This is a genomic window from Bacillus sp. N13C7 (genome assembly GCF_026790065.1).
Lineage (GTDB): Bacteria > Bacillota > Bacilli > Bacillales > Bacillaceae > Bacillus.
Window position 1 is genome coordinate 1 of sequence record NZ_JALAMO010000004.1, and the last position, 115,343, is coordinate 115,343.

Sequence of the window (115,343 nt, forward strand, 5' to 3'; positions counted from 1 at the left end):
ACCCGGAATGTAAGCACATCCTCGCCGATGGTAGTCGGGGGTTTCCCCCTGTGAGAGTAGGACGCCGCCAAGCAAGGGTAAACCCAGCTCAATGAGCTGGGTTTTTTTGTTTTATATCTGCACTGATTTGTCTTCTTTCCTATCCATTTTATCGAGCTTTCTGCTTTTCAAGTTCTCTAATATTTTTAATACGAACACAATCCCCAGCATGATCAACATGAGAGTCGTAAATAACCAAAATGCAGTTTGGACGGGGAACTCATCTAGACTCCATCCGACTGCGATTGGCAGGATAGAACCGCCTAATCCATTAGCAGCAAGCAGCATGCTTGTCGTTTGTTCTGTTTTTCCAGGGTAGAATTGATTGGTGATAATTAAGGCAATGGCAAACATGCCAGCCATAAATAATCCTAAGAAGAAACAAAGAACAAAGCCTGCAAAAGCCGTTTTACTGATTGCTAAAATACAAAGTGAAATGAGGCCGCCGATATTAATCAGCCTGAGATACCGATGATAGGTTAGTTTTTCGGAAACGGGTCCAGTCAGCAAACGGCCAATGATCATGCCGATCCAATATATTGTGACCGTTATGGTTGCTAAGGAGTTAGAGATATCCCACTTTTCAGCAAAGATGGAGGGGATAAAATGAACAATCGATACTTCACTGCCCCCATAAAAAAAGAAGTAAGCAGCTGCTAATGAAATAAACAGTAAGCCATGTTTTCGAAAACTGATAGGTGCTTGTTGTTTTCCATTGCCCGAGGTATCTGTTTGACGAATGAGCAAATCGTCTAGACTGCCAAAACTCATTCGGCTCCAAACGAGCATCAAAAGAAATGAACTTAACCCTAATACGAGAAAGGCCAGTGCCCAGACATTATTGCTGATTAAAAAACCAGAAAGCAACGGCATGAAAAGGGCTCCTAAACCATACGCTACTTCCATCTTACTCATGGCAATTGCTTGTTTTTCTTTAATTGCTGTTAGGATAATTGTTCCTACACATGATTCTACGAGTCCGGCGCCAAGTCCAGCCATACAGACTAGAAGAAAGAGCAGCGGCCATGGTGGGAGAAAATAAAAAAACAACTCGCAGCTGATCATGGCTAATCCAATCACAACTACCTTTCTTCGCCCCATTCTCTTCACAGCATATGGCATACCCAGTACACCAATTAAAAACCCTATAAATTGCGAAAATACTAATACTCCGCCGTTACTATAGCTTTGTGAGTAATGGGAAAGCAATTCCGGCAAAACAGCTCCAAGTATAACAAGAGTAAAGGCGATCGATCCGTAAGATAAACATCCAATCCACAGTAAACGAGTTTTCATTCGTTAATCTCCTTTGATAAAAATAGTACTCCCCTAAAATTCACATGATCGGACTGGTAGAAAAAATAAGCTGTTTATTTTGTTTTTATATTTAATTTTTACAGTAAACCCATTTATTTCTATCATAACATATGGAGTTTGAATAGAAACCCTCAATGCAAACGTTAACAAATAGTTAACAATTTTTACTATTTATCTAGTTGACATTAATTTCTAGAATTTATACGATGATTAACGAGTTTTACATATTTTATTAAATAGGGGTGTTGATAGTGGGGACTAAAGAAATTACAAATCCAGACAGTTTGTATTACAAAGTGGATGACGTTGTCATGGAAAGAGGTGAAGGCATCTATTTGTACGATTCAGAGGGCAATGAGTATATTGATTGTGCCTCTGCAACTTTCAACTTGAATTTGGGTTATACCAATAAAGAAGTTATTGATACAGTCAAAGAACAGGCTGACCAGCTGATACACGTCACTTCTTCCTACCAAACCAACGCCGTTAATAAACTAGCTGAAAAACTTGTAGAAATCTCCCCCGACAATCTCACTAAAGTTCACCCTAAGGTTAGCAGCGGCTCTGCTGCGAATGAAGGAGCCATTAAAATGGCTCAGAACTATTCTGGAAAAACAGATGTCATTTCTTTATTCCGAAGCCATCTTGGCCAAACGTATATGATGTCTGCGTTATCCGGCAATTCTTTTCGAAGAGAGCCGTTCCCCCCTCAGTTTTCTTTTGGCCTGCAGGTGCCTGACCCCTATTGCAACCGTTGTTTTTACAATCAGAAGCCAGATTCATGCGGAATGCTTTGTGTAGAAAGAATAAATGATTTTATCGAATATGCGAGTAACGGGAAAATTGCCGCAATGATTATAGAACCGATCTCCGGTAATGGAGGAAACATCGTTCCGCCTAAGGAATACTTTAAGCAATTAAGAAAGCTCTGTGATGATCATGATATCGCACTTATTTTTGATGAAATTCAAACCGGATTCGGCCGGACAGGCAAGATGTTTGCCGCTGATTACTTTGATGTAAAACCGAATATGATGACTGTCGCAAAAGGGTTGGGAGGCACTGGATTCCAGGTTGCCGCCACCCTTACAGAGGAAAAGTATATGGGATTAGCCGGACACAATCACTCATTTACTTATGGCTCAAATGTGATGGCTTCGGCAGCTGCATGTAAAACAATCGAAATCATGCAGCGTCCCGGCTTTTTAGAGAATGTAACCATTGTCGGGAATTATATTATGGATTCCTTAGAGCATATGAAGAAAGAGTTTACATTTATGGCTGACGTCAGAGGCGTAGGTTTGATGATCGGTGTTGAAATTGTAAAAGAGAATAATGAGCCTGATGTAGAGTTGACCAACTATATCGCGAAACGAGCTATGGATTATGGGTTAATTTTACGGACTTCCCGTTACGGATTCGGAAATGTATTTAAAATCCGTCCGCCTCTCACGATTACGCTTAGTGAGGCTGAGGTGCTTTGTTTCAAACTTCGTAAGCTATTGGAGGATATCAAGTGAAAGAATATATTATAGAACTTGGAAAATTTGTTTATGAAGAAGTAAAGGGACAGAAAGGAACACTGAAAAATCGGTTAGTTAATGGGTATTCCCCTGGTGGTGATGCACAGTTTAACATTGATGCCGCTGCTGAAAACGCAGTGCTGGAATATGTGAAAAGCAAAGAGGAGTCAGTCGCGTTTTATACGGAAGATGGCGGTCTGAAGGTATTTGGAGACAATCCTCAATATATTTTGATCGTTGATCCGATTGACGGCACCCGTCCGGCAGCTGCAGGGCTTGAAATGTCTTGTATCTCTATCGCGTTGGCTGCTTACATGCCTGATGCAAAAATTAAGGATATTGAATTTGCTTTTCTGCTTGAGCTGAAAACGGGTGCCTATATGTACGCGGATGTTTATTCTGAGGGGATCTATTATGAAGGCTATCGCGGCACCCTGCCAAATCTGAGCAAAGTGGAAGACATTAAACATATGTTTTGGAGCCTTGAGTTTAATGGACATCCTGCGCACCTCATGATTGATGCGTACGGTCATTTGATTGATCAGTCAGCGAATAATGGCGGTGTATTTGTTTTCAATAGCGCTTCTTATTCAATCTCCAGAATTATTACAGGGCAGATGGATGCCTATGTTGATATCGGCAATCGTTTATTAAAAGACGATCCTGCGTTGCTGAAGGATTTTCAGGCTGTGGGGAATGGGCAGGTTCTGCATCTGTTCCCATATGATATTGCCGCAAGTGTGTTTTTGGCGAAAAAAGCAGGTGTTGTCATTACTGATGCATATGGAAAGTCCTTGGATGATACACTTCTGACGGATCTTAGCTACAATAACCAGCAGTCATGCATCGCTGCATCAACGAAGGAGCTGCATCAAAAGCTGCTGGATCAAATTCGCTGGGACAGAAAGGAAGAGACATATGAAAGCGTTAGTCTGGACTCCTAATGATCGGCTTGAAATGCAAGACGTAGAAGAACCTCAGATTAAAAAAATGAACGATGTGAAAGTAAGGATATACGGGACAGGCATCTGCGGAACGGATTTAAATGTTCTAAAAGGAAAGATGCATGCGACTCACAATATGATTCTAGGCCACGAATCGGTGGGAGTGGTGACAGAAACGGGGCCTGAAGTTAAAAACGTTAAGCCTGGTGATCGCGTGGTGATCGATCCGACTCAGTTTTGCGGAAAGTGTTATTATTGCAGGAAAGGCTTAACTTGTTATTGTGAAACCTTCGAAGACTGGCAGCTGGGATTGGGGGCACATGGCACATTTGCTGATTATTACGTGGGCGAGGACCGTTTTATGTATAAAATCCCGGACGAAATGGAATGGGAACGGGCTACTTTAATTGAGCCGCTTTCCTGTGTATTAAATGTGATTGAGCGGACTGCAATAAAGCCTGACGATTCTGTACTGGTATTAGGGTCAGGGCCGATTGGGCTGCTTGTGCAAATGATGGTGAAAAAACTCTCAAGGCTTACCGTCGCGACAGAGATTGGAGAGTACCGTTCAGAAGCGGCGCGCCGGATATCTGACTATGTTTATCACCCGCGGGATTTAACGGCAGATGAGGTCAGGCGAATTAACCAAGGAAGAACATTTGATGTGGTCTTTGACGCGATCGGCAATCAGCTTGATTGGGCATACCCGTTAATTGACAAGGGCGGAAGGCTTGTGCCCATGGGGTTTGACGATACGTATGAGATGAAAATCAAGCCTTTCCAGCTGCTTTCTAATGGCGTGACGATTGTTGGAACCGGAGAGGCACGCCAGATTATGGAGGATGCGGTATCATGTGCCGCGGACATGCCTCAGCTTTCTGAGTTGATTACGGAGAAAACCCCGCTTGAGAACTATGAGGCTGCCATTCAGGAATTGATGGGCATAGACCCGTTGTCAAATGAGAGAAAAGATATTGCCGCAGTTAAAACGATTCTTGTTTCTCATCCGGGTATGATATAATCCGGCGAAATGGCTCAAACCTAGTTTGAGCCATTTTTTTCTTCAGCATTCATCTTGCGTATTTGAGAAAAATTTAATATGATACTCTTTGTATAATAACTCCTTGCCTCAATACAATACATTCAGCGTTTCCCCTTTTTCTTCGATAGTTTTCCTTTTCTTTTTCTCCCGTAGAATAAAAAAAGCTTCCAGTCCAACAGATATGGTGCGGATTTATTTTTTTAAAAGGAGTCGTTATCTTTGAATAATCGTTTTACATTGAAACAGCAATGGTTCGGGAACATCCGAAAAGACATTCTTGCTGGCATTTTAGTTGCATTAGCCTTAATACCTGAAGCGATTGGCTTTTCTATTATAGCCGGTGTTGATCCGATGGTCGGTCTTTACGCATCATTTTGTATAGCCATTATTATTTCAATTTTTGGCGGCAGACCGGGCATGATTTCAGCCGCGACTGGTTCAATGGCGGTCGTGATGGTGTCGTTGGTCGCTGATTATGGGCTTCAGTATTTATTTGCGGCTACGATTTTGACAGGTGTTATTCAGGTGATTTTAGGTATCAGTAAAATTGCGAGATTAATGAAATTTATTCCTCGTTCTGTGATGATCGGGTTTGTGAATGCGCTGGCGATCCTTATCTTCTCTGCGCAGCTGCCACAGTTTGAAGGTGCTTCTTGGAGCATGTATGCGATGCTTGCCGGGTCGTTGGTTATTATTTATGTGCTGCCGAGGTTTACGACTGCGGTTCCGTCTCCGCTTGTCGCCATTATCGTGATGACAATTATTGCGGTCACTTTCCATGTGGATGTGCGGACAGTTGGGGATATGGGCAATATCTCTAGTTCATTGCCTCATTTCTTAATCCCAGATGTTCCGTTTACCTTTGAAACACTGCAAATCATTTTTCCTTATTCGATTGCTTTAGCGTTTGTCGGATTGCTTGAATCCTTGCTGACAGCACAGATTATTGATGAAATGACGGATACGGACAGTGACAAAAATAAAGAGAGCCGCGGACAAGGAATTGCAAATATCGTGACTGGGTTCTTTGGAGGTATGGCGGGCTGTGCGATGATCGGACAATCTGTCATTAATACAAAAGCAGGCGGACGCGGCCGTTTGTCAGCATTTGTTGCCGGTGCTTTTCTGATGTTTTTAATCGCGGTGTTAAGCCATGTTGTAGTGAAAATTCCGATGGCTGCGTTAGTGGCTGTAATGGTTATGGTGTCTGTCGGCACATTCGACTGGTCTTCTTTAAAAGGCCTCAAAAAAGCGCCGCTCACAGACTCGATTGTCATGGTTGTGACTGTGATAACGGTTGTTGTGACGGATGACTTATCTAAAGGCGTATTCGTCGGCGTTCTCTTAAGTGCCGTGTTTTTTGTAGCGAAAATCTCGAAGCTGAAAGTGGTTTCTCATGCAGAGGATCAAAAGCTGAGAACGTATCAAGTGAAGGGGCAAATCTTTTTTGCGTCAGTGACAGAGCTTATGAATGCGTTTCTTTATCAAGAGGACATTGAGCGGGTCGTGATTGATTTAACTGAAGCTCACGTTTGGGATGATTCAGGAGCGGCTGCGCTTGATAAGATTGTTGCGAAGTTTAAAGAACAGGGCATTGAAGCTGAATTAAAAGGTTTGAACAATGCAAGTAAAGCCCTTATGAAACAGATGGCATAAAATAGGGAAGCCCAGTTCAAGAGAACTGGGCTTTTTTATATAACATACGCTTGAACAGCATTGATATAATAGAGAAAAGAGAAAAGAGAAAAGAGAAATTGAAAATAGGGGACTTGCATATGATGCTTCAGAAGCTGAACCGTGTATTGGGGAGAGTTATGCCGCTTTTAACGCCGACGAGTGTGGTGCTGGGCGTGCTGCTGTCTCAGTTTTTAAATGGGTATGAAAGCGCCGTGCCTTGGATCTTTGCTTTTATTACGTTTGCAGGCAGTTTGAGCGCTAACTTTCAATCTTTGAGACACGCATTGTCTCATCCTCTTCCTATGATTCTTGCACTATTCGTTCTTCATATTTTTATGCCGCTTTTTGCTTGGGGCAGCGGCCATCTTATTTTTAAAGGCGATCCTTTGACAATCACCGGCTTAACATTGGCTGTTGTGATTCCTACGGGGATTACAAGCTTGATTTGGGCAGCGATGTACAAAGGGAATGTCGGTTTGACGCTTTCGATTATCCTGGTTGATACGGTGTTGTCTCCGCTAATCGTCCCGCTGAGCCTTTCATTGCTGGCCGGTGCTCAGGTTCATATGGATGTGTGGGGCATGATGAAGGGGCTGATTGTGATGGTCGTGATTCCGTCTTTCCTGGGCATGCTGTTTAATCAGCTGTCAACTCCAGAAAGAACGGCATCTGTGAGCAGTGCGCTGTCTCCTTTTTCAAAGCTTTGCTTAATGGCAGTGATTGCGATTAACAGTTCAGCGATTGCCCCTTATTTCAAAGCGGTTGATTTGAGATTTGTAGGTATAGCTGTGACGGTTTTCTTTATTGCGTTAACAGGCTATGCCGCTGCTTGGCTGATCGGAAAAATGATGAAAAGGCGCCAAGAGGAAATTGTCTCTCTCATTTTTACGGGCGGCATGAGAAATATCAGTGCCGGCGCAGTTCTTGCCGTTAAGTTCTTTCCGTCTCAGGTTGCCGTTCCCGTTGTCATTGGTATGCTGTTTCAACAGATACTGGCTGCTTTGTTTGGCTATATGCTGAATCGCTTTGAATTAAAACCTGTATTGCAGAAAGCATGAAAAAAACCGCTCATAGGGTTGAGCGGTTTTTTCCGTATAGCCATTCGAGCGCGCTGATGAACTGTTGGCAGAAGTGCTTGCGATGGTGTACCGCCCCTTTTTCAATTGAAAAACACAGCTGGTCTTCGGTGAAGCCTTTTTCTTTTAGACTTAGATGCACTTGCTTTGTATTCTGCAGCATATGCCGCTGAAAGGATTGTTTTCCACGGCCTTCTTCACTCCCGACAGACATAAAAACACGTGCAGTGCCGGGCTTAAAGGAAGATAAATGAATGGCTTCCACTGCGTTTTCGTACCAGTATGAACCTGAAATAGAGCCTATTCTTCCAAACACTGACGGATACTTTAATAAGGCGAACATGGAGATAAGGCCGCCTAATGAGGCGCCGATCATTCCTCTTGATTGCGGTTCTCTGGTGACGTTCCAGTTTTCTTCGATAAACGGAATGAAACGGTTTGTTATGTCAGACAGATAGTCATATCCCATGCCACCGAAGTCCGGGAACCGATCATTGAGTGATGCAGCTGGCCAAGGAGTATATTCATCCAGCCGGTTTTCGGATTCGATACCGATCAGCACGAGTTCAGGCAGCCTTCGCTTTTGAAATGTGCTTTCTAATAATTCAATTTGGTCTTGAAACAAAGAACTGCCATCCTGCACGTAAACTGCAGGAAATCTCCTGCTGTTTGGGCTGTAGGAAGGAGGGAGGTACAGCGTGAACCTCCTGTTGCCGGCTTGATGCTCTGAAAGAAATCCGTTCAAGCATTCTCCCCCTTTTTTTGCCTGAAAAGCAGATATAAGAAATAAGGCACGCCGAGGATCGCCAAAATGATGCCTGCGGGCACTTCTGCGGGCTGGAAAAACAGTTTTCCGGCAAAGTCTGCGCTTATTACAAGCAGCATGCCGATTAAACCGCTCAGTGGCAGGATGTAGCGGTGTTCGACACCAGCCATTCTCCGTGAAATATGGGGAGCAATTAAGCCGACAAACGCCATGCTTCCCGCTACGGAGACACAGGCGCTGATTATTGCTACACAGGCGACAAGCAGGATGGTTTTTTCTTTATTTGATGAAATACCAAGGCTTCTGACTGTGTCTTCATCAAAACGAATGGTATCGAGCAAGCGGGACTTGGCGAAAAGAATAGGTATAAACAGCAGCATCCATGGGAGAACGGCTGTGATATACGTCCAGTTGGCAGACCAGATGCTTCCGTTTTTCCACACCATGGCCATTTGATAGTCTTGCGGATCCATTTTTAAAGATAAAAACAACGACAGGGCGCTGAATCCTGAATTAATCGCGATTCCTACCAGAATAATTCTTCCTGAATCTAAATTGCCTCTGTGCCAAGCAAATATGTAAATCAGAAGCGCTGCAATCAGTCCGCCTATTAATCCGAAGAACGGCATTCCCATCGCTGTAGCTATAGATGTCACTTCCTTTTGGCCTTGGAATAAGAGCATAAACGCCACAATTCCGGCTCCCGCCCCTGCATTGATTCCGAGAATTCCCGGGTCTGCAAGCCCGTTTCTTGTGATGGCTTGGATGACGGCGCCTGCAATGCCAAGACCAAGTCCGATAATAGCTGCCATGACAACCCGCGGCAGTCTTAAATCGAACAGCAAAATTTCATACTGCGGATTCGGATCGATCTGAAAAAGAGTGGAGAGCAGCTCAGCCGGATGAACAGAAAAGGATCCGCTCGTCAAGCTGAAATAGCTGACAACGAGAATCAAAGCAATAAATACGGCATATTTTTTAGCCATTTTGCTCCCCTCCTTTTCGTTTAATCAAATAAAGGAAGAAAGGCACCCCGATAATGGATGTCACGACTTCAATCGGTGTTTCAAACGGATAATTGATAAATCTGCTTGCGAGATCACACAGGGTTAAAAAAATGCCGCCTAAGATGCAGGAACACGGAATCAGCCTGCTGTAATCAGAGCCAACGAGAAATCTCGTGATATGCGGAACAACCAGTCCGACAAACGCAATTTTTCCGGCTAGCGCTACTGCACTGCCGGTCAAAATAATGACTGAAAGCATCGCCATGATTTTAATGGTTTTTTTCTTTTGCCCCAGACTTTTAGAAATGTCGTCGCCTAATGATACAGCGGTCACCTTTTTACTAAGAGAAATGGCCATTATAATGCCAATCAGGAAAAAAGGAGCGGCAAGCTTCAGGAAGTCCGGGCTCATTTGATGAAGTCTGGCGCTGTACCAGAAACTGAGATCCTGTGAAATTTGAAAATATATCGACATGGCCGCTGATAAACTGCTGAGCAGCATGCTTGTGACTGTACCGATGATGGCAAGCTGAACGGGGGTAAACCCGTTAGGCATCATGGCGGCAAGGCTGAATACTAACGCAGCCCCCAAGGCTGAGCCGATAAAAGAGTAAACGATCATTTCAAAAGAAGACGATTGCGGGAGCAGAACCATACAAAGCGTAATGATAAACGCGGAACCATCTGAAACACCCATAATGGAGGGCGAAGCTAAATAATTGCGCGTAATGCCTTGCATAAGCGCTCCAGAAACAGCAAGGGCTGCCCCTATGAGCAGAGCGCCGGCAGCCCTTGGAATCCGGGAATGCCATATAATTTGATGGTCTGTGTTTCCCGGATCGAAATGAATAAGAGATGTAAAAACAATATCTGTGCTTAGATGCTTTGCGCCATATAGGATTGAAAGCAGCAGCGACAGTGCAATAGCAAATGGAGAAGTAATCAATATGATACGTGTCCACTGTTTTGAATACATACAAAAACCTACTCTGAATTAGTTTTGTGTCAATTTTTCAGTTGCCGCTTTCAGGAAGCGGACTTTGCTCCAAGCTGTGCCGCCTTGTGCAAGAGGATCCACTGAGTTGACGTACACATGATCTTCTTTGACTGCTTTCAGGCTTTTCCAGATTGGGTTTTTCTCTAAATCTTTTAAGGCATCAGGTTTGTCTGCATTTTCATCATCAGAAAATTGGACGAAGATATGGTCCGGATTCATTTCACTTAGCTTTTCTAACGAAATCAGCTCTTGTGCTTTTGCAGCTTTTACTTCGTCCGGCGCTTTAAGGCCTAAATCACCATAAAGTGTGGAGTTGAAGTACACCTGTTCAGGATAAATGTAAATGTTGCCTTGTCTGATTCTGATGACAAGCGCTTTTGAATCTTTTGCTTTTTCATTGATTTTTGTTTTTGTTTCTTTTAGATCCTGTTCATAGTCTGCAATAATTTTCTTTGCTTTTTTCTCTTTTCCAGTCAGCTGGGCAAGCAGCATCATGTTTTCCTTCCAGTTTGAAGAAATATGAGAAACAGGGATCGTTGTGCCGGCCGTGCTTATTTTTTGCAGTGTTTTTTCTGGGAACTTTGTGGAAGCAAGGATGACGTCTGGCTTCATTTCAAGAATCTTTTCAATGTTTGGCTCCATTTTTTCTCCGGTTGGTTCTGCTTTATCAGTGATGTCTTTGAACATATCAGGGAATTTGCCGGAGAATGAAATCGCGCCTTGGGGATGAACGTCTAGCAATTTCGCGTCTTCCATTGATTCAACGCTTCCCGTAATGGCAATTTTGTCTGTCGGTACAGTTACTTCATATGTTTTATCAAGGTATTCAATTTTCTTCTTCTCAGATGCCGTGCCGCTTGCCTTGCTGGCAGTTGATTCGTTTTTGCTGCCGCAAGCTGCCGCCGTCAGCGCGAGAAGCAAGATTAATAAGGTAAGAGATATCTTTTTCATCTATAGAGCCTCCTGTTCAATTGATAACTATTATCAATTGGAATTATAGAGAATGAACAGGTATAACACCATGGACAAATTCCATATTTATCATGGACTTTCGCCGGATAGTAAAGAAATGGTTTGCTGGACAATCCGTTCGTGCCCGCAAGCCGAGTATTCATTCCACGGGTCAAAGGATAGAAGATATACACGGTTATTCCGCACCGCGCTTAGGTTTTGCCATACTTCCGTCTGCTGCAATTGCTGGTAATAAGCAATGGTTTCAGGCTCTTTAAATAGAAAAAGCATCATGCAGTCAGCTTGGCAATTTGCGATATTTTCTAACGAAATCGCTTGCTCTGAAGGCGTGGCTGCCATTTTTGCCGAGCGAAATCCTAAATCTCCAAAAAAGACTTCGCGGACGCTTCGATTATGTGCCAAATAGAAGTTATGCTTATGCAGCCTTAAAAAGAGAAAACGCAGCCCTTCGGCGCGCTGAAGTGTTTTTTTGGCGGCCGCCGTCTGCTGGTCATAAGCCGCGAGCCACTTTTCTGCTTCGGTCTCTTCCTCTAAGAATGAAGCTGTTTGCATAAAGTGGGTTCTCCAGCTTTTTTCTGAAGGAAGATAAATAACTTCTGCGATGCGATTCAGGTGACTTTGTTCTTCCTGAGAAATCGTATCCATGCTGAAAATGACATCTGGTTCAGCCTGCGATAACGTATTCAGGTTTTCTTCCCATTTTTCATTAAACCGGTATGCGCTGAGCTGGACGGGGATATCTGTCGAATAATGCCGATAGTAGTAAGATGTCCATTTTGGGTGCAGCGCGGCCGCAAACGGTATGTGATGAAGAGGGATAAGGTGGCCCATTGTGCCCTTTCCATATGCGGCAATTTTTTTTCGGCGTTTTTTCATATAGCTTGTAGGTGAACAGCCTGTATGTTTTTTAAAGATTCTGCTGAAATAAAATTCATCTTGATAGCCGGTTTGATGAGCGATTTCTTTTAATTTGCAGTTTGATCTTGCCATGAGCCGCTTTGCTTTGGTAATTCGCGTATTTGTGATAAATTCCGTTACACTCTGACCTGTCCATTTTTTAAAGGTCTCGCTGTAGTGTTTGGCGCTGATCCCTGCCATTTGCGAAAGCTGGGCAAGTGTAATCTTTTTATCGGAATGAGTTTCGATATATTGTTTTGTTTTTTCGATTGCTGAATGTGTATCCGTCTGGTCAGATAAACTGGCAGTGAAGAGGTCATAAATCAGGCTTTGTACTTCGATTACACATTTTAGCTGAGAAAACTGTGACGACTCATTCCATAGGGCCACAAGCTCTTGAAGCCGTGTCGCGAGGTTTTCGATATGTGACACATTCACAAGCTTCAGTTTGGCTAACTCCGTTTCTGTACATGGTGTTAAGACATCTTGTCCGGTTTCCTTGATATAGCTTTGAAGCCTGATGAGACAGGCATCTATATGTCCTTCGGATGAAGACGTAAAGCCGAAGGTCTCGTTCGGCGGACAAACATAAAGTGTCTTTTTTTGCAGAGGGCTGATGGTTGTTCCGATCGAAATATGGCCATTTCCTTTTAAATGAAAGATCAGCACATATGAATCGGTTAATTGCTGTTCTGAGAAGAGATCACTTGTTTTTTTCAGATATTCAATTTGTATGGGATGATAAATCACTGTATTTTGCAAGAGTAGACCACCTTTTCAGAAACATTCAATTGATAATCATTTTCAATAAGATTGTACCAAATAAATGAAGGTTTTCCTATATAAAGAGGGTGGGTTTTTGTCATGAAAAGAACCCTTACTCAGATGTGAAAGTAAGGGTCTTTTGTTCGGTAAGAGTATGTTACACGTGTAACATACGATGCTTACGTCTTAATAGATCAGATATTTTTTTCTAGTTTTGCTGAATTGTTGGAGTGGTTTTTCATAGCTGCCTATGATGTCTTCAATAGAAGCGCCGTTTTCTATTTTTGTCCTGATCCAGCCGTTGCCTGCCAGTTTATCAAATGAACCTGTTGATAGGAACTCAAAATGTTTAGGATAGAGGTCGTGTATTGTTTTAATGAGTGACAGTCCTGTTTTTACCGCTTCAAACTTTTCTCTGTCTGTCACATAGAGCTGCACACCGTGGCAAAGCGTTCCTTGATGTTTAGAAAATGTCGGCGTAAAGGAAGCCGCCCTGAATGTCACGCCCGGCAGTTTAAGGCTGTTTAATGTTTCTTCAAGTTCTGTACTTTTGATAAAGGGAGCCCCAATCAACTCGAATGGTTTTGTCGTTCCTCGTCCTTCGGATATATTCGTTCCTTCAATCAGCCCGGTTGCAGGATAAACAAATGTGCTCTCCACCGTCGGCATGTTCGGTGACGGGAGGACGAAAGGCAGTCTGGTGTCGCCAAAATCCATTTTTCGTTTCCAGTGCTTCATTTTCACCACTGTCAGATCGGCTTTGATGCCAAATTCCTTGTTGAACAGTAAAGCCAATTCGCCTATAGTCATTCCATGCTTTAACGGAATCGGATACAGTCCGACAAATGAGGCGTACTCAGGCTCTAAGACTGGTCCTTCAACATGTGTCCCGCCTTGAGGGTTCGGGCGGTCCAGCACCATAAATGGAATGCCGTTTTCTTTAGCGGCTTCCATTGCATATGCCATTGTATAAATGTATGTGTAGTAACGAGTCCCGACATCCTGAATATCAAATATCAGAACATCGACATTTTTCAGCATCTCCGGAGTCGGTTTCTTTGTTTTTCCGTAGAGGCTGTATACGGGAATCCCGGTTTTTTCATCAATGTAAGAGCCGACTTCGTCTCCCGCCTGAGCGTCGCCGCGAACGCCATGCTCAGGGCCGAATAAAGCTGTCAATTTGATATCAGGGTTCTCGTAAAGAATATCGACACTGCTTTTTAGAGATGCGTTTACTCCGGTTGGATTGGTGATCAATCCGATTCGTTTTCCCTTTAGCTGTTTTTTATAATCCTGTAAAAGCGTGTCTATGCCGGCCTGGACTTTAGGTTTTTTGGCTGTTTTGTTCTTGTCATCGGGTGATGCTGAGGCAGCTGTTATCGTTCCGAATATCATGAGCCCTGTGAGAAAAGCAAATATTGTTTTTCTCATGTGTCCCCTCCTTATTTTAAAGCCGTTTTCCCGTTTTGATATTTAATCCGTAGCCAAATGGATAAAGGATGTCTCCCGGTTTCGTGACTGACGGAATGTCAACTGGAAGTGTGCCTTTAGGTTTTGCCTGGCCGAATATCGCCATAACTCCGGCAGGAATATTGGGTTGAAGATAACGGCCATTCGCGTATCCTTTAAAGCCGTAGACAGCAATGAGTGCCTTCGCTTCTTCAAAATTGGCGGCATCATATGGGTTGCGCAGGCTCATTAAGACAAATGGTTTGTTGTGCTGCTGCGCGGCTTTCATCACAGCTCTCGGAAATACGGTGGCCCATTTGCTTGAATCTAATATGGTGTCGTCGATGACACCGTCGTTGACGACAGGATCGTTTTTCACGACGTAGGAGCCGGTAATGATATAATCAGCCTCTTTTACTTGTCTTTCATGCTCGGCATTAAATACTTGGTTGGCAAAATTCATTTTGCTGAGAGATACGTGTTTGATTTTCTTTCGCTTGATGAGATCGCGAATGGTTTGTTCAATCGAAGCAGTTTGTTCTTCGTAAGGCGCGGCAATTAAGATTCGGCTGCCTTTTTTAGGCTTGAACGGCAGAGTGTGCTGTTCATTTTTTAATACAGTCACTGCTTTTTCAGCTATTTTTTTCTCCGTTTTTAAGTGATGCTTGCTTCCTACGATTTTCTGGGCTTTGGCTATTTTTTCTTTTAAGCTGTCGTCGTTTTGAGCCGGATATATACCGCGTTTTATTTTCAGGGAAATGATTCGTTCAACTGATTTGTTGATTTGATGTTCAGGAATGTCTCCATTTTTCACGGCTTCTTTCAATGCTTGAAGAACACGTGCGAATTTCTGTTCTTCTTTCAATGAAGTAACTGAGGCCGGCATTAATGCAATATCGACGCCGGCTTTTATGGCCATGACCACAGCCTCTTCCTGGCCGAAATGATCAGCGATTGCCTTCATATTGAGAGCATCGGTAACGATGACGCCGTTAAAGCCCATTTCTTGGCGAAGAAGTCCTGTCATCACTTTTTTCGAAAGTGTAGCCGGAACCAGAATGTCCGATCCATCGAGTTTGCTTTTGTATGTGGTATCGTCAAAGGCAGGAAATTGGACGTGTGCTGTCATCACCATATCAGCACCGGCATCGATTGCTCTTTGAAAAGGATAGAGCTCGACCTCACGAAGCCGTTCTTGATTATGGGAGACGAGCGGCAATCCGTAATGGCTGTCAACGTCCGTGTCTCCATGTCCCGGGAAATGTTTGAGAGCAGAGGCAATATCCTGCCGCTGCAATCCCTTCATCGTATATAAACCGAGTCGTGCTGTCAGTTCCCGATTGGAGCTGAAGGAACGCACGCCAATTACTGGATTATCAGGATTATTATTAATGTCCATGACGGGGCTGAAATCTGTATTAATGCCTAAGGCAGAAAGCTCCTTCCCAATGAGGGTGCCGGTCTGATAGGCGTTGATTCTGCTTCTGGCTGCACCCAGCGCCATATTCCCTGGGAAATTAGTGCCCTCCCCTAATCTCGTTACGATGCCGCCTTCCTGGTCAATGCTCAGAATCAACGGAATTTTAGGGCTTGCCTTTTGGTAAGCGTCTGTCAGCTGTACAGTTTGTTTTATTGTTTTTACATTTTCTGCAAAAAGGATGACCCCACCGAATTGATATTTCTTGATGAGGCCGGCGACTTCCTCATTCATTTCTGTAAAGGCTTGCGGAGAGGACTGGCCTTCCTTTTGCCAGTTTCTGAAATCCGGCATCAGCATCTGGCCGAGTTTCTCATCTAACGTCATGCGATTGACAATCTGCTTGGCGTCAGCTGAGCCGCTGGATGAAGCGGCTTTTGTCTGACTGGCGCCGAAAAAACATGAAAGAAAGAGGACGGCTGAAAGGATAAGCGGAAAGACTGGTTTCATGGAAATTCCCTCCTATCGTCGAATCATTCATTCCATCGCTTCATAAATCGCGGTAATGATGCTCCCGTAACTGCCTGTCGGAAATTGATCACCCTCAAACACGTTTGGATTTTCCTCTGGATTAGCAACCGGTGAATGTTTTTTATTTGTTAACAAGGCGATGCCTAAGTTGTATGCTGGATCAATGACGGTAACCGTCCCTGTCCAGCCGGTATGTCCGTAAGCATTTTTACTGGCATAAGGGCCAAACATCCATTCCATGCTTTTACTTCCGTTTCGCCGCCAGCCAAGAGCGAATGTCGGATCTGTTTCTGATGGTGAAGCAAATAAGTCAGCTGTTTTCTGATCAAATAAAGAAACGTTTCGGTAGGATCCTTTGTTTAACATAACCTGCAGCAGAATAGCCATATCATCAGCATTTGAAAACAATCCAGCATGACCAGACACGCCCCCCATTGAGTAAAACGCTTTTTCGTCATGTACTTCTCCTTGCAGTGTGTTGGTTCGGATATTAGGGAAATCAATAACGCCATCCCGGGTATTGCCCATACGTTCAGTAGCTGCGAACTGCTTCGGTTTAAAGCCTTTTTGCAGCGGATTGTACAAGGTATGCTTCAGGCCCAGCGGCTTGTAGAGCTCCTGCTCCGTGTAGACATCAAGCGGTTTGCCGGTGAGATGTTCGACAATACAGCCGAGGAGCATATAGCCGATGTCACTGTATACGTGCTTTGTCCCTGTTTCATAATCGAGCGGAATGTTCGACAAATATTCAATCGTTTTGTCCCGCTCCTGGGAATAGAACTTGCCGGCTTTTTCCGGCGTGTAAAAGTAAAAGCTTGAGGGGAGCCCTGATTGGTGCTGGAGGACATCGATGACACGAATTTTGTCTTTTCCTTTCAAGAGGTCTCCCGGCTGATCCTTGAAATCCGGCAAATAAGCAGAAACCTTTTCATAGACGTTAAGCTTTCCTTGGCTGACTAAGCGCTGCAAGGCAAAATTCGTTGCATACATTTTTGTATTTGAGGCCAAGTCAAACATTGTGCTTGATTTCATTTTTGCCGGACGGCGCAGCAGCTCTGATCCTTCATATTTTTTACTGTAGCCGTATGCTTCTTTTTTGATAATGCGGCCATCCTTCACGACGACAAGAACGGCGCCTGGAAATCCTGCTGCAATATCCCGTTCAATCATCTGATCAACCTTCCTTAGTTTCTTCGACGAGAATTGTGCAGATTCTGCATTTATGGTTTTCAGCTCAACCTGGTTGTCTGCTGTTTGCGCGAAGGTTTCATTTGGCGTCAGTAAAAATAGCGTTAAAATGGCACTGAATAAGGACAGTGTCTTTGTTTTCACACGCTTGCTCCTTTCCGTGGTTCTATCCCGTTACTATCCCTAAAACTGAAACCATTTAATCGAATTGAGAAGCCATTTCATCTTTATATCCGAATGCATAGGTTAATAAAAAGCCGGCTGCGTACGAAATAAAGAGTCCGATGATATATAGAATGATTTGCGAAGGCAGGACGAGGAAGGAAAGCGGCAGCCCTGAGACACCAATCGCAATGGTGGCTACCTGAAAATAAGCTTGAAATGCGCCGCCGATTCCAGCACCTAGGCATGCCGTCAAAAACGGACGGCCAAGTGGGAGCGTGACCCCGAAAATAAGCGGTTCACCAATGCCGAGCAGCCCCGACGGAAGACCTCCTGCGATTGCTTTTCTCAATGTAGTTTTTTTCGTTTTCATAAAGATGGCAAAGGCCGCGCCTACCTGTCCTGCGCCTCCCATAGCCAAAATAGGGAGCAGAGGATCATTGCCGATTGAATTGATCAGTTCCATGTGCACTGGCGTCAAGCCTTGATGCAGTCCAGTCACGACGAGAGGAAGGAAGGTTGCGCCCAGAATAAAGCCTGCAGCGATACCGCCGATGTCCAAGATGGACAGAAGACCGGATGTAATGGCATCAGAAATGAAGCCGCCTAAAGGCATAAATACGACATAAGTGACGATTCCGGTGATTAACAGTGAGACGGTTGGGGTGACAATGATATCGAGTGATTGAGGAATAAAACGGCGGATAAATCGTTCAGTGTAAGCAATGAATATAGCTGCGAATAGAACTCCGATCAGACCTCCCCTGCCCGGAAGAAGCTCTTCTCCGAATAAACTGATCTTTGCAATCTCCGGATTTATAATCAAGATCCCGGCCAGAGCCCCAAGAGCAGGTGTCCCGCCAAATTCTTTCGATGCGTTGATACCGACAAGGATGCCGAGATATGTGAATAACCCTGATCCGATGACTGTCAGGATAACAGCAATTTGTGATTCTGCAGAGAGCCATCCGGCTTGAATAATTGCTTTGGTAATCCCAGTAATTAAACCGGAAGCGACGAGTGCAGGAATAAGAGGGATAAAGATGCTGGCAATTTTACGTAAAAAAAGTTTAAAAGGAGTGGCGTTTTTTCGGTTGATATCGGCCTTCTTTTTAGCGGCTGCTTCTTTAACATTGACACCCTCTTCTGCTGACACGAGCTTTGAGAAAGCGGCTGTGACATGATTGACGACTCCTGTGCCGAGGATAATTTGTAAGGTTTCAGCCTCAACAACCCCTAGTACGCCGTCGAGCTCTCTTAAAGCCTGAACATCTGTTTTACTCCCATCGTAAGGCGTAATACGCAGGCGTGTCATGCAATGCGTATATGAAGAAATATTGGATTTTCCTCCGCATAGCTCAAGGATTTTCTTTGCGAGATGCTGGTAGTTATTTTCTTTGCTCATCAAAACCCCTCCCCTTCAAGATGCCTTATTTTTTCCGCATAGATTGTATGGCTGCTCTTGTTTTATCAATGTAGCCGGTTGTTTCTTCATATTGCTCGGCTGCCATACCTAGAAACAAAACATCAATCATAAAAAGCTGGGCGAGACGGGAGGAAGTGGCTGCACTTCGAAGCAGGGCTTCATTGGAATGTGCTGTGTACAATGGGACATCAGCGAGCGCGGAGACGGATGTTTGACTGAATTGTGTGAGGCTGATCGTTGTGATTCCTTTTTCCTTAGCCATGGCGAGCAGTTCAATAATTTCCTGCGTCTCTCCTGAAAATGAAATGGCGAATACGATGTCTTCCTTATCCGCGTTTGCGATTAAAGATGCCACAAGATGAGTATCTGTGAATGCAGTTGCTGGTTTATGAATACGAAGCCACTTTTGCTGGGCGTCCTTGGCAACAATACCGGAAGCGCCGACACCGATAAAATGCACGGTATGAGCTTTGAGAAGCAGAGAAACCGCTCGTTCAAGCTCTTTGTAGTCCATCAGGTCTGACGTATCCTGAATGGCTTGAATGGCATTTCCGGCCGCTTTTTCAGAAATGGAGGGCAGCGGTTCGTGGGGCGCAATGTCCCGGTAGCCTTGTAAGGAGGGCTTTGCCAGATCCCCTGCTATTCTCATTTTTAGATCTTGAAAGCCTTTTAGCCCAAGTGATTTGCAGAGTCTGATGACGGCAGCGTCACTTGAATTGGCTAAGGCGCTGATTTCACTGACAGTGCTTTCGATTGCTTTGTGGGGCTGGGTTAGGATGTAATCTGCAAGTTTACGCTCAGATGGAGGGAGCTTGTGCTTCATTGATTGGATGATTGCTAATCCGCCTGTTGCCATTCTCGGTCTCTCCTTATCTTAAATGGTAATATTCGATTGCCGTGTCTATAAAACCGTTTGCTTCATCAAGCAATGCCTTAGCCTTTTCCTGATCTGTGCTTGTTTTGAGCATGACGATTGCCGTTTTAACGTGTTGATTGGCTTGTTCTAATGTGTTTCTTGCTGTGTCGTATGAAGCGTTTGTGAGACTTTGGATGATGCTGATGGCGCGTTCTTTTAATTTTTTGTTGCTGACGTTAACGTCTACCATCAAGTTTTCGTAAACCTTGCCGATTTTGACCATGACTGCCGTGGATATCATGTTTAGAATCATTTTATGAGCGGTTGCGGCTTTCATACGTGTTGATCCTGTAATGGCCTCAGGCCCGACGACAACCTCAATGCTGTGATCCGCATCCTTACTGATGGCGGAGTTTTCATTACAGGTAAGGGCGATGGTATGTGCTCCGACTTTGCGGGCGTATGTTAGGGCGCCTGCGGCATAAGGTGTGCGTCCGCTTGCTGCAATGGCAATGACAGTGTCGTTTGGAGTGAGCTGTATGTTTTTTAGATCCTCAGCTCCGGCTTCTTCACTGTCCTCAATCCCCTCTGCTGCCTGCAAAAATGCGTTGGGGCCTCCAGCCATGATACCGATGACCTGATCTGGGTTTACGCTGTAGGTGGGAGGACATTCAACGGCATCCATCACACCGAGTCTGCCGCTAGTGCCGGCGCCTGTATATATGAGCCGGCCTCCATTTTGAAACGAGTCGCAGGCGCAATCTACGGCTATTTTGATATCGGGGAGAACCTGCTGAACGGCGGCTGCGACTTTCATATCTTCGTTGTTGATCATCTTGAGGATGCCGAGCGTGTTTGCTTTGTGGATTTCTGTTGTTTGGCTATTGCGTGATTCCGTTGTAAGACGGTGAAGATGTAATGGTTCTGACATGAGGATGCCCCCTGTTTTAACATAATATATTTCAATATTCAGTATATTCATTTCTGTTATGATATTTCAACTATGTTTTTTCGTTTTTGAAATTTTATTTCATTTGGGCCTATAAGAAATAATGAAGAATCAGCTGTTCTCCGAGAGGCCCGATTCTTCGCCGGCCTTTATCAAGGAACCCGCTTTTCATATAAAGGTGCTTTGCTCGTGAGTTTAGGTGATTGACGGCCAAGATGATTTCATCGCACCATGGAAAATAACCGCTCACAAAAGAGGGAAGCTGAAGCATTGCTTTTTTGGCATAGCCTTTTCCGTGATGCATAGCATTTAATGACAGGGAACTGAGCAGTAAAGCAAATGGGTTGTTAGAATAGGGAACAAGCGTTTCTTTTGAAGTGTGTAAAATAAAAAAACCGACTGGCAGATCGTCTTTTAAGATGACAACCGGATACCGGTCCTGTATGCCAAGGGTCTGAGTCAGCACCTCTTTTGGGAGGGAGGTAAAGCGTTTGTCATCGTTGGTTAGCGTAAATGATTGAAGCTCCTGCAAGTGTTCAGGCCTATAGAAGGATAAAGAAATGTCTTGAGTCATGTTGTGCCCTCCTTACAATATGTCATCTAGCTGGTTTTCTGAAATAACGCGGTAGCCCGCTCGTTTTAACAGTGCGGCGGTCACTCCGCTGCCGGTGATTTTTTGGCCGGAGAATGTGCCGTTATAGATAAACCTGCTTCCGCATGATGGACTGTTTTCTTTTAATATGACGGCAGAGGCATTGATTTCTTTTGCGTAAGCTAATGTTTTCGCGGCGCCTTTTATATATAATTCTGTTACATCCTCTCCTGAAGCTGTCACGATTTTCGCGGTTCCATTGAGAACATCCTCGCCGGTGCCTCCGATGATTTCCGCAGGTTCACGGGGAGTTGAGAAGCCGCCGAGAAGCTCAGGGCAAGCCATGATGGCTTTATTTTCATCGAGAAGTTTTCTGATTTTCTCTGATGCGGCATGAGAGCCGTTGTATCTGCATTCAATGCCGCCAAGGCAAGAGCTGACTAGTATCATCTTGGTTTCTCCTCTCTTGATTCGCTTGTCTCTATCATAAAAGAAATGATAAATGTTGGGGGGCTTTTTCAGTTAAAAAAGGAGTTAAAAAGTTTGAAAATAAAAAATTTAATTTTTCTCTTTACAAAGGGGTGGTAACCTGTATATAATAACTTTTGTCAGCTCGACGAGAACACAAACGGCCCGTTGGTCAAGCGGTTAAGACACCGCCCTTTCACGGCGGTAACACGGGTTCGAATCCCGTACGGGTCACCATTTGGAGGATTAGCTCAGCTGGGAGAGCATCTGCCTTACAAGCAGAGGGTCGGCGGTTCGAGCCCGTCATCCTCCACCATCTTGCCGGTGTAGCTCAATTGGTAGAGCAACTGACTTGTAATCAGTAGGTTGGGGGTTCAAGTCCTCTTGCCGGCACTCTTTTCTTACATGAATATGGAGGGGTAGCGAAGTGGCTAAACGCGGCGGACTGTAAATCCGCTCCCTCAGGGTTCGGCAGTTCGAATCTGCCCCCCTCCACCATTATTGGGCTATAGCCAAGCGGTAAGGCAACGGACTTTGACTCCGTCATGCGTTGGTTCGAATCCAGCTAGCCCAGTCACAGACACCTTTGATCAAAAGGTGTCTTTTTTTCTTTTTAAAATTATTCCAACTTCTAACTGTTCAGTCTGTATAGTAATTTTAAAAATATGTTAAGGTAGTTTATTCACGAATTACCATCTACACCCTGCCAAAAATTTGATAAACTTATTTTATAAAAAAGTTGAAACCTTTTGAAACGAAGCTCGTATACATACAGACCGGTGAAGGCAGAGGTTAGATAAATATGGAAATGATGATTAAAAAGAGAATTAAGCAAGTCAAAAAAGGCGACCAAAATGCATTTGCGGACATCGTAGATATTTACAAGGATAAAATTTATCAGCTTTGCTACCGTATGCTTGGCAATGTGCATGAGGCGGAGGATATTGCACAGGAGGCTTTCATCAGAGCGTACGTTAATATCGACAGTTTTGATATTAACCGGAAATTTTCAACTTGGCTTTATCGAATCGCAACCAATTTGACCATTGATCGCATTCGCAAAAAGAAGCCTGATTATTACCTCGATGCAGAGGTGGCTGGTACGGAAGGCTTGACGATGTATTCACAAATCGCCGCAGATGGGGTTTTGCCTGAAGATGCTGTTGTATCGCTGGAGCTCTCTAACACGATACAGCAGAAAATTTTAAAGCTTCCTGACAAATACAGAACAGTCATCGTATTAAAGTATATTGACGAACTCTCACTAGTTGAAATTGGCGAGATTCTGAACATCCCTGTGGGAACTGTAAAAACGCGGATTCACAGAGGCAGAGAGGCTCTTAGAAAACAATTAAGGGATCTTTAAGTGGGGTGATGAAATGGGCTGTCCAGAACAAATTGTGCAGCTTATGCATATGCATCTTGATGGAGATATCCCTCCAAAAGATGAACAGGTATTAAAGGAACATCTTGAGACATGCGAGAAATGCAAAAAGCATTTTTATGAGATGGAAAAATCCATAGCGCTCGTCCGGAGCACATCGCATGTTGAAGCCCCCGCGAATTTTACCGCTAACGTCATGGCGAAATTGCCTAAGGAGAAGAAAAGAGCTTCTGTGAAAAGATGGTTCAGATCCCATCCCGTTATCGCAGCTGCTGCGGTATTCATCATTTTGATGGGCGGAGGTTTTTTAAACAGCTGGCATAATGACCACAATTTCAGCGTGTCCAAGCAGCCGAATCTTGTGGTGCATAACAATACTGTGATCGTGCCTGAAGGTGAGACGGTCAAAGGTGATGTCACTGTCAAAAACGGCAAGCTGATTATTAAAGGAAAAATAGACGGGGATGTAACCGTCGTAAACGGCGAAAAGTATATGGCCTCTGCTGGACAAGTCACCGGTCAGATTGAAGAAATCAATGAGTTATTCGACTGGACATGGTACAAAATGAAGTCTGCGGGGAAAAGTGTACTTAGTGCATTAGATCCGAACGGAAAAGAGTAAAGCGTATCAGCGCTTTGCTCTTTTTTTTGCGTGCTGAAAGGGCTGGCACATTTCACTTGCTAAATTGAAATGTGGTATAATGGGCTCGCTATGTAAAGTACATATGCGTAACACGTAAAACAAACATTACGAAATGACTGAATTCTTGGAGGACGAGGAAATGGCTTTTGAGGATATCCCTTTTTTGCAGTACCTCGGCAATGCCGTTGATATTCTCCTTGTTTGGTATGTGATATATAAACTGATTATGGTGATACGCGGCACGAAAGCGGTTCAGCTGTTAAAAGGAATTGTCGTGATCGTGCTTGTCCGTATGGCCAGCCAATATTTGGGCCTCAGCACACTTCAATGGCTGATGGACCAAGCGATAACATGGGGATTTTTAGCAATTATTATTATCTTTCAGCCTGAGCTGAGAAGAGCGCTTGAACAGCTTGGCCGCGGCCGCTTTTTTTCAAGGAGCGGCACGCCTGTAGAGGAAGCGCAGCAGAAAACGATTGAGGCCATTGCAAAAGCGATTAATTATATGGCAAAACGCCGTATAGGCGCCCTGCTGACCATTGAGCGGGATACCGGAATGGGAGATTATATTGAGACCGGCATCCCATTGAATGCCAAAGTCAGCTCTGAGCTGCTGATCAATATTTTTATTCCGAACACCCCGCTTCATGACGGTGCGGTGATTATGAAGAATAATGAAATTGCCGCTGCAGCCTGTTATCTGCCGCTTTCGGAGAGCCCGTTTATTTCAAAAGAACTGGGTACACGGCACAGAGCGGCTGTCGGCATCAGTGAAGTAACGGACAGTTTGACGATTATTGTGTCTGAAGAGACCGGCGGCGTCAGTGTGGCGAAGAACGGCGACCTTCACAGAGAGCTGACGGAAGAAGCACTGAAAGAAATGCTTGAAGCCGAGTTTAAGAAAAACACCAGAGACACTTCTTCTAATCGCTGGTATTGGAGGGGCAAGAAAAATGGATAAATTCTTAAACAACCGCTGGGCTGTGAAAATCATTGCGCTGCTTTTCGCGCTCTTGCTTTATGTGGCGGTTAACAGCAATCAAGCACCGACTCCGAAAAAACCGGGTGAATCTTTCTTTCCGACATCAACAACTGATGAAGCAACACTGACCGATATTCCGGTCAAAGCGTATTATGATGACGAAAATTACGTCGTGACAGGTGTACCGCAAACGGTAAATGTCACGATAAAAGGTTCGACAAGCGCCGTGAAAAAGGCTAGGCAGACCAAGAACTTCGAAATATATGCCGATATGGAACATTTGAAAACCGGCACACATAAGGTCGAGCTTAAGGCCAAAAATGTGTCGGATGGGCTGACAATCTCAATCAACCCGTCTGTTACGACAGTAACCATTCAAGAACGGACGACCAAAAGCTTTCCCGTAGAGGTGGAATACTACAATAAAAGCAAAATGAAAAAAGGCTATTCTCCGGAGCAGCCGATTGTCAGTCCGAAAAATGTGCAGATTACAGGATCTAAAAATGTGATCGATAATATTTCACTTGTCAAAGCTTCAGTGAACCTGGAAAACGCAGATGAAACGATTGAAAAGGAAGCGAAAGTGACTGTCTATGATAAAGATGGAAACGCGCTTCCTGTCGATGTGGAGCCCTCGGTCATCAAGATTACCGTCCCGGTGACAAGCCCGAGTAAAAAAGTGCCCTTTAAAATTGAACGGACAGGAAGCCTTCCTGACGGTGTCAGCATAGCAAATATAGAATCCAGCCCCAGCGAGGTAACAGTTTACGGCTCGCAGGATGTGTTGGATTCTCTTGAATTTATTGACGGCGTCAGCTTAGATTTAAGCAAGATCACCAAGGATTCCGATATCGAGGCAGATATCCCGCTTCCTGACGGCGTCAAAAAGATCTCTCCGTCAAAAGTGACTTTGCATATTGAAGTGGATAGTGAAGCGGATCAGAAGTTTGAGAATGTCCCTATTAAGACTGTAGGGCTGGGCAGCTCGCAAAACATTGATTTTCTTGATCCGGAAACACAAGCGATAGACGTGACAGCTAAAGGCTCTCCCGCCAACATAAAAAAACTGAAAAAATCAGATATTGAATTGTATGTGAATGTTTCAGATTTAGATGACGGTGAGCATAGCGTGAAGCTTGAAGTAAACGGACCACAGAATGTAACCTGGTCTTTGGGGCAGAAAAACGCCAAAATTAAGCTGACGTCCAAAAAAAGCAATACATCGACTAATGATAACAGCAGCAATACATCTGGAAACCAGGATGACACAGATAAGCAGCAAACAAATGATCAAGATAACAAGCAGCAAGAAGATACAACGAACACTGATAAAGACAGCAATGATCAAAAACAAGACGAAAATAAAGATCAAAACCAAGATCAGGATGAGGACGAATCCACTGCGGATTCACAATCTTCATCGGAATAAAAAGGAGCGATTATAATATGGGCAAGTATTTTGGAACAGACGGTGTAAGAGGTGTCGCCAATAGTGAGCTTACACCTGAGCTGGCCTTTAAAGTCGGACGTTTCGGCGGTTATGTGCTCACAAAAGACAAACAACGTCCAAAAGTGCTGATAGGCCGCGATACACGGATCTCCGGCCATATGCTGGAGGGAGCCCTTGTCGCCGGACTTTTATCCATTGGCGCTGAAGTCATGCGTCTGGGTGTCATTTCAACACCTGGTGTCTCCTATTTAACAAAAGCGATGGATGCAGAGGCAGGCGTCATGATTTCTGCTTCTCATAACCCAGTGCAGGATAACGGAATCAAGTTCTTCGGCGGAGACGGATTTAAGCTTTCTGATGAACAGGAGGCTGAAATTGAGCGCCTGATGGATGAACCGGAGGATAAGCTGCCAAGACCGGTCGGAGCCGATCTAGGGCTTGTAAACGACTATTTTGAAGGCGGCCAAAAATACCTGCAATTCTTAAAACAGACAGCTGATGAAGATTTCACAGGCATTCATGTGGCGCTTGACTGCGCTCATGGCGCAACTTCGTCCTTGGCAACACACCTGTTTGCTGATTTAGATGCAGATGTTTCAACAATGGGAACTTCTCCGAACGGATTAAACATTAATGACGGCGTTGGATCAACTCATCCGGAAGCGCTCAGCGCGTTTGTCAAAGAGAAAAACGCTGATCTCGGCCTTGCGTTCGACGGTGACGGCGACCGCCTGATTGCGGTCGATGAAAAAGGAAATATTGTTGACGGCGACCAAATCATGTACATATGCTCAAAACACCTAAAATCGGAGGGCCGATTAAAGGATGATACAGTGGTTTCAACCGTGATGAGCAACCTTGGCTTCTATAAGGCACTCGAAAAAGAAGGCATCAAAAGCGTACAGACAGCTGTCGGCGACCGCTACGTAGTAGAAGCGATGAAAAAAGACGGCTACAATGTCGGCGGAGAGCAGTCAGGGCATCTAATATTCCTTGATTACAACACGACAGGGGACGGGTTATTGTCTGCAATTATGCTGATGAACACATTGAAAGCGACAGGCAAGCCACTGTCAGAGCTTGCAGCAGAAATGCAGAAGTTCCCGCAGCTGTTAGTGAATGTAAGAGTAACTGATAAATATAAAGTTGAAGAAAACGAAAAAGTAAAAGCTGTTATTTCTGAAGTTGAAAAAGAAATGAACGGCGACGGCCGGATTTTGGTTCGCCCTTCAGGCACTGAACCGCTTGTCCGTGTCATGGCTGAAGCGAAGACGAAAGAGCTGTGCGATGAATATGTCAATCGCATTGCTGAAGTCGTCCGGTCAGAAATGGGATTGGAATAACGAAGTCTATTAACAGAGAGCGAACAAGACAAGCGAGGCTTACATATGATAATTGTGAAACATGCGGCAAAGTTGTTTAAAAAACAATTGACCGTTCATGGAACATGCTGTAAAATCAAGCTTGTCTTGTTCTTATTTTCTCTGAGGAAGAAAAGACGGGATTATTGTTTCATCTATAATTATAGCGCCCGAACTAAGCGCCCGGAAAAAGGCTTAGTTGACGAGGATGGAGGTTATCGAATTTTCGGCGGATGCCTCCCGGCTGAGTATACAGATCACAGCCGTAAGGATTTCTTCAAACCAAGGGGGTGACTCCTTGAACAAAGAGAAATCGCATGATCTTCCAAAAAACATGTAGGAGGGGACGATTGAAAGTCCCCTTGAAATTTGACTTTCTTCGTCTCCTTTTACAATCTTAGGAGGAAGAAAAATATGTGTGGAATCGTAGGTTATATCGGTCAGCTTGATGCGAAGGAAATTTTACTGAAAGGGTTAGAAAAGCTTGAGTACCGCGGATATGACTCTGCTGGTATTGCTGTTGCCAACGAACAGGGAATCCATGTGTTCAAAGAAAAAGGACGCATCGCGGATCTTCGTGAAGTTGTGGACGCCAATGTAGAAGCGAAAGCTGGAATTGGCCATACTCGCTGGGCAACACACGGCGAACCAAGCTATCTGAACGCTCACCCGCATCAAAGTGCACTGGGCCGCTTTACACTTGTTCATAACGGCGTGATCGAGAACTATGTTCAGCTGAAGCAAGAGTATTTGCAAGATGTAGAGCTCAAAAGTGACACCGATACAGAAGTAGTCGTTCAAGTAATCGAGCAATTCGTCAATGGAGGACTTGAGACAGAAGAAGCGTTCCGCAAAACACTTACACTGTTAAAAGGCTCTTATGCAATTGCTTTATTCGACAACGAAAACAGAGAAACGATTTTTGTAGCGAAAAACAAAAGCCCTCTATTAGTCGGTCTTGGAGATACATTCAACGTCGTAGCATCTGATGCGATGGCGATGCTTCAAGTAACCAACGAATACGTAGAGCTGATGGATAAAGAAATGGTCATCGTCACTGATGATCAAGTCGTCATCAAAAACCTTGATGGTGACGTGATTACACGTGCGTCTTATATTGCTGAGCTGGATGCCAGTGATATCGAAAAAGGCACGTACCCTCACTACATGTTGAAAGAAACGGATGAGCAGCCTGTTGTCATGCGCAAAATCATCCAAACGTATCAAGATGAAAACGGCAAACTGTCTGTGCCTGGCGATATCGCTGCCGCTGTAGCGGAGGCGGACCGCATCTATATCATTGGCTGCGGAACAAGCTACCACGCAGGACTTGTCGGTAAACAATATATTGAAATGTGGGCAAACGTGCCGGTTGAAGTGCATGTAGCGAGTGAATTCTCCTACAACATGCCGCTTCTGTCTAAGAAACCGCTCTTCATTTTCCTTTCTCAAAGCGGAGAAACAGCAGACAGCCGCGCGGTTCTTGTTCAAGTCAAAGCGCTCGGACATAAAGCACTCACAATCACAAACGTGCCGGGATCAACGCTTTCCCGTGAAGCTGACTACACATTGCTGCTTCATGCAGGTCCTGAAATTGCTGTTGCGTCAACAAAAGCATACACTGCACAAATCGCAGTTCTGGCGGTTCTTGCATCTGTAGCTGCTGACAAAAACGGCATTGATATCGGATTTGACCTTGTCAAAGAACTCGGTATCGCTGCGAACGCCATGGAAGCCCTTTGCGACCAGAAAGACGAATTGGAAATGATTGCCCGTGAATACCTGACTGTAGCCAGAAACGCTTTCTTCATCGGACGCGGCCTTGACTACTTCGTATGTGTCGAAGGCGCACTGAAGCTGAAAGAGATTTCTTACATCCAGGCAGAAGGCTTTGCCGGCGGAGAGCTGAAGCACGGTACGATTGCTTTGATCGAACAAGGAACACCAGTATTCGCACTGGCAACACAAGAGCACGTAAACCTAAGCATCCGCGGAAACGTCAAAGAAGTTGCCGCTCGCGGAGCAAACACATGCATTATCTCACTGAAAGGCCTAGACGATGCGGATGACAGATTCGTACTGCCGGAAGTAAACCCAGCGCTTGCTCCGTTGGTATCTGTTGTTCCACTGCAGCTGATCGCATACTATGCTGCGCTGCATCGCGGTTGTGATGTTGATAAACCGCGTAACCTTGCGAAGAGTGTTACTGTGGAGTAAAAATGTTAACCCCTTTGGTTATTTAGCCAAAGGGGTTTTTATGATTTTGTATGAAAGAAATCCAAGAGAAATTTTATAATTAAAGTGTGTAAAAATTTAAATTGCCAACTATAAGTAAATACTGGTTCAAAGAAATTAGAATGATAGATTTCACCTGCCTTAGTAAAGATTATATCTTCAAAGGGAAAAAGGATTGATACTTCATTCTTCGTTTTCCAACATGTAGGTTTGAATTCACTGTATAAAATATGATGTTTTTATTGACAACATTTAAAATTTAGCTTATCTTATTACATAACTCCATAATCGGTGTTACTGTTATTTTTCCTTTTAAAAGAAATAGGCCTTTAGCATTCTTTTAATATTTAATTATAAATCTTGACTGAATGAAAAAGTACCCTAATTTAAAAAGGAAGAGTAACATAAATCCTTTTATTTCATAGTTTTAAACGATGATTCCCTTAGGGAAGTTAAAACATAGCATAAAGCCCAATAATAAGGCAGCACTTCAAAAAACTTCGCAGGGAGTTAGTTGAAATGAAGCCGACAATTTTCAAGATTCAATGATCTACCATAATCATTGAAATTTTGAGGTTGTCGGCTTTTTTGTTGGAAAAAAATAGAGATAAATAAAAATTGAAATAAATCATAGAAAATATGATCTGATTGAAAGGTCTTTTGAGCAATAACGAGATTTAAAAAAGGAGAAGTTAGAATGTTAGTTTCGCTGAGTTTGTCATCATTATTAACATTATTTTTTATGACGCTTATTGCTTCTGGGATAAGCGGACTATTGTTTTTACATCCACGCGTACCCTTGAGTTATGTCCGCATTCATATTGGTATCTTGGCTTTACCGCCTTTGGTTTCCTTAGTGAATCTTGCCAATAGGGGTGTGGAAGGAAATGTTGGCCCTTGGTACTTCGATTCCTTAGCTTGGTTAATGACTTTCTTTGTCCTTGCAATTGGTTTCATCATTCAGCGTTTTTCTGTACGTTACTTAATGGGAGACAAGTCTTATCGAAAATATTTTACGCTTTTTACTTTTACTACAGGCGCTGCTTCAATTGCATGGTTAAGCGGTGATCTCCGCTTGATGGTTATTTCTTGGGGGGCAACTCTTGTCGGCTTAATTTTACTAATAAGGTTAAACAGTGCTTGGCAGGTAGCCAGTGAGGCAGCCAAGGTTTCTGGTCGATTATTTTTGTTAAGTTGGATTTCTTTGTTTTTCGCGATGATATGGCTTTTTCAAGCTACAGGCCAATGGCAGTTATCATTGGTTTTAACAAATGAAAGCTTAGCCCAACTGGAGGTATGGGAGAAAACTGGGATTGGTTTATTGATTGTATTAGCAGTGATCATTCCTGCGGCTCAATGGCCATTCCATAGATGGTTGATTGAGTCTATTGTTGCTCCAACTCCTGTTTCTGCGGTTATGCACGCAGGTTTAGTCAATGCCGGCGGAATTATACTAACTCGGTTTTCACCACTATTTAATGGCGGCATCGCTTCGATTATCTTACTTCTGCTTGCCAGCATTTCTGTATTGATTGGAACCGGCATTAGTTTAGTCCAGGTTGATTATAAACGCCAGTTAGTAGGCTCCACGATTGGACAAATGGGGTTCATGCTCATTCAGTGCGCATTAGGAGCCTATATCGCAGCCATTATTCATCTTATTTTACATGGGTTATTCAAAGCTACGTTGTTTTTACAGGCTGGTTCAGCCGTACGGCGTCATGAAGGATCGGCTCGGGCTAATGAAGGAACATCCTATTTGTGGATCATGGCTGGCCGGATTTTATCCTTAGTTATAGGCGTTGCTTTTTGGCTCGCTGCACCTGGAGAGGGGTATCAATTAATCAGTGCGCTGATCTTAGGGTGGTCATTGTCCGTTTCTTGGACTCAGCTTGTTGCTTTTGGAGAGGGAAGAATTGGCCGAATTGTCGGCTTCATCTTTTTAGGAGGGGCAGCCCTCGTCTATTTTATGATTCATAACCTCTTCTATGAGTGGCTGCATACAACCGTTTTTCAAAGTGTTCAACCGCCAATGGCGGCTGTCATCATTGTTGGATGTCTCTTGCTATTTGGCAGTGCTTTAGGTACATGGGTTGCTCGTCATCGTTCTTCAGTTCTCTCCACGGTAATCTATCTTTGGTTAATTCGATTAGGTGAAGCAAAACCAAAGTCAGTAGAGAGTCACCCAGACTACCTTAAACAATATATTTCATAAGGAGCTAATCTGAGATGGGCATTACATCCGTATTAACAAAAGAAAATGCAAAAAAAATAGATACAGATATTGATGTTCAAGAAAGAGATCTTACCGATTTAATCACATCTGCCAGCAGAGTGATTGCGCCACTTTGGCCTATTTCTACATTTGCTGCGCGTAATCCGTGGATGGGACTTGAAAACCAGCCTTTTGATCAGGTTGCTAGTTGGTTGAAACATACTCGTGATGTTGATATATACCCAAGTGCGTCTATGATCCGTTCAGCAAAGAATAAAGGCGAGATTGATGAAGACTTTGTGGAAATGGGGCTGCAGCGTTGGCTTGATTCACATTCCTTTCATATCCCGCGGGACGTGGCAGAGCGATTTTGCCATGCTGCATTAAAGTTAGATCCCCTGCCTTCCGACCTTTTATCATCACATGAGCTGGAGAAATTAGTAAGTGAATGCAGTGGATTGGATCATATCAAGAATGTTTTTATGCAGCCACTAAGTTCGTATATAGAGAATCAAAATGGTGAACGGCTAGTCAATATACTTGATCATCATGTCATTAAGTGGAGCAAATTATATCTTGATGACTCTCAAGCAGGCTGGACAATGCCCAATCGTGAGGAAGGTTTTTATCGTGCCTGGCAGCATCTCATTCAATATGATCCTGCACTTAGTAAAAAGCAGCGTGAAAGGTTAAAAGGTTGGCCGCAAGAGGCACATTTGGCTTTACAAGAAGCGTTATTCGCACTAGGAATCCCAGAATCAGAATTCCAGACTTATCTTGAAGGTCATTTACTTTCCTTACCTGGATGGGCAGGGATGATGCTTTGGCGCTCCCAACAATCGAGCCATGAACATTCACTCCTGACAGATTATTTAGCGGTCCGAATATCCATGGAGTGGGCTCTTATAAAGCCATATTTACCTATTAATAATGAACGATTTGAGAATAAAATTTCAATTGCTCCCCTTATTACAGCTTGGATTCATTGGGGTGGGCTGACACTAGAGGAATGGACTCAGATGCCGGCCAGTGAACAAAACGAATATTTATCATTTGCCTACAGCTTTGATGAGAAACTTTGCAGGAAACTTTGGTTAGAAGCTTGGGAACAAACATACACTGATCGATTAAGCCAGAAGATCATCTCGAAACAACGTGAAACCGGTAAAAAATCCGCATTAGCTCAATTGGCATTCTGCATCGATGTACGATCAGAGCCTTTTCGTCGTCATCTAGAAAAAGAAGGTCCGTTTGAAACGATTGGCATCGCTGGTTTCTTCGGGGTGCCGATTGCAACTTGTGAACTTGGCAGTAAACACAGTCATGCCTCCTTGCCAATCATACAAAAACCGCAAAACAAAATAAAAGAGCTCGCAGATGAGGATGCATTCAAACAATACAATCAACGGAAGCATGCAGTTCAGTCGTTAAGCTATACATTTAAAACGATGAAACAGAATGTGCTTTCAAGCTTACTTCTGCCTGAGCTAAGCGGGCCTTGGCTTACTCTGCAAATGGCAGCACGCAGCTTTGTGCCAAGAAAAGCGGGCCGTTTCATCCGTAATCTCCGTGAGGCTTGGTTGCGCAAACCTGATACAAAACTCTCGCTTCATCATGATGATACAGATGCGGAAATACCTGTGGGTTTTACTGAAGAAGAAAAAGTGAACTATGCTCGCCAAGCTTTAAAAATGATGGGGTTAACTGAGAATTTCGCACCATTGGTCGTGATATGCGGGCATGGCAGTCAAAGTACCAATAATCCTTATACGGCAGCCCTTGATTGTGGCGCCTGCGGTGGGGCAGCCGGTGGATTCAATGCAAGAGTTTTAGCTGCTTTATGTAACCTTTCAGAGGTAAGAGAAGCTCTGTTGACTGAAGGAATTAAAATCCCTAAGGATACGGTGTTCGCTGCCGCTGAACATAATACAACGGTGGATGAATTACATTGGATTTATGTTCCAGAGCTTTCTGAAGCTGCACAAGAAGCATTTGATCGCATTGAAGCTGTTATGCCGAAAGTGAAACATCATGCAAATGCAGAACGTCTAGCCCAATTACCGAATGTCCAGTCTAAACTTAAAAATCCGAAGGCAGAGGCACACCGATTTGCGGAGGATTGGAGTGAGATACGTCCGGAATGGGGACTGGCCCGTAATGCCGCTTTTATTATCGGCCAACGTGAACTAACGGAGGATTGTGATTTGGAGGGAAGAGCCTTCCTTCATAATTATGATTGGAAGCAGGACGAAAGCGGCGAACTCCTAGCAAATATTATTGCAGGACCTGGAACTGTGGCCCAATGGATTAATTTACAATATTACGCATCAACGGTAGCACCTCATTATTATGGCAGCGGAAATAAAGCCACTCAAACTGTTACAGCAGGTCTTGGCGTTATGCAGGGGAATGCAAGTGACTTGTTAGCCGGACTGCCGTGGCAATCCGTCATGAAATCAGATCAAGAGGTTTATCATTCTCCTCTTCGTTTGTTAATTGTCATCCAAGCACCTAGAGAATATGTCGAACGGTTATTAAATCATGACTCAGTATTTCTCCAAAAAGTTCAAAATGGATGGGTCCGACTGGCTAGTATTGATCCAGAAGGATGTTGGGAAAGATGGTAATGATGAAACTAAACAATTATCAAATGGATTTGTTACTCAATATAAAAATGAAAAACATAAAGAAGAGGTGGGCTATATGAATGGAAATCAAAATAAAAAAGTATTATTTTTGACGGACATTGAAAACGGCTTGGAGCCTATTTTACAAGAAGTGACGAACACTCCAGCAGAACATATGTTGACTATACAAAGCTATGGTGCCGGTATCTCACACCCTTATGGAGAAATCATGAGGTCTGTTATTTTTGCGATTTACCAGGAAGATGTTGAGGAGATTTTTGTAGTAGGAACAAAAGATAAGAGGACCTCTACAGGTAATGGACTAACTCAACTGGAAACAATGAAAGATAAAATACAAACATTGGATTATCTATTTCAAAACTGCAGGCCTGAATTTTTAGGTGGTACGGTTGATGAATGGCTAAATGAAAATAATACTAGTATTGAAAAAAGTGTTGATATCATTCGTCAGCATCCACTAGTGCCGTCATATGTGAAAGTCAGAGGTTTACTCGTTCATCATAAGGATGGAAAAGCCTCAATTGTGGAGATTCCTGATGTTAAAACAGGTCAAGCCCTACCAGATCATTGCTTGTCATGATGTAATAAAGATTCAGCTTCTAAATGCGCCCATTTATGGAGATAGAAGCAGTTCTAAGGAGATTGTATGAACGCTAATTTAACTGATTTTGTAACGAAAACAATAGAGGAAATGAGCTCGTTTGATCGTGACAACATGGAATGTATAAAAAAAGTAATTAGAAAAGCAATCGATAGTTATCATTTAAAATCCTATGAAGAGGTTGAGGAAACCCACTTAGGAAGCGTTCGATTTTTGCATATCCACTCTATGATGGAAGAAAATATGTTATCCAAAATGATAGTGGTCTCAAGAAACGGTAATACTGATTTGGATATCGAAGGTGTATATGCAGGACATGTTGTAAGAGAATATTAATGAGACAAAATATCTAATAGAATATGCCAATTTTTTTGCCAGGAGATGTGTTATATATGAAAAAAACGAAGGGTTCTATTGAATCAGAGATCAGTAAGTCCATTACTCAATGGGAGAAGGATTATCTCGGGCGCGGGTCTGTCTCTGTTAAAACTGATATACTCCGGGATATGATCATCGTTAATTTAAAAGGAATTTTAACACCAGCTGAATACGCAGTTTGTGGATCAAAAGAGGGGATGTTATCTATCAAACAAACTCGTTCGGAGCTAGTTGAATCAGGAATCGAAGGTCTTAAGGATATTATCCTGACAATAACCGGAGAAGAAGTCAAAAGTTTTCATACTGATTTAAGCTCCCGGACAGGTGAAAGAGTGATGGTATTTAAATTAAATAATGATCTTGAGAAAAATCTAGAAAAGCTCTTATAATGTAAACAATGTGGTATTTATTGTGAATGAAAAAATACTGCCGCTTCTTGTGTTTTACGATTATGGCATCATTGATGATATTTTTATGCACAAACTAAGCAGACGTAAAGCGATATCTATTAATAACATACTGACTTGTTTTTCCTGAAGATTCAAGGTTTCAATTCGAAAGATAAAACATCCGCTTTTGTGTCGAGCGGATGTTTTTTTAAAATGGTTGCTGATCGATGGATCATATGAACAATTTCACATTCATTTTTACTGTAAGTCATGGAAAACATACCCGAATAGAGGGGGTTTGGGTTAAAGATTATTGAGGATATATGCCGGCTGTTTGTCATTTCGTATGAGCTGGAGACAAATGAGAGTGGCACAGGGTTCTCGTTTTCAAAAGGATGATCCCGCTGAAGTTTTTCTTTCTCCCCTAAAATATATATAATAGGAAGAAAGAAATGAGGTGATCAGCATATGTTTAAAAAAATCATCAAAACGATCAAGTACCTCTCAAGCAGCTCTAGTGACCGATATCGCAGACACCGGCATTACAGCAGCAGCCGGCGCAGACATTATCGCAGCTACAGCAGCAGCTCAGGCAAAAGAAGACACTACGATCGTTATGGCGGCAGTCATCGTTACAAACGCCGGAGCTACAGCAGCAGTTAATCCAAAAAAGTTCTTGTTCCGCTTTTGGGACAAGGGTTTTTTTATGTGACCGATTGAATGGCCCGGTTTAGATCCTCGCGAATAGAAGCGGTGTGCTGATACTCTTCATCAATGCCCAATAATTTTTTCAGCAGCAAGGTTACTTCTTTAGTCAGCGTTAATTCCTCCAGCCAGGTGCCGTTTTTCTTCTTTTTTCCTTTATATTGAGAGTACAGCAGGAATAACAGCGTTTCTCCGAGATCGAAGAAGTCATCCTGTTTTCTCACCTTTACTTCCTCTGTTTCTTCAGGAGTCAATTGTTTGGCAAGGCCGAAATCGATGAGGCAGAGCCTGCCGTCATTAATCATAATATTAGGTGTTCTGATGTCGCTGTGAAATATCAGGCGATCATGCAGGTATTCTACAATATCAAGAAGCTGTGAAATCAGCTGTAACGCCATAACCTCTGTAAATGGCTGTTTTTGAAAAAATAATAATTCCTCTATATTTTCTCCATCAAAGAACTGCATGACATAATAAGCCTGTCCGTCTATGATGAAATCATCCTTGAAGGCTGGGATTTGCGGGTGGTCAATGCTTTTGAGCAGTTTCATTTCCTGCTGGAACCGGACTCTTTCTTTTTCCTTTTTGGCTTTTGTGGGCCGCAGCTGTTTTAAGACATAAGGTGTCTGAGTATGGATATCGGTGCACAAATAAACCAAGCCATAGCCGCCCATGCCGAGGCATTCTTTAATTTTGTATTGATGATTTAGGATAACGCCGTCCTTTAGAGGGCGGTCAAAAAGTAGCTTTTTTAGCCGTTTTAATGCCATGTCTGCACTTCCCTTGGTTGTACTGATTATAGTTTATCAAAACAATTGCATTCTGGGCTAAAAATAAAAAAGAGCCGGATAACCGGCTCGGTATAAGTTAAAACTGCTTTGTGACATCGTATTCATAATCTATTTTAGCTTTTACATTACTCATCGTCGATCCAGCAGTCGCTAATGTATTATATTTAAAACTCCATACCTTTGCCACACTGAGTTGATCTGACAAAGAGATGTCATAAGACCCTGACGTTGAGCTGTTTACAAGCGCACGGCGCCATTCGTTGTTTTCGCTCGTCATGATCAGATGGCGTGTATTTCCCTGGCTTGGTGTTTGAGTGGCGGTTGTTTGTACTCTGGTTACAATGGCATCGTGCGGTATTCCGGATTGATTTGTTAAATCAGCCTTGATCACGCTGGAGTCAGAGCCTGAGGGACTAAGGCTTGTGTTTCCTTTATTTTCAGCAACGCCGCTGAATTGAAATGTTCCGCTGCCTGATTTGATTCGATCTTCAATTGAAAGAGTGAAATACATGTTCCCGGTATAGGAGCCGCGTGACACTTTCACATAGAAGGTATCCGTCGTGTTTTGGGCGTCAGCATTTGCATATATAAAAGAAGAAAACGTGTTAGGGTTGATGACTTCTGTACCTTGAGAAACAGGTGCTCTGTTCTTATTGTAAATTTCAATTTTCATCCCTGTGTATGCGCTCTGATATGTACTTCTCACGTATACTTTTTCTCCCTTATAAGCTGCAAAAGTGAAATAGGCTTCATCTTGTCCGGCTTCCAGTATCGTTGTATCGATATTCTTATATTTCCAATATCCGATCGGTGCTGCGGTATCAAAAGAATTGTTTCCTGTAATAGCTGTGACTCCGGCAGCTGATGCCGAATGCGTAAAGGCGAATAAGACAGACAGCATCATAGCAAATGGAATGAGCCATTTTTTCGCCATGCAAACAACCTCCTTTTATTTCCATCATACATATTAAAGTTCCGGGTGTAAATAAATGTTTTTTGAGGTTAATATATACATTGGCATTACCGATAAAAAAGAGTAAGAGAGAATTGTTCAGGGGGGAATCCTATGCGTCTGAATCGGCAATTTATCCGCACGCAGATGTTGGCACAGAACATATTGAAAAAGGATTGGGCTGTTAACCGTGAGAATACGTCTGAAAACACAGCGGCGGTGCTGGGGAAGGCTTACAGCAGGCTCGAGTCACGATCTTTAAATGAGGGAATCAGTCAGGTCAATTATTCTAAAAGCAGCGTAACTGGAAACACCGGAACTTTCAGTAAGGTGTATCAAGCAGCGAATGATCGAACAGTGACAGATACAGGGGAGGAAACAGTGATCCAATCCAAGAATCCCTATGTGTCTGAGAGTGATATCAGAATCAAAATACTAGATGAAAAATACAGCAGGATCAATGCGATAAACAAATCAAAGCCTGATCCATTAGGCTATATTAAGGATAAATACCAAAATGCGAAGTCACCTTATTTCAGAAGTGATCTGTCAGCTGCAGAAAGACAGGCTGCTTACGATAATGAAACAGAGTGGCTATTCAAAGGGAAGGCACAAAACTATAACCTGCAGGATGCGGCTTTTCGCAATGTCACGTTTCATGGTGAAGTGGAGGCTGAGAATGCAAAGGTGTATCAGCGCAGCCAGGTTAATCAGCAGCTGCAAGTGCTGTTGAACCGAAACGATATTCACATTCCGCTGGGGACAGAGCTTACGTTTACGATTACGCCGATTGACTATAAGGTACAGGTGAGCGGGACAGACGATGAGGCGCTGATTGAGCAAATTGAGCAGGTGCTGCAATCTGGAGACAACAGCAAAGAGCTATTTTTACATATCATGAAAAGCCAAAGCGGCGATTCAACGCAATTTTCCGAAGAGGCATATCAAAAGTATCAGGCTGCCCGTGAGATGTATGAAGTTACAGGCTATCATTTGAGAGATTTAGAAGTGATTGATGGGCGGTACGTAACGCCTGATGGACGTGACTTATTAGACGTATATAAAGAAGAACTTGAAAAAGATCCTGTGCAAAAACAAACGGCTTCTTATGCTATATCTCACTATCGTTCGGAGCTCAGTAAAATAGCGGAAGCCGGGTATGATGCCATTCCTGATTTCATCCTATCGATTGATTACAGCAATGGTTCTTTACGAGATGCAGGACAAAGAAAGAGCTATGGCACCGGGGATACCGGGTGGCTTGAAACATTAAAACGCCAAACTGGCGTGAATTATTAGATAAGCTGTTCATTGTGAACAGCTTATTTTTTTATGAGAATACAAGGAAAAAAGGATTTAAACAATTTCATTATATCTATATAAAAGATTTTTATTTAAGTTCTAATGAAAAACTCTGAATAAAGGTGTTTACCTGAAAAAAACAATTGTATTTTCCAGAGAAATTTATTATGATGAAATAAGTAATTTTGGAGATTATATAACAATTTTAAGTTTGAATTTTCTGATTGTTATAACTGATTGGTGAGAAGGCAAGCAGGTTTGCCGTTTTCTCATTTTCGAGTATTTGGTTAAGAGGAGGAAGAGAAGTGGCAAATAAAGAATTAAAGAGGGGCCTGGGCGCGCGTCATATTCAGATGATCGCCTTGGGCGGTACGATCGGTGTCGGCTTGTTTATGGGCTCAGCCAGCACGATTTCATGGACTGGTCCGTCTGTCCTTCTGGCTTATGCAATATGCGGAATTTTTATCTTTTTTATTATGCGTGCGATGGGTGAAATGCTGTATGTCGAGCCGAGCACAGGTTCTTTTGCGACATTCGGCCATCAATATATTCATCCGCTGGCAGGTTATATGACAGCATGGAGCAACTGGTTTCAGTGGATTATCGTCGGCATGTCAGAAATTATCGCTGTCGGATCATATATGAAGTACTGGTTCCCGGATTTGCCTGCTTGGATACCTGGTATCGTGGCAATGGTGATTCTTGGGGCGGCGAACTTAATTTCTGTTAAGTCGTTCGGTGAGTTTGAGTTTTGGTTTGCGATGATTAAAATTGTGACGATTATCTTGATGATTATTGCAGGAATCGGGATTATTTTCTTTGGGTTTGGCAACGGCGGAAATCCGATCGGCTTGTCGAATTTGTGGTCTCATGGAGGATTCTTTGCAGGCGGTTTCTCAGGCTTCTTCTTTGCGCTGTCTCTCGTCATTGCGGCCTATCAAGGGGTTGAGCTGATCGGGATTACAGCAGGTGAAGCGAAGGATCCGCAAAACACGCTAAGAAGTGCGATTCAAAGTATTATCTGGCGTATTTTGATTTTCTATATTGGCGCTATTTTTGTGATCGTGACCGTGTATCCTTGGGATGAGCTCAATTCACTTGGAAGTCCATTCGTGTCTACGTTCGCGAAAATCGGGATTACGGCAGCCGCAGGCATTATTAACTTTGTCGTGATTACAGCGGCAATGTCCGGCTGTAACAGCGGTATTTTCAGCGCGGGCCGCATGCTTTATACATTAGGCGTCAATGGGCAAGCGCCGAAGTTCTTTACGAAGATTTCACGCAATGGTGTGCCGCTGTACGGCACAATTGCAGTGCTGATCGGTTTGGCTGTCGGTGTTGTGCTGAACTATATCGCGCCGCCGAAGATCTTTGTCTATGTATACAGCGCAAGCGTGCTGCCGGGCATGATTCCTTGGTTTATCATTTTGATCAGCCACATCGGATTCAGAAAAGCGAAGGGCGCTGCATTGGATCATCATCCATTCAAAATGCCATTTGCCCCTTTTACAAACTATGTGACGATTGCTTTCTTGCTGATGGTTCTGGTCGGCATGTGGTTCAATGATGACACTCGTATCTCTCTGATTGTAGGCGTGATTTTCTTAGCGCTTGTGGTCATTAGCTATTATGTGTTTGGGATTGGCAAACGTGCGCAGGCCAATTTGACAAAAAGCGGCCAAGCGGCTGAATAACCATAAAAAAAAGAGACATTCACGGATGTCTCTTTTTTTATTTTTAGCGTATGGATTTTTCCTATTTCAGCAAGCTATAGGATAAAGATAGCAGAAGGAAAGGTGTTCATAAAATGGATGTTACACTTGGTTATTTGCGTGAATCACTTTCAAATCATCTTGAAAATGAAGTCTGCCAGCGGATTTGCAAGAAGATGCTGGCGAAGCGGTATGCGAATGAAGAGGAATTTGTTAAAGACTTAGATGATAATGAAATGTCTTTTTTGAACCATGTATTAGAAAAAGAAATTAAGTATGCGCAGAATGAACAGGATCAAAAGCGGGCCAAGGAATTAAACGAGGTGTATGAATTACTGCTTTGAAAGGCGGGTTAGATATGGGAGCAATTGAACGAAGCGGATATACATTTCAGCCGGAGTTTAGCGTCGTCCGTCAAAACGGAGCCATTCATGTGTACCATCACGGAGAATTTGTGGAAGAAATCGAGTTTGAATTTAACGGGGAATATCCCGATCATGATTTGATTGAAGAGCTTGTGAATCACTATTGTTTTGAGCATGACATTTAGAGCCCTGCCTATTTGCAGGGCTTCTTTATTTAGGATGTGATCAAGCCATACTTTTTCAGGATATCCACTGTGATATTTTTGGCCTTTGTGCCTGAATCATCGACATTGGTGACAAAAATATACGAGCCATGCTCTGTTTTGATGAATCCGACAAACCAGCCTAATCCCATATCTGTCAGGCGGGTTCCGGTTTTTCCGTAGAGCGTGTAGTGATCTCCTTCCTCTTGTATCATCATGCGCTTGACGGTTTTCATCACTGATTTGTCAAATGGAAGCTCCTCTTTTACAAGCTTCTCTAAAAAGGCTTCTTGTTCCAGCGGAGATATTGTCAGCGAGCTTTGCAGCCAAAACTGGTCGATCCCCCCGCTGATATCTTCATTGCCGTATGACAGCGTATGAAGCCATGTTCTCATCCTTTGCTCACCGATATCTCTCGCTAATGCTTGATAATACCAAATGGCGGATTCCCGCATGGCCGAGCCTAGTGTATGGTCGCGGTTCCATGTTTCGAATTCGCGCTTGACCCCGTCCCACCGTTTAACATCGTATTCATCCCGAACAGCTTGTACCTGTAACCCGATTAAGGCGTTTACGACCTTAAAGGTGGACTGCGGGGTTTGTCTTTTGTTTGCCCGTTTTCTGTTGTAGACAAAGGTTTTATCCTTTTGCACATCGTGAAGAATGAAGGTTCCGTCCGTATCCTTGAATTCATCATCGACATTCATTTGGCTGACATTCAGGTGCTTTTCTTGGCCGGAAGTTGCTGCGTGAACGGAAAAACCGCCGATTCCTGCAATACTCAGTACAAGCACAACATATATCCATTTTTTCATTTAGTTCTCCCCTTTGTTTTGATCAATTACCTTTTCTCTATTTCTTCTGTTCTTCCTTTAAAAACTGCTCCTAAAAACGCTTAAATTTGGTCCTGCAAACAAATACTGTTATTGGGTTTATGCTTGTAGGATTAAGTGAAAATAGAGGGTAAAAAGGAAGGCAGGATAAGCGAATGAATGAGCAGATTCCACATGACAAAAGTCTCGATAACAGCCTGACGCTGATGCAGGAAGGATATTTGTTTATTAAAAACAGAGCAGAGCGCTATCAATCAGATCTGTTTCAGGCTCGTTTATTGGGAAAAACCTTTATTTGCATGACCGGCGCTGAGGCGGCGAAGGTGTTTTATGATACGGAGCGGTTTCAGCGGCAGAATGCTTTGCCGAAGCGGGTACAGAAAACGCTGTTTGGCGTTAATGCGATTCAGACGATGGATGGCAGTGCGCATATACATCGGAAGATGCTTTTTCTGTCATTAATGACACCGCAGCATCAAAAGCGGCTGGCTGAGCTAATGACAGAGGAGTGGGAAGCGGCCGTTACGAGATGGGAGAAGGCGGATCAGGTTGTGTTATTTGAAGAAGCAAAAGAAATCCTATGCCGGGTAGCGTGCTATTGGGCTGGCGTTCCGCTGAAGGAAACGGAAGTCAAGGAGAGAGCGGATGACTTTATTGATATGGTGGACGCGTTCGGAGCTGTAGGTCCGCGGCATTGGAAGGGAAGAAGAGCAAGGCCGCGTGCGGAGCAGTGGATTGAAAGAATGATTGAAGATGCTCGTGCCGGCTTGCTGAAAACATCTGCTGGCACAGCACTGCATGAAATGGCATTTCACACACAAGAAGATGGAAGCCAGCTGGATTCCAGAATGGCAGCCATTGAGCTGATTAATGTACTGAGGCCTATTGTCGCCATTTCTTACTTTCTTGTGTTTTCAGCTTTGGCGCTTCATGAGCATCCGAAGTATAAGGAATGGCTGCGGTCTGGAAGCAGCCGGGAAAGAGAAATGTTTGTGCAGGAGGTCCGCAGATATTATCCATTCGGCCCATTTTTAGGGGCGCTTGTCAAAAAGGATTTTGTATGGAATAACTGTGAGTTTAAGAAGGGCACTTCGGTATTGCTTGATGTATATGGAACGAACCACGATCCTCGCCTATGGGATCATCCCGATGAATTCCGGCCGGAACGATTTGCAGAGCGGGAAGAAAATCCGTTTGATTTGATTCCTCAAGGCGGGGGTCACGCCGAGAAAGGCCATCGCTGTCCAGGGGAAGGCATTACAATTGATGTCATGAAAGCGAGCCTGGATTTTCTCGTCAATCGGATTGAATACGACGTTCCGGAACAATCGCTGCAATACAGTCTTGCCAGAATGCCATCATTGTCTGAAAGCGGCTTTGTGATGAGCGGAATCAGACGGAAAAGGTAAATCAAAAAGCTCTCTTCCTTATCGAAGAGAGCTTTTTTGATTACTTCTTTTTTTCATCGTAGTATTGGACGGGATACATGGAGCCTTCTGATACCATTTTGTTGTCCTCAATATCTTGCGGGTCAGGGTGGCCGGCTTTATCGACTGGGAACGTTTCCATATCCGGCTGTTTTGTTAGTTTCATTTTCATGTTGTGAATGAATTCTCTTGCTTTTTGGCGATTTGACGGGTCTTTTAATAGATAAGAAGTGATGCCGACAGTTGAAACAGCGAGACCTGAAAGTAACAGCTTTTGTTTCATGGTAATACTCCTTTCTATTGTAAGAGTAGTGTTTCCTGTATCATTCCCGTTTTGATTATGGTTAAACCTATAGTGTTTTCATGATTTCATTTTACATAAAATTACATTTATGAAAAACTAGTGACTACATTCCTGTATTGGAAGCTAATATACATGGACTTATTATTATTTTTAGCCACAATTCGATAAATATTGACAAAGTAAAGTAATCAGAATAATAATATAATTAGCAAGAGAATGTCATCATACATGAAAGGTGTTTACGATATGAATCAATTGCATCGAAGAATGGGAACGTTTTCCCTCATGATGGTCGGGCTCGGGTCGATGATTGGCTCAGGCTGGCTGTTCGGGGCATGGCGTGCGGCCCAAATAGCAGGACCAGCTGCTATTATTTCGTGGATTATTGGAATGGTCGTTATTTTATTTATTGCTCTTTCTTACAGTGAATTAGGTTCTATGTTCCCTGAAGCCGGGGGAATGGTAAAATATACGCAATATTCACACGGTTCGTTTATCGGATTTATCGCAGGCTGGGCCAACTGGATTGCAATTGTGTCTGTCATTCCGGTTGAAGCGGTGGCCTCTGTTCAATATATGAGCTCGTGGCCTTGGGAATGGGCGAAATGGACAAGCGGTTTGGTGAAGAATGGAACGCTGACTGGGGAAGGGTTAGTGTTTGCCTCTGTATTGCTTCTCATTTATTTCCTGCTGAACTACTGGACAGTCAATCTATTTTCCAAAGCGAACTCATTAATTACGATTTTTAAAATTATTATTCCAGGTCTGACAATTGGAGCGTTGCTGTTTGTCGGGTTTCACGGAGAGAACTTTACGGCCGGCCAAAGCATTGCGCCGAATGGCTGGGCGAGTGTGCTGACGGCTGTTGCCACTTCCGGTATCGTCTTTGCGTTTAACGGTTTTCAGAGCCCGATTAATATGGCGGGTGAAGCGAAGAATCCGGGAAGATCGATTCCGATTGCGGTTGTCGGCTCCCTTTTCGTTGCGACAGTCATTTATGTACTCCTGCAGGTAGCCTTCATTGGAGCGGTGAATCCTTCTGATATCGCAAACGGCTGGAGCCATCTGAATTTTAATTCTCCTTTTGCTGATTTGGCGATTGCGCTGAATATTAACTGGCTTGTCATCGTATTATATGCGGATGCATTTGTATCACCGTCTGGAACAGGGATTACGTATACGGCGACGACGTCCCGCATGATCTACGGAATGGAGAAAAACAAATATATGCCGAGTATATTTGGGAAGCTTCATCCGATTTACGGCGTTCCGCGCCAAGCGATGTTTTTTAACTTGGTTGTTTCGTTCATCTTTTTGTTCCTGTTCAGAGGGTGGGGCGTGTTAGCGGAAATCATTTCTGTCGCCACGTTAATTTCGTATATCACCGGCCCGATTACAGTAATGACTTTGAGACGGACGGGGAAAGACCTGTACAGGCCTCTTCGTTTAAAAGGCTTAAGCGTGATTGCACCGCTTGGGTTTATCTTTGCGTCGCTGGTGCTGTATTGGGCACGCTGGCCGTTAACAGGACAGGTTCTGTTTATTATCCTGATCGGTCTTCCGATTTATTTCTACTATCAGGCGAAGGCGAAATGGAAAGGGTTTGGCCAAAACTTTAAGGCCGGCGTCTGGATGGTGTTTTATCTGCTTGTCATGATGGTTATATCTTATTTGGGCAGTGATAAATTCGGCGGCCTGAATGTCATTCATTACGGCTGGGATATGGTTCTGATTGCGGTGGTATCACTTGTATTCTATGTGTGGGCGCTGAAGAGCGGCTACCAGACAGAATACTTAAAGGACGCGAAAGAGATAAATTCTCAGCTGCTTAATGGACAGTCGGAAGCTGCTGCCGGAAAAGAATAATGGAAAACCTTGCGCTGCGGGCGCAAGGTTTTTTTGTGCTGATTTGGTCATTGTCGATGCGAAATGTTACACCAATGTAAATATGATTTGGGCTTAATAGGCCCATTGTTAAGTTAGTGTAAATTTGTCCGGAGATTCATTTACAATCATATGAACTTGAAACATAATCGTAGGGAGTTTTGCTGAAAAATGTCGAGACAGAGGTGAAAGCGTTGGCGATTGATGTACAGACATTACTGTTCGAGTTTCTCGGGGGTCTTGGTATTTTCCTGATTGGGATTAAGTTCATGGGAGACGGACTTCAGAAATCGGCTGGAGATAGATTAAGAAATATTTTAGACCGTTTTACAAGCAATCCGCTGATGGGCGTATTGGCGGGAATTATTGTAACGGTTTTGATTCAGAGCAGTTCCGGAACAACGGTTATCACCGTAGGGCTTGTCAGTGCGGGTTTTATGACGCTCCGACAGGCCATTGGCGTCATTATGGGAGCCAATATTGGAACAACGGTTACCGCGTTTATTATCGGTATTGACATAGGGGCCTATGCATTGCCGATTATTGCTGTCGGCGGATTTTTACTGTTTTTCTTTAAACATAAACATGTGCAAAATGCGGGACAGATTGTGTTCGGGTTCGGGGCACTGTTTTATGGGCTGGAGCTAATGAGCGGCGGCATGAAACCGCTCCGTTCACTTGAGGCCTTTCATGATTTAACGGTTAGTATGAGCTCCAATCCGGTTCTAGGTGTCGTTATTGGGACTTTGTTTACGGTTCTCGTGCAAAGCTCCAGTGCCACGATTGGTATTCTGCAAGGTTTATTTTCAGACGGGCTGATTGATATTAACGGCGCGCTGCCGGTGTTATTCGGTGACAATATCGGAACGACGATCACCGCAGTTCTTGCATCTTTAGGTGCATCTGTTGCAGCGAGACGTGCTGCGGCTACTCATGTGCTGTTTAACCTTATTGGGACAGCGATTTTCCTGATTTTGCTTAAACCATTCACAGCATTGATCTTAACGCTTCAAACATCGATGGGGCTTGATCCGAAGATGACGATTGCATTCGCACACGGAATCTTTAATACGACCAATACGATTATACAGCTTCCTTTTGTCGGGCTATTGGCTTTAATCGTAACAAAACTGATTCCGGGCAAGGATTCAATGGTCGAATACAAGTCGCATCTTGATCCGATTTTTATCGAGCAATCTCCATCTATTGCTCTCGGACAAGCAAAAGAAGAAGTGCTGCAAATGGGGAACTTTGCGGTGCAAGGGCTGGAAGTCACAAAACAGTTCTTAGTGACAAAACAGACAAAATACGCGGCGAATGCTTATCAGATAGAGGATGCGGTTAACAATCTAGACCGGAAGATTACCGATTATTTGATCGAGCTTTCTTCAAGTTCTCTCTCAGAGCACGAGTCTGAGGAGCATCATATGCTGATGGATACAGTCAGAGACATTGAAAGAATCGGGGACCACTTCGAAAATGTGATTGAACTGATTGAATACCAACAGGCGCATCGTGTGGTTATCACTGAATCTGCCATGGCGGATTTAACGGAAATGATGGATTTGACAATTGCTACCGTGAAGGCATCCATGGAAGCATTGGACCACAATGATGTAAAGATAGCTGATCGAGTTATTGAAAAAGAAGATGAAATTGACAAAATGGAACGGAAGCTTCGCAAAAAGCATATTATTCGTTTGAATGAAGGGCTCTGCACTGGACAAGCAGGCATCGTCTTTGTCGATATGATCAGTAACCTGGAGCGTATCGGCGATCATGCGGTGAATATTGCTGAAGCTGTTATTGGTGAAAATCGATGAGAAAAAGCTTAGAATCCTAGGATTCTAAGCTTTTTTGTAGTCTTTTTTAACGTGCTGGAAAATATCAGGGTAATTTGTGAACACTCCTGTCACGCCCCAGTCAAGCAGACGGCGCATATCTGCTTCAGCATTGACCGTGTAAGGGTGAAGCAGGAGGCCGTGGCTGCGGATCATGCTGACGTTTTCAGCATTCAGCGCTTTGTAATCCGGTCCTGCACCGACAGCGTATGTTTTGATTTCGTCCAGGCCAGCATCTGTCATTGACGCCATTTGTTCGGCTTCCAGCAACTGAACGGTTGGCAGGTTTGGCTGTAATTGATGGATTTTTAACAGGCTTTCTTTGCTGAATGATTGAATGATGATCTGGCCAGGCTTAGTATGTTTGCCTAGTAATCTATGTTTTTGCAAAGAAGCGATCAATTTTTCTTCCATACCTGGGTAGGTGTCAGGCGATTTTGTTTCAATGTAGTAGTTCGCATGTTTTCCGAAACGGTCTAATACCTCATCTAATGTAGGTACTTTAAGACCGACATACTGCCGCTTTGCTTTTTCCGGATAGGCTTTGTTAAACCAAGAACCGGCGTCAAGTTTCTTAATGTCTGCAAGTGTATAGTCTTTTACCCAGCCTGTTCCGTTTGTGGTGCGGTCCAGTTTTTCATCATGCATGACAATCAATTTGCCGTCTTTTGTCATTTGCAGATCCAATTCAATATAATCGGCTTTCATTTTCTGAGCAGTTTCGTAAGACAGAATTGTGTGCTCAGGCACATATCCGGAAGCGCCTCTATGCGCGACCGTCAGGATACGGTCAGGTGACAGCAGGTTACCTTTTGATGCTGCCGACACCGGCGTTACCATAAATGAGAGCAAGCCCAGCGACAGAAGAACTAGGGCCAGTATTCTATTTTTTCGCATGATTTCTCCTCCTTATAGTTAAGCAATACCTGTCTTCCATATTAAAAAACGGATGTAAACGGCGTGTAGGAAAATGATTAATCTTTTATGTTTCTTTCTTAAACGTGTTCAGCCCGTTTTCCTGTATTCCACGTCAAAGCTAAGAAGACGATAGCCAGAATGCAGGAAGAGATCAGCATGATAAAGCCGCCATTCCAATCAAACTGGTCAACGACAAAGCCCATAATGGCGTTTGCAAAGGCCGATCCGCCGATGTATCCGAAAAATCCGGTCAAACCTGCTGCGGTTCCGGCCGCTTTTTTCGGCGCGAGATCAATCGCTTGAAGGCCGATCAGCATAACAGGTCCGTAGATTAAGAAGCCAATGCTGATCAGGGCGATGTTGTCTATGAGCGGATTGCCCGCGGGATTCAGCCAATACACCAATACGGCAATGAAAACGCCTGCCATAAACAAAACGCCTGCCGGTGCCCGTCGGCTTTTGAAGAATCGGTCACTGATCCATCCGCACAGGATCGTTCCCGGAATCCCGGCGTATTCGTAGAGAAAATACGACCAGCGCGAGTCTTCAGGAGAAAAGCCTTTGGCTTCTGTTAAGTAAGTAGGCGCCCAGTCAACCACGCCGTACCGCACGAAATAAACAAATACATTGGCAAACGCGATGTACCAAAGAAATTTGTTGTTCAGTACATATTGGAAAAGAATTTCTTTTGTTGTTAATTCTTTTTCCTGATTTTTAAAAGCGTGTTTCGGATAGTCATTCCGATACGCCTCAATTGGCGGGAGTCCGCAAGATTGAGGTGTATCGCGCACCAATAAAACAATCAAAAATGAAATGATAATGGCGATGATGGCAGGGAAGAAAAACACGCTTTTCCAGGTCACGAACATCGCGATGCCAAGAGTGACAAGCGGTGCAAGAATCCCGCCTCCTATGTTATGGGCGACGTTCCAGATCGACATTTTGGTGCCGCGTTCACTAATGGAAAACCAATGGGCCATCGTCCTTCCGCAAGGCGGCCAGCCCATTCCTTGAAACCAACCGTTGATAAACATAAAGATAAACATGATGGTGACACTTGAAGTCACCCAAGGCATTGAAACGAAAAGAATATTAACAATTGCTGATAAAAATAGGCCTGTCGCGAGAAAATATCTCGGATTGCAGCGGTCAGACACCATACCCATGATGAATTTGCTGAATCCGTACGCAATCGAAACAGCGGCCAGCACCAAGCCCAGTTCCGTTTTGGAAAATCCCTGTTCCTGCAGATAAGGAATTGCAAAGGCAAAGTTTTTTCGCAGCAGGTAGTAGCCTGCGTAGCCAATGAAAATACCAATGAATACTTGCAGCCTGAGCCGTTTGTAAGCCGCATCCATCTTTGAATCATCCAGTCTCTCAATGTGAGGAGCCGGTTTAAATATGTTAAGCATCAAAATCATCCCCCTTTGCTGTTTGTGCTGGATGTGTGGCGTGCCTCCTTTCCGAAAAACAAAAAGAGCCAGAAAACACCCCTTGTCAAAAGGGGCTGGATTCCTGGCTCTCCTCATCTCCATCCAAGCTATTAACTTATCATGATAGCGCTTACTTAAATTATCATAGTCTGGAGCGAATGTAAACGGGTAATTTTCAAATGGATTAAAAAGTAAATATTATCCTTTTACTTATTGCAGTTATGTTTTTTTACTAGTAGCATAAAAATTTGGAGGGAGGCTGTTGCAGTGGATGAATTAGATATCGCATACGGTATTTTACCGTTATCGATTATATTGTTTTCAATTGCCGGGACTTGTGTTTGTAAAAACGTGTATCTGATGCCGATGCTTAGTTTCATCATTTCGCTAGTGCTCACCTTTACCATTTTTAACGCATCATTTCTGGGATGGGCTGTTGTCTATAGCTTGTTTTCATTGGCTTTATCCTACATCACATTGAGTGTGGCCAGGAAGAAGAAAGCATCGGGAAAATGAAAAATGCCCCACTTTTTTGACGCATCGTTGACTATGGCAACTATATTTGATTATAATGGCTTTAATCAACAGTATCAGAAAGTGGGGATGAGGTTGAAAACCAGTGAATCAACTGTCGGATTAAAATTCAGAAAGTTCAATCGATTTTATACGAATGTCCTGGGCTTCCTTAATGAGCATATTTACGACAGCCCGTTTTCCTTAACAGAAACACGGATTTTATTTGAAATTTACAATACGCCTCATTGTACGGCAAAAGCCCTTCAGGATAAGCTTGGGCTTGACCGGGGATATGTCAGCAGGATTTTGAAACAATTTGAAAAAGAAGATTTAATTTATAAACAGAGGAGCAAAGCTGACGCCCGCCACCATTATATTTATGTTACGGAAACGGGAAAAACAATTTATAAAAAATTGGAGGAGAAAGCCAACGAACAAGTGGAATTGATGCTGGAGGAAATTGACCAAAAGGACCAGCACAGGCTTGCGGAGGCGATGGCAGAGATTGAAGCAATCCTTTCACGGTCGCTATCTTCCAGAACGTCAGACATATCGATTAGAGATTATTTCCTTTCAGATGATCTTCAGCTTCTCATTGAAAAACAAAGACAATTCTATGCGGAGGCTCATGGCTGGGACGATACGTTTTTAGCCTATCTTCAGGAAACATTTGATGCGGATATCGAAAGCATATGGATTGCGGAGAGCGGCGGGAAATTTGCCGGCTGTGTCGGGTTGGTCAAGCATGATGAAAAGACAGTCCAGCTTAGATGGTTCTTGGTTGATGCGGCTTTTCGAGGCAGAGGGCTCGGCACGCAATTACTCGAGCATCTGGTTGCGTACTGTCGGGACATGAAGTTTGACCGCATTTTCCTTTGGACGGTGAGCACCATGGCTGAGGCTCGTCCGCTCTACGAAAAATTCGGGTTCAGGATAAGTGAAGTGAGAAAAGAAGCGCCATTATGGGGACAGCGTCTGACAGAAGAACGGTGGGATTTGGAGCTGTCATGAAAAGACTGCACTACGCTTGGATCATTGTGTCCGTCACTTTTTTGATCTTATTGGCCGTTCAGGGGGTGCGCCTATCGTTTGGTGCGTTTGTGGAGCCGTGGGAACGGCAGTTTTCAATTGATAGAGGCACCATCTCGCTGATTTCTACGATGAGTTTTATTGTTTATGGCATATCACAGCCTGTGATCGGGCGGCTTGTGGACAAATGGGGTGCTCGGGCAGTTTTGTCATGGAGTGCGTTACTGACAGGAGTCAGCATTTGTTTAACATGTTTTGTCACTTCACCTTGGCAGCTGTTTCTGCTTTACGGGCTGGGTGTTTCGCTTGGGGTTGGGGGAGCATCGAATGTGGCCGCAAGTGTGCTAGTCGTCAATTGGTTCAGCAAAAAGCGGGGACTAGCCTTTGGAATCATGGAAGCAGGTTTTGGAGCGGGGCAAATGCTTCTCGTTCCAGGCTCACTTATGCTGATTCATTGGTTTAGCTGGAAGCTGACGGTTGTGGTGTTGGGATTGCTGTTAATGGTGATTGTCTTTCCGGCTGCACTGCTGATGCTGCGGAACAACCCTTCAGAAAAAAACGCAGAGCCGATAGGCGGGCTGGCTGCTCCGGAAAAAGAGACAGCATCAAAAACAGCACCTCTTTCTGTGACGGGGATGTTTCGCATGAGGCCATTCTGGTTTTTGGTTTTGCCGTTTTTGATCTGCGGATTTACGACCGTAGGTTTGATGGATACCCATTTGATACCCTTTTCGCACGATCACGGTTTTTCGACGACAGTCACAAGCGCAGCTGTCAGCCTCTTGGCAGGTTTTAATATTGCCGGCATCCTGCTGTCTGGAATTGTAGCAGACCGGTGGAGCAGCCGGAAAATCCTGTGCTTGTTATATGCGGTGCGCGCGCTGTCGATCGGGATTCTCATTTACAGCCACGAGTCCTACTTGCTGTTAGCCTTTGCGATTCTGTTTGGATTAGTGGACTTCGCAACGGTGGCGCCGACTCAAATGCTCGCCACCCAGTACTTTCAAAACTACTCGATCGGACTCATGATCGGCTGGCTGTCACTCGCCCATCAAATCGGCTCAGCACTCGGTGCGTATGTGCCTGGTGTCATCTATACGATAACAGGTGAGTATACACTGGCTTTTTATTTATCGATTGGGATGCTTGTGCTGGCAAGTGTGATGAATGTGATGCTGAGGGAGCCCGCGGCGGTTACACGTGATAGTGCAGCTGTGGTGGAGAAGGGATAAAGAGAAGGAGCATCTCTGGTTTTATATTATTCAGAGATGCCTTTTTGTATTTTTTCTTATACTAAGGTGGATTAGACCGTGCTAAGCTGGCGGATCTTTGTTGAAGGTCATTTATTTCTTGTGATGACTGATATAAGCATCTTTTTTAAATCCGTTCTCCACCAGCTTCACTTTCGGTTTCATCTCTGAAATGTAGAGGCCTAAAAGGGTAAGAGCACCCCCAAGAAGAGCGATCCAGGTCATGTTTTCGTGCAGGATCAGGATGGAGGCTGTGATTGTGATGATCGGCACCATGTAAATATATGCGCTGGATTTGACGGCTCCGAGCACACCGACTGAGTAATTCCACGTGGCGAAGCACAGGGCGGAAGCACCGATACCGAGGAAAAGCATATTGAGTCCATTTGAAACAGATGAAAATCGGTTCAGGCCAAAATGGAAGTCGAACACAAATAAAGCGGGAACCATAAACAACAAACCGTACAAAAACACTCTCTGTGTCAGCTCGATAATGTGGTAATCGTAAGCGCTTAATTTTTTCATAAAAATCGAGTAGCCTCCAAACACGAGCGCGGCTCCGACTGCCATAATGTCTCCGAATGGGTTCAGACGAAGTACGACATTGCCGTTGAATGTAATCAATAAAAGCCCGATCAAAGCTGCCCCAAATCCAATGAAAAAAGGCAGCCGCAGTTTTTCGCCTTCAAGCAGAAAGTGAGCAAGGACTGCAGTAATCATCGGAATAATGGACACGATCATGCCGACATTTGAAGCGTATGTATACGTAAGGGCTATATTTTCTAATAAAAAGTAAAGGGTTACGCCAAATAAGCCTGCCCCGGCAAATAACAGCTCCTGCCGCCAGTTTTTGAACGGAATCATTTTGGGCCGTACGAGAAAAAGAGCAATAAAGCCCAGCAAAAACCGGTAAAATAATATTTCCATTGGCGTAAAGTCTGCCAGCAGAACCTTTGTTGAAATAAAAGTTGTCCCCCAAATCAGAATGGTCACAATGGCTGCGATATGCCCGCCCGTTTCTCTTTGTGTGCTCATCTTTGAAGCTCCTTTTCAAAAATCTTCATGTATTGCTTCGGCGTCAGCCCCACCTGCCGTTTGAAAAATTTCGTCATATGGCTCTGATCGCTGAATCCTGTTTGAAATGCCGCATCAATCGGTCTTATCCCTTGTTCAAGGAGTTTTTTCGCTTGATTAATCCGGATTGTCTCTAGGTAGCTATTAGGCGTAATGCCTTTTTGTTTTGTAAATGAACGCAATAAATGATACTTGCTCCAGCCGGTTAGTTCACTCAAATCATTGAGCGTGACGTTTTCGGCATAATGCTCCTCTAGAAATCTGCAAACCATTTTGACTTCGTCGGACGGTTCAGGAATGCTGTTGCGGAACGTGACGTCAGAATATTGGCGGATCAGCTCTTCAAGCAGATGTAGAAACAGCTCCTCCTTACGCAAAGCCTGCTTTTCATTGGAAATCAAAATGTGCAATTCCTGAAGGCTGGCTGTCAGCTCATGGCGGAATAACACATGCTGGGAGAAGTAAGGAAGATGACCGGCGCCTGTAATCTCTTCCACCGCCTTCTCCATGACATCCGGCATTACATTAATACACCGATAATCAAGCGTCCGGCCGTCAATCTGCTCACAGCTATGCGTGTCACGGGGGTTAAAGAGGAGAAGATCACCTGGATTAATGATATATTCTTGATCCTGGCAGGCCAGATACCGCTGTCCTTTTTCAATAAAGCCAATCACATAATAATCGTGGAAGTGGTTCGGGAATTTCTGCATAATCCCTTTGAAGCGGTAGGCTTCGATATTAAGATGCGGGTCGAGGTGCAGTGTTCGGGTTTCGTTTTGCATGGGATGCCTCCTGTCGGTGTGGTGGACTTGGATTAAGTGTAGCATGATTTTTGGGGATTTCTTGTATGATGTTGCTGTGATAAAAAGGGAAAGCAGGTGATTTACATCACTTGCAACAATTTCTTTATTGAAAATTTTATTTTTGGTCTTTAACCATATTTCAATTATTTGTGTTAGTTCCTTTGTTTCTATTTCACATATTCTGCTTTTTATATAAGCTTCGGGATCATCTTCATCTGCATATTCTGGGAAATTGTTTTGTGGGAAACCGTCTGATAATAAAGCCCCGTAATGATTTCTTACTTTGTCTTTTTTAATAAAAATTTATTTTTCAAATATTTCAGTTATAATGGTTGGGAAGCAGATAGGAGGGGCAAAGATGTATCAATCAAAGAAGGTTTTATTGTTAGGTTCAGGTGAGTTAGGAAAAGAAGTAGTGATTGAAGCCCAGCGTCTTGGGGTGCAGACGGTGGCGGTTGACAGTTACGCGCATGCTCCGGCGATGCAGGTCGCGCATAACAGCTATGTCGTTGATATGCTGGACAGTGAGCAGATCAGAAGCGTCATTGAGAAAGAAAAACCGGATTTGATTGTGCCTGAGGTTGAGGCAATTGCTACGGATGAATTGCTGAAGCTTGAAGAGGAAGGGTTTCACGTCATCCCGAATGCGCGTGCGGCGAAGCTGACGATGGATCGGGAAGGCATCAGGCGGCTGGCGGCAGAAACGCTCGGACTTGCGACGGCTGGCTATGAATTTGCGAATACATATGATGAATTTGTACAAGCGGCAGCTCAGATTGGCTTTCCTTGTGTCGTTAAACCTTTAATGAGTTCATCTGGAAAAGGCCAAAGCGTGTGCCGCTCTGAAGACGATTTAGAGAGCTGCTGGGAGACAGCGATGGAAGGCGGACGGGTGAAAAATGGCCGTGTGATCGTAGAGGAGTTCATTCCATTTGAATCAGAAATTACGCTTTTAACTGTACGTGCAGTCAACGGCACGACTTTCTGTGAACCAATCGGTCATGTGCAAAAGGACGGAGATTATATCGAATCTTGGCAGCCGCATCATATGACGGAGCAGCAAATGAAAGAAGCCAAGCATATTGCAAAAACGATTACCGATGAGCTTGGCGGGTACGGCCTGTTTGGCGTGGAACTGTTCCTTGCGAAGGATAAGGTGTATTTTAGTGAGGTGTCTCCTCGTCCGCATGATACGGGTCTTGTCACGTTGGTGACGCAAAATTTGTCGGAATTCGGGCTGCATGTCCGGGCGATTCTCGGTTTTCCGATTACAGAAATCACACAGCTTTCTCCTGGCGCCAGCCGGCCCCTCAAAGCACCGGAAGAATCAGCGGATTACACTGTTGAAGGACTGGAACACGCACTGGCAGTGCCGAAGACACAAGTTCGCGTCTTTGGTAAGCCGATCACGAAAGCCGGTCGCCGTATGGCGGTTGCACTTTCTGCGGCTGATACAGTCGAGACAGCGAGAGAGAACGCAAAGAAAGCATTGGATCAGCTATCTATAAAATAGAGTTTCGCGGGCCTTGTGATGGTACAAGGCCTTTTTTTTTTATCTTCCATAAAAGTTTTATCATAAGAATCAAAAACCTGATTATAATGTAAAAGTCTTCCATCTATATGGGTGGTTGACACAAAAGGAGGGAGATGACAAAATGAAATTAGTTCCAACATTCAGAAAACAATGCACTGCTTGCTTTATGGTTTTATGCTTGGCGATGGCAGCGGCGGTATCCTTTGGTGTATCGGCAAAGGCGGCAGAGAATCCGCAAACTTCTGTATCAAATACAGGTAAAGAAGCTGATGCCACGAAAAACCAAACGTCAAAAGCAGAGCAGATTTCCGCCCCTTATGAGGGAACCGGAAAAACAAGTAAATCGTTATACGGCGGGCAAACGGAACTGGAAAAAAACATTCAAACCTTACAGCCTTCAAGTATCATCGGAACCGATGAACGCACGAGAATCTCCAGCACCACGTCTTTTCCTTATAGAGCAACTGTTCAACTTTCAATCAAGTATCCCAACACCTCTAGCACTTATGGATGTACCGGATTTTTAGTCAATCCGAATACAGTCGTAACGGCTGGACATTGTGTGTACAGCCAGGAGCACGGATGGGCTTCGACGATAACCGCTGCTCCGGGCCGCAATGGTTCTTCATATCCATACGGTACTTATTCAGGCACGATGTTTTACTCCGTCAAAGGATGGACGGAAAGCAAAAACACCAATTATGATTACGGAGCGATTAAATTAAACGGTTCTCCTGGAAACACGGTTGGCTGGTATGGCTACCGGACAACAAACAGCAGCAGTCCAGTGGGCCTTTCCTCGTCAGTGACAGGATTCCCGTGTGACAAAACCTTTGGCACGATGTGGTCTGATACAAAGCCGATTCGATCCGCTGAAACGTATAAGCTGACCTATACAACTGATACGTACGGCTGCCAAAGCGGCTCGCCTGTTTATCGAAACTACAGTGATACAGGGCAGACAGCTATTGCCATTCACACGAACGGGGGATCGTCATATAACTTGGGAACAAGGGTGACGAACGATGTATTCAACAATATTCAATATTGGGCAAATCAATAAATACAGCAAACTAGCCATTTTCATGTCTATTTTGTTTTTATGCGGATGCAGTTCACAGACGCAATCTGCTCAGAAAGAAATGGTTATTCCTGTCACTCTTCATGTGGAGGATGCCAAGGGGCTGCCGGTCGAAGGGGTTCAAGTGACGATTGTCAAAGCACCGGCCTCAGACCAGGAGCCGAGTCCAGAGATTGGCGAGATACTCGGTAAAACGGACAAAAACGGAGACATCAAATGGGATACCGGCAAAAAAGGCGACTACTCAGTCGCATTGACGAAGGATGAAACCTCAGTAACCCATCATATCTCATTAACAGAGAATAAAAAAGATAAGGTCATTCCATTGGTTTTTAAAGAATAGGCAGTTTTCCTGATTACGAGGAAAACTGTCTTTTTTATGTATCACAGGAAGCCAAACTATATACTGGAAATTTATAATATGAGATAATAAGAAATAGGTATTTTTTCTTACGAGACAAAAGGAGCATGATCCTTTATTTTATATCAATCAAACCCGGAGGAAAAAGAAGAAGATGACACAAGATTCGATGCAGCTTGCCACGGCTGAGAGCGGTCTCCGCTTTTACCAGGCATATGATAAAAGCCTTTCTTTGTGGCCGATTGAGCCGGAAGCATTCTATGTTTCTACTCGTTTTGGAAAAACACATATTATTGCAAGTGGGCCAAAGGACGCACCCTCGCTCGTTTTGCTTCACGGGGGCCTCTTCAGCTCCGCTATGTGGTATCCCAATATCGCGGCGTGGAGCAGTCAATATCGTACATATGCGGTCGATATAATAGGAGACAAAAATAAAAGTATACCCTCGGCGCCTCTGGATACGAGAGCTGACTGTGCAGACTGGCTGAAAGATGTTCTTGATTCGCTCGGACTTCAGACGGTATACCTGGCAGGCCTTTCGCTTGGCGGATCCCATATTGTAAATTTCTTGATCCGAGCGCCTGAAAGAGTAGAGCGGGCAGTTATCATGAGCCCTGCTGAAGCGTTTATTTCATTTCATCCGGATTTCTATAAATACGCTGCGGGGCTTACAGGGTCACGGGGAGCTGAGGCATATATCAAGTGGGTTACGGCTAGCCGTTATGATCTGCACCCTATGCTGCACAGCCAAATTATAGCGGGGGTGGAATGGCAGGACGAACAAAGAAGTCTGAAGCCGGCAGAAAACGGCTTTCCGTACGTATTCACAGACCGGGAATTGAAATCAATTGCGGTCCCGATCCTGCTGATGTTCGGTGAGCACGAGGTGATGTACCACAAGCAAATGGCCCTAGAACGGGCTTCGGTATTGGTTCCGGAGATTCAGGCTGAGATCGTGAAGAACGCCGGACATCTGCTATCTTTGGAGCAGCCAGAGTACGTCAATCAGCGCGTTTTGTCCTTTTTGAACGAGGAGTAAAATTGCATATAACATGAAATGATTGGCATTCATTTTTCAAAAGGTAACAAATGTTGTATAATAATAGAATTTGAGTGTGCTTTTTTGAGGCGCATTCTATGTTATGATGCTTAATAGAGAAAATTTTTCCTGTAACGCTATTTGATCCATATCGTCAAATGATATAGATGGTTTTACAATTGGAGGTTTGGTTACACTGTGAATTATATCCCCTGTATGATTACGATAGGAAACTTTACTTGCGGCCTGCTGGCGATTCATTCCTTGCTATATCACAACATTCATTCAGCAGTGCTTTTCATTTTTACCGGCATGTTTCTCGATTTCTTTGACGGGATGGCAGCACGGAAACTTAATGCCGTTTCTGATATGGGAAAAGAACTGGATTCATTTGCCGATCTGGTGACGTTTGGTGTGGCTCCTTCTATGCTAGCCTACAGTGTCGCATTATACGCTCTTCCGTTTATCGGGATTTTATGCGCATTGACGTACAGCATTTGCGGAATGCTTCGCCTCTCTAAATTTAACATTGAGCAAAGCAAGCTTCCGACCTTTATCGGAATGCCGATTCCATTTGCGGGCATGTGTCTCGTTATTCTAAGCTTCGTCTATAATCCGATCCTGCTGGCAATCGGCACTTGCGGGCTTTCATATTTAATGGTGAGTAAAATAAAATTCCCTCATTTTAAAAAACACGCGGCAGAAAATCTGGAGTCCGAGAGATGGAATTAGTTCAGCAGCTCATAGCGGATTACGGTTATCTCGCTATTTTTTTGATGCTGGTTCTAGGGATTGTTGGACTGCCGATTCCAGATGAAGTGATGATGACGGTTGTTGGTTACTTCACGCACACTGCAGTGCTGAATTATGAGCTTTCGATATTGATCAGCTTTGTCGGCGCTTTGTCAGGCATGCTGATCAGCTACATGATTGGCAGAAAAGCCGGGCGCCCGTTTATCGACAAGTACGGCAAATGGGTCGGTTTAAAAGAAAAGAGAATGTTGAAAGTGGAAAAATGGATGAAGAAATACGGTCCATATTCGCTTATTTTAGGATATTTCATTCCCGGCGTCCGGCATGTGACGTGCTACTTTTCGGGAATCGGCAAAATGGAGCTGAAAACGTATATTGCGTTTGCGGCAATCGGCGCCTTTTTATGGTGCTTTATTTTTATTACAATCGGAAGGGTTATAGGGATTATCCATGTTTAATACGGCTGTAAAGATTCTGTATCGATCATTGATAGAGCTGACGAATCATCGTCTGTCATCCTATCTGATTAAGGGATTTTGCGAGTCTAAAATCAGCAAGCCGGTCATTCCGCTTTTCTCAAAACATTTTCGGCTGAATTGGGAGGATGTGGACGGTACGGCCGCTGATTACGGTTCGCTGTCCGAATTGTTCATTCGACAAATAAATCTGGAGCGGCGCCCTGTGTCAAAAGAGGCTCATGCGGTAGTCAGCCCTGTTGACGGCGTGGTTCAGACAGTGGGAAAAATCAACCCGAATCAAACCTTTACGGTAAAGGGAAAAGATTACTCATTCGCTGAGCTGACCGGCTGTAAAAGCGCAGACCATCAATACAATGGCGGGTATTTTGTCGTTCTGTATTTAAGCCCGCGGCATTATCACCGCTTCCATTCCCCGATCAGCTGCAGGTATCAAAAGCTGGCCGAGCTCGGAAATCGCTCATATCCCGTCAATCAATTAGGGTTAAAATACGGAAAAGATGTACTGTCGAAAAATTACCGGTTTGTGTACGAGCTGAATGGCGGCACCCGAAATATCCTGATGATTCCTGTCGGCGCGATGAATATTAATTCTATCGTGCAGACGAGTACACGGGACGAGCTCGAGATCGGCGAAGAGCTGGGATACTTTTCATTCGGCTCAACTGTCATTTTGATTTTTGAAAAAGACGCGTTCCAGCCGTCTGCCAACTTAACAGAAGGCCAGGAAGTCCAAGTCGGAGAACTGATAGGTTACGAAGAATAAAAAGAGGAGCTGGCAAAAACGCAGCGCCTCTTTTTTTGAAGAAAGGTGAGACTCATGGAGAAACAAATCATCAGCTGGATCACGAAATATCAGCACACCGGAGATGAAGACGTTCTTCGGAACGTGCGAGAAGCGTGCTGGCCGATCGTTGAAGCGGTACTGCAAGGGGTGGCAGCAGATGAAGAGCAAGCGAGTGATTTGCGTGTGAAAGGGATCGAGCGGTTTCCGTTCATCATCAGTAAATACCAGGCCGATGTGCAGCTTCCGGTTGAGACATTTTTACGAAATACGTACCGGTTTTACTTTCATCAAGTGATGAGAGAATCCAGATAAAAGCTTCTTTTTAAGTGAGAAGCTTTTTTTATTGGCGAATAAAGGAAACTTTTTCTATATCTATCTCGTAATGACTAGAGAACCTAGAAGAAAAGGAGAGATAGAATTGAAACGAATGATCGTGAAAATGACGCTGCCGCTGCTGATTGTTTGTCTTGCGTTTTCTTCTTTTTCAGCCTCAGCTCTTGCTGTTTCTGAAGAAAAACATTGGGATCGCTGGATTGAACGACATGCACGTCCACTGGATTCTTCCGATGCTTCAAACAAAGACCTTCGCTTTCTGAAGAAGGTGCTGAAAGGAAAACGAATCGTTCAGTTAGGAGAAACCACACATGGCGCTGGCGAAATCAATGCAACAAAAGTACGCATGATCAAATACCTCCACGAAGAACTGGGATACGATGTATTGGCCTTTGAGTCTGGCTTTACCGATACAAATGCAGCCTACCTTAATATGAGCCAATCCACTTCTAAGAGCACAATGAAAAACGCCATTTCCGCTGTTTGGCACACAGAAGATGTTGTTGAGCTGTTTGCTTACATGAAAGAGCAAAAAGAGAAAGGCGATCCGCTAATCCTTACCGGTTTTGATATTCAAAGCATGAAGAATTCATTCAATGACGCTGCAAACCAATGGGTCAAAGCAGTGGACTCTGAAAAAGCAGAACTGCTCTCTCAATCAGAAAATGACTTTTCAACATTGGTGACAGACAGCAGTACGTTTGAAGAATTTGCGCAAAAGAAAGAAGCGCTTGCGAAAAACTATCAAGAGCTGATCAAGTTCGCTGAAAAAAATGCTTCAGCACTAAAAGCCCACCTTCCGAAAGAGCCGAAAGCTTATGAGATATTTATGCATTCTCTCCAGCTGCGAATTGACGTAATGGAAACGTATATGCCTCAAGAAATGAGACAAAAGCTAAAGGATTATCCGGAGAAATTAGAGGAGCTTCCTTTTGTTTTAAGAGACCGCATGATGGCTGAACAATTTCAGTGGGTAGCCGACACCCTTTATCCGAAAAAGAAAATTATTGTCTGGGGCCACAATTACCACCTTCGCAAACAGAATACGAAAATGATTAAGGATATGACACAGGCAAACACTCCTAATATGGGTGATTATTTGCCGGAGCATCTGAAAAAACAAACATATACGATTGGCATTTATGCATATTCAGGCGCCAGTCTTGATAGCTCGGATAATAAAACCGTTACGCCGGTCACAAGCCCGCCGCCGTCTGGAAGTCTTGAAGCCTTGCTGAAGGCTGCGAACCATCCAGCTGTCTTTGTTGATTTTCTCCATACAAAAAACAAGAAAGGCACTTCGTGGATGTATACCCCGCGGACAGCACTCTATTGGGGGGTCATGGAAGAGCAGATGATCCTGAAGGAACAATATGACGGTGTCATTTGGCTGGAGCATATCACGCCATCAGTCATTATCAAGTGAGAGGGTCCCCTGTTATACTACAGGGGGTTTTTCATTTTGTCTTATCTTTTGGTAGTTTTCAGATAACTATATCAATTAGTAAATGGATGGAAAATACTATTTGTTATTAATAAACCCTTTTGCCGCGAGGGTTTGCAAGAGCTTGGATATTTTTATCAGTCTGGGCGGATCTGTTCATCTTTGCGGCATTTTCCTGTATGATATAGTAAGAGTGTGCATAACAACTAACTATAATTGAACAGGGTGTTTAAATCATGGAAAAACAATACAGAGTATTACTTTACTATAAATATGTTCCCATTGAAGATCCAGAGACGTTTAGAGAGCAGCATCTAGCTTTTTGTAAGGAGCTTGGTTTGTTAGGCCGTATCCTTGTTTCTTCTGAAGGAATTAACGGTACGGTATCAGGTACGGTTGAGCAGACTGAAAAATATATGCAAACAATGAAAGCTGATCCTCGTTTTGCGGACATGGTATTTAAAATTGATGAAGCAGAAGGCCATGCGTTCAAAAAAATCTTTGTCCGTCATAAAAAAGAGCTCGTGACGCTTCGTCTTGAAGATGATGTGGATCCGAACGAAACAACAGGGCAGCATCTGAAGCCTGCAGAATTTTATGAGAAAATGCAGGATCCAAACACCATTGTCATCGATGCGCGTAATGATTACGAGTATGACCTTGGCCATTTCAGAGGAGCAGTCCGTCCTGACATCGAGGCCTTCCGCGAATTGCCTGAATGGATCGAAGAACACAAAGATATGCTTGAAGGCAAAAAGATTTTAACGTACTGCACGGGCGGCGTGCGCTGTGAAAAGTTCTCAGGCTGGCTGATGAAGCAAGGCTTTGAAGATGTGGCACAGCTTGACGGCGGAATCGTCACATACGGTAAAGATCCTGAGGTGCAAGGTAAGCTTTGGGACGGGCAGTGCTACGTCTTCGATGAAAGAATCAGCGTGCCTGTCAACCGTGTTGAGCATGTGATTGTCGGAAAAGACTATTTTACAGGTGAACCGTGTGAGCGTTATGTGAACTGCGCAAATCCATCTTGCAACAAGAAAATGATATGCACACCGGAAAATGAGTATAAATATATGCGCAGCTGCAGCCACGAATGCCGCACGAACCCAAGAAATCTGTATGTCAAAGAGCATAATATGACAGCAGAAGAAGTAAGCGCAAGACTGGCAGCGATTGAAAAAGAAGAGCACGCTGCTGCTGAATAATTGAAAGAACACCTCGGGAATGAGGTGTTCTTTTTTTCTATATGCTTTCGGTTTGTTCGTTTGCGGAAACCCATTCTTTTTGGCGGAAGGCCTTTTCCCATTTAGATACCACAATACAGGCAATCGCATGTCCCGGTACGTTTACGCCTGTTCTCGCCATGTCCATGACGCGGTCAACACCCGCTATTATGGCAACGCCTTCAGCCGGCAGCCCCACAGCATTGGCAGTCGCCAGCAGAACCACAAGCGAGCCAGACGGAACAGCTGCAATGCCTTTACTGGTCATCACAAGCACAAGCATCATGAGCAGCTGCTGAGACAATGTCATGTCTACTTGAAAGGCCTGGGCCAGAAAAATACAGGAAACCGATAGATATAAGCTGGAGCCGTCACAGTTCAGTGACAAGCCGGAGGGGACGACAAATGATACAACTCGTTTCGGGCAGCCGTATTTCTCCATTCTGTCCATCAGCTGAGGGAGAATGGTTTCCGTGCTGGTGGTGGAAAACGCAATTAAAAACAGATCCCATATCATTTTTAATACTTCGAAATACTTAATCTGAAAGATAAGACCGACAAGTGGAAAGAGGACAAAGAGGATCAGGAACAGACCAAGAAATACCGTGCCAACCAGCTTAAACATAGGGAGGAGGAGTTCAATGCCATATTGGCCAACAGAGGCTGCCATCAGGGCTAACACGCCGATAGGAGCCGTCACCATGACGATTTGCGTGAGTTTGAACATAATTTGAGCGGTGGATTCAAAGAATTTCATCACTGGTTCAGAGGCTTTGCCGATGCCTGCCGCAGCAACACCAAACAGAATCGCAAAGAATATAACGGCTAACAAATCATTTCTGGCCATGACATCAATAATGTTTGTAGGGATAATATCGAGGATCATTTGTTTGAAATCAACAACTTTATCTGTGTAGCCGGAAAGTTCATTGATATCTTTTTTCGCTAAATGGGAGAGGTCAAGCCCGACACCTGGTTTTAGGACATTTGCTAATACAAGCCCTAGGGCTAATACCAACGTCGTAATCACTTCAAACCAAATGATGGTCTTGATGCCGAGGCTGCCCATTTTTTTCATGCTGCCGCTTCCTGCGGCTCCGATGACAATAGTAGAAAACACAATCGGCACGACAATCATTTTAATCAAGCGGATAAACCCGTCTCCTACAGGCCTCAGTGCCATCCCAAAATCAGGAAAAAAGTGGCCGATCACTGCGCCGATTGCCAGAGCAATTAAGATTTGAAACGCGATTAATTTTTTCAAATGAATCCTCCTTTAGAATGATAGGATTTTAGGCATAATCATATCATTCGTGATTCACAATCAAACACCTTTTTCAAAATTTTATTTTGATAGCGCTTTCATTATGTTGGCAAAAAAGTCCCCCGCAGCAGGGGGACTTTTTTACTTCATATGGATGTGCTTCATCTCTTCTTCAGATGCATTTGTGAAGATGACCGGTGTTACAGCTGAAGCGGCATGCTGTTTGATGTAATCGAGATCAAAGGTGAGAAGCAGTTCACCTTGTTTGACGGCTTGTCCGCTCGTGACGTGAGCTTCAAAGCCTTCCCCATTTAGTGTAACAGTATCAATTCCGACATGGATCAAAATTTCGGTGCCGCTGGCGCTCTTAAAGCCAATGGCGTGTTTCGTTGGAAAAATGGAGATAATTTCGCCGTCCGCAGGGGCAACGACTTTTCCTTCTGCTGGGTCAATCGCAAAGCCCTCACCCATCATTTTTTCGGAAAAGACTTGATCGGGCACGTCTGCCAGAGAGACTGTTTCTCCTTTGACCGGATATATGAAAGTCTCGCCAGAAGCGGGCTTCTGCTGTTCGTCAGTCTCTGTATCGAGAGTGGCGGCAGTGTCAGGGACGCCTCCGGCTATGATCGTTTTGATATCATCTTTTAAGGCATCAGATTTTGTTCCGAATATTGCCTGGAAGTTGTTGTTGACTTCCAGCACACCTACCGCGCCAAGCCGTTTCAATTCGTCCTTGCTGACTTGGCTCGGGTGATGAACAGTCACACGAAGCCTTGTAATACATGCATCCAGGTTGGCGATATTTTGCTGTCCGCCCAAGGCCTGCAGCACATGAAAGGCAAGCTGGTCTTTAGCGACAGGAGCTTTTGCCTCAGATTGGTCGGCTTCATCTGCTTCACGGCCGGGTGTTTTCAAGTTCCATTTCAAAATCGCAAAGCGGAACAAATAATAATAAATGAAAGCAAATACGATCCCGACAGGAATGACGACCCAGCCGTTTGTCGACAGCCCGTAGTTCAAGACGTAGTCGATTCCGCCGCCTGAGAACGTATAGCCGTGGCGGACGTGGAATAAATCACAAACGACAAAGATAACGCCGGCAAGAATAGAGTTAATCAAATAGAGCACGGGCGCAACGAATAAGAAAGAAAACTCAACAGGCTCTGTAATGCCTGTCAGCATAGATGTGAGCGCCGCAGAAATCATCACGCCGGAGATCATTTTTTTCTTTTCCGGACGCGCAGTATGGATAATGGCAAGAGCAACTGCAGGCAAACAGAAAATCATGTATGGGAAATCCCCCATCATAAAGCGCCCCGCTGTCGGGTCTCCCGCGAAAAACCTTGTCAGGTCGCCGGTTACGGTACTGCCTGTTGACGGGTCTGTGTATTCTCCCATCATAAAATAGAAAGGTGTATAAAAAATATGATGCAGGCCAAAAGGAATCAGCAAACGATAGATCGTTGCATAAAAGAACAGGCCGACTGTTGAATCGGCGATTAAACTGCTGGCTGCGTTGATTCCGTTTTGGATCAGCGGCCAAACAAATGAAAAAATCACGCCGATTCCCAGTGAACTGACGGAAGTAATAATAGGGACAAACCGTTTACCCGAGAAGAACCCAAGGACCGGATGCAGCTCGATTGATGAAAAACGCTTATATAAATAGGCGGCAAGAAGCCCGATGATGATTCCTCCGAATACTCCCATATCAATCAGGTGCTCGGCTCCTTCATACGGAGGCTGAAGCCCGAGTAATTTTCCCATGTTGTCGAGGGTGACGGTTAAAATTAAGTATCCGATGACAGCGGCAAGTCCGGCTACACCTTCGCCGCCGGCTAAACCGATCGCGACCCCAACGGCGAAAATCAGGGGCAGGTTATCGAATACAACGCCGCCTGCATCCTTTATAATAGGGATGTTCAGTAAATCCTTGTCACCGAAACGGAGCAAAAGACCCGCTGCCGGAAGGACGGCAACCGGAGTCATCAACGCGCGGCCAAGCTGCTGCAGAATTTGAAATGCCTTTTTAAACATGACAGTCTCCTTTATGAGTATGATGCTTTCTTTAGTTTTTGAGCCGCTTTTTGATCGGCGATAACGGTTACATGATTGTGTTTTTGAAGAATGGAGGCCGGTACATCTGTCGTGACAGGGCCTTCAGCCATCTTTTGAATGGCGTCTGCTTTTTCCTCGCCGCTTGCTAATAGCACAATATGTTTGCTGAATTCCATGATGGTTTTAATGCCCATTGAAATCGCGAGTCTCGGCACCAGCACCGGATCACCGCCGAAGAATCTGGCATTTGCCTGTATCGTGCTTTCTGACAGCTTAACAACCCGTGTCCGGTCCTCAAAATCAGATCCCGGTTCATTAAAACCGATATGGCCATTGGCGCCGATGCCGAGAATTTGAATATCAATGCCTCCCGCCTGGCGGATGAGATTCTCGTATGCTTTACATTCTGCCTCAAGCTGCGGATTGTCTCCTTGCGGGATATGGGTTTGACCAGGCTGCATATTGATATGCTGAAAAAGATGCTCATGCATAAAATGGTTATAACTTTGCGGATGCGATGGAGAGAGACCAGCATATTCATCCAAATTAAATGTAGTAACCTTTGAAAAATCAATTTCGCCTGCCTGATAGTCTGAAATCAGCTGCTTGTACAAGCCGACCGGCGTGCTTCCTGTTGCCAAACCGAGAACGGCATCTTTCTTAGCCTGTACTTGCTCTTTAATAATGTCAGCGCTTAACTTACAGAGTTCTTCATAGTGCTCGGCGATAAGGATCTTCATGTGACACCCCCTCAAAGAGATAGACAAGCACCATATTTGTTATGATCAATTTATGATAGTTGTCATTACGAATTTAGCACCGCCGTTATCAAACTGTCAATATTAATGTCTGAAAATTTGTTATAAAAGAAGGATACAAATCTTTCATATTTAGAAGGCAAGTGATATGATGGTCTCAATCAAAAAGAACGGTTGCATTACGGAATGGGGAGAATGAAATGACAGCTTTATATTCTGTTATCAAGTTTAAAATCATTGAATTAATTAAGTCGGGCAAATATCAGGCGAATGATCAGCTGCCAACGGAGAGCGAGTTTTGCGAACAATACGATGTCAGCAGGACAACGGTGAGACTGGCCCTGCAGCAGCTTGAGCTTGAGGGATATATTAAGCGGATTCAAGGAAAAGGAACATTTGTATCGGCGGCTAAAATACAAACGCCGATTCCGCATAAGATTACGAGCTTTGCAGAACAAATGAGAGGCCTGCGTTCTGAATCAAAAGTGCTTGAGCTTGTGGTGATCCCTGCTGATCACTCCATTGCTGAGCTTCTGAAAATGAAGGAGAATGAACCTGTCAACAAGCTTGTCAGAGTCAGATACGCCGAGGGGGAGCCTCTGCAGTACCACACCTCATATATTCCCTGGAAAGCGGCACCGGGGCTGGCGCAGGAAGAGTGCACCGGCTCTCTGTTTGAACTGTTAAGGACGAAATACAATATTGAAATCAGCAGGGGCACGGAATCAATCGAGCCGATTTTAACAGATGAAACGATTAGCGGCCACTTGTTAACCAATGTCGGAGCGCCGGCGTTTTTATCAGAATCCCTTACCTATGACAAAAACGAAAAAGTCGTGGAATACGCGCAAATTATTACGCGGGGAGACCGAACGAAATTCACCGTAGAACAGTCATATCAATCATAAAGAAATGTATGAAGAAAGGAATGGTTGCTCTATGTTTCTACTGACGAATGGAAAAGTGCTGTGGGGATCCGTAATTGCTGCTTTCATCCTTTCAATTGTGTTTTACCCGTTTCTGCCGGCGGAAATGCCGATTCATTATGATGGAACGAACCGTCCGGATCTGACGGTTAACAAGCTGGCAGGGATAGTGATACTTCCTGTTTTGATGGTGATGTTTGCATGGGCGCAGAAGATTAATTGGCAATTTGTGATCGCAGTATATATGTTGCTGCTTTGCCATATTGCCGTGCTGTATTTAGCAGTCTAAATCAAACAGCCAGAATGAATCTGGCTGTTTCAGTATGCCGGCAAGACCCTTGCATTCGTTGTCAGGCCAGTGCACCGGTGTTCAGTTATGAAAGAAACGGCGGCTAATGATCAGGCGTCCTGCCCAAGGTTGCCGTTATCACATCCTGTGACAGTCTGCGCCAATTTCTCGTCCATCCTTGATTGGTAATCACGTTGAAAAAGATGCCAAACGGGCTAATTTTCTTTTATTTCATCTTCATTTGACAATGAATGTGGTGTATAATAGCTGATGATCCTAAAGAATATTCTGAAATTTATAAGTGCGAAGCGGCGTATCATGAAAAGAGAGGCTGTATATTTTTTGCAGCTTTAAAAAGACTGAATATTTAAACAATTATGATGTGAAAGGTGTGCTGATCAGATTGAATAAGCTTATCGAACGAGAAAAAATTGCATTTCATAAGGAAAAGCCCGACCCATCATCCTTGGGATTCGGTCAATATTTTACAGATTATATGTTTGTGATGGATTATGAAGAGGGAATCGGCTGGCATCATCCGAGAATTGCGCCGTACGCGCCGCTTACGCTTGATCCGTCTTCATCTGTTTTTCATTACGGCCAGGCTGTCTTTGAAGGATTAAAAGCGTACAGAACAGAAGACGGCAGGGTGCTGCTGTTCCGTCCGGATCAAAATATCAAACGGCTGAACAGATCGTGTGAGCGCATGAGCATGCCTCCTTTAGACGAGGAGCTGGTGCTTGAGGCATTGATGCAATTAATTGAGCTTGAGAAAGATTGGGTTCCAAAGGAAAAGGGAACGTCACTGTATATTCGTCCGTTTGTCATTGCCACGGAACCGAGTCTTGGTGTAAAAGCATCTAAAAGCTATACCTTTATGATCGTGCTTTCGCCTGTCGGCTCGTACTATGGCGATCAGCTGAAGCCGGTTAGAATCTACGTCGAGGATGAATACGTGCGGGCGGTGAACGGCGGGGTCGGATGTGCAAAAACATCCGGAAATTACGCGGCAAGCCTTCAGGCACAGCGAAAAGCGAATGAGCTGGGCTATGACCAGGTGCTGTGGCTGGACGCCATTGAAAAGAAATACGTGGAAGAAGTAGGGAGCATGAACATCTTTTTCGTCATGAACGGGGAAGCTGTCACTCCGGCTTTAAGCGGGAGTATTTTAAGCGGGGTTACACGTGCGTCTGCGATTGAATTGATGCGCAGCTGGGGCATTCCCGTTCGTGAAGAGAGAATTTCGATTGACGAGATTTACGCGGCTTCTGCCCGCGGGGAATTGACAGAGGTCTTCGGCACGGGCACGGCAGCCGTTGTTACACCTGTCGGTGAACTCAATATTCATGGAAAAACGGTGATTGTAGGCGACGGGCAAATTGGAGATCTCTCGAAAAAGCTGTATGAAACGATAACAGATATTCAGCGTGGCAAAGTGAAAGGCCCGTTCAACTGGACATTGGAGGTATAAAGATGAAAAAGAACCTGCCCGGAGGCAGGTTCTTTTTATTTTGAATGCGTGATATCAGCAGTAGCCCGGCTATTGCGGTTTCTCGCATAATACACTGCATAGCAGATGGCCATAAACGAAATGCCGCAATACAATGCGATTCTTTGATTCGGATCAAAGGCAATGCCGATGACGGAAGCCAGGCATAACAGGAACGCGGCAATCGGTACGATCGGATACCAAGGGGTCCGGTATTTCAAGTCGGCGACCTTGTTTCCCGCTGCGACATATCGTTTTCTGAACATGAATTGGGAAGCGGCGATTCCCATCCACACGACAACGACTGCAAAACCGGAAATCGAAACGAGCACAACGTAAACAGTGTCTGGCGCAAATACGCTGGACAGCAATGACAGAATGCCGCCGATCATACTGAACACCAGCGCATTAAACGGGGTTCCTTTTGACGTCAGCTTTGCGAATGCCGGGTGAAGCGTCTTTTCTTTTGATAACGACCAGAGCATTCGGGAAGAAGCATAGAGTCCGGAATTAGCCGCTGACAGAATCGCTGTCAAGATGACAAAGTTCATCATATCGGCTGCGTACGGGACACCGACTCTGTCAAAGACAGCGACAAACGGACTTTTGATGACGCCGGCTTCTTGAATCGGAATCAGCCCTGACAGAACAAAAATCGTTCCGATAAAAAAGAGGGAGAGACGCCAGACCGTTGTTTTAATCGCTTTTGGTATTGTTTTGTCGGGATCCACGCTTTCACCAGCTGCAATTCCGATCAGTTCCGTTCCCGAAAAGGCAAAATTGACGGACAGCATCGTCATCAAAATCGGGACAAATCCATTTGGAAAGAGCCCGTCTTCCGCTGTGAAGTTGGACAGCATCGGAGCGGCTTCTGCGCCTTTGATCGGGATGATGCCGAACATGGCAGAGCCGCCTAATAGAATAAATAATACGATGGCTAATACTTTGATGCTGGAAAACCAAAATTCTGATTCAGCGAAAAACTTGACCGAAAATGCGTTCAGCAAGAAAATGAACAGCGCAAAGACGGCACTCCACATCCAAACGGACGTATGGGGAAACCAGCGCTGCATTAACAAGCCGGCTGCTGTGAATTCTGATCCCAATGCCACAGTCCATGTCAGCCAGTACAGCCATGCGACCGTAAATCCGGTTCCCGGCCCTATGTATTTGGCTGCATAGGTGTGAAAGGCGCCGGTCACAGGCATAGCCACTGACAGCTCACCGAGGCACAGCATGACCAAATAAACGATGCCGGCCCCGACTAGGTAGGCGAGTATGGTTCCCGCCGGGCCTGCCTGCTGAATGGTGTAGCCAGAGCTTAAAAACAGCCCGGTTCCGATAACACCCCCTAAGGAAAGCATAAAGAGGTGCCGGCTTTTCATACTTCTCTGAAAGTTTGTCTCATTCTTGTTGTGAGCAGATTTCATCTTTTTCCAACCTTCTATGGCGATTTATTTCCTTCCTAATAAAAAATCTCATGTCAGCGAGTGACACGAGACTCCGGCGTACCGGCTTTTAGATAGAATATACAAACTATTCCGATAAGTCAAGTTGTTTTTAAAGAGCGCGCCCAAGCCGCGATGTCTTGAATATCTTCGGGTTTTGTCCGGCAGCAGCCGCCAATCAGCTTCGCCCCTTTTTCATACCATGTGCGGGCACTCGCTCCATAAGGTTCGGTACATGCTGCGCCGTTCCACGTTTTTGTTTTCGGGTCATATTGTTCGCCTGAATTCGGGTAGGCGATGATCGGTTTGAATGTGTGCGTTTTTAACTCCTCTATCAAGGAAGGGATATGCTGAAGCGGCGTGCAGTTGATGCCGATCGCTGCAATTTGGCGGTGCTCATCAAGCCATGATGCGCAGTCAGCGGCAGGTGTTCCGTCACTGATGTGCAGGCCGTCTTTTGCACTGAAGCTGATCCACGCATACGTTTCAGGAAATTCCTTCAGGAGCCGCACAATCGCTTTTGCTTCGGCCAGACAAGGAATCGTCTCGCATGCCAAAACATCAGCCCCGGCCTCGATCAGCGCCTTCATGCGGGGGCGATGAAATTCAATCAGTTCATCTTCTGAGATTCCATAGTTGCCGCGATACTCAGAGCCGTCCGCAAGATAAGCGCCATAAGGGCCTACAGATGCCGCAATGATCGGTTTTGGCCGATTCAGACGGTTCTCTTCAAGCGCCCAAAATTCATCACGTGCTTCAGCTGCGATGCTGACGGACATCTCGATGAGCCGGCGAGCTTCCGCTTCGCTCAGCCCGCGTGCGGCAAAGCCTTCAAATGTCGACTGATAGCTGGCGGTGATCGCACAGTCAGCGCCTGCCGCGAAATAATCAGTATGAACTTGTTTAATCAGGTCTGGCTCTTCCATCAGGATTTTTGCCGACCACAGACTGTCGTTCAAATCACAGCCCTTGCGTTCCAGCTCGGTCGCCATGGCGCCGTCTAGCACAATAAGCGGGTATGTATCTAGTATGTGTTGGATAGGATTCATAGAATGTATCGATGCCTTCTTTCAGATTTTTTTGAAAAGGATATGAAAATCGTAATGGTGGCTTACGGGTTTGTCAATAAACGCAAAAAGAGGAGGGTGTTCAGCCCATATGTCTGAACACCCTTTTCTTATGATATTTGTTTGTTATGTGTGTCAGCCTTTGTATCAGAAAGCGGCCAGCACTCAATGCCATTATGGTTTTTGAGCACATCTTTATAAAAGACCGGATCTTTGCCTGCTTTTTTCTGGCGTGTATAGTCTTTCAGCGCTGTAAAAACGACCTTCGATAATAAGAAAATCGCGATTAAATTTACGACGACCATCAAACCCATGAACAAATCAGCCAGATCCCAGACGAGCTGGACTTTGGCAACACAGCCAAAGACAATCATCGCCAGCACGCCGATACGGTAGACAAAAATCAGTTTTTTGCTTTTGTTCAAAAAGCCGATATTGGTTTCGCCATAATAATAGTTTCCGATTAAAGCACAGAATCCGAATAACAAAATCAGAATAGCGAGAAAGCCTGATGCCCACGATCCGACATGGGAGCTGAGAGAGGCTTGTGTCAACGCGATTCCGCTCAGTCCCGGAGTATGATAGGCATCCGAAAACAGAATGATAAAAGCAGTGCTTGTACAAATGACCAGCGTATCCGTAAGCACACCAAAAGCTTGAATCAGCCCCTGTTTAACAGGATGGCTTGTCGTTGCGGTGGCAGCGGCATTCGGTGCGCTTCCCATTCCTGCTTCGTTTGAAAAGATTCCACGTCTGACACCCTGCATTAACGCTGCACCCAAAGCGCCGCCGGCGGCCTGGTCAACACCAAATGCATTTTTCACGATAAGTGCAATCACGTCCGGCAGTTGCGTAATGTTGGTGAAAATCACGAAAAACGCAACTCCGATATACAGGACAGCCAATACGACGACAATGGATTCAGCCAGCTTCGCAATGCGTTTTACACCGCCGAAAATAATCGTGCCGAACACAGCAATTAAAATGAGTCCTAATGTCAGGCGGTTTGTGCCGAACGCATTTTCAAAGGCGAGACTGACTGTATTTGATTGGACCGAGTTAAAGACAATACCGAACGACAAGGTGATTAAAACGGCGAACAGCGCGCCCATCCACCTTTTGTTCAGCCCTTTTTCCATATAATAAGCCGGCCCGCCGCGGAAGCCGTTTGCATCTTTTACCTTATAAATCTGTGCCAGTGTGCTTTCCACAAAGCTTGATGCTGATCCGATAATGGCGATAATCCACATCCAGAAGATGGCACCTGGCCCGCCGAGTGCAATGGCGATGGCAATGCCCGTAATATTTCCTGTACCGACACGGGCTGCCATGCTGATGCAAAAGGCTTGAAATGGAGAAATGCTGTTTTTCGACCGGGAAGCGGCACCTTCTCTTAATACCCTGACCATTTCCTTCAGCATACGAACCTGCAAAAACTTAAGCCTGAACGTAAAATAGATTCCCAGAGAAAGGAGCAATACAATTAATAGCTTTGACCATAATAGATCATTTGCGATCCCGACGATATGTTCCAGGATTTGCTGCATACAATCACCTCTTTTTTTAATGTTTAAAAAATACTAAGCTCCCACTCTTGAGCCATGTGTTTCAGCAGCATACCGCCAGTGAGGCTGTTGCCGTATTCATCAATGGCAGGCCCGTAAATGCCGATGCCGCATCCAGATTGAAAAGGCTGTTCTCGTCTGGCGCTTGGAGGAACGAGAGCCATGATGCCGCCGGAAACGCCGCTTTTGGCCGGCACGCCGACAAACGCCGCATATTTGCCTGAAGCGTTGTACATGCCGCACGTCAGCATTAATGCCTTGGCCAATTTTGCCACGTCCTTTGGAATCACCTGCTGGCGGCGAATCGGATGATAGCCGTCATGGGCAAGGATCAGGCCGATCAATGCGATGTCTTCTGTAGTGCCCTCCATGGCGCATTGCTTCAAGTAAACCTCAAGCGTTTCTTCTACATCTGCTTCTAAAAAGTTTGTTTCTTTTAAATAGTAGGCCAGCGCTCGGTTGCGGTGCGCGGTTTCCCATTCAGATTGGAACACTTCCTCATGAATTCTCGGCCGTTTTCCTATTAAAGTTTCCATTACCGAGTTAAGAAACTCGAGCTTATCGTGGGCCGACTCTCCCGGAAGAAGCGATGCGATGGTGAGGGCGCCTGCGTTTATCATAGGATTAAACGGCTTTCCCGGCTTGTTGATTTCGAGCCGAATGATTGAATTAAAAGCGTCGCCTGTCGGCTCGACATCTACGCGGTCGAGTACATAGGAAATGCCGCGGCTCATGCAGGCGGCGATAAAGCTGATCACTTTTGAAATGCTTTGCAGGGTAAAAGGGACGTTCCAATCGCCGGCATGTATCATTGTTCCGTCAGGCTCCAATATACAAATGCCGAGCTGTGAGTCATTGACTTTTCCTAAAGCGGGGATATAGTTTGCACTTTGTCCATTGGCGGCAAAGGGGCGATAGTGCTTCACCCAATCATGCAGTTGAGACGCCGGATCTATTTCTATTTGGGGCTCTTTTATCAACTCTTTCATCGAATTCCTCCTCACTGTTTTTCTTCTTTAAGGACTGAGGTTTATCAAAACGAAGACTGAAGGGGCATTAAACGCTTTCATAAAAGCGGAAGGTATATTTACTGTATAATGGCGACTACAGAATCATACAAAATACGACAAAAAATTTTTGAAAATAAGCCGTAAGATTTATAAAAATCTCATGTTCTGGGTCAAAAGAAATTTGCAGGTTTTCTGCCGTTTCCCCAAAATAAAAGCGAGGATGTGATCATCATAAAACTGGAACGTTTTTTTGAAAAAGACGGATATATACTGGCCCTCATGCTGATTACGGTGCCGTTGGCCGGTGAATTGAAATTTTATCCTCTCAATGAGGAATTCAGGATCAGCTTTGGCGCACCGGCTTTTTTCTTCTTCTTATCGCTGCTGCGGCATGTGCCTGCTGTGTTGCCGGGTCTTCTGACGGGAGCGGCAGTTTTTGTCTTTCGCGTTTTTCTGGAACTATGGGGCGGGGGTCACGATGGACTGGTTCCGATTCTCTATGAACAAGCGTCCGGCTTTTTCTTTTATATGACTTATGCCTGTCTGTTTTACATATTAAAGGCCAATCGTTTTCGAGAACGGCCGATTATGCTCGGTTTCATCGGGTTTATGATTGAAATTGTGTCAGATTGTGTCGAGCTTGCTGTGCAGTTTCTCCTTTTTCATACGGTTGTCACGCCTGCGAAAATCACGGATATCGCGGTGATTGCGGTTTCTCACACATTTATCGTGATGAGCTTTTATAGTGTGCTGAAGCTGTATGAGACGCAATCGAGAGAAAAACAGACAAGGCGGCAGCATGAGCACATGCTGATGATCGTTTCAAATTTATACGAAGAAACGGTACATTTAAAAAAGACGCTGAAAACGACAGAGCAAGTGACGAACGATTCATACCAGCTCTATCGGGAAGTGAAGGGCAAGGATGATCAGCTCAGCGGCAGAATCCTGAGACTGGCCGGAGAGATTCATGAAGTGAAAAAGGACAACCAGCGGATATTCGCAGGGCTTTCAAAACTGATTTCGAATGAGAGTTTAAGGGATTATATGAGGGCTTCTGATTTGCTGCAGCTTGTGATTCGAATGAATGAAAAGTACGCTGAAGCACTAGGGAAAGAGATTGATTTTGACTGCTCGATAGAAGGGGAGCATGACGATTATCACGTATTTATCGTGCTTTCGATCGTAAATAATCTAACGGCAAATGCGGTTGAGGCAATGGGAGAAGAGGGAATGATCAGCCTGAGGCTCCGTAAGCCAAAAGAGAGTATGGTAGAATTCCAGGTGGAAGACAATGGCCCCGGCATTTCTGAGAAAATCGGAGACATTGTGTTTGACCCGGGTTTCACTTCAAAATATGACGAATTTGGCACCCCTTCTACGGGTATCGGACTTTCCTACGTAAAGGAAATCGTGACAGAGCTAGAAGGGGATATCACGTTTGATAATCAGCAGCGGGGAGTGGTGTTTGCCATCAGGCTGCCTGTCCGGCATTTGATTCAGAAAGGGTGAACCGAAAGCTATGCGTTTTTTTATTGCTGATGATGACCGTGCGGTACGGTCGATTTTAAGGCAGATCATTGAGGATGACGATCTCGGGGAAGTGACTGGTGAAGCGGAAGACGGAAGCCAAGTGGAAGGGCATATGCTGCAATTTAAGCAGATTGATATTTTATTAATTGATCTGTTAATGCCCGGACGGGACGGCATTGAGACGATTCGCCAGCTTCAGGATACGTACTCAGGAAAGATCGTAATGATCTCTCAAGTGGAAGCGAAGGAAATGGTCGGAGAAGCGTACTCGCTCGGCATCGAATATTTTATCCATAAGCCGATTAACCGCATTGAAATTGTCACGGTTCTCCAAAAGGTGAAGGAACGGATCGACCTTGAGCACTCGATAGGGGATATTCAGCACTCTTTAAGCCGGCTTGTCAACCGGACTGAACGGAAAGCGCGTCCTCCGCACAAGAATGACAGCGGCATAAAAGAAGCAGGAACTTTCCTATTGTCCGAGCTTGGCATGATGGGAGAAGGCGGCGCTCATGATCTCATGGCGGTGCTTCAGTATTTAGCAGAGCATGAGCAATCTGAGCCATACGAAAAACATATCCCTTCTCTAAAACAAATCTTCATCCAAGTAGCGGAACGAAAGCTGGGGGCAGGGGCATCTGAAACGGAGATCAATCGCGAAATGAAAGCCTCCGAGCAGCGCATCCGCAGAGCGATTATCCATTCGCTGCACCATTTTGCTTCACTGGGCACCACTGATTTTTCGAATCCGAAATTTGAAACCTATGCATCGAAATTCTTTGATTTTCCGGTTGTCAGCCAGAAAATGAAAGAACTCCAATCTAGGGATGCAAAACCTCTCGCCCCCGCGAAAGTGAATATGAAAAAATTCATCCACGTGTTCTTTTTGGAAGCGAAGCTTTTGCACGAGACGATGAAACAAAGAAGCATGTGACCAAAACAGCCGGCTGCCCTGGCTGTTTTTTTGATGCCAAGAATCCCGGCCGGGAAGCGGTTTACTGACTTATCTGTAAAGTTTCAGAAAATAAAGATATTGACTTATTGTTTATTTGTCTTACAATTAAACAAAAGGATATAGGGGAGGAGCGGATATAAAAGAAAAATGAATAAAAGCGCTTTCAATCAGGGGCTGTATACACAAATAACAGGAGGTTATGCTGATGAGCCGTATGAGAAAAGCACCCGCTGGAATTTTAGGTTTTCCGGTTGCACCCTTTAATACACAAGGAAAACTGGAGGAAGAAGCTCTTTTTCAAAACATTGAGTTTTTGCTGGAAGAAGGCTTGGAAGCGATTTTTATCGCTTGCGGGTCTGGTGAATTTCAATCCCTCAGCCATAAAGAATACGAGCAAATGGTGGAAGTCGCAGTCTCGGCAGCCGGAGGCAAGGTGCCGGTTTATACGGGGGTGGGCGGAAACCTCAGCACAGCGCTTGAATGGGCGCAGCTGTCAGAGAAAAAAGGTGCCGATGGCTACTTGATCCTGCCTCCGTATTTGGTGCATGGCGAACAGGAGGGGCTGTATCAGTATGCGAAAACGATTATGGAAAGCACCGACTTGAATGCGATTCTTTACCAGCGCGATAACGCCGTTCTTTCTGTTGAGCAGATCAAACGGCTGACCGAATGTGAACAGCTTGTCGGTGTGAAGGACGGGGTGGGGAATATGGATTTGAATATCAACCTCGTCTATACACTTGGCGACCGTTTAGGATGGCTCAACGGAATGCCGATGGCTGAAGTGACGATGCCGGCTTACCTGCCGATCGGGTTTCACTCCTATTCCTCAGCGATTTCAAATTATATTCCGCATATTTCCCGGATGTTCTATGATGCATTGAAAAACGGAGATGGCGAGCTGGTGAAGGAACTCTATCAGCATGTGATTCTCCCGATCAACGACATTCGCAAACAACGAAAAGGATATGCTGTATCTTTGATCAAAGCAGGCATGGAAATCATGGGATTGAATGTGAGAAATACTGCAAGACCGCCTGTAGGCCCGGTTGAAAAAGAGCATTATCAGCAATTAGAAGCGATTCTGAAGCAGGCGGTTGACCGTTTTCCGAAAAAAGCCGCCACGGTTTGATAAACAGAATAAACATGAAAGGGGCAATGGGCATGTCAGTGATCACGGAACAAAACACATATCTCAACTTTATTAATGGAGAGTGGGTTAAGTCTCAATCAGGCGATATGGTTAAGGTCGAAAACCCTGCGGATGTGAATGATATTGTCGGCTATGTACAAAATTCAACGGCAGAAGATGTGGAACGGGCTGTCGCCGCCGCCAATGAAGCCAAAACGGCTTGGAGAAAGCTGACGGGGGCCGAGCGGGGCCAATACTTATACAAAACGGCGGATATTATGGAGCAGCGCTTAGAGGAAATCGCCGTCTGTGCAACGCGTGAGATGGGGAAAACACTGCCGGAAGCGAAAGGAGAAACAGCCCGCGGGATTGCCATTCTGCGCTATTACGCCGGAGAGGGCATGCGCAAAACGGGTGACGTCATTCCGTCTACTGACAAAGACGCGCTCATGTTTACCACCCGTGTTCCGCTCGGTGTAGTCGGCGTGATTTCTCCGTGGAACTTCCCGGTGGCAATTCCGATTTGGAAAATGGCGCCGGCATTGGTATACGGAAATACCGTTGTCATCAAACCGGCGACAGAAACTGCCGTGACATGCGCGAAGATTATTGCCTGCTTTGAGGAAGCGGGGCTGCCGGCAGGGGTCATCAATTTGGTGACAGGCCCGGGTTCTGTTGTCGGGCAGGGGCTTGCTGAGCATGACGGGGTAAACGCCGTTACGTTTACCGGTTCAAATCAAGTCGGGAAAATCATCGGGCAGGCCGCTTTAGCGAGAGGAGCCAAATACCAGCTTGAAATGGGCGGCAAAAACCCGGTTATCGTAGCCGATGACGCTGATCTTGAAGCTGCGGCTGAAGCTGTCATTACGGGTGCCTTCCGTTCAACCGGCCAGAAGTGCACTGCGACAAGCCGTGTCATCGTGCAAAGCGGAATTTACGGCCGCTTTAAAGAAAAACTGCTTCAGCGCACAAAGGATATTACGATCGGAGACAGCTTAAAAGAGGATGTCTGGATGGGGCCGATCGCCAGCAAAAATCAGCTTGATAACTGCCTGTCGTACATTGAGAAAGGCAAACAGGAAGGCGCTTCTCTTTTGATTGGAGGAGAAAAGCTGGAGAACGGAAAATACCAAAAGGGCTATTTTGTTCAGCCCGCCATCTTTGACAATGTGACATCTGAGATGACGATTGCCCAAGAGGAAATTTTCGGTCCGGTGATTGCTTTGATGAAGGTGAATACGATGGAGGAGGCGCTGGACATTGCCAATGACGTGAAATTCGGCTTAAGCGCATCTATTTTTACGCAAAACATCGGCCGAATGCTCTCATTCGTTGATGATATTGACGCCGGTCTTGTCCGGATTAACGCAGAAAGCGCGGGTGTTGAGCTTCAGGCGCCTTTTGGCGGAATGAAGCAGTCGAGCTCCCACTCCCGCGAACAGGGTGAGGCAGCGAAGGACTTTTTCACGGCGATCAAAACCGTTTTTGTGAAGCCGTAATGGTGCTGGGGAAGAGGCGGATGTCTCTTTCCCGGCTTTATCACAGCCAGCATATGATTCTCTACTTTGAAAAGGAGAAGATACTATGAAAAAAGACTATGCGAATGTTTCACCGGCGGACAAAAAAACGTCTGTGCGCTGGTTCATCGTTTTTATGCTGTTTCTTGTGACCTCTATTAACTATGCTGATCGGGCGACGCTTTCCATCACCGGGGATTCCGTCCAGCATGATCTGGGATTGGACTCGGTCGCCATGGGATATGTCTTTTCTGCTTTTGGCTGGGCCTATGTCATCGGGCAGCTTCCCGGCGGCTGGCTGCTGGACCGCTTTGGTTCAAAGACTGTTATTGCATTAAGCATCTTTTTCTGGTCGTTTTTTACACTGCTGCAAGGGGCGATTGGCTTTTTCTCCGCCGGCACAGCGATTATCCTGCTGTTTGCACTGCGTTTTTTGGTCGGCTTGTCTGAAGCGCCTTCATTTCCCGGAAACGGCAGAGTTGTTGCCTCATGGTTCCCAAGCTCCGAGCGCGGGACAGCTTCAGCCTTTTTTAATTCAGCTCAATACTTCGCAATCGTCATTTTTTCTCCTTTAATGGGCTGGCTCACCCACTCTTTCGGCTGGCATTCTGTCTTTGTTGTCATGGGTGCAGCGGGCATTCTTCTGGCTGTCATCTGGCTAAAAACGGTGTACGAACCGAAAAAACATCCGAAGGTCAACGAAGCCGAGCTTGCGTATATCGAACAGGGAGGCGGGCTGATCTCCATGGATGACAGCAAAAGCAAGCAAGAAACAGAATCGAAATGGCCGTATATCAAACAGCTGTTAACGAACCGCATGCTGATTGGCGTGTACATCGCGCAATATTGCATTACGACTCTCACCTATTTCTTTCTCACATGGTTTCCGGTATATTTGGTTCAGGCCCGCGGCATGTCTATCCTTGAGGCAGGGTTTGTTGCTTCTCTGCCGGCGCTGTGCGGATTTGCCGGCGGTGTGCTTGGGGGCATCGTGTCAGACATCTTACTCAAAAAAGGCCGTTCGCTCACCTTTGCTAGAAAAGCGCCAATCATTGCCGGCATGCTGCTGTCTTGCAGTATGATTGTCTGCAACTATACAGATTCAGCGTGGCTTGTCGTTGTTATTATGTCGCTCGCGTTTTTTGGAAAAGGCTTCGGCGCACTGGGCTGGGCTGTCGTGTCGGACACGTCTCCGAAAGAGTGTGCAGGATTAAGCGGCGGTTTGTTCAATACTTTCGGAAATATTGCCTCGATCACAACACCGATTATTATCGGCTACATCGTGAATGCGACAGGATCTTTTAATGGCGCGCTCGTGTTTGTCGGTGCTAACGCGGTTGCGGCGATCCTCAGCTATTTGCTGCTGGTCGGGCCGATCAAACGGGTCGTGTTAAAGAAACAAGAGCAAGATCCCGATCAATCATTGCCGGTCTAATATTTATGAAAGCGCTTTATAAAAAGGAGGAAAAGACATGAGTTCATCCATACAAGAGCAGGTTCAAAAAGAAAAAAGATCGAATATTCCTTCAATTATAGAGATGAAGGTGATCCCTGTTGCGGGACATGACAGCATGCTGCTGAATCTGAGCGGCGCGCACAGCCCATTTTTCACCAGGAATATCGTGATTTTAACCGACAACAGCGGAAATCAGGGTGTCGGCGAGGTGCCTGGCGGTGAACACATCCGCCGCACGCTGGAGCTGGCTGTGCCGCTTGTTATCGGAAAATCCATTGGCGCCTACCAGTCGATATTGCAAACGGTCAGAAAGCAGTTTGCTGATCAGGACAGGGGAGGTCGCGGCATTCAGACGTTTGATTTGCGTACCACGGTGCATGCCGTCACAGCGCTGGAAGCCGCTTTGTTAGATTTGCTTGGAAAGTTCCTTCAGGAACCGGTCGCGGCTTTGCTGGGCGAAGGGAAGCAGCGTGATGAAGTGAAAATGCTCGGCTACCTCTTTTACATCGGCGACCGAAAGCGGACGGCCCTGCCGTATCAAAGCGATGAGCAGTCAGATTGTGCATGGTTCCGTCTCCGCCATGAGGAAGCGCTGACGCCGGAGGCTATTGTGCGTCTTGCCGAATCCGCGCAGGAGCGTTACGGCTTTCAGGATTTCAAGCTGAAAGGCGGGGTGCTGCCGGGAGAGGATGAAATGGAAGCCGTCACCGCATTATCGAAACGTTTTCCAGAGGCAAGGATCACCCTTGATCCGAATGGGGCGTGGTCATTAGAGGAAGCCATTTCCTTATGCAAAGGAAAGCAAGATGTGCTCGCGTATGCGGAAGATCCGTGCGGGGATGAAAACGGCTACTCCGCCCGTGAAGTGATGGCTGAGTTCCGCCGCGCGACAGGGCTTCCGACCGCGACAAATATGATTGCGACCGACTGGCGGGAAATGGGCCACGCGATTCAGCTTCACGCGGTGGATATTCCGCTGGCGGATCCTCATTTTTGGACGATGCAAGGTTCCGTGCGGGTTGCGCAAATGTGCCATGATTGGGGTTTGACATGGGGCTCCCACTCCAACAACCACTTTGACATCTCCCTTGCAATGTTTACCCATGTGGCGGCTGCGGCTCCGGGGCGCATCACGGCAATTGATACCCATTGGATCTGGCAGGACGGGCAGCGGTTAACAAAGCAGCCTTTTGAGATTGCTGCTGGCTGTATGAAGGTGCCAAATAAGCCTGGTCTTGGCGTCGATATTGATATGGAACAAGTGGAAAAAGCGCATGACCTCTATCGAAACATGAATTTAGGCGCACGGAATGATGCGATCCCTATGCAGTTTCTGATCAGCAACTGGGAGTTTGACCGAAAACGCCCGTGCCTTGTGCGATAAGTTTGATTGTAAATATTGTCATCTCAGCTATTTTGTCTTACAATTGAACAACTGAAGGGAGAGTTGTTCGTGTACGAAGGTTTAGAAGATCTGAAAGTCGATACAGTCAATCGGAAAACGTTAGCCAAGCAGGTCATTGAACGGATTGTCCATTTATTATCGAGCGGACAGTTAAAGGCCGGTGACAAATTGCCGACAGAAATGGAACTGATGGACATTTTGCATGTCAGCAGGCCGGTGCTTCGCGAGGCCCTCAGCTCACTAGAGACACTGGGTGTGATTACGAGGAAAACCAGAGGCGGCACGTATTTTAACGACAAAATCGGCATGCAGCCATTTTCCGTCATGCTTGCCTTGGCCACTGATAATCTTCCGGCGATTATTGAAGCGCGGATGGCGTTAGAACTCGGACTTGTAACGATAGCCGCGGAAAAAATCAATGAGGATGAGCTTCAGCGTTTGCAGAAGACGATTGACGATATCGCCAACAGCACTGACAATCTTTATGGTGAAGCAGATAAAGAATTCCATCGAATTATAGCGTTAAGTGCCAATAATCCCGTTGTCGAAGGGATGATTCAATCCCTGCTGATCACCCATGCGAAAATTGACAGTCAGATTCCGTACAGGGAGAGAGATGTAACGGTCGAATACCACAAAAAAATCTATGACGCTCTTGCCAAAAGAGACCCGTACAAAGCGCATTACCACATGTATGAGCATTTGAAATTTGTCCGTGACAAAATTCTGAAGGGTATAGATGATCAATAATTGTAGAGACAGCCGCAGTTGGAACGTAAGATCTGCGGCTTTTTTTGAACCGATTTAGAAAACGCTTACTATGATATGAGGAGTGATTTTCTGATGGCGATGAACCTCAGGCAGAACCAAGCGCCCCTTTACATCAAAGTGAATGAAACAGATAACACGGCGATTATTGTCAATGATGGAGGACTGCCAAAGGGCACTGTGTTTTCATGCGGCCTTGTGCTTGAAGAGGATGTCCCCCAAGGCCATAAGGTGGCCTTAATCGACCTGAATCAAGGGGATGAGATTGTCCGTTACAGAGAGGTGATCGGGTTTGCTGATGAGACGATCAAACGCGGGAGCTGGATTCGGGAAGACCTCGTGAGAATGCCCGCTCCCCCGGATTTAGATGATCTTCCACTTGCAAACAGAGTGGCCAAACCGCAGCCGCCTCTTGAAGGCTACACGTTTGAAGGATATCGAAATCCGGACGGCAGTGCGGGGACAAAAAATATTCTTGGTATTACCACAAGTGTTCAATGTGTCGTTGGCGTTTTGGATTATGCGGTCAAACGGATAAAAGAAGAGCTGCTGCCGAAATATCCAAATGTCGATGATGTTGTGCCGCTGCATCATCAATACGGCTGCGGTGTGGCGATCAACGCGCCGGACGCCGTCATTCCGATTCGTACGATTCAAAATCTCGCGAAGCATCCAAACTTCGGCGGGGAAGTAATGGTCATCGGATTGGGATGTGAAAAGCTTCTCCCGGCAATAATTGCGCCTCAAAATCACGAAGACATCCTATCACTCCAGGATCATCAAGGTTTTGCGGCGATGATTCAATCCATTTTGGAAATGGCGGAGGAACGGTTAATCAGGCTGAACAGCAGAACCCGGGTGTCATGCCCTGTTTCGGATCTGGTTATCGGCCTGCAATGCGGCGGCAGTGATGCGTTTTCCGGCGTGACGGCGAACCCTGCCGTGGGGTATGCGGCTGATTTATTGGTTCGCGCAGGTGCAACGGTTTTGTTTTCTGAAGTGACAGAGGTGCGGGATGCGATTCATTTATTAACGCCACGGGCTGTCAGTGAAGAGGTCGGACATTCGCTGATTAAAGAGATGAAGTGGTATGACCGCTATCTTGGGCGGGGGGAGGCGGACCGAAGCGCGAATCCTTCGCCAGGCAATAAAAAAGGCGGATTATCCAATGTGGTAGAAAAGGCGTTAGGATCGGTAGCCAAATCAGGCACAAGCCCTATCTCCGGCGTGCTCGGCCCAGGCGAAAAGGCAGAGCAAAAAGGCCTGCTGTTCGCGGCGACACCGGCAAGCGATTTTGTGTGCGGAACTCTCCAGCTGGCGGCAGGAATGAATCTGCAGGTGTTTACGACAGGAAGGGGAACACCGTACGGCTTGGCTGCTGCACCGGTGCTGAAAGTATCAACAAGGCATTCCTTATCAGAGCATTGGGCGGATTTAATCGATATCAATGCCGGACGAATTGCAACAGGTGAAGCCAGTATAGAAGACGTAGGCTGGGAGATCTTTAGGACGATTCTGGATGTGGCGAGCGGCCGCAAGCAAACGTGGGCAGACCGTTGGGGCCTTCATAATGATTTGTGCTTGTTTAATCCCGCCCCAGTGACTTGAATCATTGTTCTAGAAGATTGAAATTGGAATATGATAATCTACGTATAAAGAACGGAGGGGTTACCGCATGGCATTCATGAGATTCCGATTGAAACGAATTCAATAGTGAACGACTCTCGCCTGAATGCGGAGAATCGGGATGGATCTGCCTATGTATAGCCCTTATACTTTGTCATAAAAGAGGGTGGCGATGCTGCCCCTCTTTTTTGTGCCTTTCACACATTCCTTCTCTCTATGGCAGGCGGAACATGGGAAAGGGGAAAAAAGATGACAAACCAAAATGAGAAACAGCTTATTCATGAGATTGTGGCACTTGCACGCAACCAGGGGCTTGCGGTTCACTCCGAAAACGCGCAATTGAATGAAACGGGAATGGATTTTCAAGTTGTATTTGCCAAGGACGACACAGGTATGCCGTGGGTGCTGCGAAAGCCGCGGCGAGATGATGTTGTGGAAAGAGCAGCTTCAGAAGGCAGAACGCTTGCCTTTCTCCGGACAATTCTTACAGCTGATGTGCCGGATTGGAGAGTTCATACACCGGAATTGATCGCTTACCCTATGTTAAAAGGAACACCGGCTGCTGGGATTGACTTGGAACAGAAACAGTATGTATGGAATATGAATCATCAGCCGCCATCAGACCATTTTATACGGACACTTGCCAAGATACTGGCTGAATTACATGGAATGAACCCAGCAGACGCTGGCCAATCTGGTATAAACGTGATGAGTCCGGAAGAAGTCAGGCGAAACACAGCTGAAACTATGGATGACGTAAAGAACACGCTTGGAGTGTCTGAACAGCTTTGGCAAAGATGGCAAACATGGATAAATGATGATGCATACTGGCCAGGTTTCTCCGTGCTGATACACGGCGATCTCCATCCGCCGCATATCCTTATCAATCAAAATGAACACGTTACAGGCCTTCTGGATTGGACAGAAGCAAAGGTCGCCGATCCAGCCAAAGATTTTATCTTTTATCAAATGCTGTTCGGGGAAGAGGAAACCGCGCGTTTGCTTGAATACTATCATCAAGCAGGCGGCCGCATATGGGCAAAAATACAGGAACACATCTCAGAGATGCAGGCGGCATATCCGCTGGAAGTTGCCAAATTTGCTCTGCAGACACAGCAGGAGGAGCACATCAATATGGCACTGGAAGAACTTGGCGTAAAAAATCGGATTAAAAATTGACTTCTCTAAATTAACAGAGTATTATAACATTTAGTAACAAAAGAACGGATCAACAATCGTGAGGAAGAGTAAGTACGCATCAGTGTGGAGGTTCAGAGAGTCGGTGGCAGCTGTGAACCGATCCTTCCCTGATGCCGAATGGGCTTCTGAATTGCTTTGCTGAACGGATAGTAGGCGATGCCGGGATTCTCTCCCCGTTACCAAGAGAGGAGTATCGAAACGGATGTTTTCTGTACTGAGAGTGAACGGCTGTATAGCTGTTAATAAAGGTGGTACCGCGAGACCCTCGTCCTTTGCATAGGACGGGGGTTTTTGTGTTTCTTAAAGGAGGTGACGGCCAATGGATGATGGCTGGTGGTGCATTGCAGATGAATAAGAAAGGAGGATGTCAAATGGTTATTGCAACAGATGATCTTGAGGCCGCATGTCCCAAATGTGAAAGATCGGGAGAAATCGAAGGAACACCTTGCCCGGCCTGCAGCGGGAAAGGTGTTATTCTGACGGCTCAAGGATATACGCTTCTGGATTTTATCCAAAAGCATTTAAATAAGTAAAGGAGAATAGCTGAGCTGAGATGAGATTAGAAGAGCAGAGTAAGCTTCGCGAGGCCGCAGCAGGTACGGTTTTTTTGTTGATCGGAACGGTTTGTTTTGCGTCTAAGTCAATTTGGATTAAATGGGCTTACCAAATGGGTGCTGAGCCAGATGCCGTGCTGCTATACAGGCAGCTGATGGCTGTTCCGCTGTTTTGGCTGATTTTTTTGATATACCGTCCACCAATGCCAGACGGTAAGAAAAAAGGAGACCTATGGAAGGCTTGTGGGGCGGGAGTGTTTTGTTTTTTTCTGTCTCCCTTGCTTGATTTTATTGGGCTGAACCATGTATCCGCAATGGTTGAACGTATATTGCTGATGAGCTGTCCGTTGTTTGTGTTTGGATTCACCACGTGTCGTGACCTGAAAATGGGTTCAATTCAGGACCTTTTCGCCATGCTGGCGGTCATGTTCGGCCTTTTCTTTGCGCTCGGAGGCTGGAATGCTGAGCTTTTTCAGGCGAATAGCATTGGAGCTGTATTGATTTTGTTGTCTTCGGCAGTCTATGCTGGTTATCTTGTCCTTTCCGGGCATCTCGTCCATCAAATCGGCGGCATCCGTCTCAATGCATACGGGATGACGGCAGCCGGAGCGGCCATGATGCTTTACACAGGCATTAAGGCGGCGATCGGCATGAATACGCCAATGACAGCATATCCGCTTGCTGTGTACGGTTTATTTGTGTTCATCGCAGTCGTCTCTACTGTGATTCCATTTGTGCTGATGCTTGAGGGCATAAAACGAATCGGGGCACTGCGAGCTGCCAGTATTTCAATGGCAGGGCCTGTCCTGACGATTTTCTTTGGAGCCTTATTTCTTGGTGAGCGGCTCCAGCTTACTCAAACCATTGGATGCGCAGCCGTATTTATTATCATAACGGGCATGGAATATAGAAAACTGAAAACAGGTAAAAATGAGTAATTTTTGTAAAACACACACGTTTTTCAATTACAATAAGTGTAATTACGTGTGTGTGTTTTGATTTTGCAAAGGGTAGGTGAGAAGATGCAGCGCATATTGCTAGTAGAAGACGACCACTCTATCGGTGAAAAGGTAAAAATGGCGGTTTTCGCTTTTGGCGCCGCTGGAACCAGTTTAGTTCCCATCTTTTTTGGGATGCGTAAACACTCAGTTCCGGCGACCATCATTTCGTCTGTAGTGATTGTGATGCTCATCAGTTCAACAAACCCCGGTTTCTCCATATCGTCTGTTGTGTATATCCCATTATCTTTGGCGGCATTCGGTTTGTTTTTTTCCTACATGGCGATCAGGAACGCGGACAAGCAGGATGCGTAAACAAAGGCACCCAATATGTAAAAACGGCCGATGCTGTCAGCACCGGCCCTCCCGTTATGAATCTGTTCTTGTTTCAAGATAATGCTTCTTGCCAATCTCTTTGCTCATCATATAGAAATGGAAGCAATATTCACCGATTGCCATGGCGATTGCACCGAATAAAGCTGCCAATGCAACTTCACCGCCAGTCATCCCCATAGAAAGCGGCATGCCCATCAGCCAAATGACAAGAAAGGCCAGACCGAAATCAGCCAAAGTCGCAATCATATTATTCCATCTTGGCAATACATAAAGATCGCCCAGCAAATATGAAATAATTCCTAACACAAGTGTCATTAAGATCGTATCACCAAACGTGAAACCAAAGCCCAGGCCAAGCACCAGATACAGCACAATAATTGTCATAATACCTTTAATCGCGAGCGCTTTCACATGTGTCATTCTAAAGTTCCTCCTTCTGTCATTTATTTGTTATGTATGATTCCTCAAATGCAGAAAGTTAAACCTTATATTGTGTTTTTATTGTCCGTATAAAAGGAGTGAATCGTTTGTATGAAAGGCAAGATGTTCACGGTGATGATGATGTTTATGCTTTTCGGAGGCGGGTGCAGGCCTGCTGAAGAGCCGGTATCAACTGCTCATTCTGCAAAAAACAAAGCCTACAATATTCATGAGCGTTTTATTGAAGCGGAGCGTGAATTCGGAACCGAATTGTTTAAAAGCATGTCAGATAAAGATGTAATGGACAATTTGTTAATCTCCCCATACAGCTTGCAGCAGCTGCTGGTAATGACTGCAAATGGAGCGGAGGGAAACACATTAAAAGAAATCAAAGCTGCTTTATATTTATCAGGTCTTCATGACAGCAGCATCAATGAGTCATCGCTGGCGCTTATGAAAAGATTCGAGTCTTTGCCTGAAGGTGATCTCCTGACGGCCAATGCAGTATGGACAAGCCTTGAACCCAGATCTGGCTTTAAACAAACGCTTAAACAATTCTACTCTGGGAGTGTCTTCAAGATGGATGGCAATATTCAGACTGCAAAGAACTCAATCAACCAGTGGACAGCACAGCAAACAAAAGGTCATATTGACGACATAGCGGATCGTCTTTCACCAGAAGCTGTTTCGCTTTTGGTAAACGCCGTCTACTTTCAAGAAAAGTGGTCGCTGCCGTTTGACCGGCAGTTGACGGCTGAGGAGCATTTTCTTCTGCCTGACGGCTCTTCCAAAAAACTGCCGATGATGAGGCAGTCTGCACGCCTTGCTTATTTAGAAAATGAACTGCTCCAAGCAGTCAAGCTTCCATATGAAGATCAGCAGCTTTCTTTCACTTTATTTCTGCCGAAGATAAAGCCGGCTTCTTTCTTGTCTCTCTTCACGTATCAAAACATAAAAGCATGGGACACCGCATTTCAGCCAAAAACAGTGAAGCTGAGCCTGCCCCGTTTTACGCTGAAAGGAAAGTATAACGTAAAACATGCTCTTCGCGATATGGGGATGAAATCCGTCTTTTCTGATGCTGACTTTTCCAGAATGTTTACTGAAGGCCGCGGTGTTTCAATCGATGATGTAAATCATCATACGTTTATCAAGGTGGATGAAGCAGGAGCCGAGGCTGCAGCTGCCTCGACAGCAGAAATTGTTGAGTCGGCAGCGCTCGCGCCAGATGTTATCTTGACGGCGAACCGCCCATTCTTCTTCGCCATCACAGATGAACAAACAACTAGCCTTTTGTTTTTAGGCTTTTTCGCAAATCCGAATGAATAAATTTATAAACTTCATCCTGTCCCCCCGTCATCACTTTTGAAGTAATGAAATATGATGAAAGGAGATTAAGGGGAGGTGACGTGATGGCGGTCGTGAGAGCAACGAGTGCGGATGTCGATTTGCTGGCAAGGCTGCTCAGAGCTGAAGCGGAAGGCGAAGGCAAGCAGGGGATGCTGCTTGTCGGCAACGTGGGAATTAATCGGCTGCGGGCGAATTGCTCAGATTTTAAAGGCCTCCGCACCATTAGGCAGATGATTTTTCAGCCGCACGCGTTTGAGGCTGTGACTCATGGATATTTTTATCAAAGAGCTCGGGATAGCGAGCGTGCCCTTGCACGGCGGTCGATTAATGGTGAAAGACGCTGGCCGGCAAAATTTAGTTTGTGGTACTTCAGGCCGGAGGGAGACTGTCCAGCCCAGTGGTATAACCAGCCGTTTGTGGCCAGATTTAAGTCTCACTGCTTTTATCAGCCGACGGCCGAGACGTGTGAAAATGTATATAACACATTTTAGAGACAGGACGCCGTTCACATTGAACGGTGTTTTTCTTTTGAAAAGAGATGCTATGGAAAATCTTCCTGTGAGAGAATCGAAGAAAAAAGAGCTGACGGAGATGACAGAATGGCCACAATTGATTTGCAAAAGAAAAGTGTAAAGATCGTACTGGAAAAAAAGCAATTAACGAAGGTGACGGCTCGTGTCGGATTGGTGCTTGATATTACGGGTTCAATGAGAACGCTCTATAAAAATGGGACGGTTCAAAACGTGGTGGAGCGGATTTTGGCGGTGGCTGACCAGTTTGATGATAACGGTTTGCTGGATGTATGGGTGTATGATAGTGAATTCTCCCGATTAAAGCCAGTCTCTGAAAAAGATTTTTCTGGATATGTCGATCTGAAATTTTGAATAATGACCATTTGCATAAATTCGGAAGAAATGATGAGCCGCCGGTTATGAAAGACGTACTGCGCAAATATGTCGTGGAGGAACCGAGTCCCTATCCCGCTTTCATCGTTTTTATCAATGACGGAGGCTGTAAAAAGTCGATCAAACCGATCATTGAAGCATCCTCTGATAAATCGGTGTTCTGGCAGTTTGTCGGCGTCGGAAACGGAAACTGCGATTTTCTCCATACATTGGATACGTTAGAAGAGCGTGTCGTGGATAACACGAACTTCCTGCATATCGAAGAGATTGACCGCATTTCTGATGATGAGCTTTATGACGCCCTGCTTACTGAATTTCCATTTTGGCTGAAAGATGCGAAGGAAAAAGGAATTGTAAGAGATCAAGAGCCTCCTGTTGAAAAGCCGAAAAAGAAGGGCTTTTTCAGCCGATTGTTTTCAAAATACTGATACAGCACTGAGTCATTCTGCAAAATGGCTCGGTGTTTTTGTTTTTTTAAGATCATGTGAAGAAAAATAGTCCGAATGGGCGGCTTGCAAACGACAGGATATGCAGAAAATGCGTCATTTAGACAGCTTTCGGCATGTTTCAGCGGCAGGTGTGTGAGGGAAGACCTGTTTTTGATGTTCAGCGCTTACAATCGGTTCACACTTCTTCACAGTCGTTTAACAATGATTTCCTATAATGAAGGCGATCAATGAGAAGAGAGGGGATCTTAAATGGCATACGACAGTCGTTTTGATGAATGGGTACAGAAACTGAAAGAGGAAAGCTTTCAAAACAATACGTTTGACCGCCGCAAATTTATTCAAGGAGCGGGGAAAATTGCAGGTCTTTCTCTTGGATTAACCATTGCTCAGTCAGTTGGGGCGTTTGAAGTAAATGCTGCCCCTAAATTCTCGAGCTATCCATTTACGTTAGGGGTCGCGTCTGGAGATCCGCTTTCTGACAGTGTCGTACTCTGGACACGTCTGGCGCCAGATCCGCTGAATGGCGGGGGAATGCCGAACAAGGCGGTTCCAGTCAAATGGGAAGTCGCAAAGGATGAGCATTTCCGCAAGATCGTGAGAAAGGGCACTGAAATGGCCAAACCAAGTCTTGCCCACTCCGTGCACGTGGAAGCGGACGGGCTTGAGCCGAACAAAGTGTACTATTACCGTTTCAAAACCGGGCATGAACTAAGCCCTGTCGGTAAAACAAAAACCCTTCCTGCGCCTGGTGCCAATGTGCCGAAAATGACCTTTGCGTTCGCTTCCTGCCAGCAATATGAGCATGGCTATTATACGGCCTACAAGCATATGGCGAAGGAAAAGCTTGATCTTGTCTTCCATCTCGGTGATTACATATATGAATACGGGCCAAATGAATATGTATCAAAAACAGGCAATGTCCGCACGCACAGTAGCGCGGAAATCATCACGCTGCAGGACTATCGGAACCGTCATGCCCAATACCGCTCTGACGCCAATTTGAAAGCTGCACATGCGGCGTTCCCTTGGGTTGTAACATGGGATGACCATGAAGTCGAAAACAACTATGCCAATAAAATACCGGAAAAAGGACAGTCGGTTGAAGCATTCGTGCTCCGCCGCGCGGCGGCATATCAGGCGTACTATGAACATATGCCGCTCCGCATCTCCTCTCTGCCGAATGGCCCGGATATGCAGCTGTACAGGCACTTTACGTACGGAAACCTGGCATCCTTCAATGTTCTTGATACCCGCCAGTACAGGGATGACCAAGCTAATAATGACGGCAATAAGCCGCCTTCTGATGAATCGCGTAATCCGAACCGGACCCTGTTAGGAAAAGAACAGGAACAGTGGCTCTTCAACAATTTGAGCAGCTCGACAGCTCACTGGAATGTGCTGGCACAGCAGATTTTCTTTGCGAAGTGGAATTTCGGGACAAGCGCAAGCCCGATCTACAGCATGGATTCTTGGGACGGTTATCCGGCTCAGCGCGAACGGGTCATCAATTTCATTAAAAGTAAAAATCTAAATAATGTTGTTGTGCTGACAGGTGATGTACACGCAAGCTGGGCATCAAATCTGCACGTCGACTTTGAGAAGACAAGTTCAAAAATTTTCGGGGCTGAATTTGTCGGAACCTCGATCACTTCCGGAGGGAATGGCGCGGATAAGCGGGCGGATACAGACCAAATTTTAAAAGAAAATCCGCATATTAAGTTCTTTAACGACTATCGCGGATATGTCCGCTGTACCGTAACGCCTCACCAGTGGAAAGCTGATTATCGTGTAATGCCGTTTGTGACAGAACCGGGCGCCGCCATTTCAACACGGGCTTCATTCGTCTACCAAAAAGACCAAACCGGATTGAGAAAGGTTTCCTCCACAACAATTCAAGGCGGGGTGAAGCAATCCAATGAGGTTGAAGAGGATCGTTTCTTTGCACACAATAAAGCCCATGAAAAACAAATGATTAAGAAACGGGCAAAAATTACGAATTAAGGAGTGAAAAAACATGTTTTCAAACATTGGTATACCGGGCTTGATTCTGATCTTTGTCATCGCCCTCATTATTTTTGGCCCTTCCAAGCTGCCGGAAATCGGGCGTGCCGCCGGACGGACATTGCTGGAATTTAAAAGCGCCACAAAATCACTTGTGTCTGGTGATGAAAAAGAAGAAAAATCAGCTGAGCTGACAGCGGTAAAGCAGGACAAAAACGCGGGCTGAGTGCTGATGAGGCAGACACCGGGTCTGCCTCTTTTTTTATGAAAGGGAGGGCTTTTTTGAATGGATAAAAAAGAAACCCATCTGATCGGGCATTTAGAAGAGCTTCGCCGCCGGATTATCATAACTCTCGCGGCATTTCTTCTATTTCTCATCACGGCTTTTTTATTTGTACAGGACATTTATGACTGGCTGATCAGAGACCTAGACGGAAAGCTGGCTGTGCTTGGCCCGAGTGAAATCCTCTGGGTGTACATGATGCTTTCCGGCATTTGTGCCATTGCGGCTACCATCCCTGTTGCAGCGTACCAGCTGTGGCGTTTCGTTGCACCGGCGCTCACGAAAACAGAGCGCAAGGTGACGCTCATGTACATACCAGGTTTATTTGCGCTGTTTTTGGCGGGCATCTCCTTCGGATACTTTGTCTTGTTTCCGATCGTACTCAACTTTTTGACTCATTTGTCCTCCGGCCATTTTGAAACGATGTTTACAGCAGACCGCTATTTCAGGTTTATGGTGAATTTGAGCCTGCCATTCGGTTTTCTGTTTGAAATGCCTTTGGTGGTGATGTTCTTAACAAGATTGGGGATTTTAAATCCTTACAGGCTGGCCAAAGCGAGAAAGCTATCCTATTTTCTTCTGATCGTCGTGTCCATATTGATTACACCGCCTGATTTCATTTCTGATTTTCTGGTGATGATCCCGCTGCTGGTCCTGTTTGAAGTAAGTGTCACCCTATCGGCGTTTGTCTACAAAAAGAGGCTGAGGGACGAAACGGCTGCTGCTGCTTAGTGCAGCGTACCACCCGGTGATTTCACATCCTCATCATATTGTGCAGCCGTAACAGCGGCGATCCTCAATGCCCGGACAATCGTGTCTAAGCTGAGGCTCGGCGCTGTTTTATCGATTGTTTGTTCAGGGATGTAAGGGATATGGATAAACCCGCCGCGAATGTTTGGAGCTGTCCGGCTAATATGATCCATTAACCCGTAGAACAAATAGTTGCATACAAAGGTCCCCGCTGTATAGGAAACTGCGGCCGGAATGCCGTTTTCCTTCATTTTTTCAGTCATTCGTTTCACAGGCAGCCCTGTCCAGTAAGCAGCGGGTCCTTCAGGAGAAATCTCTTCATCAATCGGCTGCTGTCCTTCATTATCGGGGATGCGCGCGTCTGCAAGGTTGACCGCCACTCGTTCCGGCGTGATCTGCATCCGCCCTCCGGCTTGGCCGACACAGATCACAATATCCGGCTGATGCTCCTGTATAGCTTGCCGCAGCGTGTCCAGAGCGGTTCTAAAAACAGTCGGAATTTGTACTGCAATGATTATTGCGTCATCCGTTTCAAAGCCATTCATCCGTTTCGCCGCTTCCCATGATGGATTAACGGTTTCTTTGTCAAAAGGGTCGAAGCCTGTGATCAGTACTTTTTTTCTCATCTTGCCATCTCCTTTTTTCTTTTATTCTATTGTTTATTTATGGGTTTTTCATCAAAATAATGAAAAGGAGTGAATCACAATGGAGCATTTGCCGCAGCAGTATCGCCAGCTGTTCCCAATTGTGCAGACACATACCATGCTTGCCAGCTGCTCACAGAGCGCGTTGGCAGAGCCTGTATCAAGGGCGGTCAAAGACTATCATGACAGCCTGCTGCACATGGGGACGAACTGGAATGAAGCGATAGAAAAAACAGAGAGTGCCAGAATCGAGTTTGCGAAGCTGATAGGGGCTGAACCAGATGAAATTGCGATTGTGCCGTCAGTTTCTGATGCGCTCGTTTCTGCAGCATCGTCCTTATCTGTTTTTAGAAAGAAGCATGTTGTGTATACGGAGATGGATTTTCCGGCAGTGTCTCAAGTCTGGCAGGCACAATTGGATTATAACGTATCCGTCATTCCATCAATAGACGGCGTGCTGCCGCTCGAACAATATGAAACGCATATTACGGATGATACAGTGCTGACGTGTGTTCCGCATGTTCATTATCGTGACGGTTCCATTCAGGATGTCAAAGCGGTCGCTGCCATCACAAAGAGAAAGGGTTCTTTGTTATTTGTGGATGCTTATCAATCAGCGGGGCACATTCCCATTGATGTGAAGGAGTGGGGTGTAGATATGCTGGCGGCAGGCACTCGGAAGTATTTGCTTGGTATACCGGGTATGGCGTTTCTTTATGTAAGGAAGGAGCTGGCGGACGCACTGAAGCCGAGAGCATCAGCTTGGTTCGGCAGGGAGAGCGGATTTGATGCGGATTATGCGAAAGGTGCGCGCCGTTTTCAAACGGGCACCCCTGCTTTTATCAGCGTATACGCAGCGGCATCGGCTTTATCATTGCTGAATCATATCGGGGTTTCTCATATCCGGGATCATGTGAAAACGCTCTGTGCCGATGCGTGTCAATATGCTGCTGAAAAAGGCCTGCAGCTGGCGGCGGCACCAGCAGGAGAGCAGCCGGGCATGGTTGCGATTCGGGATGGGCGGGCATCGGAAACGGCGGCGCTGCTGAAGAAGAAAAAAGTGATTTGCGCGCCGCGGGACACTGTCATCCGTCTCGCTCCTCATTTTTATAACACGAAGGATGAAGTGCGCCATGCGATTGATGAAATCGCGCTCCGCATGTAAACATAAAAAAGCCCCTGAACACAATGTCAGGGGCTTTTCATATTAATGATCTACCTTAACTCGCTTCAAGAAGAAAGCGCCAATTAAACCGATAATCGCAACAATCATCGCAAACACAAACGCGTGCTGTACGCCCGCTGTCAAAGCCTGCGGGATGACTGCCGGATCGGCAGGATTTTTGACTGTGCTCATATAATCATGCTGGCCTGCCGCCATAATGCTGACCGCAACCGCTGTTCCGATAGCGCCCGCCATTTGCTGCAGCGTGTTCATGATGGCAGTGCCGTCTGGATAAAACTCGCGCGGAAGCTGGTTTAAACCGTTTGTCTGCGCAGGCATCATGATCATAGAGATCCCGATCATCAAGCAGGTGTGCAGGATGATAATCAGCACAGCTGTTGAAGTGGTTGTGATGTTTGAGAAGAGCCAAAGGACAACAGTGACAATCACAAACCCGGGAATGACAAGCCATTTCGGCCCGTATTTGTCGAACAGACGGCCTGTAACAGGGGACATAAACCCGTTTAAAATGCCGCCCGGCAAGAGAATAAGACCAGAAGCAAATGCCGTCAGGACTAAGCCGCCTTGCAGATACATCGGCAGAAGCAGCATAGATGACAGGATAACCATCATGCAAATGAACACCATGATCACACCCAAAATAAACATCGGGTATTTGAACGCACGCAGGTTCATCATTGGCTGCTTCATCGTCAGCTGGCGGATTGAAAATAGGATAAGACCGACAACCCCGACAATCAGTGAGACGACAACAGTCGGGCTGGACCATCCGCCAGAGCCTTCACCGGCGTTGCTGAATCCGAACACAATGCCGCCGAAACCAATCGTCGATAGGATGATAGATAATACATCAATTTTCGGCTTTGTAATGTCAGATACATTCTGCATGTATGCGATACCGAAAACAAGCGCCAGCACAAGGAACGGAAGAGAAATCCAGAAAATCCAGTGCCAGTTGAGATGCTCCAGAACCAATCCTGAGAAAGTCGGGCCGATGGCTGGCGCGAACATAATGACAAGCCCGATCGTTCCCATCGCCGCGCCCCGTTTATGAGGCGGGAAAATCACCAGGATCGTGTTAAACATCAGCGGCAGTAAAAGCCCGGTGCCGAGCGCCTGAACGACCCTCGCCGCCAATAAAAACGGGAAGCTTGGCGCGAGTGCCGCGATCAAGGTCCCTATAATTGAAAAGATTAGTGACACGGTAAAAAGCTGTCTCGTTGTGAACCATTGCAAGAGCAGTCCTGATACAGGAACGAGGATACCGAGTACAAGCAGGTAGCCTGTCGTTAACCATTGAACAGTTGCTGCTGTTATGTTCAATTCCTTCATGAGATCGGTTAAGGCGATATTCAGCGCCGTTTCACTGAACATGCCGATAAAACCGGCCAACAGCAAGGAAATCATAATCGGCATCACTTTGTATTGCTGAGATGCTTTAGCTGCTGTTTCCACAAATCATTCTCCTCTCTGTGATCTGAATGTATTCATTCAGATCATATAAGTATATCTTTTCTTATTTCTTCAGAAGGGCAGGAATGCGGTTGGAGATTTGAAGGAGCGGTGTGCTGTTTTTTGCTGTCAAAGATAAAAGAATACCGCCTTCAATCATTGCATTAATTACGGTGCTGGCTTCCTTAGCATGGCTCTCGCTGCAGCCTCCCTGCCGCAGTTTTTCCTCATACACAAGGGCCCACTCTTTATAGGCTCCATGGCAGGCTTTCCGCAGCGGTTCGCTTTTCAATGACGTCTCAGCCGCAAGCAAGCCGACAGGCAAGCCTTCAATGTCTTCCGTACATGAAAATTGGCAGGAGAGCTCCCTTAAAAAGGCTTGAATGCCTTCCGCCGGATCCGTGTAGGCTTCCATGCAGTCCGCGATTTTCTGGCGGATATAGTCCTTCATCTCATTCACCGCTTCGATCGCCAGCTGTTCTTTACCGCCTGGAAAGTGGTAGTAAAGAGAGCCTTTAGGCGCGCCGCTTTCCTTAATAATCTGGTTTAGCCCCGTGCCGTAATACCCCTGCAGCTGAAAAAGCCGGGTAGCTGCCGAAAGGATTTTTTCACGGGAATCTCCATAACTCATAGCATTCCCACCTTACTGAATTGCAATCAAAAATATAGTGACTGGTCTATTATCTTGATTCAACCATCAATTGTCAAGAGAAATTCACTGTACGAAAAAACAGAGAGAAAAGCTGACACACCCTTTGACTGGGTAAACGAAATATTCAATGATTAGACATCATAAGAATGTAAGGAGAGAAACGGATGAAAAAACAACGATTGCTCATACTCGCTCTTTTTACCGCATTAGTGCTTGCTTTTACCGGATGCTCACAATCTCCTGCAACAAAGGAACCCCCGAAAGAAAAACAGCAGACACAAAAAGTATCCTCAGCCTCCGCCTCTGGAAAAAAGGACCTGCCAAACATTAAAATCTTAGCGACAGGGGGCACAATTGCAGGGGCGGATAAATCGAAAACCTCAACCACTGAGTATAAAGCAGGTGTCGTTGGCGTTGAATCACTAATCGAGGCTGTTCCGGAAATGAAGGACATTGCGAACGTCAGCGGAGAGCAGATTGTGAACGTCGGCAGCACAAACATTGATAATCACATCCTGCTGAAGCTGGCGAAACGCATTAATAAATTGCTAGATTCAGAAGATGTAGACGGAATCGTCGTGACGCATGGAACCGATACATTGGAAGAAACCGCTTATTTTTTGAACCTCACTGTGAAAAGCGATAAACCGGTTGTTGTCGTCGGTTCGATGAGACCGTCGACAGCCATCAGCGCCGATGGGCCGTCTAACCTGTACAATGCAGTTAAAGTGGCAGGCGCACCTGAGGCAAAAGGAAAAGGGACGCTCGTCGTTCTTAACGACCGCATTGCGTCAGCCCGCTACGTGACCAAAACAAACACAACTGCAACGGATACTTTTCAATCAGAAGAAATGGGATACGTCGGAACGATTGCTGATGATATCTATTTTAATAATGAAATAACCCGCAAGCATACAAAGGATACAGACTTTTCGGTTTCAAACCTTGATCAGCTGCCGCAAGTAGATATTATGTACGGGTACCAAAATGACGGAAGCTACTTGTTTGACGCGGCAGTGAAAGCCGAAGCAAAAGGGATTGTCTACGCTGGTTCAGGGAACGGTTCTTTATCTGACGAAGCGGAAAAAGGAGCGGTCAGCGCAGCCAAAAAAGGCGTCACTGTGGTGCGCTCAACCCGTACGGGAAATGGTATCGTGACACCAAACCAAGACTATGCGGAAAAAGATCTTCTGGCTTCGAACTCTTGAAACCCGCAAAAAGCACGAATATTGCTGATGCTTGCGCTCACTAAAACAGACGATCCTCAAAAAATCCAGGCTTATTTCAACGAATATTAAAGAAAAGAAGGCGAATAAGCCTTCTTTTTTCGGCATTTTAGGACATAAGTTTTCTCTAAACCTTAAAATTTGTTTAAAATAAGTAAGATTTACCCTTTACTTATTCGAAATGGTAAATTAATATAATTGGAGAATTTGTTACAAAAAAAGGAGGATATTATGAAATTTGTAAGAAGTAAGTTCATTGTACTTGTAACAATTTTGATGCTGTCCGTTACATCGCTATTGGCGGTGCAGCCGTCAGCAAAAGCCGCTGAGCACAATCCAGTCGTTATGGTTCACGGGATTGGAGGTGCATCATACAATTTTGCAGGGATAAAGAGCTATCTCGTATCTCAAGGCTGGTCGCGGGACAAGCTGTATGCAGTTGATTTTTGGGACAAGACAGGCACGAATTATAACAATGGCCCGGTATTATCACGATTTGTGCAAAAGGTTTTAGATGAAACAGGTGCGAAAAAAGTGGATATTGTCGCTCACAGCATGGGGGGCGCGAACACACTTTACTACATAAAAAATCTGGACGGCGGAAATAAAATTGAAAACGTCGTAACGCTCGGCGGCGCGAACCGTTTGGTGACAAGCAAGGCGCTTCCGGGAACAGATCCGAATCAAAAGATTTTATACACATCCATTTACAGCAGTGCCGATATGATTGTCATGAATTATTTATCAAAATTAGACGGTGCGAAAAACGTTCAAATTCATGGTGTTGGACACATCGGTTTATTGATGAACAGTCAAGTCAACAGCCTGATTAAAGAAGGGCTGAACGGCGGGGGCCAAAATACAAACTAACGAGATACATAACCTTGAAGATTCCTTTCTTCAAGGTTATTTTTTCTTCGTAAATGCGCCTGCCAACATCACTGCCTCTGTCGACCACATCAAAAACGCATAGATGTGAATCTATATTCAATAATTGGAAAAATAGAAGAGCTAAAATGGGGATAATTTATAAGCCTTGCTTATAAAAGGCAGTGAAAAGTACATCGGTAAATTAGCATAATCACTGGGCTTTTCACATTGCCAAATTCTTTTTTAGCCCGAAACCAAGCCCTCAGAAGTTATTTTTGTTAAAATAGAAAAGTTACAACAGAATTCGGAGGGTTTATTGTGGGAAAAGTGAAACGAAATGCCCCTTGCCCATGCGGCAGCGGCAAGAAATATAAAAAATGCTGCGGAAGTAAAGTTGTCGACTTTCCGACAGAACTAGCGGCAAAAGAAGCAAAACAAATTCAGGAAGACTTAGTGGAGTATGCCTTCACAGTACATAGAGAAAGCATCTCAGGCTTTATCAACCAGCATGATTTTCTTTCTGCTATGGACAGACAGACGAAAGACATCAGCGTATTTAATTTGGGAATCTGGGGAATCTTCTTCCACCCGCTTGCTGGTGAAAAGACAATCTTCGAGGAGTACCTTCAGAAAAAAGGTGATTCGATCACTCGTCCGAAAACGCGTGAGATCGTTGAATCATGGAAGAGCATGACGCCTGCTTTATTGCTGCTGAAGGATCTGAAAGATGCTGTCATTCACTTTGAAGATGTCATTACGAAAAAACAATTTGAAGTGGAAATGGATGCCAACAATCAAGACCTCCCGCCAGTGGGAAGCCTGATTCTCGGATATCCAATCCACGAAGCAGAAAAAGCAGAATTCTTCATGCAGTTCACGATCTTCCCGGTGAAGAGAACAGAAGCGCTGATCAGCAAGGTGAAGAAATACGCAGATGCCGCTGTGAAGAATGGCAAAGCGCCGGAGGACTTCATGAAGCAAGAATTCAACAACGTTCTGTTCGCGCTGTTAGCTGAGAAAGATGAAGAGCCGCAAGCAGAAGCTGTTGAAGAAAACAGTGTTGAGTGGGCAAACGACATGGAGAAAGAAACAGCTGCAGCTATCGAAGAAGGCATGAGCGGAGATGAGTATCCGACTGAACTGATTCCGGCTGTCATTGACATCTGGAAAACATTCTGTGAGAAAAAGTCACCCGTCATCAGAAAACCAGAAGCTTTCGCAGCAGCAGTTGAATATTATGTGAATGCGATTTCTCTGAACGGCGCGTCTGTTTCTCAAGCCAAACTGGCGAAAAAATACGGCGTCAGCGCATCAACGATTTCCAGCCGATACAAAGAAATTGAAAGTACGCTGCAAGAAGAAGCGGATCGTTTTGCAAAAGCGCTATCCTCTTAATCAAAAAACCTTGAAAAGCTGAGCTTTTCAAGGTTTTTTATTTTTGAAACGGAATTTTGATTTCTAGCCGGAAGACAGGGTGGCGGTATGTAAAATCCAGTCTGCCAAAAGCGCTCTTAACCAGTTTTTGAATGATATACGTGCCCATTCCTTCATGAGCGCCGCTTTTCGTTGAACGGCCAAACGATTGATACAATGTATCGAGCATTTTTTAATCCATTCCTGGTGTGCTGTTTTCACAAACTGGCCAGCCTGCTTCCTGAAAGACAAATGGGTTCTGCCAAAATAAACTTGCAAAAGGAGAAATACACTTTCTCCTTTTTGTATATCCTGAAAAAAGAAGGAAAATAGTAAAAGGATATCTAATACAGAAAGTGACCCTGCCCTATTTTTCATCTAAATTGGTTTCGAAGGAGAAGAGCGATGGATCAAACACGTACACTCGGCAAAACGAAGCTGCAGGTGAAGCGGATTGGATTTGGCGCGAATGCGGTCGGCGGGCATAATCTATTTCCAAATCTACATGATGAAACAGGGAAGGATTTGGTCCGCGCTGCATTGGATGGCGGCGTTAACTTTATCGACACTGCCTTTATATATGGACTGGGGCGTTCCGAAGAATTAATCGGTGAGGTCCTGGAGGAACGCGGGGGCCGCAATCAGCTCATCATTGCCACCAAAGGGGCCCATAAAGAAGTGAACGGCAGCATTGAATTAGATAACAGCCGGGAATTTCTTCGCGGCGAGGTGGAAAAGAGCCTGAAGCGGCTGAAAACCGATTATATTGATTTGTACTATGTTCATTTCCCGGATGGCAAAACGCCTCTTGCAGAAGTGGCGGGTACACTGAAGGAGCTGAAGGATGAAGGGAAAATCAAAGCGGTCGGCGCTTCGAACCTCGACTATCAGCAATTGCAGGAGTTTAATGCAGACGGTTATTTGGACGTTTTTCAGTCAGAATACTCTCTGATTCGGCGTGATGCCGAGAAGGAGCTGCTTCCGTATTGTGAAAAACAAGGCATTTCCTTTATTCCTTATTTTCCGCTCGCATCCGGCCTGCTGACAGGAAAATTCACGAAAGACACGGTTTTTGAAGACTTTCGAAAGGACAAGCCGCAATTTCAGGGAGAAACGTTTAGTCAGCATCTCAAAAAAGTGGACAAGCTGAAAGCGGTAGCGGAGGAAAAACAAGTGGAGACAGCACATCTCGCCTTGGCGTGGCTGTTAACAAGACCGGCGATAGACGCCATTATTCCAGGCGCTAAACGTCCTGAGCAATTGAAAGAGAACCTAAAAACCTTGAACATTGAACTGACCGAAGATGAAGCGAATTTCATCAGCGGAATCTTCACATAAAAAAGGAAATAGCCTCGGAGGCTATTTCCTTTTGGTGTTTTATTCTTTGATGAATGCTTCAACTAATTCTGCTGCTCTGTAATCGTCCATATCAAGCTGCCATTGGTCGATGTCATTTTTCTTCATTTTCACTTCAACTGTTTTTTCAGATGAAGCAGGTCCGAGCTTTTTGAATTCTTCAGGATATACTTGAAGCGCGTATTTCACAGCTTCTTCATAGCTTGCGTCAGTGTTTTTGTTGTAGTAGTCTTTCACTCTGTCTTCGATGCGGTCTGAGAGTGAAGACGCGTCTACAGGTTTAATTGTAGCTTCAACGATCGCTTCGTCTTTGGAGATCGAAGTTGTTTTCGCCTGGATAGAAGAGTTTTTGCTTAATCCTGCTTTGATGCCGTTGACGATATTATCAAGTGCTTTACTGTCGGCATATGTGCTTGAAAGGCCGGAAGCTGAGAGATAGCCGTCTTTGGCTGATTCGTTGAAATCATTGACAATTTCATTTTTGTTAGCGCCGGTAATTTTTTCGAAATCAGCGTTGTCTTTACCGAAAAGAAGGACATCAACATAGGCCGATAGCGCTTTTGCAGAGTCTTGAAGCTGATCTGCTGTCGCAAGGATTTTTTTGTCTTTTCCGTCAATTTTGAAAGTAACTGATTTTGGCTTTTTATCACCGTAAGATTCCGGCGTATAGGTAAGCTCGTATTTCTCGCCTTTATCTACAACGAAGAAAAGGTTTCCTTCAACCGATTTGTCAGCGTTAATCGTGCTACCTTGAAGCTTTTCGCTATAGTCTTCAGGATCTGTGTCAGACATTTTGGTATCACCTTGATACAAAGTGAAATCCATGCTGTCCACGTTCAGCGGTTCTTTTCCTGTGTTTTTCACAGCGACATTGACTTTTAACACAAGCTGGTCATCTGAAGTGGATTTATCATATTTAGACGGAAGCGTATAAGAAACATCCTTGATTTTGACTTGAGCTATATCTGAGCTTTTTTCTGTTTCTGATTCTTTCTTCTCCGCGCTTGTTTTGCTGCCGGAACAAGCAGCTGTAAACATCATCAGCAGAAGAATTAGGAAAACAGCATACGTTTTTTTCTGAAACATTCATTTTTCCTCCTCAAATGGTTTAGGAAAGGGGAGTCTTTTGTCTTTGAGAAATGGATCTTTTTGAATGGATTAGCATCATTTAACCAAAAAAATCAGTTCTTTTCTCACGGTTTTCACCGGATTTTCTGGAAACTCCGCCCTTCTTTGTCATGAATGGACCTATAAAAAGTTACAACGGAATTAATTTTAAGATTATTAGCTTTTATATTGAATAGGTTCATCATACTATTTTTGGTGAAAAATGTTCTGGTAAAACTGGTAAACTCAGAAATTTGTGTATTTTAGACTATTACTTTTTAACTGGTTGAAGGAGACATAAGAATGATGAAAGGGGCTGTCTTTGTGAAGAAAGAGGAACTGAAACAAAAAGCATTGGAAATCGGCCGGGTGCCGGCTCACTTAAAACTGGAAATTGAAGATTATGGCGGTGACGAGAAAGGAGCCCATTTTTGTTGGGTAGATCCTCAGGATGAACACACCGGCATTATCGTGGAACTTGGGCCGGGCGGGGAGCTGGAATCCCTCTCTCGTGATACTGAGCCTGAAAGCGGAGAAAAGCTGTCTGAGGAGAAACTAGAGGATATTATGCGCCAATTTGTCGAGACTCATTATCCCGGGGCACTGTCTGTCTTTGTCCTTGAAGAAAACGAACGTACATACGATGATAAAGTGAGATTTTCATATGTTCAAATGGAGGACGGACTTCCTCTTCCCATGAGTGGGTTAATGGCTGAAGTTTCCTTATCGGGTGAGATCATTTACTTCCGCTATTACGGCAAAGCGGGCAGCATCATCAAGCCACAGCGGGTCGCGGATGTTCAAGAGGCGCTTGCCTATTTCAAGAAAGATGTGGAGTTCGACCTTTTATTTGAGATTCTCCATCGTTCCGTTTACAAAAACGGAGATGATCAGCCGCATTTGGTGTATGAGCCTGAGTGTAGGGCCATTACTGTACCTGCCGATTTGGTTCAAGAAGAAAAAGACTTTGATGATGACGATGACAGGGAGCGGGAGAGCTTTCCTCTCCCTTTATTCGAGGGCATTCACGATAAGGCAGATCCCAGCAGCATGATCGGCATCGAAAAAGGCTTTGTCAAAGAGCGGGAAACGGATTTGGGAGACGGGAGAATCGGGATCGTTTGGCGGAATCCAGATGATCCTGTATATCAACCGGCTGATAAAAGCATGGACAGCTGGTTGAAGGGACGGACTCATCAAGTGCTGAAAACGATCCATAATAAAGAAACCGGAAAACTCGAAGGCGTCATGTCATTTATGGAGAAAAAAGGGCCGTTGACAGTAACTGAGGCAGAGTGCGAAAAAATCGCGCTTCGCTTTCTGTTTGCTTTATTTCCGAATGCCGATCAATATTTTAAGATCAGGTACGATGAGCCGGATGAAGAAGAAAACGCAGTTGCCGGGTTTACATTTGAAGCGCACTGTCACGGGGTGCCGCTCCGGTTTGGGCAGATCAGAATCTGCGTCAGCCGCCAAACTGGGCACATTACCGTTTATATGGGACCGGATATTGACCCGAAGGAGCTGGAAACCATTCATCCGGTTCCGGCCATTTCAGCAGAACAGGCCAAGTCTATCTTTTGGCAGCATTTTAAAGTTGAGCTTGGCTGGGAGAGAGAATACCGTGATGATGAAGAACACATCTACCGGCTCGTCTACAAGCCGGTGTATCCGCGTTTGATAGAAGCTCATACCGGAGAGCCTGTTATCAGTTTATGGTAAAACAGCCAAAAGTCACACAAATGCCGCGGGCGTATAAGGTGAGGTGTGATAAAAGTAGCAGAAAGAATATTGAAAAACAATGACAATAATAGAAAAGGACCTTTCTTCACTTTAAATGAAGAAAGGTCTTTTTATATAATAAACAGGATTCTCTTTGTCGTAGACTCTTTGAAAGGATGACTTCATTGGTTACTAAACAGCTGAAAAAGAAGGCGCAAGAGATCGGGAATGTACCGCCGCATTATGAGCTTGAGATAGAAGATTACGACGAAAAGCAAAAGAAGAACGGGCAGGCATATTTCATCTGGAAGGACCCCGAAGATCCGGAAAAGCACATTATAGTTGAACTTGGAAAGGATGGCGCTTTACTCACCTTTTCAACAACCGTGCGCTCCGAGGCAGACATCAAGCTTCCAGATGCCGAGCTGAAGCTGACGGCCCTTCAGTTTGCTGCAGCCAACCATCCCGGCACATTTATGAAATTTCATTTTCAAGGCAAGGAAGAACGGGGACAGCACATCCGTTTTGTCTATACCAAAATGGAGCTGGGGCTTCCGCTTCCCAATTCAGGCTTTTTAATTGATATGACCCGAAGCGGACAGATTGTCCATTTTTTATATTACGGAGAAGAGCATAAAGCCGAAGTGCCAACGGAATTTGTACCAAAAGAGAAGGTTGTGTCTCATTACTTAAATACAATGTCTTTGCAGCTGATGTACGATGTCATTGATGGCGAACAGGAACCGAGGCTTGTGTATGAACCGATTCTTCCGGGATACAGCTATCCCGCGGATGTAGACGAAATCGTGCCCGACCAGCATATCGCAGATGAAAGAATAGAAGACGGGGCGCCTTTGCCGCCGCTTCAGAATGCGGAAGACACCGATATATATGCTATGCTGGGCCTCACCTCTGATATGCAGAAAGTCAGTGAAAAGGACTTTGGAGAAGAAATGGGAAGCACGTGGCGCAAAGGCACTGCACCGGAGCGGAAAGATTTAAGCATAGGAAGCTATTTTGAAACGAGAAATAAAAATACAATCAAAATGAAGACTGATAAAAGAACAGGAAAATTAAAAGCAGCGATTTCTTTTATGGACCGGCGGGACACCCGCCAATGTTCAACGGAAGAATGCCAGGAGATCGCGCTTCAATTTTTGTATGCCCTCTATCCGAGAGCGGCTGAGTTTTTCAGAGTGAATCCCGTCCGAATTGATGAAAGAGGCAGGGTCCGCAATCATTTTTCTGTCTGGTATAAAGGAGTGCCGCTGCGGTTCGGCGCTGCCCGCATCATTGTCAATCCGGAAACGGGGAAAATTGACGCTTTTATGGCGCCGGATATTGATCCTGAACTGTTGGAAACAATCAATCACAGGCCGGATGTTTCAGCTGAAGAAGCGAGAGAAACGTTTTTAGCTGCGTTTGATGTAAAGCTGGAGTGGCAGCCTGATTTTGCGGCAGGCAGCGATCAGCATTACAAGCTTGTCTATAAGCCGGTTTATCCTTCCTATATTGATGCGCACATAAGGAAAAAGAATAGGCGGTGAGGGTGTCTAGTCAGGAATCATCTCCAAGTGGGGATAGTCCTTGAATCGATTCCAGTCCCCGCCCCACTTAAAACCGAGTTTCTTAGCAATCTCGACAACCTCCAGCCAATCTGATTTGCCGTTTTGATTGCCGTCATACTCCATATCCCATATGATGCTGCCATCCTTTTTTTGAAGGGCGAAATCTACCGCTAAACCATAGTTATGATATGATTCCCCTCCTCTTGCATAGGTGACAATATTTCCTTTTTTTGTGCGTCCCTGTTTATATAATTCGTCTTGTTCCTTAAAGGATCTGAACCCTTCTGTAATGACAACGCTAATGCCTTTTTTCGCTGCTGCGGCCTTGAGAGCATCGGCATTCTGCTTCACAATCGGATGAAGAGCTGAAGGGACAGGCATATCCTGCAGGGCATTTTGAGAATGCCATTCGTGCCGTATCGAACTAAAACACAGATCAAGAAGAAACAGAATACATAAGATAACGAATATTTTTGCAGATAATTTCATATTGGTCTCACTTTCTCATGATGTTCTGAGTGTTAACGCTTTTAGGAGATAGACTCTCTCTAAACGAGATTAGCTATGATAAAATATAACATAAATAGTAGCAGGAGGAAGGAGGCAGACCGATGAGAGCAAAGATTCCATCTGAAGAAGTAGCAGTAAAGCTAAACGAATGGTACAAGCTCATTCGCGCATTTGAAGCAGAACAAGCAGAAGCGTTAAAACAAGAGATTGAATACGATTTAGAAGACATGGAAGAAAATCAGGACTTGCTTTTATATTTTTCTTTGATGGAATTCAGGCACCGAATCATGCTTGATAAGCTGATGCCGGTGAAAGACAGCGACACCAAGCCTCCGTTCTCTGATATGCTGAAAGAAATTGAAAGCAATCAGCAAAAACTCACAGGCTTATTGGAATACTACTTTTATTATTTCAGAGGAATGTACGAATTTAAGCAGAAAAATTTCATATTAGCAATTGACCATTATAAACATGCCGAGGAAAAGCTTGAGTATGTTGAGGATGAAATTGAAAAAGCTGAGTTTCTTTTTAAGGTTGCAGAAGTGTATTATCACATCAAGCAAACGTATTTTTCCATGAATTATGCGAGCCAGGCGCTGGATATCTATACGAAATATGAACTGTACGGGCGCCGCCGTGTGCAGTGTGAATTTATCATCGCCGGAAATTTGACCGATGTGTATCATCATGAAAAAGCGCTGACACACTTGTGCAGCGCCTTAGATCATGCAAGGCAGCTGGAGGAAGCATATATGATTGCCGCTGCCCATTATAATGTCGGACACTGTAAGTACAGTCTGGGCGAATTCAGTGAAGCGGAGGGCTATTTCAAAAGAGCCGCCGCCATTTTTGAGGAGCACAACTTTCAGCAGGCCGTTCAAGCCGTTTTTTCACTGACCCATATCTACTGTAAACAGGGAAAATACGACAAAGCGATAGAGATGTATGGACACGGGATGAAGAGCGCAGCTGAATGGGAAGATGACATGTACTTAACGAAATTCCGCCTCATTCATGAGCTGTATCTTGGCAGCGGCGACCGAAGCGTGCTTGAAGAATGCTTTGACCTCCTGGAATCCCGCCAGCTTCTTGCCGATGCAGAAGAACTGCTGCATGATACAGCAGAACGTTTCAATCAGCAGGAACGCTACGAGTCCGCTGCATTCTTTTACCGCAGGCTGATGAATATTAAAAAAACGCTTGCCGAGCAGCGTTTTCAATAGGAGATGGCAGAGAACATACAGGTTCTCTGCTTTTTTTTGCTGTTTTCAACCCGGAAAAATAGGGTATTTTCCACTGCATAATGAAAAGTCAGAGGAGGATATTGTGTATGTATAAAGATTTAACTGGAAAAACAGCGATTGTAACAGGTTCTTCAAAAGGAATCGGAAAAGCCATTGCGGAACGGTTTGGACAAGAGAAAATGAATGTTGTCGTGAACTACCACAGTGACCCGTCAGGGGCAGATGAAACGGTAGAAATCATTAAGCGTAACGGAGGGCAAGCCGTCGCAGTTGAGGCGGACGTGTCAAAAGAAGAAGGGATTCAGGCGCTCTTGGACGCCGCTTTAGAGCACTTCGGCACACTTGATGTGATGGTGAACAACTCAGGCTTTAACGGTACGGAGGCCATGCCGCATGAGATGAGTCTTGAAGATTGGCAGAGAGTGATTGATGTCAACGTCACCGGAACCTTTTTGGGAGCGAAAGCAGCGCTTAACCACATGATCAAAAACAACATCAAAGGCAATGTACTGAATATCTCGAGTGTTCACCAGCAGATCCCGCGCCCCGTTAACGTTCAATATTCTACGTCCAAAGGCGGCATGAAGATGATGACGGAAACGCTGGCGCTCAACTATGCAGATAAAGGAATCCGCGTTAACGCGATAGCGCCCGGCACCATTGCCACAGAATCAAATGTTGATACGAAAAAGGAAGAAAACAGGCAAAAACAACTGAAAAAAATCCCGATGAAAGCCTTCGGAAAGCCGGAAGAAGTGGCGGCAGCAGCGGCTTGGCTCGTATCTGAGGAAGCAAGCTATGTGACCGGCACAACACTTTTCGTCGACGGCGGAATGACACTTTATCCATCACAGCTTGAATAGAATACAAAACAGGGGGATTGCGGGATGAAGACAGACTGGTGGAAGGATGCAGTGGTTTATCAAATTTATCCGAGAAGCTTTCAGGACAGCAATGGAGATGGTATTGGAGACTTGCAGGGGATCATTTCCCGTCTTGACTACATAAAAGAGCTCGGGGCAGATGTGATTTGGATTTGTCCGATTTACCCTTCTCCGAATGTTGACTACGGATATGATGTGACGGACCATAAGACGATTATGGATTCATACGGAACGATGGATGATTTTCACGAACTGCTTGACCAGGTGCACCAGCGCGGATTAAAGCTGGTGATGGACTTTGTGTTAAACCACACATCGGTCGAGCATCCGTGGTTTAAAGAAGCGGAGCTGGACAAAAACAGCAAATACCGCAGCTATTACTTTTGGCGTCCCGGCACAAAGAACGGCTTGCCAACGGACTGGGTGTCTGACTACGGATGCCCGGTCTGGCAATACGAGGAGCACACGGGGGAATATTATCTCCATATGAATGCTGTTAAACAAGCTGATTTAAATTGGGAGCATCCTGAGGTGCGCCAAGCGGTATTTGACATGATGAAATTTTGGCTCGATAAAGGGGTGGACGGCCTGCGCATTGATCAGCTCCATCTCATCTCCAAGAAAGAATATCTTCCGTCGTATGAGGACTATATCAATCAGCAGGCTGAGCCGAAGCCTTTCCAGCCAAATGGCGAACGAATTCATGACTATTTAAAAGAAATGACAGATGAAGTATTTTCTCACTATGATGTCATGTCTGTCGGAGAGGTTGGCAGTGTTACACCAGAGGAAGGACTGAAATATACGGGAACCGATAAGCATGAGCTGAATATGATTTTTCACTTTCAGCATATGGAGCTTGATCAGCAGCCTGGAAAAGAACATTGGGATTTGAAGCCTCTTGAGCTTTCTGATTTAAAAACAGTTTTGACAAATTGGCAAAAGAAGCTTGAACATCAAGGCTGGAATACACTGTTTTGGTGCAATCACGACCAGCCCCGGATTGTGTCCAGGTTCGGAGACGATGGGGAATACCGCAAAGCATCAGCAAAAATGCTGGCTACCGTACTTTATTTCATGAAGGGCACGCCGTATATTTATCAGGGAGAAGAAATCGGGATGACAAACGCGCCGTTTACCCGGATTGAGGACTACAAAGATATCCAAACGATCAATATGTATCATAAACGGGTGTATGAAAAGGGCTATGATCCAGAAGATGTGATAAGATCAATCTTAGCCAAAAGCCGGGATCACGCCCGGACGCCGATGCAGTGGAGCAGCGGCAAGAATGCCGGATTTACTGACGGCACGCCTTGGCTCAAGGTCAACCCGAACTTCTTGTCCATCAATGTGGAGGAAGCACAGAAAGATCCTGATTCAATCTTAACCTATTACAAAAAGCTGATCAGCTTGAGAAAGCAGTACGCCGATCTTATCAAAGGGAGCTATGAGCTTTTGCTTCCGGATGATCCGCAGCTGTTTGTATATATGAGGGAAAACGGCAAACAGCAGCTATTATCGGTCAATAACTTTTCGAAAGAGCAGGCTGTATTCCGTTGGCCTAAGTACTGCGGCAAGGACCAGGCATCCCTGCTTCTCAGCAATTATAAAAACAACGAAGATATTGACGATGAAATGGTATTTCAGCCGTATGAAAGCAGAGTATATCTTCTCGACAAACTAATGATATGACTCAACCCGGCTTATTCAGCCGGGTTTTTTAAGTACATATATTCGTGCTGCAGACGGGAAGAATAAAATCAAAATGAAAATTAATCTTGCAAAACGTAATGACTTCGGTTTATTATGATATAGGATTACAAAATCGTTATCATTTTGATTTGAATAATGAAAAAGAGGGGATATACGATATGTTTAAAAAATGGAGCGGTTTGTTTGTGATTGCGGCGTGTTTTTTATTAGTTGCAGCATGCGGCAATTCATCAACAAAAGGGTCGGCGGATTCTAAGGGTGATAAACTGCACATTGTCACAACGTTCTACCCGATGTATGAATTTACAAAACAAATTGTAAAAGACAAAGGCGATGTGGATCTGTTAATTCCATCTTCCGTCGAGCCGCATGATTGGGAACCGACGCCGAAGGACATTGCCAACATTCAGGATGCTGATTTGTTCGTTTATAATAGTGAGTACATGGAGTCATGGGTGCCGTCAACTGAAAAAAGCATGGGCCAAGGCCACGCTGTTTTCGTTAATGCGAGCAAAGGCATTGATTTAATGGAAGGCTCTGAAGAAGAACATGAAGAGCACGGTGAGCATGAGGAGCATGAACATGGGGAGCATGAGCACAGCCATGCAATGGATCCTCACGTATGGCTCAGTCCTGTTCTGGCGCAGAAAGAAGTTAAAAATATTACGGCGCAAATCGTAAAGCAGGACCCGGATAACAAAGAATACTATGAGAAAAATAGTAAAGAATATATTGCAAAACTGCAGGATCTTGATAAACTATATCGTACAACCGTAAAAAAAGCGGAGAAGAAAGAATTCATCACGCAGCATACAGCGTTTGGCTATCTGGCAAAAGAATACGGTTTGACGCAGGTTCCGATTGCAGGGCTTTCACCTGACCAAGAACCGAGCGCAGCCGACTTGGCAAAGCTGAAAACGTATGCCAAGGAACACAATGTAAAAGTCATTTACTTTGAAGAAATTGCATCCTCTAAGGTCGCAGATACGCTAGCCAGTGAAATTGGCGCGAAGACAGAAGTGCTTAATACACTGGAAGGCTTAAGCAAAGAAGAACAGGATAAAGGCTTAGGGTATATCGACATTATGAAACAAAACCTCGATGCCCTGAAAGATTCACTATTGGTTAAATCATAAGATAGTGTGCGCCGGAGGGTGCACACTATTTCTTTGTGAGAAAGGAAGATTGACATGAATCTCGTCTCATTGAAAGATATCGTTTTCGGCTATTCCCACACGCCTGTTTTGGATAAAGTATCACTTGATATTGAAAGCGGTGAGTTTGTCGGTATTACAGGACCAAACGGCGCCTCTAAATCGACGCTCATGAAGGTGATGCTCGGCATGCTGAAACCGTGGGAAGGCACGGTGACGATCAGCAAAAGGAATACAGAAGGAAAACGCCTGACGATAGGGTACGTTCCGCAGCAAATCTCATCATTTAATGCCGGTTTTCCAAGCACGGTGCTGGAGCTGGTTCAGTCAGGCCGCTACACAAAAGGGAAATGGTTTAAGCGTTTAAATGAAGAAGATCATATCGAAGTAGAAAAAGCGTTAAAA

Annotated in this window: 103 protein-coding genes, 5 tRNA genes, 6 pseudogenes and 1 other annotated feature (1 of these 115 running past the window's edge); of the genes and pseudogenes, 76 read left to right on the top strand and 38 right to left on the bottom strand. The window is 45.0% G+C overall.

The genetic code is table 11. From position 1 onward, the window contains the following. Positions 1-111: 111 nt before the first annotated feature. Positions 112-1,335: an MFS transporter gene (locus tag MOB98_RS03840; protein WP_268358445.1), complete on the bottom strand. Its 1,224-nt coding sequence runs from the start codon at positions 1,333-1,335 to the stop codon at positions 112-114. A 272-nt stretch (positions 1,336-1,607) separates the two neighbouring features. Here MOB98_RS03840 and MOB98_RS03845 point away from each other — a divergent pair, with 272 nt between their 5' ends. The 5 genes from MOB98_RS03845 (at position 1,608) to MOB98_RS03865 (ending at position 7,600) form a co-directional block, all read left to right on the top strand. After that, on the top strand, positions 1,608-2,876 hold the full coding sequence (locus tag MOB98_RS03845; RefSeq protein WP_268358447.1) for an aspartate aminotransferase family protein: 1,269 nt from the start codon (positions 1,608-1,610) through the stop codon (positions 2,874-2,876). Further along, positions 2,873-3,823, top strand: a complete 951-nt coding sequence (locus MOB98_RS03850; RefSeq protein ID WP_268358449.1) for an inositol monophosphatase family protein — start codon at positions 2,873-2,875, stop codon at positions 3,821-3,823. Before MOB98_RS03845 ends, MOB98_RS03850 begins: the two co-directional genes overlap by 4 nt. Beyond that, positions 3,798-4,844 carry an alcohol dehydrogenase catalytic domain-containing protein gene (locus MOB98_RS03855; protein WP_268358451.1) on the top strand — a complete coding sequence of 349 codons (1,047 nt, stop codon included), beginning with the start codon at positions 3,798-3,800 and terminating at the stop codon, positions 4,842-4,844. Before MOB98_RS03850 ends, MOB98_RS03855 begins: the two co-directional genes overlap by 26 nt. A 240-nt stretch (positions 4,845-5,084) precedes the next feature. Beyond that, the gene (locus MOB98_RS03860) at positions 5,085-6,521 is read left to right on the top strand and encodes a SulP family inorganic anion transporter (RefSeq protein ID WP_268358452.1); all 1,437 of its coding nucleotides are present in this window, start codon (positions 5,085-5,087) and stop codon (positions 6,519-6,521) included. Between the two features lie 158 nt (positions 6,522-6,679). After that, entirely contained in the window at positions 6,680-7,600 is a 921-nt protein-coding gene (locus MOB98_RS03865) for a bile acid:sodium symporter family protein (protein WP_268358571.1), read from the top strand. Between the two features lie 10 nt (positions 7,601-7,610). Here MOB98_RS03865 and MOB98_RS03870 read toward each other — a convergent pair whose 3' ends face one another. The 13 genes from MOB98_RS03870 to MOB98_RS03930 form a co-directional block, all read right to left on the bottom strand. Further along, complete coding sequence (locus tag MOB98_RS03870) at positions 7,611-8,363, bottom strand: alpha/beta hydrolase-fold protein (RefSeq protein WP_268358453.1); 753 nt, start codon at positions 8,361-8,363, stop codon at positions 7,611-7,613. Further along, the gene (feuC, locus tag MOB98_RS03875; protein ID WP_268358455.1) at positions 8,360-9,370 is read right to left on the bottom strand and encodes an iron ABC transporter permease FeuC; all 1,011 of its coding nucleotides are present in this window, start codon (positions 9,368-9,370) and stop codon (positions 8,360-8,362) included. Before feuC ends, MOB98_RS03870 begins: the two co-directional genes overlap by 4 nt. Beyond that, a complete protein-coding gene (locus MOB98_RS03880; RefSeq protein WP_268358457.1) occupies positions 9,363-10,367 on the bottom strand; it encodes a FecCD family ABC transporter permease in 1,005 nt (334 codons plus the stop codon). The genes feuC and MOB98_RS03880 overlap by 8 nt, the downstream gene beginning before the upstream one ends. Before the next feature lie 18 nt (positions 10,368-10,385). Beyond that, positions 10,386-11,339, bottom strand: a complete 954-nt coding sequence (gene feuA / locus MOB98_RS03885) for an iron ABC transporter substrate-binding protein FeuA (RefSeq protein WP_268358458.1) — start codon at positions 11,337-11,339, stop codon at positions 10,386-10,388. A gap of 90 nt (positions 11,340-11,429) precedes the next feature. Continuing rightward, entirely contained in the window at positions 11,430-13,019 is a 1,590-nt protein-coding gene (locus tag MOB98_RS03890; protein WP_268358459.1) for an AraC family transcriptional regulator, read from the bottom strand. 189 nt (positions 13,020-13,208) lie between these two features. After that, on the bottom strand, positions 13,209-14,453 hold the full coding sequence (locus MOB98_RS03895; RefSeq protein ID WP_268358460.1) for an exo-beta-N-acetylmuramidase NamZ domain-containing protein: 1,245 nt from the start codon (positions 14,451-14,453) through the stop codon (positions 13,209-13,211). A 16-nt stretch (positions 14,454-14,469) separates the two neighbouring features. Beyond that, complete coding sequence (locus tag MOB98_RS03900; RefSeq protein ID WP_268358461.1) at positions 14,470-16,398, bottom strand: glycoside hydrolase family 3 protein; 1,929 nt, start codon at positions 16,396-16,398, stop codon at positions 14,470-14,472. Between the two features lie 27 nt (positions 16,399-16,425). Then, a complete protein-coding gene (gene pbp4b, locus MOB98_RS03905) occupies positions 16,426-17,751 on the bottom strand; it encodes a penicillin binding protein PBP4B (RefSeq protein WP_268358462.1) in 1,326 nt (441 codons plus the stop codon). Positions 17,752-17,806: 55 nt separating this feature from the next. Continuing rightward, positions 17,807-19,174: a PTS transporter subunit EIIC gene (locus MOB98_RS03910; protein WP_268358464.1), complete on the bottom strand. Its 1,368-nt coding sequence runs from the start codon at positions 19,172-19,174 to the stop codon at positions 17,807-17,809. Positions 19,175-19,199: 25 nt separating this feature from the next. Continuing rightward, on the bottom strand, positions 19,200-20,051 hold the full coding sequence (locus tag MOB98_RS03915) for a MurR/RpiR family transcriptional regulator (RefSeq protein ID WP_268358467.1): 852 nt from the start codon (positions 20,049-20,051) through the stop codon (positions 19,200-19,202). A gap of 13 nt (positions 20,052-20,064) precedes the next feature. Then, on the bottom strand, positions 20,065-20,982 hold the full coding sequence (murQ, locus tag MOB98_RS03920) for an N-acetylmuramic acid 6-phosphate etherase (protein ID WP_268358469.1): 918 nt from the start codon (positions 20,980-20,982) through the stop codon (positions 20,065-20,067). Between the two features lie 109 nt (positions 20,983-21,091). Next, on the bottom strand, positions 21,092-21,574 hold the full coding sequence (locus tag MOB98_RS03925; protein WP_268358470.1) for a GNAT family N-acetyltransferase: 483 nt from the start codon (positions 21,572-21,574) through the stop codon (positions 21,092-21,094). A 12-nt stretch (positions 21,575-21,586) separates the two neighbouring features. Continuing rightward, on the bottom strand, positions 21,587-22,042 hold the full coding sequence (locus MOB98_RS03930) for a DUF523 domain-containing protein (RefSeq protein WP_268358472.1): 456 nt from the start codon (positions 22,040-22,042) through the stop codon (positions 21,587-21,589). A 180-nt stretch (positions 22,043-22,222) separates the two neighbouring features. Here MOB98_RS03930 and MOB98_RS03935 point away from each other — a divergent pair. The 17 genes and pseudogenes from MOB98_RS03935 (at position 22,223) to MOB98_RS04020 (ending at position 37,066) form a co-directional block, all read left to right on the top strand. Continuing rightward, a tRNA-Glu gene (locus MOB98_RS03935) sits at positions 22,223-22,297 on the top strand. 3 nt (positions 22,298-22,300) lie between these two features. Further along, positions 22,301-22,376 (top strand) — tRNA-Val (locus tag MOB98_RS03940). Positions 22,377-22,380: 4 nt separating this feature from the next. Next, positions 22,381-22,453: transfer RNA gene (locus tag MOB98_RS03945), tRNA-Thr, on the top strand. 20 nt (positions 22,454-22,473) lie between these two features. Next, positions 22,474-22,558: transfer RNA gene (locus MOB98_RS03950), tRNA-Tyr, on the top strand. 4 nt (positions 22,559-22,562) lie between these two features. Then, a tRNA-Gln gene (locus tag MOB98_RS03955) sits at positions 22,563-22,634 on the top strand. A gap of 228 nt (positions 22,635-22,862) precedes the next feature. Next, on the top strand, positions 22,863-23,426 hold the full coding sequence (gene sigW, locus MOB98_RS03960; RefSeq protein ID WP_268358473.1) for an RNA polymerase sigma factor SigW: 564 nt from the start codon (positions 22,863-22,865) through the stop codon (positions 23,424-23,426). A gap of 13 nt (positions 23,427-23,439) precedes the next feature. Continuing rightward, entirely contained in the window at positions 23,440-24,066 is a 627-nt protein-coding gene (gene rsiW, locus MOB98_RS03965; RefSeq protein ID WP_268358475.1) for an anti-sigma-W factor RsiW, read from the top strand. Positions 24,067-24,226: 160 nt separating this feature from the next. Further along, positions 24,227-25,048, top strand: coding sequence for a diadenylate cyclase CdaA (cdaA, locus tag MOB98_RS03970; RefSeq protein WP_075750467.1), 822 nt, complete (start codon positions 24,227-24,229; stop codon positions 25,046-25,048). After that, complete coding sequence (gene cdaR / locus MOB98_RS03975) at positions 25,041-26,498, top strand: CdaA regulatory protein CdaR (protein ID WP_268358476.1); 1,458 nt, start codon at positions 25,041-25,043, stop codon at positions 26,496-26,498. Before cdaA ends, cdaR begins: the two co-directional genes overlap by 8 nt. Positions 26,499-26,515: 17 nt before the next feature. Next, positions 26,516-27,862 (top strand): phosphoglucosamine mutase, encoded by a 1,347-nt coding sequence (gene glmM / locus MOB98_RS03980; RefSeq protein ID WP_003241450.1) that lies wholly within the window; start codon positions 26,516-26,518, stop codon positions 27,860-27,862. 432 nt (positions 27,863-28,294) lie between these two features. Then, a complete protein-coding gene (gene glmS, locus MOB98_RS03985; protein WP_268358477.1) occupies positions 28,295-30,097 on the top strand; it encodes a glutamine--fructose-6-phosphate transaminase (isomerizing) in 1,803 nt (600 codons plus the stop codon). A 715-nt stretch (positions 30,098-30,812) separates the two neighbouring features. Next, complete coding sequence (locus tag MOB98_RS03990; RefSeq protein ID WP_268358479.1) at positions 30,813-32,330, top strand: NADH dehydrogenase subunit 5; 1,518 nt, start codon at positions 30,813-30,815, stop codon at positions 32,328-32,330. Between the two features lie 14 nt (positions 32,331-32,344). Further along, positions 32,345-34,957 (top strand): DUF2309 domain-containing protein, encoded by a 2,613-nt coding sequence (locus tag MOB98_RS03995; protein ID WP_268358480.1) that lies wholly within the window; start codon positions 32,345-32,347, stop codon positions 34,955-34,957. Between the two features lie 76 nt (positions 34,958-35,033). Beyond that, positions 35,034-35,558, top strand: coding sequence for a carbonic anhydrase (locus tag MOB98_RS04000; protein WP_268358574.1), 525 nt, complete (start codon positions 35,034-35,036; stop codon positions 35,556-35,558). A 66-nt stretch (positions 35,559-35,624) separates the two neighbouring features. Next, positions 35,625-35,915 carry a DUF6407 family protein gene (locus MOB98_RS04005; RefSeq protein WP_268358481.1) on the top strand — a complete coding sequence of 97 codons (291 nt, stop codon included), beginning with the start codon at positions 35,625-35,627 and terminating at the stop codon, positions 35,913-35,915. A gap of 56 nt (positions 35,916-35,971) precedes the next feature. After that, a complete protein-coding gene (locus tag MOB98_RS04010; RefSeq protein ID WP_268358482.1) occupies positions 35,972-36,346 on the top strand; it encodes a DUF2294 domain-containing protein in 375 nt (124 codons plus the stop codon). 457 nt (positions 36,347-36,803) lie between these two features. Next, positions 36,804-37,066, top strand: a pseudogene (locus MOB98_RS04020) (hypothetical protein). Here the strand turns inward: MOB98_RS04020 and MOB98_RS04025 are convergent. Continuing rightward, positions 37,051-37,821: a serine/threonine protein kinase gene (locus tag MOB98_RS04025; protein WP_268358483.1), complete on the bottom strand. Its 771-nt coding sequence runs from the start codon at positions 37,819-37,821 to the stop codon at positions 37,051-37,053. The pseudogene MOB98_RS04020 and the gene MOB98_RS04025 overlap by 16 nt on opposite strands. A gap of 97 nt (positions 37,822-37,918) precedes the next feature. Beyond that, entirely contained in the window at positions 37,919-38,776 is an 858-nt protein-coding gene (locus tag MOB98_RS04030) for a hypothetical protein (RefSeq protein WP_268358484.1), read from the bottom strand. Between the two features lie 132 nt (positions 38,777-38,908). On the opposite strand from MOB98_RS04030, the gene MOB98_RS04035 reads away from it, so the two are divergent. From MOB98_RS04035 to MOB98_RS04050, 4 genes are all read left to right on the top strand, one after another. Next, positions 38,909-40,093: a DUF4885 domain-containing protein gene (locus tag MOB98_RS04035; protein ID WP_268358485.1), complete on the top strand. Its 1,185-nt coding sequence runs from the start codon at positions 38,909-38,911 to the stop codon at positions 40,091-40,093. A gap of 308 nt (positions 40,094-40,401) precedes the next feature. Then, positions 40,402-41,790: an amino acid permease gene (locus tag MOB98_RS04040; RefSeq protein WP_268358486.1), complete on the top strand. Its 1,389-nt coding sequence runs from the start codon at positions 40,402-40,404 to the stop codon at positions 41,788-41,790. 113 nt (positions 41,791-41,903) lie between these two features. Continuing rightward, positions 41,904-42,152, top strand: coding sequence for a sigma-G-dependent sporulation-specific acid-soluble spore protein CsgA (csgA, locus tag MOB98_RS04045; RefSeq protein ID WP_003234887.1), 249 nt, complete (start codon positions 41,904-41,906; stop codon positions 42,150-42,152). A 14-nt stretch (positions 42,153-42,166) separates the two neighbouring features. After that, positions 42,167-42,358 (top strand): DUF5370 family protein, encoded by a 192-nt coding sequence (locus tag MOB98_RS04050; protein ID WP_041521120.1) that lies wholly within the window; start codon positions 42,167-42,169, stop codon positions 42,356-42,358. A 29-nt stretch (positions 42,359-42,387) separates the two neighbouring features. On the opposite strand, the gene blaOXA is transcribed toward MOB98_RS04050, so the two are convergent. Further along, positions 42,388-43,191: a class D beta-lactamase gene (blaOXA, locus tag MOB98_RS04055; protein WP_268358488.1), complete on the bottom strand. Its 804-nt coding sequence runs from the start codon at positions 43,189-43,191 to the stop codon at positions 42,388-42,390. A gap of 173 nt (positions 43,192-43,364) precedes the next feature. Here blaOXA and cypC point away from each other — a divergent pair, with 173 nt between their 5' ends. Beyond that, positions 43,365-44,618, top strand: a complete 1,254-nt coding sequence (gene cypC, locus MOB98_RS04060; RefSeq protein ID WP_268358490.1) for a fatty-acid peroxygenase — start codon at positions 43,365-43,367, stop codon at positions 44,616-44,618. 40 nt (positions 44,619-44,658) lie between these two features. Here the strand turns inward: cypC and MOB98_RS04065 are convergent, their stop codons facing one another. Beyond that, positions 44,659-44,919: a hypothetical protein gene (locus MOB98_RS04065; RefSeq protein WP_268358493.1), complete on the bottom strand. Its 261-nt coding sequence runs from the start codon at positions 44,917-44,919 to the stop codon at positions 44,659-44,661. 267 nt (positions 44,920-45,186) lie between these two features. On the opposite strand from MOB98_RS04065, the gene MOB98_RS04070 reads away from it, so the two are divergent. Beyond that, positions 45,187-46,806, top strand: a complete 1,620-nt coding sequence (locus MOB98_RS04070; protein WP_268358494.1) for an APC family permease — start codon at positions 45,187-45,189, stop codon at positions 46,804-46,806. A gap of 212 nt (positions 46,807-47,018) precedes the next feature. Then, positions 47,019-48,647 (top strand): Na/Pi cotransporter family protein, encoded by a 1,629-nt coding sequence (locus tag MOB98_RS04075; protein WP_268358576.1) that lies wholly within the window; start codon positions 47,019-47,021, stop codon positions 48,645-48,647. Between the two features lie 24 nt (positions 48,648-48,671). On the opposite strand, the gene MOB98_RS04080 is transcribed toward MOB98_RS04075, so the two are convergent. Both MOB98_RS04080 and glpT read right to left on the bottom strand, forming a co-directional pair. After that, positions 48,672-49,562: a glycerophosphodiester phosphodiesterase gene (locus tag MOB98_RS04080; RefSeq protein WP_268358496.1), complete on the bottom strand. Its 891-nt coding sequence runs from the start codon at positions 49,560-49,562 to the stop codon at positions 48,672-48,674. A 98-nt stretch (positions 49,563-49,660) separates the two neighbouring features. Further along, positions 49,661-50,995: a glycerol-3-phosphate transporter gene (gene glpT, locus MOB98_RS04085; RefSeq protein ID WP_268358497.1), complete on the bottom strand. Its 1,335-nt coding sequence runs from the start codon at positions 50,993-50,995 to the stop codon at positions 49,661-49,663. A gap of 288 nt (positions 50,996-51,283) precedes the next feature. Here glpT and MOB98_RS04090 point away from each other — a divergent pair, with 288 nt between their 5' ends. From MOB98_RS04090 to MOB98_RS04100, 3 genes are all read left to right on the top strand, one after another. Continuing rightward, positions 51,284-51,532: a YbeF family protein gene (locus MOB98_RS04090; protein ID WP_268358499.1), complete on the top strand. Its 249-nt coding sequence runs from the start codon at positions 51,284-51,286 to the stop codon at positions 51,530-51,532. A gap of 93 nt (positions 51,533-51,625) precedes the next feature. Further along, positions 51,626-52,543, top strand: a complete 918-nt coding sequence (locus MOB98_RS04095; RefSeq protein WP_268358500.1) for a bifunctional helix-turn-helix transcriptional regulator/GNAT family N-acetyltransferase — start codon at positions 51,626-51,628, stop codon at positions 52,541-52,543. Then, on the top strand, positions 52,540-53,793 hold the full coding sequence (locus tag MOB98_RS04100; protein ID WP_268358578.1) for an MFS transporter: 1,254 nt from the start codon (positions 52,540-52,542) through the stop codon (positions 53,791-53,793). The genes MOB98_RS04095 and MOB98_RS04100 overlap by 4 nt, the downstream gene beginning before the upstream one ends. Before the next feature lie 111 nt (positions 53,794-53,904). Here the strand turns inward: MOB98_RS04100 and MOB98_RS04105 are convergent, their stop codons facing one another. Next, positions 53,905-54,846 carry a DMT family transporter gene (locus tag MOB98_RS04105; protein WP_268358502.1) on the bottom strand — a complete coding sequence of 314 codons (942 nt, stop codon included), beginning with the start codon at positions 54,844-54,846 and terminating at the stop codon, positions 53,905-53,907. Next, complete coding sequence (locus tag MOB98_RS04110; RefSeq protein ID WP_268358504.1) at positions 54,843-55,670, bottom strand: AraC family transcriptional regulator; 828 nt, start codon at positions 55,668-55,670, stop codon at positions 54,843-54,845. The genes MOB98_RS04105 and MOB98_RS04110 overlap by 4 nt, the downstream gene beginning before the upstream one ends. A 379-nt stretch (positions 55,671-56,049) precedes the next feature. Between MOB98_RS04110 and purT the strand changes: the two genes are divergently transcribed. The 10 genes from purT to MOB98_RS04160 all read left to right on the top strand — a co-directional run bounded on the left by purT (position 56,050) and on the right by MOB98_RS04160 (position 64,704). Beyond that, positions 56,050-57,204, top strand: a complete 1,155-nt coding sequence (gene purT / locus MOB98_RS04115; protein ID WP_268358506.1) for a phosphoribosylglycinamide formyltransferase 2 — start codon at positions 56,050-56,052, stop codon at positions 57,202-57,204. Between the two features lie 142 nt (positions 57,205-57,346). Continuing rightward, entirely contained in the window at positions 57,347-58,288 is a 942-nt protein-coding gene (gene mpr, locus MOB98_RS04120; RefSeq protein ID WP_268358508.1) for an extracellular metalloprotease Mpr, read from the top strand. Further along, positions 58,251-58,649 carry a YbfJ family protein gene (locus tag MOB98_RS04125; protein ID WP_268358511.1) on the top strand — a complete coding sequence of 133 codons (399 nt, stop codon included), beginning with the start codon at positions 58,251-58,253 and terminating at the stop codon, positions 58,647-58,649. The genes mpr and MOB98_RS04125 overlap by 38 nt, the downstream gene beginning before the upstream one ends. A 172-nt stretch (positions 58,650-58,821) precedes the next feature. Continuing rightward, positions 58,822-59,706, top strand: a complete 885-nt coding sequence (locus MOB98_RS04130; protein ID WP_268358513.1) for an alpha/beta fold hydrolase — start codon at positions 58,822-58,824, stop codon at positions 59,704-59,706. Between the two features lie 198 nt (positions 59,707-59,904). Continuing rightward, positions 59,905-60,438: a CDP-diacylglycerol--serine O-phosphatidyltransferase gene (gene pssA, locus MOB98_RS04135; RefSeq protein ID WP_064815290.1), complete on the top strand. Its 534-nt coding sequence runs from the start codon at positions 59,905-59,907 to the stop codon at positions 60,436-60,438. Next, entirely contained in the window at positions 60,429-60,917 is a 489-nt protein-coding gene (locus tag MOB98_RS04140; protein WP_268358514.1) for a DedA family protein, read from the top strand. The genes pssA and MOB98_RS04140 overlap by 10 nt, the downstream gene beginning before the upstream one ends. Further along, positions 60,910-61,701 carry a phosphatidylserine decarboxylase gene (locus tag MOB98_RS04145; RefSeq protein WP_268358516.1) on the top strand — a complete coding sequence of 264 codons (792 nt, stop codon included), beginning with the start codon at positions 60,910-60,912 and terminating at the stop codon, positions 61,699-61,701. The genes MOB98_RS04140 and MOB98_RS04145 overlap by 8 nt, the downstream gene beginning before the upstream one ends. Positions 61,702-61,755: 54 nt before the next feature. Then, positions 61,756-62,034, top strand: a complete 279-nt coding sequence (locus MOB98_RS04150; RefSeq protein WP_268358518.1) for a hypothetical protein — start codon at positions 61,756-61,758, stop codon at positions 62,032-62,034. Between the two features lie 106 nt (positions 62,035-62,140). Then, a complete protein-coding gene (locus MOB98_RS04155) occupies positions 62,141-63,481 on the top strand; it encodes an erythromycin esterase family protein (protein ID WP_268358519.1) in 1,341 nt (446 codons plus the stop codon). A 254-nt stretch (positions 63,482-63,735) separates the two neighbouring features. Further along, positions 63,736-64,704, top strand: coding sequence for a rhodanese-related sulfurtransferase (locus MOB98_RS04160; protein ID WP_268358520.1), 969 nt, complete (start codon positions 63,736-63,738; stop codon positions 64,702-64,704). A 37-nt stretch (positions 64,705-64,741) separates the two neighbouring features. Here MOB98_RS04160 and gltP read toward each other — a convergent pair whose 3' ends face one another. The 3 genes from gltP to nagB all read right to left on the bottom strand — a co-directional run bounded on the left by gltP (position 64,742) and on the right by nagB (position 68,784). Further along, entirely contained in the window at positions 64,742-65,986 is a 1,245-nt protein-coding gene (gene gltP / locus MOB98_RS04165) for a glutamate-aspartate/proton symporter GltP (protein ID WP_268358521.1), read from the bottom strand. A 141-nt stretch (positions 65,987-66,127) separates the two neighbouring features. Beyond that, on the bottom strand, positions 66,128-68,023 hold the full coding sequence (gene ptsG / locus MOB98_RS04170; RefSeq protein WP_268358522.1) for a glucose-specific PTS transporter subunit IIBC: 1,896 nt from the start codon (positions 68,021-68,023) through the stop codon (positions 66,128-66,130). Between the two features lie 11 nt (positions 68,024-68,034). Further along, on the bottom strand, positions 68,035-68,784 hold the full coding sequence (nagB, locus tag MOB98_RS04175; RefSeq protein ID WP_268358523.1) for a glucosamine-6-phosphate deaminase: 750 nt from the start codon (positions 68,782-68,784) through the stop codon (positions 68,035-68,037). A 218-nt stretch (positions 68,785-69,002) separates the two neighbouring features. Between nagB and gamR the strand changes: the two genes are divergently transcribed. From gamR to MOB98_RS04190, 3 genes are all read left to right on the top strand, one after another. Further along, the gene (gene gamR, locus MOB98_RS04180; protein WP_268358524.1) at positions 69,003-69,710 is read left to right on the top strand and encodes a transcriptional regulator GamR; all 708 of its coding nucleotides are present in this window, start codon (positions 69,003-69,005) and stop codon (positions 69,708-69,710) included. Positions 69,711-69,741: 31 nt separating this feature from the next. Then, entirely contained in the window at positions 69,742-70,017 is a 276-nt protein-coding gene (locus tag MOB98_RS04185) for a DUF1648 domain-containing protein (protein ID WP_268358526.1), read from the top strand. A 403-nt stretch (positions 70,018-70,420) separates the two neighbouring features. Beyond that, a complete protein-coding gene (locus MOB98_RS04190; RefSeq protein ID WP_268358527.1) occupies positions 70,421-71,488 on the top strand; it encodes a branched-chain amino acid aminotransferase in 1,068 nt (355 codons plus the stop codon). A 35-nt stretch (positions 71,489-71,523) separates the two neighbouring features. Here the strand turns inward: MOB98_RS04190 and mmuP are convergent, their stop codons facing one another. From mmuP to MOB98_RS04210, 4 genes are all read right to left on the bottom strand, one after another. Next, entirely contained in the window at positions 71,524-72,936 is a 1,413-nt protein-coding gene (gene mmuP / locus MOB98_RS04195; protein ID WP_268358529.1) for an S-methylmethionine permease, read from the bottom strand. A gap of 119 nt (positions 72,937-73,055) precedes the next feature. Beyond that, complete coding sequence (gene mmuM, locus MOB98_RS04200; protein WP_268358531.1) at positions 73,056-74,003, bottom strand: homocysteine S-methyltransferase; 948 nt, start codon at positions 74,001-74,003, stop codon at positions 73,056-73,058. 128 nt (positions 74,004-74,131) lie between these two features. After that, the gene (locus MOB98_RS04205; protein ID WP_268358532.1) at positions 74,132-75,568 is read right to left on the bottom strand and encodes an alanine/glycine:cation symporter family protein; all 1,437 of its coding nucleotides are present in this window, start codon (positions 75,566-75,568) and stop codon (positions 74,132-74,134) included. A 23-nt stretch (positions 75,569-75,591) separates the two neighbouring features. Continuing rightward, positions 75,592-76,575: a glutaminase gene (locus tag MOB98_RS04210; protein ID WP_268358534.1), complete on the bottom strand. Its 984-nt coding sequence runs from the start codon at positions 76,573-76,575 to the stop codon at positions 75,592-75,594. A 300-nt stretch (positions 76,576-76,875) separates the two neighbouring features. Between MOB98_RS04210 and glnK the strand changes: the two genes are divergently transcribed. The 12 genes and pseudogenes from glnK to MOB98_RS04270 all read left to right on the top strand — a co-directional run. Further along, the gene (glnK, locus tag MOB98_RS04215) at positions 76,876-78,108 is read left to right on the top strand and encodes a two-component system sensor histidine kinase GlnK (RefSeq protein ID WP_268358579.1); all 1,233 of its coding nucleotides are present in this window, start codon (positions 76,876-76,878) and stop codon (positions 78,106-78,108) included. 10 nt (positions 78,109-78,118) lie between these two features. Beyond that, positions 78,119-79,063: a DNA-binding domain-containing protein gene (locus MOB98_RS04220; protein ID WP_268358537.1), complete on the top strand. Its 945-nt coding sequence runs from the start codon at positions 78,119-78,121 to the stop codon at positions 79,061-79,063. 226 nt (positions 79,064-79,289) lie between these two features. Then, on the top strand, positions 79,290-80,216 hold the full coding sequence (gene kdgD, locus MOB98_RS04225) for a 5-dehydro-4-deoxyglucarate dehydratase (RefSeq protein ID WP_268358539.1): 927 nt from the start codon (positions 79,290-79,292) through the stop codon (positions 80,214-80,216). 32 nt (positions 80,217-80,248) lie between these two features. After that, complete coding sequence (gucD, locus tag MOB98_RS04230; protein ID WP_268358541.1) at positions 80,249-81,715, top strand: alpha-ketoglutaric semialdehyde dehydrogenase GucD; 1,467 nt, start codon at positions 80,249-80,251, stop codon at positions 81,713-81,715. Between the two features lie 85 nt (positions 81,716-81,800). Next, positions 81,801-83,168, top strand: a complete 1,368-nt coding sequence (gene gudP, locus MOB98_RS04235) for a glucarate transporter GudP (RefSeq protein WP_268358544.1) — start codon at positions 81,801-81,803, stop codon at positions 83,166-83,168. A 37-nt stretch (positions 83,169-83,205) separates the two neighbouring features. Beyond that, positions 83,206-84,573 carry a glucarate dehydratase gene (gene gudD, locus MOB98_RS04240; protein ID WP_268358546.1) on the top strand — a complete coding sequence of 456 codons (1,368 nt, stop codon included), beginning with the start codon at positions 83,206-83,208 and terminating at the stop codon, positions 84,571-84,573. A 69-nt stretch (positions 84,574-84,642) separates the two neighbouring features. Next, positions 84,643-85,344, top strand: a complete 702-nt coding sequence (locus MOB98_RS04245) for a FadR/GntR family transcriptional regulator (protein WP_268358547.1) — start codon at positions 84,643-84,645, stop codon at positions 85,342-85,344. A 93-nt stretch (positions 85,345-85,437) separates the two neighbouring features. Further along, positions 85,438-86,970, top strand: coding sequence for a galactarate dehydratase (gene garD, locus MOB98_RS04250; RefSeq protein WP_268358549.1), 1,533 nt, complete (start codon positions 85,438-85,440; stop codon positions 86,968-86,970). Positions 86,971-87,237: 267 nt separating this feature from the next. After that, the gene (gene mphK / locus MOB98_RS04255; protein WP_268358555.1) at positions 87,238-88,167 is read left to right on the top strand and encodes a macrolide 2'-phosphotransferase MphK; all 930 of its coding nucleotides are present in this window, start codon (positions 87,238-87,240) and stop codon (positions 88,165-88,167) included. Positions 88,168-88,216: 49 nt separating this feature from the next. Continuing rightward, positions 88,217-88,464, top strand: a binding site (T-box leader). Positions 88,465-88,559: 95 nt separating this feature from the next. Then, entirely contained in the window at positions 88,560-88,721 is a 162-nt protein-coding gene (gene rtpA / locus MOB98_RS04260; RefSeq protein WP_268358558.1) for an anti-TRAP regulator, read from the top strand. Positions 88,722-88,741: 20 nt separating this feature from the next. Beyond that, a complete protein-coding gene (locus tag MOB98_RS04265) occupies positions 88,742-89,680 on the top strand; it encodes a DMT family transporter (protein ID WP_268358561.1) in 939 nt (312 codons plus the stop codon). A 126-nt stretch (positions 89,681-89,806) separates the two neighbouring features. Continuing rightward, positions 89,807-90,055: pseudogene (locus MOB98_RS04270) on the top strand (ABC transporter permease); the annotation flags it as partial. On the opposite strand, the gene MOB98_RS04275 reads toward MOB98_RS04270, so the two are convergent. Both MOB98_RS04275 and MOB98_RS04280 read right to left on the bottom strand, forming a co-directional pair. Next, the gene (locus MOB98_RS04275) at positions 90,016-90,150 is read right to left on the bottom strand and encodes a hypothetical protein (protein ID WP_268358563.1); all 135 of its coding nucleotides are present in this window, start codon (positions 90,148-90,150) and stop codon (positions 90,016-90,018) included. The pseudogene MOB98_RS04270 and the gene MOB98_RS04275 sit on opposite strands and share 40 nt — an antisense overlap. Further along, the gene (locus tag MOB98_RS04280) at positions 90,110-90,496 is read right to left on the bottom strand and encodes a YndM family protein (RefSeq protein WP_268358565.1); all 387 of its coding nucleotides are present in this window, start codon (positions 90,494-90,496) and stop codon (positions 90,110-90,112) included. The genes MOB98_RS04275 and MOB98_RS04280 overlap by 41 nt, the downstream gene beginning before the upstream one ends. Before the next feature lie 111 nt (positions 90,497-90,607). Here MOB98_RS04280 and MOB98_RS04285 point away from each other — a divergent pair, with 111 nt between their 5' ends. The 7 genes and pseudogenes from MOB98_RS04285 (at position 90,608) to tatC (ending at position 96,216) form a co-directional block, all read left to right on the top strand. Continuing rightward, a complete protein-coding gene (locus MOB98_RS04285) occupies positions 90,608-91,825 on the top strand; it encodes a serpin family protein (RefSeq protein ID WP_268358567.1) in 1,218 nt (405 codons plus the stop codon). 83 nt (positions 91,826-91,908) lie between these two features. Continuing rightward, positions 91,909-92,337: a cell wall hydrolase CwlJ gene (cwlJ, locus tag MOB98_RS04290; RefSeq protein WP_268358570.1), complete on the top strand. Its 429-nt coding sequence runs from the start codon at positions 91,909-91,911 to the stop codon at positions 92,335-92,337. Between the two features lie 108 nt (positions 92,338-92,445). Beyond that, positions 92,446-93,179, top strand: a pseudogene (locus tag MOB98_RS04295) (vWA domain-containing protein). A gap of 75 nt (positions 93,180-93,254) precedes the next feature. Next, the gene (locus MOB98_RS04300) at positions 93,255-93,431 is read left to right on the top strand and encodes a hypothetical protein (RefSeq protein ID WP_268367198.1); all 177 of its coding nucleotides are present in this window, start codon (positions 93,255-93,257) and stop codon (positions 93,429-93,431) included. Between the two features lie 18 nt (positions 93,432-93,449). Then, entirely contained in the window at positions 93,450-95,201 is a 1,752-nt protein-coding gene (phoD, locus tag MOB98_RS04305) for an alkaline phosphatase PhoD (protein ID WP_268367197.1), read from the top strand. Positions 95,202-95,214: 13 nt separating this feature from the next. Next, positions 95,215-95,427 carry a sec-independent protein translocase protein TatAD gene (gene tatAD / locus MOB98_RS04310; RefSeq protein ID WP_003223835.1) on the top strand — a complete coding sequence of 71 codons (213 nt, stop codon included), beginning with the start codon at positions 95,215-95,217 and terminating at the stop codon, positions 95,425-95,427. 60 nt (positions 95,428-95,487) lie between these two features. Then, a complete protein-coding gene (tatC, locus tag MOB98_RS04315) occupies positions 95,488-96,216 on the top strand; it encodes a twin-arginine translocase subunit TatC (protein WP_268367196.1) in 729 nt (242 codons plus the stop codon). Here tatC and pcp read toward each other — a convergent pair. Beyond that, positions 96,213-96,860 (bottom strand): pyroglutamyl-peptidase I, encoded by a 648-nt coding sequence (pcp, locus tag MOB98_RS04320; RefSeq protein WP_268367195.1) that lies wholly within the window; start codon positions 96,858-96,860, stop codon positions 96,213-96,215. The genes tatC and pcp overlap by 4 nt on opposite strands. Positions 96,861-96,939: 79 nt before the next feature. Here pcp and MOB98_RS04325 point away from each other — a divergent pair, with 79 nt between their 5' ends. Further along, positions 96,940-98,043: an aminotransferase class V-fold PLP-dependent enzyme gene (locus tag MOB98_RS04325; protein WP_268367194.1), complete on the top strand. Its 1,104-nt coding sequence runs from the start codon at positions 96,940-96,942 to the stop codon at positions 98,041-98,043. Positions 98,044-98,085: 42 nt separating this feature from the next. Here the strand turns inward: MOB98_RS04325 and lmr(B) are convergent, their stop codons facing one another. Then, positions 98,086-99,519, bottom strand: a complete 1,434-nt coding sequence (gene lmr(B), locus MOB98_RS04330; protein WP_268367193.1) for a lincomycin efflux MFS transporter Lmr(B) — start codon at positions 99,517-99,519, stop codon at positions 98,086-98,088. 61 nt (positions 99,520-99,580) lie between these two features. Continuing rightward, positions 99,581-100,147, bottom strand: a complete 567-nt coding sequence (locus tag MOB98_RS04335) for a TetR/AcrR family transcriptional regulator (protein ID WP_268367192.1) — start codon at positions 100,145-100,147, stop codon at positions 99,581-99,583. Between the two features lie 185 nt (positions 100,148-100,332). On the opposite strand from MOB98_RS04335, the pseudogene MOB98_RS04340 reads away from it, so the two are divergent. The 3 genes and pseudogenes from MOB98_RS04340 (at position 100,333) to MOB98_RS04350 (ending at position 103,659) form a co-directional block, all read left to right on the top strand. Then, positions 100,333-101,466, top strand: a pseudogene (locus MOB98_RS04340) (type II asparaginase). A gap of 159 nt (positions 101,467-101,625) precedes the next feature. Continuing rightward, positions 101,626-102,264 carry an esterase/lipase family protein gene (locus MOB98_RS04345; RefSeq protein ID WP_268367191.1) on the top strand — a complete coding sequence of 213 codons (639 nt, stop codon included), beginning with the start codon at positions 101,626-101,628 and terminating at the stop codon, positions 102,262-102,264. Positions 102,265-102,582: 318 nt separating this feature from the next. Next, positions 102,583-103,659 (top strand): helix-turn-helix domain-containing protein, encoded by a 1,077-nt coding sequence (locus tag MOB98_RS04350; protein WP_268367190.1) that lies wholly within the window; start codon positions 102,583-102,585, stop codon positions 103,657-103,659. A 37-nt stretch (positions 103,660-103,696) separates the two neighbouring features. Here MOB98_RS04350 and MOB98_RS04355 read toward each other — a convergent pair. Then, positions 103,697-103,900, bottom strand: a pseudogene (locus MOB98_RS04355) (ATP-binding protein); the annotation flags it as partial. 182 nt (positions 103,901-104,082) lie between these two features. On the opposite strand from MOB98_RS04355, the gene MOB98_RS04360 reads away from it, so the two are divergent. Continuing rightward, positions 104,083-105,015 carry an aldo/keto reductase gene (locus MOB98_RS04360; protein WP_268360122.1) on the top strand — a complete coding sequence of 311 codons (933 nt, stop codon included), beginning with the start codon at positions 104,083-104,085 and terminating at the stop codon, positions 105,013-105,015. A gap of 39 nt (positions 105,016-105,054) precedes the next feature. On the opposite strand, the gene MOB98_RS04365 is transcribed toward MOB98_RS04360, so the two are convergent. Then, complete coding sequence (locus MOB98_RS04365) at positions 105,055-106,119, bottom strand: DUF4352 domain-containing protein (protein ID WP_268360118.1); 1,065 nt, start codon at positions 106,117-106,119, stop codon at positions 105,055-105,057. Between the two features lie 85 nt (positions 106,120-106,204). Continuing rightward, positions 106,205-106,273, bottom strand: a pseudogene (locus MOB98_RS04370) (hypothetical protein); the annotation flags it as partial. A gap of 173 nt (positions 106,274-106,446) precedes the next feature. Here MOB98_RS04370 and MOB98_RS04375 point away from each other — a divergent pair. Beyond that, positions 106,447-107,862 (top strand): YcdB/YcdC domain-containing protein, encoded by a 1,416-nt coding sequence (locus MOB98_RS04375; RefSeq protein WP_268360121.1) that lies wholly within the window; start codon positions 106,447-106,449, stop codon positions 107,860-107,862. A gap of 185 nt (positions 107,863-108,047) precedes the next feature. Beyond that, positions 108,048-109,409, top strand: coding sequence for a YcdB/YcdC domain-containing protein (locus MOB98_RS04380; RefSeq protein ID WP_268360117.1), 1,362 nt, complete (start codon positions 108,048-108,050; stop codon positions 109,407-109,409). 6 nt (positions 109,410-109,415) lie between these two features. Here MOB98_RS04380 and MOB98_RS04385 read toward each other — a convergent pair whose 3' ends face one another. After that, the gene (locus MOB98_RS04385) at positions 109,416-109,919 is read right to left on the bottom strand and encodes a M15 family metallopeptidase (protein ID WP_268360116.1); all 504 of its coding nucleotides are present in this window, start codon (positions 109,917-109,919) and stop codon (positions 109,416-109,418) included. A gap of 122 nt (positions 109,920-110,041) precedes the next feature. Here MOB98_RS04385 and rapJ point away from each other — a divergent pair, with 122 nt between their 5' ends. The 5 genes from rapJ to znuC form a co-directional block, all read left to right on the top strand. Next, positions 110,042-111,163: a response regulator aspartate phosphatase RapJ gene (rapJ, locus tag MOB98_RS04390; RefSeq protein ID WP_268360115.1), complete on the top strand. Its 1,122-nt coding sequence runs from the start codon at positions 110,042-110,044 to the stop codon at positions 111,161-111,163. 107 nt (positions 111,164-111,270) lie between these two features. After that, entirely contained in the window at positions 111,271-112,047 is a 777-nt protein-coding gene (locus MOB98_RS04395; RefSeq protein ID WP_268360114.1) for an SDR family oxidoreductase, read from the top strand. A gap of 24 nt (positions 112,048-112,071) precedes the next feature. Beyond that, positions 112,072-113,763: a glycoside hydrolase family 13 protein gene (locus tag MOB98_RS04400; RefSeq protein ID WP_268360113.1), complete on the top strand. Its 1,692-nt coding sequence runs from the start codon at positions 112,072-112,074 to the stop codon at positions 113,761-113,763. A gap of 179 nt (positions 113,764-113,942) precedes the next feature. Continuing rightward, entirely contained in the window at positions 113,943-114,920 is a 978-nt protein-coding gene (locus MOB98_RS04405; protein ID WP_268360112.1) for a metal ABC transporter substrate-binding protein, read from the top strand. A gap of 54 nt (positions 114,921-114,974) precedes the next feature. Then, positions 114,975-115,343, top strand: partial view of a zinc ABC transporter ATP-binding protein ZnuC gene (znuC, locus tag MOB98_RS04410; RefSeq protein WP_003241253.1) — the 5' portion only. Its footprint extends 327 nt past the window's final position; the window shows 369 of its 696 coding nt (coding positions 1-369); it begins with the start codon at positions 114,975-114,977; its stop codon lies off the right edge, out of view.

Coding starts and splice junctions, on each gene's coding strand:
- MOB98_RS03840 (WP_268358445.1), bottom strand. CDS start 1,335: ATGAAAACTCGTTTACTGTGGATTGGATGTTTATCTTACGGATCGATC.
- MOB98_RS03855 (WP_268358451.1), top strand. CDS start 3,798: ATGAAAGCGTTAGTCTGGACTCCTAATGATCGGCTTGAAATGCAAGAC.
- MOB98_RS03865 (WP_268358571.1), top strand. CDS start 6,680: ATGCCGCTTTTAACGCCGACGAGTGTGGTGCTGGGCGTGCTGCTGTCT.
- feuC (WP_268358455.1), bottom strand. CDS start 9,370: ATGGCTAAAAAATATGCCGTATTTATTGCTTTGATTCTCGTTGTCAGC.
- MOB98_RS03880 (WP_268358457.1), bottom strand. CDS start 10,367: ATGTATTCAAAACAGTGGACACGTATCATATTGATTACTTCTCCATTT.
- feuA (WP_268358458.1), bottom strand. CDS start 11,339: ATGAAAAAGATATCTCTTACCTTATTAATCTTGCTTCTCGCGCTGACG.
- MOB98_RS03895 (WP_268358460.1), bottom strand. CDS start 14,453: ATGAGAAAAACAATATTTGCTTTTCTCACAGGGCTCATGATATTCGGA.
- MOB98_RS03900 (WP_268358461.1), bottom strand. CDS start 16,398: ATGAAACCAGTCTTTCCGCTTATCCTTTCAGCCGTCCTCTTTCTTTCA.
- MOB98_RS03910 (WP_268358464.1), bottom strand. CDS start 19,174: ATGAGCAAAGAAAATAACTACCAGCATCTCGCAAAGAAAATCCTTGAG.
- MOB98_RS03915 (WP_268358467.1), bottom strand. CDS start 20,051: ATGGCAACAGGCGGATTAGCAATCATCCAATCAATGAAGCACAAGCTC.
- murQ (WP_268358469.1), bottom strand. CDS start 20,982: ATGTCAGAACCATTACATCTTCACCGTCTTACAACGGAATCACGCAAT.
- MOB98_RS03925 (WP_268358470.1), bottom strand. CDS start 21,574: ATGACTCAAGACATTTCTTTATCCTTCTATAGGCCTGAACACTTGCAG.
- MOB98_RS03930 (WP_268358472.1), bottom strand. CDS start 22,042: ATGATACTAGTCAGCTCTTGCCTTGGCGGCATTGAATGCAGATACAAC.
- sigW (WP_268358473.1), top strand. CDS start 22,863: ATGGAAATGATGATTAAAAAGAGAATTAAGCAAGTCAAAAAAGGCGAC.
- rsiW (WP_268358475.1), top strand. CDS start 23,440: ATGGGCTGTCCAGAACAAATTGTGCAGCTTATGCATATGCATCTTGAT.
- cdaA (WP_075750467.1), top strand. CDS start 24,227: ATGGCTTTTGAGGATATCCCTTTTTTGCAGTACCTCGGCAATGCCGTT.
- cdaR (WP_268358476.1), top strand. CDS start 25,041: ATGGATAAATTCTTAAACAACCGCTGGGCTGTGAAAATCATTGCGCTG.
- glmM (WP_003241450.1), top strand. CDS start 26,516: ATGGGCAAGTATTTTGGAACAGACGGTGTAAGAGGTGTCGCCAATAGT.
- glmS (WP_268358477.1), top strand. CDS start 28,295: ATGTGTGGAATCGTAGGTTATATCGGTCAGCTTGATGCGAAGGAAATT.
- MOB98_RS03990 (WP_268358479.1), top strand. CDS start 30,813: ATGTTAGTTTCGCTGAGTTTGTCATCATTATTAACATTATTTTTTATG.
- MOB98_RS03995 (WP_268358480.1), top strand. CDS start 32,345: ATGGGCATTACATCCGTATTAACAAAAGAAAATGCAAAAAAAATAGAT.
- MOB98_RS04000 (WP_268358574.1), top strand. CDS start 35,034: ATGAATGGAAATCAAAATAAAAAAGTATTATTTTTGACGGACATTGAA.
- MOB98_RS04005 (WP_268358481.1), top strand. CDS start 35,625: ATGAACGCTAATTTAACTGATTTTGTAACGAAAACAATAGAGGAAATG.
- MOB98_RS04010 (WP_268358482.1), top strand. CDS start 35,972: ATGAAAAAAACGAAGGGTTCTATTGAATCAGAGATCAGTAAGTCCATT.
- MOB98_RS04025 (WP_268358483.1), bottom strand. CDS start 37,821: ATGGCATTAAAACGGCTAAAAAAGCTACTTTTTGACCGCCCTCTAAAG.
- MOB98_RS04030 (WP_268358484.1), bottom strand. CDS start 38,776: ATGGCGAAAAAATGGCTCATTCCATTTGCTATGATGCTGTCTGTCTTA.
- MOB98_RS04035 (WP_268358485.1), top strand. CDS start 38,909: ATGCGTCTGAATCGGCAATTTATCCGCACGCAGATGTTGGCACAGAAC.
- csgA (WP_003234887.1), top strand. CDS start 41,904: ATGGATGTTACACTTGGTTATTTGCGTGAATCACTTTCAAATCATCTT.
- MOB98_RS04050 (WP_041521120.1), top strand. CDS start 42,167: ATGGGAGCAATTGAACGAAGCGGATATACATTTCAGCCGGAGTTTAGC.
- blaOXA (WP_268358488.1), bottom strand. CDS start 43,191: ATGAAAAAATGGATATATGTTGTGCTTGTACTGAGTATTGCAGGAATC.
- cypC (WP_268358490.1), top strand. CDS start 43,365: ATGAATGAGCAGATTCCACATGACAAAAGTCTCGATAACAGCCTGACG.
- MOB98_RS04065 (WP_268358493.1), bottom strand. CDS start 44,919: ATGAAACAAAAGCTGTTACTTTCAGGTCTCGCTGTTTCAACTGTCGGC.
- MOB98_RS04070 (WP_268358494.1), top strand. CDS start 45,187: ATGAATCAATTGCATCGAAGAATGGGAACGTTTTCCCTCATGATGGTC.
- MOB98_RS04080 (WP_268358496.1), bottom strand. CDS start 49,562: ATGCGAAAAAATAGAATACTGGCCCTAGTTCTTCTGTCGCTGGGCTTG.
- glpT (WP_268358497.1), bottom strand. CDS start 50,995: ATGCTTAACATATTTAAACCGGCTCCTCACATTGAGAGACTGGATGAT.
- MOB98_RS04100 (WP_268358578.1), top strand. CDS start 52,540: ATGAAAAGACTGCACTACGCTTGGATCATTGTGTCCGTCACTTTTTTG.
- MOB98_RS04105 (WP_268358502.1), bottom strand. CDS start 54,846: ATGAGCACACAAAGAGAAACGGGCGGGCATATCGCAGCCATTGTGACC.
- MOB98_RS04110 (WP_268358504.1), bottom strand. CDS start 55,670: ATGCAAAACGAAACCCGAACACTGCACCTCGACCCGCATCTTAATATC.
- purT (WP_268358506.1), top strand. CDS start 56,050: ATGTATCAATCAAAGAAGGTTTTATTGTTAGGTTCAGGTGAGTTAGGA.
- mpr (WP_268358508.1), top strand. CDS start 57,347: ATGAAATTAGTTCCAACATTCAGAAAACAATGCACTGCTTGCTTTATG.
- MOB98_RS04125 (WP_268358511.1), top strand. CDS start 58,251: ATGTATTCAACAATATTCAATATTGGGCAAATCAATAAATACAGCAAA.
- MOB98_RS04130 (WP_268358513.1), top strand. CDS start 58,822: ATGACACAAGATTCGATGCAGCTTGCCACGGCTGAGAGCGGTCTCCGC.
- MOB98_RS04140 (WP_268358514.1), top strand. CDS start 60,429: ATGGAATTAGTTCAGCAGCTCATAGCGGATTACGGTTATCTCGCTATT.
- MOB98_RS04145 (WP_268358516.1), top strand. CDS start 60,910: ATGTTTAATACGGCTGTAAAGATTCTGTATCGATCATTGATAGAGCTG.
- MOB98_RS04150 (WP_268358518.1), top strand. CDS start 61,756: ATGGAGAAACAAATCATCAGCTGGATCACGAAATATCAGCACACCGGA.
- MOB98_RS04160 (WP_268358520.1), top strand. CDS start 63,736: ATGGAAAAACAATACAGAGTATTACTTTACTATAAATATGTTCCCATT.
- ptsG (WP_268358522.1), bottom strand. CDS start 68,023: ATGTTTAAAAAGGCATTTCAAATTCTGCAGCAGCTTGGCCGCGCGTTG.
- nagB (WP_268358523.1), bottom strand. CDS start 68,784: ATGAAGATCCTTATCGCCGAGCACTATGAAGAACTCTGTAAGTTAAGC.
- gamR (WP_268358524.1), top strand. CDS start 69,003: ATGACAGCTTTATATTCTGTTATCAAGTTTAAAATCATTGAATTAATT.
- MOB98_RS04185 (WP_268358526.1), top strand. CDS start 69,742: ATGTTTCTACTGACGAATGGAAAAGTGCTGTGGGGATCCGTAATTGCT.
- mmuP (WP_268358529.1), bottom strand. CDS start 72,936: ATGAAATCTGCTCACAACAAGAATGAGACAAACTTTCAGAGAAGTATG.
- mmuM (WP_268358531.1), bottom strand. CDS start 74,003: ATGAATCCTATCCAACACATACTAGATACATACCCGCTTATTGTGCTA.
- MOB98_RS04205 (WP_268358532.1), bottom strand. CDS start 75,568: ATGCAGCAAATCCTGGAACATATCGTCGGGATCGCAAATGATCTATTA.
- MOB98_RS04210 (WP_268358534.1), bottom strand. CDS start 76,575: ATGAAAGAGTTGATAAAAGAGCCCCAAATAGAAATAGATCCGGCGTCT.
- glnK (WP_268358579.1), top strand. CDS start 76,876: ATGCTGATTACGGTGCCGTTGGCCGGTGAATTGAAATTTTATCCTCTC.
- MOB98_RS04220 (WP_268358537.1), top strand. CDS start 78,119: ATGCGTTTTTTTATTGCTGATGATGACCGTGCGGTACGGTCGATTTTA.
- kdgD (WP_268358539.1), top strand. CDS start 79,290: ATGAGCCGTATGAGAAAAGCACCCGCTGGAATTTTAGGTTTTCCGGTT.
- gucD (WP_268358541.1), top strand. CDS start 80,249: ATGTCAGTGATCACGGAACAAAACACATATCTCAACTTTATTAATGGA.
- gudP (WP_268358544.1), top strand. CDS start 81,801: ATGAAAAAAGACTATGCGAATGTTTCACCGGCGGACAAAAAAACGTCT.
- gudD (WP_268358546.1), top strand. CDS start 83,206: ATGAGTTCATCCATACAAGAGCAGGTTCAAAAAGAAAAAAGATCGAAT.
- garD (WP_268358549.1), top strand. CDS start 85,438: ATGGCGATGAACCTCAGGCAGAACCAAGCGCCCCTTTACATCAAAGTG.
- mphK (WP_268358555.1), top strand. CDS start 87,238: ATGACAAACCAAAATGAGAAACAGCTTATTCATGAGATTGTGGCACTT.
- rtpA (WP_268358558.1), top strand. CDS start 88,560: ATGGTTATTGCAACAGATGATCTTGAGGCCGCATGTCCCAAATGTGAA.
- MOB98_RS04265 (WP_268358561.1), top strand. CDS start 88,742: ATGAGATTAGAAGAGCAGAGTAAGCTTCGCGAGGCCGCAGCAGGTACG.
- MOB98_RS04280 (WP_268358565.1), bottom strand. CDS start 90,496: ATGACACATGTGAAAGCGCTCGCGATTAAAGGTATTATGACAATTATT.
- MOB98_RS04285 (WP_268358567.1), top strand. CDS start 90,608: ATGAAAGGCAAGATGTTCACGGTGATGATGATGTTTATGCTTTTCGGA.
- cwlJ (WP_268358570.1), top strand. CDS start 91,909: ATGGCGGTCGTGAGAGCAACGAGTGCGGATGTCGATTTGCTGGCAAGG.
- MOB98_RS04300 (WP_268367198.1), top strand. CDS start 93,255: ATGGGCGGCTTGCAAACGACAGGATATGCAGAAAATGCGTCATTTAGA.
- phoD (WP_268367197.1), top strand. CDS start 93,450: ATGGCATACGACAGTCGTTTTGATGAATGGGTACAGAAACTGAAAGAG.
- tatAD (WP_003223835.1), top strand. CDS start 95,215: ATGTTTTCAAACATTGGTATACCGGGCTTGATTCTGATCTTTGTCATC.
- tatC (WP_268367196.1), top strand. CDS start 95,488: ATGGATAAAAAAGAAACCCATCTGATCGGGCATTTAGAAGAGCTTCGC.
- pcp (WP_268367195.1), bottom strand. CDS start 96,860: ATGAGAAAAAAAGTACTGATCACAGGCTTCGACCCTTTTGACAAAGAA.
- MOB98_RS04325 (WP_268367194.1), top strand. CDS start 96,940: ATGGAGCATTTGCCGCAGCAGTATCGCCAGCTGTTCCCAATTGTGCAG.
- MOB98_RS04335 (WP_268367192.1), bottom strand. CDS start 100,147: ATGAGTTATGGAGATTCCCGTGAAAAAATCCTTTCGGCAGCTACCCGG.
- MOB98_RS04345 (WP_268367191.1), top strand. CDS start 101,626: ATGAAATTTGTAAGAAGTAAGTTCATTGTACTTGTAACAATTTTGATG.
- MOB98_RS04360 (WP_268360122.1), top strand. CDS start 104,083: ATGGATCAAACACGTACACTCGGCAAAACGAAGCTGCAGGTGAAGCGG.
- MOB98_RS04365 (WP_268360118.1), bottom strand. CDS start 106,119: ATGTTTCAGAAAAAAACGTATGCTGTTTTCCTAATTCTTCTGCTGATG.
- MOB98_RS04375 (WP_268360121.1), top strand. CDS start 106,447: ATGAAAGGGGCTGTCTTTGTGAAGAAAGAGGAACTGAAACAAAAAGCA.
- MOB98_RS04385 (WP_268360116.1), bottom strand. CDS start 109,919: ATGAAATTATCTGCAAAAATATTCGTTATCTTATGTATTCTGTTTCTT.
- rapJ (WP_268360115.1), top strand. CDS start 110,042: ATGAGAGCAAAGATTCCATCTGAAGAAGTAGCAGTAAAGCTAAACGAA.
- MOB98_RS04395 (WP_268360114.1), top strand. CDS start 111,271: ATGTATAAAGATTTAACTGGAAAAACAGCGATTGTAACAGGTTCTTCA.
- MOB98_RS04400 (WP_268360113.1), top strand. CDS start 112,072: ATGAAGACAGACTGGTGGAAGGATGCAGTGGTTTATCAAATTTATCCG.
- MOB98_RS04405 (WP_268360112.1), top strand. CDS start 113,943: ATGTTTAAAAAATGGAGCGGTTTGTTTGTGATTGCGGCGTGTTTTTTA.